Origin of the sequence: Variovorax sp. OK605, from assembly GCF_900115445.1 — a bacterium.
Lineage (GTDB): Bacteria > Pseudomonadota > Gammaproteobacteria > Burkholderiales > Burkholderiaceae_C > Variovorax.
The window spans coordinates 110,522-221,595 of sequence record NZ_FOWL01000001.1 but is presented as its reverse complement, the minus strand read 5'-3'; the positions used below and the strand labels follow the sequence as shown (position 1 = coordinate 221,595).

Here is a 111,074-nt window from a genome sequence, read left to right as displayed (position 1 = left end):
GTCGAAGTCGAGGTCGACAAGCTGCTCACGTTGCTGTTCGTCGTGCTCAGCCCCGTAGACAGGCTGCCGATGCTGCTGCTCGCGGTGCTCAACCCGGTCGAGGTCGACGTCGACAGGCTCGACACGTCGCTCGACACCGTGCTGATCGCTGTCGACAGGCTGGCGCCGCTGGTGCTCAGTTGCGCAACCGTCACCGCATCCTGCGGTGCCGAGCCGTCGGCCACGTTGGTGACGCGGCGCAACGCGCCGGGCGCCCCCACCGACACTTCCGAGGCCGGGGCGGCCGTGCCGGTCAGGAAGCCCGTGCCCGTGGGGGCCGAGACGCCCGTGATCGAGCCCGACCCGATGGCCACGCTGTTCGCGTACTGCGCATTGGCGTTGGCACCGATGGCGATGGCATTGGCCGCGAGCGCCGCGGCGGTGTTGCCCAGCGCCACCGCGCTGCTGCCCACGGCCTGTGACTGGTTGCCCAGCGCCACCGCGCCGTCGCCGTTCGCGACGTTGTCCGCGCCCACGGCCACCGCGCCGGTGCCGGTGGCGCTGTTGGGGTCGCCGATGGCCACCGCGCCATTGCCCACCGCCGTCTGCTTGCGCCCGATGGCGACCGCGCCGCCCGTCGCCGTGCCGCCGTTGGCCGTGGTGCCGTCGGAGCCGATGGCCACGTTGCGCCCGGTCGCGCCGCTGACCACGCCGTCGCCCTGCGCAATGCCGAACGCGCCGCTCACAGTGGCGCCGCGGCCCACGGCAATGCCCGACGTGGCGCCGGCCGCCACGCTCGACTGGCCGCCGATGGCAACGGCGTCGGGTGCCGCAGCCGCAGCGCCGCCGCTCGCGTTGCTGCCCAGCGCCGTGGCGCCGAGCGCGCTGGCGTTCGCGGTCCGGCCGATGGCGGTGGAAAAGCCGCCGGTGGCGGCCGCGCCCGAACCGATCGCGACGTTGCGGGTGGGCGTCGTGGAGCCGGCCGAGCCGGCCGTGGCGTTGGAGCCCAGCGCGATGTCGTTGGTGTTGTACGCAAAGGAGCCGCCGAGCGCGATGGCGTTGTCGCCGTACGCCTGCGCGAACGCGCCCAGCGCGGTGCTGCTGGCACCGCGCGATTCCGAAGAGGTGCCGATCGCCACGCCGTTCTGCTTGGTGGCCAGGGCGGCGTAGCCGAAGGCGGCCGAGGTCTGGCCCGAGGCGTTGGTCAAGGTGCCGAAGGCCGTCGAGGCGCCGCCGGTGGCTCTTGCGCTGGTGCCGAAGGCCGTCGACGGCGCCGTGCCGCTCGCATCGCCGATGGCGAGCGCGTTGGTGCCGAAGGCGATGTCGTTGCCGAAGGCGGCATTGGCGGCGCTGCCCAGCGCGATCGAGCGCGCGCCGTTGGCCGTGGAGCCGTCGCCGAAGGCCAGCGCGGCCTGCCCGTTGGCGTTGTTCGCGTTGCCGATGGCGACGGCGCCCTGTCCGATGGCGTTGTTGTTGTTGCCCAGGGCCACGGCACCGGTGCCGGTGGCGGTGTCGGGGTCGCCGATGGCGACCGCACCGTCGCCGGTGGCCTTCTGCCCGCGCCCGATGGCCACGGCGCCGCCGGCCGCCGAGCCGCCGTTGGCCGTGGTTCCGCCGGAACCGATGGCCACGTTCTGCCCCGTGGCGCCGCTCGCCACACCGTCGCCCTGCGCAATGCCGAAGGCGCCTCCGACCGTCGCGCCACGGCCGACCGCAATGCCCGAGGTGGCCCCTGCCGCCACGGAAGACTGGCCTCCCAGCGCGATGCTGTCCGCGGCCGCGGCCTGCGCGCCCTTGGTCGCATTGCTGCCGATGGCGATCGCCCCCGCGCCTGAGGCCGTGGTCGAGTTGGCGACGCTCAGCGGCGTGACGCCGTCGCCGCCCGCACCGCCGATGGCGACGGCGTTCAGCGCCGAGGCGTTGGCGCCGAAGCCCATGGCAATGCTCGAGATGCCGCCCGCCGACGCTTCCAGGCCGAAAGCCGCGCTCCAGTGCTGCGCGGTCGCGAGGAAGCCGAAGGCCGCGCCGCCGATGCCCGTGGCCTTGGCGAAGGTGCCGTACACCACGCCGGAGCTGAAACCGCCGCCGCTCGCGCCGCAACCGGCAATGACCGAATAGGCGCCCGAGCCGTCCTGTGCGGGTGAGCCGACGCCGCCCGGCCCGTCGGTTGTCGCGCCCGGATTCACCCGGCCCGGTGTGCCGGACGCCGCCGTCGTGCAGGTGGAGCTCGTCAGGATGAGGTCCGCCAGCGCCGATCTCGGCCAGGCCTGCATCACGATGAACGCGGCGGCCGCCAGGGCGAATACCACCGGTGGCCGTTTGCCCGTGCGGCTCGGCTTGCCGCGCGCCATGCTGGTTTCGGGAACGGCCACCCAGGCCCCCAACGACGCATTCCACGCGCTGCGAAATGTCTTGTTCATGTGCCACGCCCTTTCTCTCGGGACCGACCACAGCGCTGTCGTCAGCGCTTGCTGGACTCCCCTGAAGATCGGGCGGGCCGTGGGCCGCCGGATTTGGCTGGGTCGCGGCGAGCCTTGTTCGCCGGCCTGGATTGCATGACCGCGCAATGTAAGCCGTTCCGGCTAAAAAAGAAGCGCGCGGAGTGCATATGTCCTACGGCCTAAGCCCGCAGGGAGGCGGCGGCACGGGCGGCCGGGCCCGGGGCCCGCGCGTCAGAACAGCGAAGCCGTCCCGTTGGGCCGCGCGTCCTCGATGTCGAGCATGCGCAGCTTGGTCAGCGCGCCGCCGCCGGCCGAGAAGCCGCCGGGCTTGTTGCCCGCCGCCAGCACGCGGTGGCACGGCACCACCGGCGCGAAGGGGTTGTGTCCCATCGCCTGCCCCACAGTGCGCGCGAGGCCCTTGTCGCCCAGCTCTTCGGCAATGTCGCCGTAGGTGCGCGTCTGCCCCGGCGGAATGCGCCGGGCGATGGCGTAGATGCGCTGGTGAAGCTCCGACACGCCGCGCATGTCGAGCACGATGTGGCCCAGGTCGTCGTGCACGCCCTGCAGCAGGCCTTGAATGGCGATGATGGCGCGCTGCGCCGTCTCGTCGGGCGGGCCTTCGTGCAGCGCCGGAAAGCGCCGTTTCATGCGCGCCCGCGTGGCCTGCTCGCCGTCGTCGGCGGGCAGTTGCACGCCGACCAGGCCCTGCGGGCCCCACGCCAGCGCACACATGCCGATGGCCGTCTCGAACAGGGCGAAGCCGGTCATGGCGCCTCCTGCAACGCATGCTGGCGCGACGCCAGCACCGCGCCCATCCACAGCGCGATCGCCGAGGCCACCAGGCCGCGCGCAAGGCCGCCGGCACCGTCGGAAATCCAGCCGGTGACGGTCGGCCCGACGATCTGCCCGGCCGCGAAGACGATGGTGAACATGCTGATGCCCTGCACCCAGCGCGCCGGCGGCAGGTTGTGGCGCACCAGCGCGGTGGTCGAGGCCACCACCGACAGGAACACCCCGCCGAACAGCACGCCCGACACCAGCGCCACCGGCGCTGAAGGGCTCAGCACCGGCAGCAGCGTGGCCACGCCGAGCAGGCCGTTCAACAGCGCCTGCGGTTGCCCGCCGCGGTAGCGGTCGAGCAGCCCGGCCCACAAGCGCGACGAGGCCACGCAGGCGACGCCCAGCAAGGCATAGAACAGCGTGACGAAGCCGGCGCTTGCGCCCTGCTCTCGCAGCAACGCGATCACGAAGGTCATGTAGCCGATGTAGCCCATGCCGAACAGCGCATAGCCCGCGAGCGCCCAGCCGAAGCGGCGCAGCGCGACCGGCGGCGCGTGGGTGCTGGCCGCTGCCGGCGATGCATGCGCCGGCCGGTCGGGCATCGCGCGCCCGGCCCAGGCCAGCAGGAACGTGGCCGCCGCGCTCGCGACCGCCAGCGCCCACCAGGCCCAGGTCCAGCCGTGCGGCACATCGGCCGCCGCGCGCAGCACCTGCGGCACCAGCAGCGCGGACAACGCAATGCCGAAGCCCGTGCCGCCGTAGTAGATGCCCAGCAGCAAGCCGCTGCGCGAAGACCCCGCCTCGCCGAGCCGCGCGGCCAGCAGCCCGCCCGCCACGAACACCCAGGCGCTGGCCACGCCGGCCAGCAGCCGCTGCAGCAGCAAGGCCGGCGCGGCGGTCACGAAGCCGCTGCCGGCCATGAAGACACTGGCCAGCACCGCGCCCCACACCAGCAGCCGCGTGACACCGAAGCGCCGCATCAGCGCGGGCGTGATGAGCGCGCCGATCAGGTAGCCCACCGCGTTCGCGGTGTTCATGCCGCCGGCCAGCGCATAGCTCCAGCCCAGGTCGGCGCGCATGGGCGGCAGCAGCAGACCGTAGGCGAAACGCGTGATGCCCAGCGACACGGCCGCGCCCATCGAGAGCGCGAAGGCCAGCCGCAGCACGGGCTGCGAGGGAACGGGGGAAGTGAGCGTGGTCGACATCGGAACGGGGTGGCGCGCCTATTCTGCGGCAGCCCGCCCGTTCGTGCCCGCTCCTGCCCGCCCCCTGCCCGGTGCCGCCATGACGCCCGTCAAGCCTCGCCCGCCGGATCGACGTGCAGCAGGTGCCGCTCCAGCAGCACCGCCACGTGCACCGCCTCGCGCTGCGCGCCGTCGCCGATCTGGTGGCGGCAGCTGGTGCCGTCGGCCACCACGATGGCGTTCGGCTGCTTGCGGATGGCGGGCAGCAGGCTGGCCTCGGCCATCTGCATCGACACCTCGTAGTGGCTGGCCTCGTAGCCGAAGCTGCCGGCCATGCCGCAGCACGAGCTCTCGATGAGTTCGGGCTGCGCGCCCGGAATCAGCTTGAGCACTTCCATCACCGGGCTCACCGCGCCGAAGGCCTTCTGATGGCAATGGCCGTGCAGCAGGATGGGCGCCTCGGCCGGCTTCAACGCGATCTCGAAGCGGCCCTGCTTGACTTCGCGCGCAATGAACTCCTCGAACAGCAGCGCGTGCCTGGCCACCATCTCGGCCTTTTCGCCGAAGCCCATCACCAGTGTTTCGTCGCGCAGCGTGAGCAGGCAGGACGGCTCCAGCCCGACGATGGGCACGCCGGCGCGCGCCAGCGGCACCAGCGCGTCGATCAGCGCCTCGGCCTTCTTCTTCGCCTCGTCGACCATGCCGCTGGCCAGGAAGGTGCGGCCGCAGCAGTGGTGCCCGCCGCGCTTTTCCACCGTGTGCAGCACATAGCCCGCCGCCTGCAGCACGCGCGCGGCCGCAAAGGCGTTCTCGCTCTCGAAGGTGCCGTTGAAGGTGTCGACGAACAGCACCGCCGCCTTGCCGCCGCGCCGCGCGATCGACAGCGCCACGTCGCGCTCGACGAACAGGCCCGGCTCGTCGGCCTTGGCGCGCCAGAAGGTGTCGCTGCGCCACTCGGGCAGCGAGCGCTTCGCGGAAAAGCCCAGCAGCTTCTCGCCGAGCCACGCGGCGCCGGGCACGCTGTTGCGCAGGTTCAGCAGCCACGGCATGCGGCTGGCCTTGTGCGCGTAGTCGGGCAGGTTGGCCACCAGCCTGTCCTTGAGCGTATGGCCGTGGCGCTTCTTGTAGTGGTCGAGAAACTCGACCTTCATCTTCGCCATGTCCACGCCCGTGGGGCAGTCGCGCTTGCAGCCCTTGCAGCCGACGCACAGGTCCATGGTGTCGTGCATGGCCTCGCTGGTGAAGGCGTCGGGGCCGAGTTGGCCCGACAGCGCCAGGCGCAGCGTGTTGGCGCGCCCGCGCGTCAGGTGCTGCTCGTCGCGCGTCACGCGGTAGCTGGGGCACATGGTGCCGGCGTCGAACTTTCTGCAGTGGCCGTTGTTGTTGCACATCTCCACGGCCTTGCCCAGGCCGCCGGTGCTGTCGCCGCCGGTGCCGGGGGCGGTGGTCACCTCGGTCACGGGGTCGGCGTTGACGTTCCAGCCCGACCAGTCGAGCACGGGCTTGAGTTCGATGCGGCGGTACGGCTTGGGCGCGGTGGGCGGCGCGAAGCGGAACAGCGCGCCGTCGTCCATGCGCGGCGGGTCGATGATCTTGCCGGGGTTGAACAGGCCGATCGGGTCGAGCTTGCGCTTGATCGAGCGAAAGGCCTCGTTGATGGCCGGGCCGAACTGCCATTCGATCCACTCGCCGCGGCACAGCCCGTCGCCGTGCTCGCCGCTGAACGCACCCTTGTACTTGCGCACCAGCGCGCTGGCCTCTTCCGCGATGGCGCGCATCTTGGCCGAGCCGTCCACGCGCATGTCCAGGATCGGCCGCACGTGCAGCGTGCCCACCGAGGCATGCGCGTACCAGGTGCCGCGGCTGCCGTGCCGGGCGAACACTTCGGTGAGCGCGTCGGTGTACTCGGCCAGGTGTTCGAGCGGCACCGCGCAGTCTTCGATGAAGCTCACCGGCTTGCCGTCGCCCTTGAGGCTCATCATGATGTTGAGGCCCGCCTTGCGCACCTCCCACAGGTTCTTCTGGCGCGCGTCGTCGGGCATCTCGACCACGCTGCCTGGCAGGCCCAGGTCGCCCATCAGCTCGACGAGCTGCTTGAGCTGCGGCAACAGCGAGGCCCTGTCCGCGCCCGAGAACTCCACCAGCAGGATGGCCGCCGGCTTGCCGATGAGCGCCGTTTCCACCGTGGGCCTGAAGGCCGGGTTGGCCAGGCTCAGCTCGATCATGGTGCGGTCGACCAGTTCCACCGCGGTCGGCCCCAGCTTCACGATGTGCTGCGCGGCGTCCATGGCCGCATGGAAGGTCGGAAAGTTGACGATGCCCAGCACCTTCGCGCGCGGCAGCGGCGCGAGCTTCAGCGTCAGGCTCCTGGTGTAGGCCAGCGTGCCTTCGGACCCGATGAGCAGGTGCGCCAGGTTCACCGAGCCGTCGGCCGTGTAGGGACGCTCGCTCTGGTTGTCGAAGATGTCCAGGTTGTAGCCCGCCACGCGGCGCATCACCTTGGGCCAGTGCTCGGCCATCTGCTCGCGGTGCTGCCGCGCGAGGCCGCGCACGAATTGCGCAATGCCCGCGGCGCGCACGCCCAGCGTGCCGACCGGGCCGAAGTCGACCAGTTCGCCGTTGGACAGCCACGCGCTCGCGCCCAGCACGTTGTGCACCATGTTGCCGTAGGCAATGGAGCGCGAGCCGCACGAGTTGTTGCCCGCCATGCCACCCAGCGTGGCCTGCGCGCTGGTCGACACGTCCACCGGGTACCACAGGCCGTGCGGCTTGAGCTGCGCGTTGAGGTGGTCGAGCACCAGGCCGGGCTCGACGGTGGCGGTGCCCTCTTCCACGTTCACGTCGAGCACGCGGCGGAAATGCTTGCTGTTGTCGATCACCAGCGCCGCGCCCGTGGTCTGCCCGCACTGGCTGGTGCCCCCGCCGCGCGCGAGCACCGGCACCTTCAGGTCGCGGGCGATGTCGATGGCGGTGGCAATGTCGCGCTCGCTGGTCGGCACGAAGGCGCCGACCGGCGTGATCTGGTAGATCGACGCGTCGGTGGCGTAGCGCCCGCGCGAACCGTCGTCGAACAGCACCTCGCCCTGCGTGTCGGCGCGCAGGCGGCGCGCGAGCAGCTCGCAGGTGTCGTTGGGCGGAAGAACGGTTCCGGCTGGCTGCATGTGGCTGGCGGGATCGATGCGCATGGTGGGGCTTTGGTTTTTTGGGGGAGGAAGCTCGGCGCGGGTCAGCTTGTCTTCGTGGCGGGATAGATCTCGCCGGCGCGCAACAGCTCCAGCACGGTGTCGCGCTTGCGCAGCACGTGCGCCACCAGCACCTTGCGCATGGCGGCGGCGTCGCGCCTGGCGAGCGCGTCGATCATCTGTTCGTGCTCGTCCACCGCGTGCTTCCACTTCGCCTCGTTCTGGTTGGTGCGAAAGCGCAGCGACTGCACGCGGGCGTTGATGGAGCGGTAGGTGTTCGACAGCACCGGGTTGGCCGCCGCGTCGTTGATGGCGGTGTGGATGCGCGCGTTCAGGCGGTAGTAGCCCGACAGGTCGCGCCGCGAGAAGCAGGCCAGCATTTCGTAGTGCAGCGCGCGCACCTCGGCCAGTTCCTCTTCGGTGATGCGCTTGGCCGCCAGCTCGCCCGACATGCCCTCGAGCATGGCCAGCACCTCGAAGGTGTTGAGCACGTCGGCCTCGGTGAGCTTCACGGCCACCGCGCCGCGGTTGGGCAGCAGGTCGACCAGCCCTTCGGCCGCGAGCAGCTTGATGGCCTCGCGCAGCGGCGTGCGCGACACGTTGAGCTGCAGGCACAGCTCGCGCTCGTTGAGCTTGGCGCCGGGCGCGATGCGCCCTTCGACCAGCATGGTGCGCAAGCGCGACGCCACCTGGTCGTGCAGCGCGAGCCTGGAGATTTCGATGATTTCTGCGGTCATGGTGCGTTCCCTTGTTTGCATTTTGAATGCAAAAATTCGGGCTCACAACCCAAGTAGATCAGGGTAAACCATCAAACAAAAATGCATTTTGAATGCAAAACTAAAAAGCGAAAGGACAGTCCATGCTGCAACTCGACATCCACCCCACCGGTCGCCACTTCCTCCAGATTCCCGGCCCGAGCCCGGTGCCCGACCGCATCTTGCGGGCCATGAGCCTGCCCACCATCGACCACCGCGGGCCCGAATTCGGCACGCTGGGCCTGAAGGTGCTGGGCGGCATCCAGCAGATCTTCAAGACGAAGCACCCGGTCGCGATCTACCCCGCGTCCGGCACCGGCGCCTGGGAGGCCGCACTCGCCAACACGCTGAGCCCGGGCGATCACGTGCTGATGTACGAGACCGGCCACTTCGCCTCGCTGTGGCAGAAGATGGCCACGCGCCTGGGCGTCTCGACCGAGTTCCTGGCGTGGTCGGGCGCCGACGCGCAACTGCCCAACGCGCCCAGCTGGCGCCGCGGCGTGCAGGCCGAGCTCATCGAGGCTCGCCTGCGCAAGGACACCGAAAAGAAGATCAAGGCCGTGTGCGTGGTGCACAACGAGACCTCCACCGGCGTCACCTCCGACATCGCCTCGGTGCGCAAGGCCATCGACGCGGCGGGCCACCCCGCGCTGCTGATGGTCGACAGCATCTCGGGCCTGGCGAGCGCGGATTTCCGGCACGACGAATGGGGCGTGGACGTGACCGTCAGCGGTTCGCAGAAGGGCCTGATGCTGCCGCCGGGCATCAGCTTCAACGCACTCTCGCCGCGCGCGCTCGAAGCCGCAAAGCACGCCAGGCTGCCGCGCGCCTTCTGGGCCTGGGACGAGATCGTCGAGATGAACAAGGACGGCTACTGGCCCTACACGCCCAACACCAACCTGCTGTACGGCCTTTCCGAGGCGCTGGACATGCTGCTCGGCGAAGGGCTGGACAACGTGTTCGCGCGCCACCAGCGCTGGGGCGCGGGCGTGCGCGCGGCGGTCAATGCCTGGGGCCTGCCCATTCAGTGCGCCGACCCGGCCGTGTACTCGCCGGTGCTCACCGGCGTCATCACGCCCGAAGGCGTCGATGCCGACGCGCTGCGCCGGCTCATCCACCAGCGCTTCGACCTTTCGCTGGGCACCGGCCTGGGCAAGCTCAAGGGCCGCATGTTCCGCATGGGCCACCTGGGCGACAGCAACGACCTGACGCTGGTGGCCATGGTCGCGGGCGTCGAGATGGGCATGAAGCTTTCCGGCATCAAGCTGGCCGGCAGCGGCGTGCACGCGGCCATGGACCACTTCGCCAGCCACTCGGCACCGGCCGCGCTGCAGAAGGCCGCATGACCGCGTCCAGGCACGCATAGCCACGCAGCGCCCCGGCGCGCATCGGATTCCAACCCACAACGGAGACAAAGAAGATGCAAAGACGTTCCCTGATCCAGGCCGCTGGCGCCGCGGCCGCCACGCTGGGCGTGCCCCGGCTGTTCGCGCAGGAGTGGCCTTCGGGGCCGGTGCGCATCGTGGTCGGGTTTCCGCCGGGCGGCGGCACCGATGCGCTGGCGCGCGTGGTCGCGCAGAAGCTCACGATCATGTGGGGCCAGCAGGTCATCGTGGAGAACAAGGGCGGCGTGGCCGGCGTGCTCGCGGCCGACTACGTGGCGCAGCAGCCCGCCGACGGCAGCACGCTGCTCATGGCCCACATCAACAGCCACGCGCTCGCGCCCAGCCTGCAGCCCAAGCTGCGCTACAACGTGGAGCGCGACTTCGTGCCGATCGTGCTGGTGGGCGTCACGCCCAACCTGCTGATCGCCAACCCGGGGCAGAAGGCACTCACGGTGAAGGACATCGTGGCCACGTGCAAGGCCACGCCGGGCACGGTGAGCTTCGGCTCGGCCGGCGCGGGCTCGGCGCAGCACCTGGCACTGGAAATGTTCAAGCTGCAGGGCGGTGTCGATGCATTGCACGTGCCGTACAAGGGCAGCGGCCCGCTGCTGGCGGACCTGATGGGCGGGCAGATCCAGTACAGCTTCGAGACCATGACGGCGGCCACGCCGCACGTGAAGAACGGCCGCGTGATCGCGGTTGCGCAAACGCGCACCAAGCGCGCCAAGGGCCACCCGAACGTGCCCACCATGCAGGAGCAAGGCTTCCAGGGTTTCGAGGCGACCACGTGGTACGGCCTTGCGGGCCCGGGCAAGCTGCCGGCGTCGATCGCGCAGAAGGTGAACCGCGACGTGAACACCGTGCTGGCCATGCCCGACGTGCAGGAGCGGCTGGACACCTACGGCGCGGAAGACGGCGGCGGCTCGCAGGACAAGTTCAAACAGTTCATCAGCACCGAGATCGCGAAGTGGGCGAAGGTGGTGAAGGACGGCAACGTGCACGTGGAAACCTAGGCCGCAACTGACAGAATCGCCGGATGAACCCCTCTCAGCCCTCCCAGACTGCCCTCACCGATGCCCTGGTCGCCGCGCGCCGCGGCAACCGCACCCTCGACGCCTCGCCCTGGACCGACACGCTCGCCACCGGCGCCCAGGCCTATGAAGTGCAGGACGCCGTCGCGGCCGCGCTCGGCTGGTTCGACGGCCAGCCCGTGCCCGGCACGTGGAAGTCGGGCGGCGGCTCGCGCACCGCGACACTCACGCACGCACCGCTGCCGCCGGCCGGGGTGCGGCAGAGCCCGGCGGACTTCGGCGACCTCTCGTTCAACGCCCCTGGCATCGAAGCCGAGGTCGCGCTGCGGCTGGGCCAGGACGTCACGCCCGCGCAGGCAGCCAAGCTCGATCACGACAACGCCGCATCGCTCGTCGACGCCATGACCGTCTCGGTCGAGATCGTCGACTCGCGCTGGCAAGACCTCGCCGCCACGCCCGCCCTGCTGCGGCTGGCCGATTCGCAGGTGCACGGCGCGCTGCTGCTCGGCGAGTGGAAGCCCTACGCCGCCGTCGACTGGGCCTCGCAGCGCTGCGAGGCCAAGGTCGGCGATGCAGACACCGTGGTGCGCGAAGGCACGCATCCGCTGGCCGACCCGGCCTGGCTGCTGCCGATCTGGCTGCGCCACCTCACGCGCCACGGGCAGACCGTGCCCGCGGGCACGGTGGTCACCACCGGCTCGTGGGTCGGCATCCTGCCGTGCCGGCGCGGCGATCAGGTGACGGTGGAATTCCCCGGCATCGGCGGCGTGCGACTGAGCGTGTAACGCCCGCCGCCCACGCCCGAACAGGCCACCAGGAAGTCGAGCACCGCCCGCACCCGCGCGGGCAGCGTGCCGGCCTTGCCGATGTACACCGCGTGGATCGGCTCCACCTCGCACGGGTTGAACTCCTCGAGCAGCGGCACCAGCCGGCCCGCGTCGATGTCGTGCTGCACGTGATACAGCGACAGCCGCGCCACGCCCGCGCCCGCCATGGCCAGGTGGCGCAGCGTCTCGCCGTCGCTCGCGCGCACCGGGCCGGCCACCGGCAGCCACACCGTGCGGGCGTCCACGCGCAGCGGCCAGTCGGGTGAATTGCGCCGGAAGCTCCAGCCCAGCCGGTTGTGCGCTTCCAGTTCCTGCGGCGTGCGCGGCGTGCCGTACCTCGCAAGGTAAGAAGGCGCCGCCACGATGGCCTGGCTGGTCTCGCCGAGCCGCCGCGCCACCAGGTCGGAAGAAGGCAACTGGCCCCAGCGGATCGCGATGTCGGCGCGCTCGTCCATCAGGTCCACGATGCGGTCGGTCAACGCAATGTCGAGCGTGATCTGCGGGTGCTGCTCCAGCAGGCGCGGCACCAGCGGCACCAGCCGGTGCTGGCCGAAGGACACGCTGGCGTTGATGCTCACCCGCCCGCGCGGCGCCGCACCGGCGGCGGCACAGCGCTCGGCCTCGTCCATGTCGGCCAGCACGCGCGTGCTGCGCTCGTAGAACGCGCTGCCTTCGGGCGTGAGCTGCAGCTTGCGCGTGGAGCGGTGCACCAGCTGGATGCCCAGGCGCAGCTCGAGCCGCGCCACCAGCTTGCTCACCGCCGACGGCGTCATGCCCAGCAGGCGCGCCGCCGACGAGAACCCGCCGGACTCCACCACCTGCACGAAGGCTTCCATCTCGCCGGAGCGGTTGACGTCGATGCGCGGCATGGCTCTTTTCTACGGCTGTTCTGTGAGTTCAAGTCACAAGTCTGTGTACTGGCGGCATTCTAGTCATCGAAGCCGAATGTCTTCACAGTACAGGGCATCATGCCAATCGCTCTCCTCGCCCTCACCGCCGGTGCCTTCGGAATAGGCACCACCGAGTTCGTCATCATGGGCCTGCTGATGCAGGTCTCGGCGGACCTCCACGTCTCCATCACGGCCGCCGGCCTGCTGATCTCGGGCTATGCGCTCGGGGTCGCGGTGGGCGCGCCCGTGCTCACCATCGCCACCCGCAAGCTGCCGCGCAAGACCGTGCTGCTCGCGCTGATGGCGATCTTCACGCTCGGCAACCTCGCCTGCGCGCTGGCGCCCACCTACGAGATGCTGATGGCCGCGCGCGTCGTCACCTCGCTGGCGCACGGCACCTTCTTCGGTGTCGGCTCGGTGGTGGCCACCGGGCTGGTGGCGCCCGAGCGGCGCGCCTCGGCCATCGCGATCATGTTCACCGGCCTGACCGCCGCCACGCTGCTGGGCGTGCCGGCCGGCGCATGGCTGGGCCTGCAGTTCGGCTGGCGCTCGGCCTTCTGGGCGGTGACGCTGATCGGCGTGCTGGCGTTCGCGGTGCTCGCCGTGTTCGTGCCGCGCGTGAAGGCAGACACAAGGCCCGCGCCGCTGCGTGAAGAACTGGCCGTGCTGGCGCGCCCGCAGGTGCTGCTGGGCCTGGCGATGACGGTGCTCGGCTTCGCCGGCGTGTTCGTGGTGTACACGTACATCCAGCCGCTGCTCACGCAGCTCACCGGCTTGTCTGAATCGGCGGTGTCGCCCATCCTGCTGGTGTTCGGCGGCGGGATGGCCGTCGGCAACATCTTCGGCGGCAAGCTGGCCGACCGCGCGCCGATGGCCGCCGTGCTCGGCACGCTGGTGGTGCTGGCCGCGGTGCTGGGCGCGATGCAGTTCACCATCGGCACGCCGTTCACCGCAGTGGTGTTCGTCGGGCTGCTGGGCGTGGCCTCGTTCGCGACCGTGGCGCCGATGCAGTTGCGGGTGCTCGAGAAGGCGTCGGGCGCGGGCCAGAACCTGGCGTCCAGCCTCAACATCGCGGCCTTCAACCTCGGCAATGCGCTCGGCGCCTGGGCCGGCGGCGTGGTGATCGACCACGGCCCGGGGCTGCGCGCACTGGGCTGGGTGGCCGCGCTGCTCACGCTGGCCGGCCTGGCGATCGCGCTGTGGAGCCGCGCGCTCGACAAGCGCGAACCGCGCGGCGAGCTGGCCGATTGCGCTTCGGCGCAGGCCTGAGCAGGCCGGTGTCGCGCACCCGCCTCGGGTGCGGGCGCCAGTGCAGGGGCAGAATTCGCGCACTGCCCTTGCCTTCGACGCCATGCCGACCCCACCCCGCATCCCCGATGAACACCAACGACTCGAGGCCTGGCACGACGGCTCGGCCATCTGCCTGATCGCCTCGGGCGCGCACGGCGACCCGCTCGATCTGGGCGAGCACGAGGTCGAAGCACTGATCGCGCGCCTGCAGGCCTGCCTTCGCGAAGAACGTGGCGGGCGTGCCGCCAGCATGGCCACCTCCACCTCCACTGCCGTGCGCCCCGCTGCTGCCGCGGACGCGCACGCCCTCGCAGCGCTCTCCCTCCAGGTCTGGCTTTCCACCTACGCGACCGAAGGCGTGAGCGACCTGCTCGCGCGTTACGTGTTCGACACCTTCACGCCCGCCAGTTTCACCGCGCTGGCCGAGGACCCGCGGGCCGCGCTGCGCGTTGCGGCGGTCGACGGCCAGCTTGTCGGCTACGCGCTCGTGCGCTTCGGCGCGAAGCAAGCGCTGGAGCCCGCGTGCGACACCGAGCTCTGCAGGCTCTACGTGCAGGAGCCGTTCACCGGCGCCGGCATCGGCGCGGCCCTGCTCGAAGCAGCGCGCACCGCCGCCCGCGAGCGCACCAGCCGCGATGCGCTGTGGCTCGCGGTCAACGCCGGGAACCGGCGCGCCAGCCGCTTCTACGAGAAGCAGGGTTTCGTCGTGAAGGGCCGCACGTGGTTCGCGCTGGGCGCAGCGCGTCACGAGAACCACGTTCTCGGCCCGCGCTGAAAAGCGCTATTGCGCCTCGGGCGCCTGGTCGGCCCGCGCACCGCCGCCCAGCATCAGCGGGTCGCGCGGGCTGCCCGGCGGCAGGAAGAACTCGTAGCGGTTGCGCCCCGCCGCCTTCGAGTTGTAGAGCGCGGCATCGGCGCGCGCCAGCAGCTCTTCGGCGGAGGCCGAGGTATCGGCCGCGCGGTGGAACGCGATGCCGATGCTGGTGGTCACGGCGATGGTCTGGCCCTCGACCACGAACGGCAGGGTGCCGATGCGCTCGACGATCTTTTCCGCCACGGTGGCCGCCGCGTGCGGGCCGCTGAGGTTCTCCAGCACCAGCACGAACTCGTCGCCGGCCAGCCGCGCCACCTTGTCGGTGCCGCGCACGCTGGCCATCAGGCGCCGCGCGTACTCGACCAGCACCGCGTCGCCCAGCGCATGGCCGAAGGTGTCGTTGATGGTCTTGAAGCGGTCGATGTCCAGGAACATCAGCGCCATCGCGTTGCCGGTGAGCCGTCCGCGCAGCACGGCGTCGGGCAGGTACTCGTTGAAGGCCAGGCGGTTCGGCAGGCCGGTGAGCGTGTCCATGCGCGCCAGCTCGATGAGCTGGTGCTCCACCAGCTTCAGCGCGGTGATGTCGAGCGCCAGTGAGAAGATGCCGTGCGTGAGCCCGTCGGCGCGCACGTCGGGCACGTAGATGACCTGCGTGATGCGCTCGAAGCCCTTGCGCTGCGTGCGCGCCTCGAACTCGACGCGCTCGCCCGCCAGCGCGCGCGCCAGCATGGGGCGGCGCGCCAGGTACACGTCGCGGCCCGCCACGTCCTGCAGGTGGCGCCCCAGCAGCTGCATCGGGTCGAGCCCGAGCCATTCGCGGCTGGTCGCGTTGGCGAAGGTGATCTTCTCGTCGCGGTCGATGTAGGTGATCAGCGCCGGCATGTTGTCGGTGATGGTGCGCAGGCGCAGCTCGCTCTCGGCCTGGCGCAGCTCCGCTTCCTTCAACGCCGTGATGTTGAAGCTCATCAGGTAGAAGCCCACCACCTCGCCGCGCGGGTTGGTGTCGGGGATCAGGTTGACCTGGAAGTAGCCCTCCTTGCCGCGCATGGGCGCGCGTACCGGAAAGCGCACCTTCTTGCCCGAGAGCATCACCGGCAGGTAGGGCTTGTGCTGCTCGTACATCGCGTCGCCCAGCGCCGCGCGCAAGGTGACGCCTTCAATGGGCCTGTCGCCCAGGCCCGCCATCTGGCGCGCGCGGATGTTGCCGAACAGGCAGTTCTGGTTGCGGTCGAAGTAGCCGACCAGCGCGGGGATGTTGTCCGTCACGTCGCGCAGGCGCTTTTCCTGCTCGGCCACGGCCTTGCGGATGTTGACCTCCTCGGTGATGTCGAAGGTCATCGCGAACACGCCGCGCACCGCGCCGTCGGCGTCGAGGTCGGGAATGTAGTGGGCCTGGTAGGTGCGGTGGCCGATGCCCAGCGACGGGTCGCCGGTCTTCTCGAGGATCACCGTCTCGCCGGCCAGCGCGCGCGCGAAGTACGGCTCGACCACGGCGTAGTTGCCGCCGCGCGACTCCGGCATGGAGCGTCCGACCAGCTGCGCGCCGTTGTGCAGCGCCAGGATGCGCGCATTGACGAAGGTGTAGCGCAGCGAGGCATCCACATGCGAGACCATCGCCGGGATGTTGTCGGCAATGGTGCGCAACTGCGCCTCGCTGTGCGCAAGGCTGAGTTCGCTGGCGTGGCGCTGGGCCATCAGCGCGTCGAAGGTGCGCGCCAGGTCGCCGATCTCGTCGCGCGCGTAGCTGGCCGGCGGCCGTGAAATTTCGCCCGGCGACTGCTGCGCCGACTGCATGTGCCGGTGCAGCTCGGCCAGCGGCTTCAGCCGGCGGCGCATCACGGCCAGCGCCAGCGCGCCGGCCGCCAGCGACAGCACCAGCGCGCCCAGCAAGGCGCCGCGCTCGATGGCTTCGATGCTGGCGAAGGCCTCGGCGCTCGGGTACATGGCGCCCACGATCCAGTTGGTGCGCTCGGTGCGGTCGAAGGCGTAGAGGCTGGGCACGCCGGCCTCGTCGGCGCCCTCGCCCGTGCCTTCGAAGCCGGCCATTGCGCGCAGGATCTCGGGGTTGCCGCCCTTGCCGCCCCTGTCCTTCACGTTGTTCAGGATGCGCGCCAGGTCCGGGTGGTCGACCACCACGCCGTCCGTGGTGAAGATGAACAGGTAGCCGCTCTTGCCGAACCTCACGTCGCCCAGCGCGCCCAGGATGTTGCGGTCCTTCAGGTTGATGGCGCCCGAGATCACGTAGCGCACCGCCCCGGCACCGTCGATCACGGGCTGCGTGATGGCCACCTGGGCCAGCCCGTTCAGGCGGTTGCGGTAGGGCTCGGACACCATGCCGGTCTTGTTGGCCACGGTCTGCTGGAAGTAGGCCCGGTCCTTGACGTTGACGCTGCCGTTTTTCAGCGCGCCGTTCAGGTTGGCCACCAGGTTGCCGTCCATGTCGAGCAAGGCCACGTTGTCGAAGGCCTGGCGCAGCGATGCGTGCTTTTCAAGGAAGCCCTGCAGCGGCTGCGCGTCGGCGAAATCCTGCGTCTCGATGCTCTCGGCCAAGGTCTGCAGCAGGATGTGGCGGCTGCCGAGCTTCTGGTCGATGGCGTCCGAGATGGCGCTCACGCGGCCCAGCTGCTCGGCCGCGATCGAGGCGCGCATGCTGCTCTTGACCAGGTGCAGCGCGTAGGTGGCGATGGCGAAGGTTGCGGCCAGGACCACCGCGGCCACGCCCAGGCTCAGGCGCGTGTGCAAGCCGAAGCGGATTTTCGAAAGGCCGGGTTCGTTCATTGATCTGTGTGAGGGCCGGTGCGTGGCCGGCGGGAGTTACCGGTAGAGAGTATCGGTGTCTTCTACGTACCGCGGAAGACTTTGGATGTTTGCGGGCGCTCGCGCGCAACGGTACGTGCAAGTTCCTGCCGGTCGCATTCGACACGCCGCGGCCGCTCGTCCGGCACCGGTACATCCTGTTTCCGAATGAAGCAGAAACTATTAGTTTTTGGCATGTGTATTGCTGCACTGCAGCACAAGCAGATGGCACGCCCCAAAGATGTGCCGCGACAGCGGAGACGCCGGTCCATCCGACCTTCACGTCAACGATTGCGAGGCGCTCATGAACGCAAGCACTGTCCGGGAATCCGACGAACTCGCGCACGCCGAGGCCACCGGCTGGTTTCGCCGCCTGCGGCGAAAAAACGGCAAGGGGCCGGCACCGAAGGAGTCCGGCGAGTCGCTGGTGCCGCGCCTCGCGGGCTACGCGCTGCTGGCCTTCGTGCTGTGGCTGGTCATCACCACGCTGATCCAGCCGCTGGTGTCGCGCCAGGCCACGCGCACCGTGCTGCAGGCGCCGGTGCTGCTGGTCACCTCGCCCATCAGCGGCGTGGTCACGCGCATGACGGTGCGCGCCTCGGACAAGGTCGAGGCCGGCGCGGTGGTGGCCACGGTGCAGAACCCGACCATCAACCGCGACATCCTCACCACGCTGACCACGCAGCGGCTGGCGCTGCAAAGCCAGGTGGCGCAACTGGCCAACCAGCTCAACGCGTCGAACGAGGAGCTGCAGTTCGTCGAGCAGCAGGTGAAGCTGTACCGCACGGCCTCGATGGCGCAGACGCGCGACGCGTGGCAGGTGGCGCAGCGCCAGCGCGAGGTGGCGCTGAGCAGCGTGGCCGAGCAGGAACTGAAGGTGCGCCACACCTCCGCGATGCTCGACGAAGGTGCGGTGAGCCCGCAGGCCATGGACGCCGCGCAGGCGCAGCTGAGCATCTCGCGCGCCAGTGCCGCCGTTGCCGAGCAGGCCTATGTGGGCCTGGGCCAGAGCGTGGCCAGCGCGAGCCGCGGCGTGTTCGTGGGCGGCAGCGGCGCGACGGTGTACCAGACGCTGGCGAACCGCCGCGAGACGCTGGCCGGCGACATCGAGCGCGCGCAGCACGACAGCCAGGCGCTGCAGCAGCAACTGCGCGAGGTCGCCGCGCTCGAGACCGACGAGCGCCGCCGCATCGAGCGCATGGCCGCTTTCGAGGTGCGCGCCATGCAGCCCGGCCAGGTGCACACGGTGCTCATGCCGCAGGGCAGCTATGTGCCGCAGGGCGCCACGCTGGTGCGCATGATCGACTGCAGCCGCATCGAGGTGGTGGCGGTGTTCCCGCCGCGGGTGGCCAGGAGGCTCGACATCGGCTCGACGATCGCGGTGAAGACCGATGACGGCCGCCCCGAGGTGTCGGCCCGCGTCACGCAGATCCTGCCGGTGGCGCCGGAAGACTTCCAGAGCCGCTATGCGGTGCCCTTTCCGTTTGCGGAACAGGGCTCGGTGTATGCCGTGGCGCACATCGAGGCGGCCATGCCGGAGTGGCTGGAGCAGCGCGGCCTGTGCGCGCCGGGCAAGGTGGTGTCGGCGAGGCTGGCCTCGTAGCGCGCATCGCGACGCCGCATGAGCCGACCATGGAACACGCCCTGTTCATCCTCAGGCGCTGCGCGCTGCTGCTGGCCGCCGCGCTCGGCCTGGGCGCCGCGCCCAAGATGATGGCCGGCGAAGTGCAGCATGCACTCGCCCAGCAGAGCTGCGACGGCCTGCGCCGCGCGGTTGCCACCGACGCGCGCGGCGCGCCCTCTTCGCCGCTTCTTCTGACGAGCTACCGCACCGTGCAGCTGATCGAAGGCGTGCCCGAGCTCGTGCCGAGCCTGGCGAACGTGGCCTTCGTCTACGACAACGCGCTCGCCGGCATCGCGCTGCTGGCCTGCGGCGACTCGGCCTCCGCCACGCGCATTGCCGACGCCGTGGTGCTCGCCGTGGAGCGCGACCCGCTGTACACCGACGGCCGCGTGCGCAACGCCTACCGCGCCGGCCCGCTGGCCGAGGGCAAGCCGGTGCTGCCGGGCTACTGGGACAGCGCCAGGAACCAATGGATCGCCGACGCCTACCAGCTCAGCACGGCCACCGGCAACGTGGCGTGGGCCGCGCTGCTGCTGCTGAACGTCGACCGCGTGGCGCCCTCCCCGCGCTACAGCGAGGCCACCGCGCGGCTGCTCGCGTGGGCCGAGCAGCGCACGCGCGCCACCGCCGACCCCGACGGCTACCAGGGCGGCTGGTACGGCTGGGACAACGCCCAGTCGGCGCAGACCTGGAAATCGACCGAGCACAACATCGACATCGCCATGACGGCCGCCTGGGCTGCACGCAACAGCGCGCGGCCCGAACAGACGCGCCAGGCCGCCGTGGCACTGGCCTTCGTCGCGCGCATGTGGAGCGCGCAGGAGCAGCGCTTCTTCATCGGCACCAAGGCCGACGGCACCACGCTGGCCACCACCGGCTCGGGCCTCGACGCGCAGCTGTGGCCCCTGCTCGCCGCACCGCCGGGCTCCTGCCCCTGGCGCGCGGGCCTGGCCTGGGTCGAGCGCAACCACCGCTTCGGCGACGGCTACGGCTTCTCGCAGCAGCCCGACGGCATCTGGACCGAGGGCAGCGCGCAGGCGGCCGCCACGCTGGTGGCCGTGAAAGGCGCGGCCCCCGAGGCGCTGTGGCTGCTGCTCGCCTCGCAACGCGCCGACAACGGCCTGTACTACGCCACGCCCAGCCCGCGCATCTCGACCGGACTGGCCATCGGCCCCGACTCGGTCGGCGCCGACTTCTTCTACTACCGCTGGCCCCACCTGGGCGCCACCGCCTGGATCGCGCTCGCCGCCACGGGCTGGAACCCGTTCACCGGAACCGTCGTTACCGCAGCCTCAGGAGAAACGCCATGTCCGAACTGATCGACACGCCCGAGTTCAGGGTCAACCTGCTGGTTGCGGCGCTTGCGCTGATCATGATCTTCCACGCCCGCGCGGACCGCGCGTCGCACCGCGTGCTGTTCGGCTTTCTCACCGCGCTGGTGCTGGTGCGCTACACGGCGTGGCGGCTGTCCGAAACGCTGCCGCCGGCCGACCTGGGCTTCGGCACGCTGGTGGCGTGGGTGTTCCTGGTGTTCGAGATGGTCGCCATCGTCTACACGCTGCTGTCGATCCAGATGCTCACGCGCCGGCGCGACAACCACGCGCAGGCCGACCGGGGCGAGGCCGCGTTGCGTGCGCGGGGGCGCGAAGTGCCGGCGGTCGACGTGTTCATCTGCACCTACAACGAAGAACTGGCCGTGCTCGAGAAAACGATTCTGGCCGCGCAGGCCATCGACTACCCGCATGTGAACGTGTGGGTGCTCGACGACACGCGGCGCGACTGGCTGCGCGACTACTGCGAACGCAAGGGCGTGCACTACGCGCGCCGCCCCGACAACACGCACGCCAAGGCCGGCAACCTCAACAACGGCCTGCGCCAATCCGCGGCGGCCACCAACGCGCCGTACATCCTGGTGCTCGACGCCGACTTCACACCCCATCGCAACATCGTCTACCGCACGCTCGGCCTGTTCGACGAGCCGAAGGTAGGGCTGGTGCAGACGCCGCAGTTCTATTACAACGCCGACCCCATCCAGCACAACCTGCGCGCCACCGACAGCTGGGTCGACGAGCAGCGCGTGTTCTTCGACGTGCTGCAGCCTGCCAAGGACGCGGCCGACGTGGCGTTCTGCGTGGGCACCTCGTTCGTGATCCGGCGCGACGCCATCACCGACGCGGGCGGCTTCCCCACGGGCAGCGTGTGCGAGGACATCTACACCACCTACACGCTGATGCGCTTCGGCTGGGTCACGCGCTGGCTCAACGAGCGGCTGTCGAACGGGCTCTCGGCGGACAGCATCGTCGACTACATCAACCAGCGCAGCCGCTGGTGCCTGGGCACCATCCAGGTCGCGCTGCTGCGCGACGGCCCGCTGCGCGGCCGCGGCTACAGCTTCGCGGCGCGCGTGCATTACGTGCACGGCCTGCTGCACTGGCTGACCAAGCCCTTCATCCTGCTGATGCTGGCGGCGCCGGTGCTCTACTGGTATGCGGGCGTGTCGGCCTTCCATGCCACGCCGCGCGCCTTCGCGCTGTACGGCCTGCCGCCGCTCGTGATGTTCTGGGGCTACACCTACTGGATCAGCCAGCGGCGTTGCCTGCCGGTGTTCACCGAGGTCACGCAGATCGTGGCCGCCATGGCCGTCACGCGCACCATCGTGTCCTCGCTCATGCGCCCGTTCGGGCGCCCGTTCAAGGTCACGGCCAAGGGGCAGGACCGCTCGCGCACCGTCGTGCACTGGAACATGGTGCTGGCCTTCGGCGGCCTCATCGCGGCCATGGAAGCGGCGGCGCTGGGCGCCATCGGCAGCGCCATGACCACCGGCGACATGCTCAACGTGGTGTGGACCATCGTGACCACCGTGTACTGCCTGGCCGCGCTCATCGCCTGCATCGACCGCCCGCGCCCCGCGCACGACGAGCGCTTTCCGTACGACGCCGACACCACCCTGCGCAGCACCGCGGGCGTGGGCGCGACGCGCTTCGTGGAGATCGCGGTCGACGGCGCGCTGCTGCGCGAAAGCGCCCTGCTGCGGCGCATGCCCGTCGGCGAGCGGCTGGACCTGCATGTCGACCGCGTGGGCTGGGTGTCGGCGCTGCTCAAGGGCCGTTCGCCCAAAGGCGTGGAGCTGGCCTTCGACCACGACGAGGTGCTGCACGACCACCTGATCCGCCACGTCTTCAGCCTGCCGCCGAGCCACGTCGCCACGCAGGTGAAGCCGGGCCGCGCCGCGCTTGCCTTCCTGGGCAGCGCGGGCTGGCAATGGCCGCGCATGCGCGTTGCGTGGACGCGCGCCTTTGCCGCGCCGCTGCCCATGGTCGCGGTGCTGCTGATCGGCGTGCTGGTGCTGTCGGGCTGCAACCTCACGCCGCCGCTGAAGAACGCCGACGTGGTCGTGCCCGCGCAATGGGCCGAGGGTACCGGCAGCGCCGCCGCGCAACCCGTGGCCTGGCACGCCTTCGTGCGCGACGAGGAACTGCGCGGCCTCATTGCCAGCGCGCTGCTGCAGAACCGCGACCTGCGCGTGTACGCCGCCAAGGCCCGCGAGGCGCGCGCCGTGTACGGCGGCACGCGTTCGAGCCTGTTCCCCGAGATCGGGCTGGCCGGCTCGGTCGGCCGCGGCAACGTGACCACTTCGCTGAGCCCCGACGGCATCGTCACCAACAACCAGGCCGTGGGCAGCGTGGGCACCACCTACGCGGTGCAGGCCGGCATCACCGCGTACGAGCTCGACTTCTTCGGCCACGTCGATGCGAGCGTGAAGCAGGCCGGTGCGCAGGCGCTGGCCAGCGAACGCGACCTGTGGGCCGCGCGCATGAACCTGGTCGGCGAGGTGTCGAACGCCTACCTCACGCTGCGGGCCGACCGTGCCTTGCTCGCGCTGGCCGAGAGCGACCTGGCCAGCCAGAGCGACAGCACCCGCGTGATGCAGCGCGCCCGCACCGTGGGTGGCACGTCGGACCTGAACGTGCTGCGTTCGCAGTCGCTGGTGGAACGCGCCAATGTGCAGCGCGAGGAGTTCCGCATGCGCGTGGGGCAGGACCTGCAATGGCTGGCCGTGCTGGTCGGCCAGCCCGTGCCGGCGAACATCGGCATGCAGCGCCCCTGGCCCGAGCGTTCGGTGGCCGACGTGCCCGTGGGCCTGCCGGCCAGCCTGCTGCAGCGCCGCCCCGACCTGCTGGCGGCCTATGCGCGCGTGGAGGCCGCCAACTCGGGCGTGGGCGCGGCCAAGGCGGCGTTCTATCCGACCTTCTCGCTCACGGCCGTGGCGGGCGGGCTGAGCAGCGAGTTCTCCAGCCTGCTGAGCTCGGGCAACCGCAGCTGGGCCACGGTGCTGGGCGTGTCGCTGCCCATCTTCGACTGGGGCCGCCGCTCGGCCAACCTGAGCGCGAACGAAGAACGCCTGGCCGCCGCCATGGCCAGCTACGAGTACGCGGTGCAGCAGGCGCTGCGCGAAACCGCCAACGCGCTCATCGCCGACAGCCACCTGCGCCCGCAGATCGAGGCGCAGCAGGCGCGCGTGCAGGCGCTCGACAGGGTCGCGTCGATCTCGCGCACGCGCTTTCGCAACGGGCTGGAAGACTACTTTGCCGGCGCCGACGCGCAGCGCGAGCTGTACCTGGAGCGGCGCCAGGGCATCGAGCTGCAGCTCAAGCAGGCGGTGAACACCGTCAACCTGTACAAGGCGCTCGGCGGCGGCTGGGACGACGCGCGCACCACCGCGTCCGCTCAGCCGCCCGCTGCTGCTGCTGCTCAGCCAAGCTGCTGCAGCACGTCCCTCACGCGGTCGAGCGCCGGGTCGATGTCGGTCTCGTCGATCGCGCCGTAGCCCAGCATCAGCCCCTGCCGCGGCGCCGAGAAGTGAAAGAACGGCGCGAGCGGATACAACCCCACGTCGACGCGGCGCGCCAGCGCGATGAGCTGCGCCACGTCGAACTCGCGCCTGCACAGCGCCGCCAGGTGGATGCCGGCCGTGGCGGGCACCAGCTCGAACCACGGCGACAGGTCGTCCGCGAAGCGCCGCACGATGCGCTCGCGTCGCGCCGCATAGGCGGCATGGCAGCGGCGAATGTGCTTGTGCAGGTCGCCGTCGGCCATGAACTTGGCCAGCGCCCACTGGGCCGGCGTGGAGGTGTGCCAGTCGCTCAGGTGCTTGGCCGTGCCCACGGCCTCCAGCACGGCCGGCGGCGCGATCAGGTAGCCCAACCGCAGGTCGGGCGACAGCGTCTTCGAGAAGGTGCCGACGAAGGCCACGCAGCCGTGCGTGTCCATGCTCTGCAGCGAATCGGTGGGGCGGCCCTCGTAGCGGAATTCGCTGTCGTAGTCGTCCTCGATCACCACCGCGCCCAGCGCCGCCGCGCGCGCCAGCAGCGCCTTGCGGCGGCGCTCGCTCATCGGCATGCCCAGCGGAAACTGGTGCGCGGGCGTCACGTAGATCAGCCGCGTGCCGTCGGGAATGCGCTCGACCACCAGGCCTTCGCCATCGACCGGTACGCCGACCACGTTCGCGCCCTGCGCGCTCAGCAGCAGCCGCGCGGGCGGGTAGCCGGGCTCCTCCATGGCCACCGTGCTGCCCGGCTCCACCAGCACGCGTGCGATGAGGTCGAGCGCCTGCTGCGCGCCGTTGGTCACCAGGATGTCGGCCGCCGCGCAGCGCACCCCGCGTGAAAAGCTCGCATGCCGCGCGATGCCGTCGCGCAGTTCGCGCAGGCCTTCGGCGTCGCCATACAGCCCGCGCGAGCGCGCGCCCTGGCGCAGCGCATGCAGCACGCAGCGGCGCCAGTCCGCATGCGGGAACAGGTCGCGCGCCGGTGCGCCGCCGATGAACTCGTAGCGCGAGCTGCCGGCCGGCGCCGGATGCCGCAGCGGCGTGCGCATGCCGCGCCAGTGCTCGGCCATGGCCGCACCCGCGAGCGGCCGGGCCGGCGCCATCGGTGCCTGCCGGCGCGCCGCGCCGTCCGCCACGAAGGTGCCGCTGCCGACACGGCCGGTCAGCAGCTTGTCGAGGGTCAGCCGGGCGTAGGCCTGCGACACCGTCTTGCGCGACAGCCCCAGCTGTTCGGCGAACAGGCGCGACGGCGGCAGCTTCTCGCCCGCGGCCAGCCGGCCGCTGCGAATGGCGTCCTTGAGCTGCCGGTACAACTGGCCGGCCAGGTCCTTGTCGCCTTCGATGACGACGTGCAATTCCATCGGATTGGTCTCCTGCGAATGCGCCGGATTGGCCGCCCGCGGCGGCGCGCCTCGCTCCTAGCATCGAGGCCACATTCAACCACCACCGAACGAAGGAACCCGCACGATGCAAGCCCGCCTCGATTTCTACAAAGCCTCCCCCGAAGCCATCAAGGCGCTGATTGCGCTCGAAGTGGCCGTCGGCAAGCTCGGCCTCGACCCCCAACTGGTCGACCTGGTGAAACTGCGTGCCTCGCAGATCAACGGCTGCGCCTACTGCATCGACCTGCACACGGCCGACCTGCGCAAGGCCGGCGAGACCGACCGCCGCCTGGCCACGCTCGGCGTGTGGCGCGAGACGCCCTTCTTCACCGAACGCGAATGCGCCGCGCTGGCCTGGACCGAAGCCCTGACCGACGTGGCGCGCACGCACGTGCCCGATGCCGCCTACGAGGCGCTGGCCGCGCAGTTCAGCGAGGCCGAGCAGGTGAACCTGACGATGGCCGTCAACACCATCAACAGCTGGAACCGGCTGTCGATCGGGTTTCGCAAGACGCTGACGGCCTGAAGCCGGTGCCGGTGCTGGCGCAGTGCAGCAGCGTGTCGACCAGCCCGTCGACCCGCTCCTCCGCTCGCCGCAGCGACAGTGCGAGCTGCTCGCCACCGAACTCGTCGGACTCCACCGCCGCTTCGAACACCTCGGTGATGCCGATGTAGCCCAGCGCCGAACGCACGCTGTCTTCCGTGTGGTTCAGGTGCGCGATGCGCCCGCCCTTGTCGTAGCCATGGTCGCCGCGCGCGCCGAGCAGCACGACGCGCTTGCCCGCATCGGCGAGCAGCGGCCAGTAAGGCACCGCGCCGCGCGCGCGGTCGAAGCCGAAGGTGCGGCCCACGCGCACGATGTTGTCGATCCAGGCCTTGAACTGCGCCGGCACGCTGAAGTTGTACATGGGCAGGCCGATCACGACCAGGTCGGCCGCAACAAGCTGGTCGACCAGGCGATCGCTTTCGGCCAGCGCATCCGCCATCCACGGCTCGCGCGCGGCGGGTGGCGTGAAGGCCGCGTGGATCCAGCGGCCGTCCACGTGCGACGGCGGGCGCTGCCCTACGTCGAGGTAGTCGATGCGGTCGTCGGGCCGCGCCGCGCGCCAGCGCTCCACGAAGCGCGCGGAGAGACGGCGCGTGTGCGAGCCGTGCGGGTCGGTGCCGGAACGGCCAGGGCGGGCGCTGGCGTCGATGTGGAGGAGGTTCAGGGTCATGGTGGTGATGGATGAGTGAATCTGTTGCGTCCTGCGCTGCCACAATGGCTGCCAAGGCCTTTAATCTATGGATGAAAGTCATGCCTCACAAACGATCGTTTCTCTCTCCATGAACGAGCCTGGCTCATCTGTCCGCCCTGCCCGCCGGCTGCCGCCGCTGCTGGCGCTGCGCGCCTTCGAGGCTGCGGCCGCGCACCTGAGCTTCCAGCGCGCGGCGCTCGAGTTGTCGGTCACGCCGTCGGCCATCAGCCACCAGGTGCGCGCGCTGGAAGACACGCTCGGCCAGCCGTTGTTTCGCCGGCTCACGCGGCAGCTCGCGCTGACGCCCGCCGGGCAGCGGCTCTTCGACGACCTGCGCACGGGCTTCGACGTGCTCGAGGCCGGCGTCGACAAGCTGCGCAGGCCTTCGGCATCGCAGGCCGTGACGCTGACCACCAACACCGCCTTTGCGGCGCGCTGGGTGCTGCCGCGCATCGAGGCCTTTCGCACCGCCTGCCCTGGCGTCGAGCTGCGGTTGCATGCGAGCGACACGCTGGTCGACCTTGCGCGTGGCGACGCCGACATCGCCATCCGCTCGGGCCGCGGCAACTGGCCGGGGCTGGTGTCGCGCGAGCTGATGCCCGAGCGGTACGCACCGCTGTGCAGTCCGATGCTCGGCCTCAAGCGCGTCGCGGACCTGCCGAAGCACCAGCTGATTCACTGCGACTGGCAGCCACATGCAATCGCACCCGCCGTGTGGCCGCGCTGGTTCCGCGAAGCAGGCATCGCGCCGCCGAGGGGCCGCGCGATGAAGTCAGCGGCGCTGTCGTTCTCCGACGAATCGCACGCGATGCTTGCCGCGCTCGGCGGGCACGGCGTTGCGCTGCTGAGCCTCACGCTGTCGGCGCCGGAGATCCGCAGCGGCGCGCTCGTGCAGCCCTTCGGACCTGCGCTCGATACGGGCAGCTACTTTCTGGCGGTGGCCAATGGGCGGGAGAACGAAGCGCCGGTTCGTGCGGTGTGGGACTGGATCGTTTCGCAGGCTGCAGGAGACTGAGCACAAGCTGAACGCAAGGCTTGCACTTCGTCACACCTTTGGAGAGACTCACGTGCCAACAAAAAAACGAGGAGAGTTCATGACGAGGATTGCCCGCGTCCCTCTTGCCATTGCAACAGGTGCGCTTCTTGTAATAGCTTTGACCTCATGCGGAGGCGGTGGTGGGGGCGGTGGCGGAGGAGGCATCGGCGTCGGCTTCGGCACAGGCGTCGCACCACCCGCAACCGGAGCGCCAGCGCCCGAGTTGCCGGCACGCGAAGCGCTCATCGCACGCGCGAGAACCTACGAACTCGACACCCCTTACGTTCCGCCGCCCGGAGATCCGCTGGAGCTCAACACGTCGGGCTACGCCAAGGCCATGTGCTCCGCCGCATTCATCACCGGCCTCGACCCCGATGTTGCCGCGGAGAGCGTCGGCTACTTCACCGGCCCGTACGCGCAGCGCAGCAAGGTCGGCAAGCCGGTGGTCGATCGCGCGAAGAAGGAAGTTCGCATCACCATGCCGAACGGGACGACGCTGGTGGCGCGCTACTTCGGCTCGCAAGGCTGCATCACGCTGCCGCCCGGCAAGGACGGCGTGTTCTTCACGCCCGTGACCGTCACCAGCACCCTCCCCGATCCCGCGACGCAGGACTGGCCGATGGGCAACGTGATGCCCGCGGGAGCCGCGCCCGGCATCGACGCCACGAAGCTGGGCCAGGCGGTCGACGCCGCCTTCGAAGTGCCGCAGGCCTATACGGCCGCCTTCGTCGTCACGCACAAGGGACGCGTCGTCGGCGAGCGCTACATGAGCGGCATCAATGCGACGACGCCGCTGGAGTCGTGGTCGATGGGCAAGAGCGTGACCGCCACCTTGCTGGGCACGCTCATCAAGCAGGGCGAATACCAGCTCGACCAGCGCGCGCCCATTCCGGAGTGGCAAGCGGACGGCGACAAGCGCAAGGAGATCCGCATCTCCGACATCCTGCACATGTCGAGCGGGCTGCGCATCAAGGCGCCGGACGATCCCGACTTCGACCCCAACGGCACCTACCCCGATCACATCTACTTCTACACCGGGCGCATCAATGCGTTCAACTACGCGGCCACCCGTCCGCAGCAATGGCCGCCGAACACTGTCGGGCGCTACCGCAACACCGACCCGGTGCTGGCGAACTACCTGGTCCGGCTCGCGGTCGAGAAACGCGGCGAAGAATACCTGTCGTTCCCGCAGCGCGCGCTGTTCGACAAGATCGGCATCCGCACCATGACGCTGGAGACCGACCCCTACGGCAACTTCCTGGCGCAGGGCTACGACTTCATGTCGGCGCGCGACTGGGCGCGGCTGGCCAACCTCTACCTGCAGGACGGCGTGTGGAACGGCGAGCGCCTGCTGCCCGAAGGTTTCGTCAAGTTCGTGAGCACGCTCGCACCGGCCTGGGCCGCGGACAAGCGCCCGATCTACGGCGGTTTCTTCTGGCTCAACGGCACCAGCACGTGGCCCGTGCCGACCACGGCCTACTACATGCTCGGTGCCGGCGGACAGGTGGTGCTGATCGTGCCGTCGCACGACCTCGTGGTGGTTCGCATGGGCTACGACAAGGGCGAGCAGGCTTCGGTCGCGAGCCTGCGCAAGGCGCTGACACTGCTGATGCAGGCCGTGCCGAGTTCGCAGTAAGAGCAAGGCAAGCGCGGCGCGCAGCCCCGGCGCTCGGTCGTCGTTCAGTCGTCCGTCTGCTGGCTCTGCGCCTGCCGGCTCCACGCCGACGCCGGGCTCTCGCGCCATGCCATCCAGCCCGCGGGCATGTCGGCCAGTGCCCGAAGGCTCGCGTCGCGCTCGACCATGCTCTGCAGCGAGACGAGCTTCGCGTCGGCCATCTCGAACGCGTCGCCGGTCAGGAACTGCCAGGCGCCGTCTTCCTCGTCCCGGGACACCATGAGGATCGGCTTCGCGTCTTCGAGGATGCCGCGCACCGTGAAGCACATGACGTTCGGCGGGCTGTCGAAGGGCCAGGCATCGCCGGCGTCGGCGCCGGCGGGCTGGTCTTCCTTGTCGCACAGCAGCGGCTGCGCGGATGCGAAGCTGGTGTCCCAGCCCTGCTCCCAAGGAAAGAGACCTTGCCTGTCGGGCCACACCATCTGCAGCACCGGCAGGTCGGCCTTGATCGACGCATAGAACCAACCCGCGTAGCCGAGGTATTCGGGGTAGTGCCGCCGTGCGACCGGCACGAAGGCGATGCGTACGCCCTCGGCGATGTCTTCGTAGGCCTTGAACGGAACAAGCGCTTCGCCGGCGCCCGCGACCTTGACGGCCACGATGTTCAGGAACTGCTGGGCCGTCTTCGGCGGAAGGCCGAAGACGATGACTTCGGGCTGGCGGTAGTTGGCGTAGAAGCCCAGCGAGAAAGCGAAGGCCGGCCCGTCGCCATCGCCCTCGACATGCACGTGGTGCCAGCCGATGCGGGTGACATCCGCCAGCAGGCGGCGGTCGTAGTCGTCCTCGGCTTCGGGCAACTTGAAATCGGGGAGCGTGCTTTCGATCATGAGGCGCGGTGCGGGTGGATGGACGACCCGGCAAGGATACTGGCCAGGGCCGTGCCGACGTCGCTCAAGCCATGCCGTTCAGGTGCTCATAGAGGATCAGGAACCCGATCCCGATCAGCACCACACCGCCCAGAATCTCCGCGCGCTTGCCGACCACCGCGCCCAGCACGCGCCCCACCATCACGCCGAGCGTGACCATGGTGAACGTCGCCAGGCCGATGGCCAGCGCGGTCCAGGCGATGTTGACGTTGATGAAGGCCAGGCCGACGCCCACCGCCATCGCGTCGATGCTGGTGGCGAAGCCGGTGATGGCCAGGGTCCAGAAGGTGTTGCGGCTGGGCTTCTCGTCGATCGCGTCGGGCGCGCCGAAGCCGGCCCAGATCATCCGCAGGCCCAGCACGCTGAGCAGCGTCACGGCAATCCAGTGGTCCCACCGCGCGACGTAGCTGGCGGCAGCCAGCCCGGCGGCCCAGCCGATGACGGGGGTCAGCGCCTCGATGACGCCGAAGATGAGCCCGGTGCGCAGGGCTTCGCGCCAGGAGGGTTTGCGCAGGGCCGCGCCTTTGCCGACAGCAGCGGCGAAAGCATCCGTCGACATGGCGAATGCAAGAAGAATCGTGGAGGCGATGTTCATGTTGGAAGTAGCAAGCAAGGCCGGTTCAAGACGCCGCGGCACACGAACCCGCCGGCCAAAGCCGCGTTCATGCACCGCTGGTCTCGCCAACCTTTCGGCTGCTCGCGCCACGGTCGCAAGGTGCGATCCGAGTATGTTGACGCGAGCGCTTCCGAAGTCCGGAAGCCGGCTACTCCCCAAGGGAGGTGCAATTCTAGATGAGCTCGCGCCACCGTCCCGTGACAGCGCCTGCCCTGGCGGTAGGGCTTTGTGGGGCGCCCACGAAAAAGCCTCCCGCAGGAGGCTTGTCGAATCGACCGGAACGCGGGGTGCGGCGCTCAGGTCTTCTTGGTCAGCAAGGTCTTCACGACGTAGCCATCGCGGTACACCCCCTCGATGGCGCCGCCCTCCACGCGGTCGGTGGCATGCGCAGCCACGTACTTTTCTTCTCCCATGCGATAGACCACCATGGTGCATGACGAACGTTTGCTGAGGGTGCGGGCAACGCCTGTGGCTTGGCGCAGGGTCGGGTATGTCTCCATAGGAATCCTTGTCTTCTCTAATGCCTTGGATAGTAGTCTTTAGGTACTCAACACGCCTGAGATTTGTTTCAAGGCGCCAACGGCCAAAAGAGCAATCAGATTATTTTGTGACTTTGTTATCGACAACAGAAAAATCCTTCGGGGGTGTTGCCACCTCACCACTTGACGGGCTGGGTGACTGCTACTTACTTGCGCCGTCCTCCACCTGCCACCCCCGGGCCTTCAACACCGCCCGAAGACGGTCCGCCTGCGCCCAGTCCCTGGCGTCGCGCGCCGCCTGGCGTTGCGCGAACAGGGCGGCGATGTCCTCGGGGATCGCCAGCGCGGGCGCGGCCCACCCGCTCAATCGCAACCCGAGCACGGTGTCGGCATGGTCCACGGTGGCGCGTCGTACCTCGGGCGGCAGATCGCTGCGCACCAGCGCCCACACCACGGCCAACGCACGCGGCAGGTTCAGGTCCTGGTTGACCTCCGCATTGAAGCGCGCCACGAAGCCCTCATCCGCGGTGCCGCCGAGCGGCCAGCCTGCGTAGGCCTTGCGCAGCCGGTCCAGGGCGGATTGCGCCGCGTGGATGGCTTCGTCGGTGTAGCGCAAGGTGCTGCGGTAGTGCGCGCTGAGGCACAGGTAGCGGTAGGCCATCGGGTCGGTGCCCTGGTCGATCAACGTCTGCAGGCGCAGGAAGTCGCCGTCCGTCTTGGCCATCTTCCGGTCGTCGAGCGTGAGGAAGTGGCCGTGCATCCAGAAGTTGGCGAGCCGGGTGCCGTGGCAGGCCTGCGTCTGCGCGATCTCGTTGCTGTGATGCACCGCGACATGGTCTTCACCGCCGCAATGAATGTCGAACCACGGGCCCAGGTACTTCGCCGACATGGCCGAGCACTCGATGTGCCAGCCGGGAAAGCCGCGGCCCCAGGGGCTGTCCCATTCCATCTGGCGCCTTGAGGCCGGCGGACTGAACTTCCAGAGCGCGAAGTCCGAGACGTTGCGCTTCTCCCCCATCGCCACCCGCATCCCGGCCCACAGGCCCGCGCGGTCGAGGCGGGCCAGATGACCGTAGCCGTCTTGGCGGGTCGTGTCGAAGTAGATGCCGTCGGAGGTCCCGTAGGTGAAGCCCTTGCGCTCCAGTGCCTCGATGAACACCAACTGCTCGGGAATGTGGTCGGTGGCACGCGGCCACTCGGCGGGCTCCAGCAGGTTCAACGCGCGCCAGTCGGCCTGGAACGCGGCGGTATAGCGCTGGGCGATGGCCCACGCGGACTCGCCGGCGCGCCGGCTGCCCTTCTCCATCTTGTCCTCGCCCTCGTCAGCGTCGGACACCAGATGCCCGACGTCGGTGATGTTGACGACATGCCGCACGCTGTAGCCGTTCAGCTCGAGCACGCGGCGCAGCACGTCCTCGAACACGTAGGTCCGCAGGTTGCCGATGTGCGCGTGGTCGTACACCGTCGGCCCGCAGCAGTACAGGCCCACATGCCCGGGTTGCAGCGGCGTGAAGGGCCGCACGGTGCGCGACCAGGTGTCGTACAAGGCAAGGGACATGGGGACTTTCCTGAAGTTGAAGAAACGTGGAAAACAAAAAGGCCACCGGTCTTGCAACGGGTGGCCATCGGGGATGCGGACTTGAACTGGATCGCTAAGCGCAAGCACCCCTAGGCACGCGGGCACAGCAGGCGTGCGCGGGGCGGATCGACGGGGATGCAGGAGCGAACATGAAAACCATCCTAGCGCGCCCCCTGCATCGGGTCAAACCTCGCCGCCCAACGGCTGCAGGCCCAGCACCCACTCGAACACCGCCGCCACCGCGGGCTCCTCGCGCCGCGCCTGCGGGCACACCAAGTGGAACGGCAGGCCCGGCAACTGCGGGCCGAAGGGCTGCACGAGGTTGCCGGCGCGCAACTCGTCGGCAATCAAGGCCAGGCTCATCAACGCCACGCCCTGCCCTTGCAGCGCGGCCGACACCGTGTGGGTCTCGTCGGAGAACACCGGCCCCGCCGACACATCGAGCCCGGGCACCTGCGCTTGCTGCTGCCACGCGGCCCAGGTACCGGGTTGGCTCCTGCTGCCGGGCAGCAAAAAATGCAGCAGCGTGTGCCGCCTCAGGTCGCCGCGTCGACGCAGCTTGAGCGCGGGGCTGCAGGCGGGTGCGAAGACGTTGTCGAACAGCTTCTCGGCCACCATGCCGGGCCACTGGCCCTTGCCGTAGCGGATGGCGATGTCGGCCGTGACGCCGTCGAGCGCAACCGCCTCGTGCGACGCGTGAATGCGCAGGTCGAGCCGCGGATGCAGCGCGCGCAGGCCGCTCACGCGCGGCAGCAGCCAGCGCGCCGCCACCGCCGGCGTGGCCGACAGCGTGATGGCCTGGCGCTGCGGCGGCGCGCGCAGCCGGGCCACCGCATGGGCCATGGCGTTGAACGACTCGCTCAGCACCGCCTGCAGTTCCCTGCCCTGCGGCGTGAGCACCAGTTGCCGCGGCTGGCGGATGAAGAGCGCCACGCCCAGCGCGTCTTCCAGCTGCCGCACCTGGTGGCTGATGGCCGTGGGCGTGACCGAGAGTTCGCTCGCCGCGAGCTTGGCGCTGCAATGCCGCGCGGCGGCCTCGAAGGCACGCAACGCGGCCAGCGGCGGGAGTTGACGCAGGTTGGCCATGGATGAATTTATTTTTCAGCGGCGCAAAGAATTCGTCGTTTGTCGCGCTCCGGATGCTTGGATAGATTGGGAACCGTGTCAAGCAGACAGCTGAATTCACCTCATCCATCTCATCCACCTACTCCGCAACTCCGCACCAAGGACCCCGCCATGACCACCCTGCTCCACATCGACGCCAGCGCCCGCCCCGGCCTGTCAGGCACCCACGCGCACGGCTCGCATTCGCGCCGCCTCGGCCACCGCTTCGTGACGACATGGCGCGCCGCGCGCCCGCAGGACGAAGTGATCTACCGCGACATCGGCGCCACGCCGCCGGGCCACGTCACGGGCGAATGGATTGCGTCGGGCTACACGCCGCCGGCCGAGCGCGAGCCGTGGATGCACGCCGTGCTCGCGGAGAGCGACGCGCTGATCGCGGAGCTCCGCCGCGCGGATGTGCTGGTGATCGGCGTGCCGATGTACAACTTCGGCATGCCGGCGCCGCTGAAGTCATGGATCGACAACATCGTGCGCATCGGCGCCACCTTCGATTTCGACCGCAACCGCGAGAACCCGTACGTGCCGCTGCTGGCGGAGCGCCGTCGCCGCACGGTGCTGCTGAGTTCGTGCGGCAGCAGCGGCTATGGGCCGGGCGGGTTCCAGGCGCAGATGGACCTGCTGACGCCCGGCATCGCGAGCCCGCTGGCGTTGCTGGGGCTCACCGAAGTCCACAGCGTGGCCATCGAGCACGCCGAAGACCCGGGTGACCTGCTCGACCGGTCGATTGCCGAAGCGCTCGATCGCGTCGATGCGCTGGTGGGCGAGCTGCAGGCCTCCTGAGGAAGCCTTGGCTCCCAAGCCTCAAGCCTGTGTCAGGCCGAGCGCAGCTGCTCGCGCAGCTTCTGCCCGATCTCCGGCCGCTCCAGGAACGGGTCGGCCGGGTTGACGCCCGACACGATGTTCTCCATGCGGCTCTTCACGTTGCCCAGCGCCTTCGGGTGGCTGAACACGTAGAACTGGTTGTCGGAGATGGCTTCGAACACCTTGGCGGCCACTTCGGCGGCGGTGATCTTGCCGCTGCTCACCGCCTTGTTGCTCATGGCCTGGCCGATGAGCTGGCTCTTGGTGAGCTCGCTGTCCTTGGGTGCGTTGGGGCGGTTGCGCTCGCTGCTGGTGATGCCGGTGGGCACGAAGTACGGGCACAGCAGGCTCGCGCCGATCTGGTCGGTGACCAGGTTCAGGTCCTGGTACATGGTCTCGGTGAGGCTCACCACGGCCGCCTTGGCGGCGTTGTAGATGCCCATGTTCGGCGGCGTGAGCAGGCCGGCCATGCTGGCGGTGTTGGTGATGTGGCCGCAGTAGGCCGGGTCCTTGGCGGCGGCCTCGAGCATCATGGGCGTGAACAGGCGCACGCCGTGGATCACGCCCCACAGGTCGACGCCCAGCACCCATTCCCAGTCGGCCACGGTGTTTTCCCACACCAGGCCGCCGGCGCCCACGCCCGCGTTGTTGAACACGAAGTGCGGCGCGCCGAAGCGTTCCTTCACCGCGGCGGCCAGGGCTTCCATCTGTCCGGCGTCGGACACGTCGACCTTGCGCGCCAGCACCTGCGCGCCGGCGGCTTCCATTTCGGCCGCGGCCTTGTCGAGTGCGTCCTGCTGCACGTCGACCAGCACGAGGTTCATGCCGCGGGCGGCGCCGATGCGCGCGCACTCCAGGCCGAAGCCCGAGGCCGCGCCGGTGAGAACGGCGGTCTTGCCCTTGAAGTCCTGAATCATTTGCCGGTGTCCTTCTGTTGAATGTCTCTGACGTTGGAGCTGCAATTGAAATACGGAACGCGCGCGAGCGCAGTCACGAAGGTGCCCCGGCCGGGGCTTCGGCCCCGGTTCAGGCTTCGGCCGCCTTCAGCACATAGCCGATGCGCGGAAAGTGCACGTGCACCGTGCCCGTTCGCTCGCTGCTGCGCGCCAGCGTGTAGTGGGTGCGCGTGGCCGCGACCAGCGTGCCGGGCGTTTCCTCCAGGCCGAAGCTCTCGGCGCGGATGGTGACGGCGCTGCCCAGCGCAATGCCGTGGTCGTCCTGGAAGGTGCTGTCGGTCAGCAGCGTGTGCGGCGTGGCGGCCTTGGCCACGGCAATGGCCTCGTCGGCGGTGAACTTCTCGGGCGCGCCATGGCCGATGGCGGCCATGCGGTCCATCCAGTCGACCACCGCGGGCGTCAGCTCGAGGATGGTCCGCACCGCCTCGATGCGCCGCGTGTACCAGAGCGAGTGGTACGCCGAGAAGTCGGCGATGCTGGGCACCTCGCCGAGCAAGAAGGGCTTGTCGTCGAGCATGTCCGACAGGCGGCGCAGGTACGACTTGTAGGCGCTGGTGGCGTCGGCCGGGCGCAGGCGGGTCATGTTGCCCGCGCTCATCTTGCCGCGGTCTTCGCCGAAGGCCTTCAGCGCCTCGGGCGGCGCCTTGGCGAACACCTCGGCCGCGCCCTTGGGCTGCAGGTTCCAGGCCATGGAGGCCCAGAACAGCGTGGTGTCGGCCCACTGCGCGAGGATCCGCGACAGGCCCTTCTCGGGCTCGGGGTAGAGCGTGGGTTCGGGCTGCAGGTGCTCGAGCACGTCGGCGATGAGCGCGCTGTCGCAGTACATGTCCGCGCCGATCTGCAGGAACGGCGTCTTGCGGTAGCCGCCGGTGAGCACCTCCACCTCGGGCTTGGGCATGATCGGCGGAATGAACACCGACTTCCACGGCAGCTTCTTGGCGCCGAGGATCAGGCGCACCTTCTCGGAGAACGGCGAGGTCAGGTAGTGGTGGAGGATCAGGTCGGCCATGTCGTGTTTCCCGTGAGTCTTTGGTTTGAAAATTCGGCGCGCGCTCAACGAGGTTGCGCGCGCTGGAGGATCGCATCGAAATCGGTGCCGGCGCCGGCGCCGAGCGTGCCGAAGGCATGGCCCCAGTCGCCGCCCAGGCGGGACGCACAGAATGCGCCGACCACCGCGGGCGGCGCCGTCTGCGCGAGCAGTGCAGCTTGCACGGCGAGCGCCACGTCCTGTGCCAGACGGCGCGCCTGCGCCTCGGAGGCCATGGCCTCGACGCGGGCCGGCAAGGCATCGGCCAGGCGGTCGAGTGCGGCGTGCTGGCCGCGCGCGGGCGCGAGCTCCTTGGCCAGCGCCGCGACCGCGTCGCCCTTGCGCAGGCCGCGCAGCAGGTCGAGCGCCATGATGTTGCCCGCGCCCTCCCAGATGGAGTTGAGCGGCATCTCGCGGTAGATGCGCGCCATGACGCCTTCGCCGCCCTCTTCCACATAGCCGTTGCCGCCGAGGCACTCCATGGCCTCTTGCGCGAAGTGGCTGCCGCGCTTGCAGATCCAGAACTTGGCGACCGGCGTGAGCAGGCGGGCCATCAGGCGCTCGTGCTCGTCATCCGGATGGTCGAAGGCCTTTGCCAGGCGAATGGCAAGGGCCGTGGCCGCTTCGCTTTCCAGCGCGAGGTCGGCCAGCACGTTCTTCATGAGCGGCTGTTCGATCAGCGGCTTGCCGAAGGCGTGGCGCTGCGCGGCGTGGTCGAGCGCGATGGCCAGCGACTGGCGCATGAGCCCGCTGGTGCCCAGCGCGCAGTCGAGCCGGGTCATGGTGCCCATCTCGAGGATCTGCGGAATGCCGCGGCCCTCCTCGCCCACGAGCCAGGCGGTGGCGCCGTGGAACTCGACCTCCGAACTCGCATTGGCCTTGTTGCCGAGCTTGTCCTTCAGGCGCTGCACGTTGATGGCGTTGCGCGTGCCGTCGGGCAGCACGCGCGGCAGGAAGAAGCAGCTGAGCCCGGCCGGCGCCTGCGCCAGCACCAGGAAGGCGTCGCACATCGGCGCCGAGAAGAACCACTTGTGGCCCGTGAGGGCATAGCGCGCGCCCCAGGCGTCGCTTCCGTCGCGCACGGCCTTCGTGGTGTTGGCCCGCACGTCGGAGCCGCCCTGCTTCTCGGTCATGCCCATGCCCATGGTCAGGCCGGGCTTGTCGCTGAAGACTTTCAGGGCCGGGTCGTACCGGAGGCTCGCGAGCTTCGGTCCCCACTCGGCGTACACGGCCGCGTTGCCGCGCAGCGCGGGCGTGGCCGCATAGGTCATGGAGACCGGGCAAAGGATGGACGGCTCCAGCTCGGTGAAGAGCATGAAGCCCGCCGCGCGCAGCACGTGCGGCGAGGCCGAGGTGCCGGTCCACGGCGTGCCGTGCAGCCCCGCGCCCACCGCGGCGGTCATCAGCGCGTGGTAGCTCGGATGGAACTCCACCTCGTCGATGCGGCGGCCGAAGCGGTCGTGCGTGTGCAGCTCGGGCGTGTGGACGTTGGCCAGCCGCGCATGCGCCTGCATGCCGGCCGAGCCGAGGGTGGCGCCCAGCTCGTGCAGCTGCGTGGTCTGCAGGGTGGGCGCGTTGAACTTCAGCGCATCGCGCAGGGAGCGGTGGGTGTCGAACAGGTTGTAGTCGACCAGCGGTGCGGGCTGGTTGAAGACCTCGTGCGTCGTTGCCATGACCGGCCTCCTTTGCCGTGCGCTTCAGTTCATCGGGGCATTCAGATCAGCTTGACGAGTTGCTTGCCGAAGTTCCGGCCCTTCAGCAGGCCCAGGAAGGCCTCGGGCGCCGCCTCGATGCCTTGCGCAACCGACTCGCGCGGCTTGAGCTTGCCGGTGCCCACCAGCGTGCCCAGTTCGGCGAGCGCCTCGGGCCACACTTCCATGTGCTCGCTGACGATGAAGCCTTCGATCTTCATGCGGTTGATGAGGATCAGCGCGGGGTTCGCCAGCGGCAGCGGCGCGCCGTCGTAGCCCGCGATCATTCCGCACAGCGCCACGCGGGCGAAGGCGTTGGCGCGCAGCAGCACGGCGTCGAAGATGTAGCCGCCGACGTTCTCGAAGTAGCCGTCGATGCCCTTGGGGCAGGCTTCCTTCAGCGCCGCGCTCATCGACTTCACGTCGGGGTGCTGGCGGTAGTCGATGCAGGCGTCGAAGCCGAGCTCGTCGGTCACGTACTTGCACTTGTCGGGGCCGCCGGCAATGCCGACCACGCGGCAGCCGCGCGCCTTGGCCAACGCACCGAAGGCGCTGCCCACCGCGCCGCTGGCGGCGGTGATGACCACCGTTTCACCGGCCTTGGGCGCAATGATCTTCACCAGGCCGTACCAGGCGGTGACGCCGGGCATGCCGACGGCGCCCAGGTAGTGCGACAGCGGCACGTGCGTGGTGTCGACCTTCTTCAGCGCGCCGGGCTGCGAGGCGTCGACCACGCTGTATTCCTGCCAGCCGCCGAAGCCGACCACCTTGTCGCCCACGGCGTACTTGGGGTGCTTGCTCTCGACCACTTCGCCCACCGTGCCGCCCTGCATGGTCTGGCCCAGCGGCTGCGGCTGCGCGTAGCTCTTGGAGTCGTTCATGCGCCCGCGCATGTACGGGTCCAGGCTCATGTAGTGGTGGCGCACCAGCACCTGGTTGTCGGCGAGCGCGGGCGTCTCGGCGCTCACGAGCTTGAAGTTGCCGGCAACGGCTTCGCCGTCGGGGCGGTTGTCGAGGTGAATCTGCTTGTTGGTGGGCATGTCGGGCTCCTGGGGAATCTGGTTCGGTCGATCAGTCGATCGGTCGATTGATCGGTCGGTCAATCGGTGGACGGCGGGCGCATTTCGTTGGCGCTCGCGGGACCGGTCGGCAGCCGGCGCTTCACGTACTTGAAGGTGCCGGTGGCATGGGCGCACACGCGCTCCTGCTCGTCGTAGATCTTGGCTTCGGTGAAGGCCAGCGTCGCGGTGCGGTGGATGAGCGTGCCGCGCGCATGCAGCGGGCCGACCGAAGGCTGCATGAAGCTGGTCTTCATCTCGATGGTGACCACGCCGGTCTCGGGCGACACGCTGCGCGCGGCCGCCGCCATGGTGATGTCGAGCAGCGTCATGCAGGCGCCGCCGTGCGTCACGTCGAAGGTGTTCAGGTGCTCGGGCTTGGCGGTGTACAGGATCTCGGACTCGCCGCCCTCGAACTTCGTCAGCTCGAAGCCGAGGTGGCGCGCGAACGGGATCTGGCTCGTGTACGAGCGGATGTTGATGTCGCTGGTATCGGAAGAAGAAGACATGTCAGGCCGCACCCAGCACCACGCTCACACCGCCGTCCACCGCCAGCCACTGGCCGGTGATGTGCTTGCCGGCATCGCTCGCGTACAGCAGCGCGAGGCCCTTCAGGTCTTCGTCGTCGCCCAGGCGGCCCAGCGGCGCCTGCGCGGCCATCTTTTCCTCGCCCAGCGACTTGATCAGGCCGGCGGCCATCTTCGTCATGAAGAAGCCCGGGCAGATCGCGTTCACGTTGATGTTGTAGCGGCCCCATTCGGCGGCCAGCGTGCGCGTGAAGCCGATGACGGCGGTCTTGGAGGTGTTGTAGGCCAGCGTCTGCATCTCGGGCGGGTTGCCGTTCAGGCCGGCGATCGACGCGATGTTGATGATGCGCCCGGCCTTCTTCGGGATCATGTAGGCGTTGGCGATGTGCTGCGACAGGATGAAGTAGCCGCGCACGTTGAGGTTCATCACCTTGTCCCAGGCCTCGACCGGGTGGCTCTCGGCCGGCGAACCCCAGCTGGCGCCCGCGTTGTTCACGAGGATGTCGACCGCGCCCATGCGCTCCAGCGTCTCGTCGGCCAGGCGGCGGGTGTCTTCCTCGCGGGCGCAGTCGGCGGCGATCCAGCGCGCGTCGATGCCGGCGGCCTGCAGCTCGGCGGCCGCCTGCTCCAGGTCGTCGGCCTTGCGCGAACTCAGCATGATCTTCGCGCCGGCTTCGCCGAGCGCATGGGCCATCTGCAGCCCCAGGCCGCGCGAGCCGCCGGTGATGAGGGCGGTCTTGCCGGTGAGGTCGAACAGTTTTTGAACGGTGCGGGCGGTCATGGGTTGTCTCCGGGGTTCGGGTGGGTCAGATCTCGTAGTCCATGCACTGGCGCGCTTCGCGCACGGCGCCGATGAACGGCTTCAGTGCCACGTGCTGCGGATGCTCCGAATAGGCCGCGAGCGCGGCGGCGTCGGTGAATTCCGCGTACAGGACCAGGTCATAGGTGGCTTCCAGGCCGGGCTGGGCAATGGCCACCTCGAAGCGGTGCGTGCCGGGCGACAGCCTGGCGCAGGCGTCGAGCAGCGCCTTGGCCTTCAGCAGGTTGGTCGCCTTGTCGGTGCCTTCGGCGTGTTCCTTGAACTTCCACATCACGATGTGCTTGAGCATGGCGGGCCTCGTCTTTCTCGTCTTATTTGGTGGGGGTGTTGGGCAGGCGCGAGCGCACGTAGATCAGCACGAAGCCGGCCACGGCCACGATGCCGCCGGGCACGGCGATGGACCAGCCCAGCGCGGTGTCGGTGCGGCCGGTGGCAATGCCCAGGATGAAGGCGAACAAACCGCCGTAGATCAGGATCCAGATCCACTTCTCGAGCCGGGCGTACGGCTTCGGCGGCTTGGCGGCGGGCGTGGCGGAGGGGGTGGGGTTCGGCGGATTGTTGATGGCCATCAAAAGGCGTCCTCGGGCAAAGCGGTACAGGTCGGGTCGCGGGTTTCGACCACGTTGAGCCAGGCACCGATTTTCGGCAGCTCGTAATGGAAGAAATAGTCCGTGGCGCCGATCTTGCCAGCTGTTACTGCCCGGGTCTTTTGCGCGTCGCCTTGCAGGGCGCGCTGTGCCACGTCCAGCCAGATCCAGGCCACCACGGTGTGGCCGAAGGCCTGCATGTACGGCACGGCGTTGGCCAGTGCGTCCGCCGGGTCGCCGGTGGACCAGGCGGCCTCGGTGGCGCTGCCGATGCGCTGCAGCGCGGCGCCCAGCGCCTTGGCGTGCGCCGCCAGCGCCGTAACCTCGGCCGCGCGGGCGATGGTGTCGGTCATGCGCCCGGCCAGCAGCTGCAGGCCGCGGCCCTTCTCCATCAGCACCTTGCGCCCCAGCAGGTCGGCCGCCTGGATGCCGTGCGTGCCCTCGTGGATCATGTTCAGGCGGTTGTCGCGCCAGTACTGCTCCACCGGAAAGTCGCGCGTGTAGCCGTAGCCGCCGTGCACCTGGATGGCCAGCGAATTGGCTTCCAGGCACCACTCGCTGGGCCAGCTCTTGGCGATGGGCGTGAGCACCTCCAGCAGCAGGCGCGCGTCGTCGGCGGCCTGTGCGTCGCCGGTCTTCTGCTCGTCGACCAGGCGGGCGCAGTACAGCTCCAGCGCCAGCGCGCCTTCGCAGTACGCCTTCTGCGCGAGCAGCATGCGGCGCACATCGGCGTGCTCGATGATGCGCACCTGCGGCGCGGCCGAGTCCTTGACCACCGCGGCGCCGGCCGCTTCGGCCTTCTTCACCAGCCGGCCCTGCGGGCGGCTCTTGGCGTATTCCAGCGAGGCGTGGTAGCCCGCCATGCCGAGCATGGTGGCCGCCGTGCCGACGCCGATGCGCGCCTCGTTCATCATGTGGAACATGCAGTGCAGGCCCTTGCCGGGCGCGCCGACCAGGTAGCCCACCGCGCCGGCCTTGCCGCCGACCGGGTACTTGCCCTCGCCGAAGTTCAGCAGCGTATTGGTGGTGCCGCGCCAGCCCAGCTTGTGGTTCAGGCCCGCCAGCGCCACGTCGTTGCGCTGGCCGGTGAGTTCGCCCTGCGTGTCGACCATGCGCTTGGGCACGATGAACAGCGAGATGCCGCGCGTGCCCGGCACCAGCTTGCCGTTCTCGTCGGGGATCTTGGCCAGCACGATGTGCACGATGTTCTCGGTCAGCTCGTGGTCGCCCGAGGAGATCCACATCTTGTTGCCCGTGAGACGGTAGCGCGGGCCCAGCGGGTCGTCCTGAAAGTCGTCGCCGTCAGGGACTGCGCGCGTGGCCACGTCGCTCAGCGACGAGCCGGCCTGCGGCTCCGACAGGCACATGGTGCCGGCCCAGCGGCCCGAGAACTCGTTCTTGGCGAACACCTCTTTCTGCATCCCGGTGCCGTGCACCATCAGCAGGTTGGCGTTGCCGCTGGTGAGCATGTTGGAGCCGATGCTCACCGAAGCCATCGCGAAGAAGCTGTTGGCCGCGGCGGACAGCGTGTACGGCAGCTGCATGCCGCCGATGTCGTAGTCCTGCGCGGCGCTCATCATTCCCGATTCGACGAAGGCCTTGTGCGCGTCGTGCGTGGCCTGCGGCAGGATGACCTTCTCGCCGTCGAAATGCGGCTCCTGCGTGTCCACCGTGCGGTTGAACGGCGCGTACTTCTCGCGCGCGATGCGCTCGCAGGTGTCGAGCACCGCGTCGAAGGTCTCGCGCGAGTGGTCGGCAAAGCGTTCGCGCTGGTTGAGCGACTCGGCGTCGAGCCAGTCGTAGAGCAGGAAGTCGAGGGTGGAACGCAGGCTCATGATGGTGTCTCTTCTTGCTACTTGCTGCTTTTCAGGGCGCTACTTGCTGCTTCTTCGGGGGATCGGGCAGCCTGGCGATCGTGCCCTGCGCCAGCGCGCAGAGCTTTTCGATGCCGTCGTTCACCACGAACACCTCGCAGGTGCAGACGGCCTGCGAGCTGCCGGCATGCGCCGTGCGGGCGCGTGCGATCAAGCGGTCGCCCAGGGCGGGCCGCACGTAGTTGATCTTGAATTCGGAGGTCACCACCGGCACGCGCAATGCGCTGCCACCGGCAAAGGTGAGCGCGTTGTCGGCCATGTAGCTCACGATGCCGCCGTGGGCAAAGCCGTTTTGCTGCTTCAGCTGCGCGGTGAGCGGCAGCTGAAGCTCGGCCTCGCCCGGCCCGAACGCGTGCAACTCCGCACCGATCAGCGCGCTGAACGGCTGCGATGCCAGCACGCGGCGCCCGTAGGCCAGAACGGCTTCGGGCGAGACCTCCTGGTCGTGGCCCAAGCCGGACATGCTTACAAGACCTCGAACACGCCCGCGGCACCCATGCCGCCGCCGATGCACATCGTGACCACGACCTTCTTGGCGCCGCGGCGCTTGCCTTCGATGAGCGCGTGGCCCGTGAGGCGCTGGCCGCTCACGCCGTAGGGGTGGCCCACGGCGATGGCGCCGCCGTTCACGTTCAGGCGGTCGCCCGGAATGCCCAGCTTGTCGCGGCAGTAGATGACCTGCACGGCGAAGGCTTCGTTCAGCTCCCACAGGTCGATGTCGTTGACCGTGAGGCCCAGGCGCTTGAGCACCTTGGGAATGGCGAAGACGGGGCCGATGCCCATCTCGTCGGGTTCGCAGCCGGCCACGGCGAAGCCGAGGAAACGGCCCAGGGGCTTCAGGCCCTTCTGCTCGGCGTACTTCTCGTCGACCACCACGCAGGCACCGCCGCCGTCGGAGAACTGGCTGGCATTGCCGGCCGAGATCACGCCGCCGGGAATGGCCGGGCGGATGCCGCTGATGCCTTCCTTGGTGGTGCCGGGACGAATGCCTTCGTCGTTCTCGATGGTGACTTCCTTGGTGCGCAGGCCCAGCACCGGGTCGGCCACGCCGGCCAGCACGGTGATGGGGGCGATCTCGGCCTTGAACAGGCCCGCTTCCAGCGCGGCGGTCGCGCGCTGCTGGCTCTGCGCGCCGTACTCGTCCATGGCGTCACGGGCGATGTTGTAGCGCTTGGCGACCTGCTCGGCCGTCTGCAGCATGTTCCAGTAGATCTCTGGCTTGTGCTTCACGAGCCACGGGTCGGCCAGCATGTGCTTGTTGGCTTCGTTCTGCACGCACGAGATGCTCTCCACGCCGCCGGCCACATAGACCTCGCCCTCGCCCGCGATGATGCGCTGGGCGGCGGTGGCGATGGTCTGCAGGCCCGACGAGCAGAAACGGTTGATGGTCATGCCCGACGTGGTGACCGGCAGGCCGGCGCGCAGTGCGATCTGGCGTGCGATGTTGGAGCCGGTCGCGCCTTCGGGCGTGGCGCAACCCATGATGACGTCGTCCACCGAGGCGGGGTCGATGCCGGCGCGCTGCACCGCGTGTTGCACCGCGTGGCCGCCGAGCGTGGCGCCGTGCGTCATGTTGAAGGCACCCTTCCAGCTCTTCGCGAGCGGCGTGCGGGCGGTGGAAACGATGACGGCGCTGGTCATGGTGAGGTCCTTTGAAGATGGAAGGGAAAAGAGGTGGTCGTCATTGCGCCGGAGCAGCGTTGGTGTTGCTCAGGAGCTGGTGATAGAAGCCGATCATCTCGCCGTAGTTCGAGATGGCCAGGCGTTCGTTGTTGCCGTGGATGCGCGCCAGGTCCTCGCCCTTCAGCCGGAACGGCGAGAAGCGGAAGACGGCGTCGCTCACGAGGCTGAAGTGGCGCGAGTCGGTGGCGGCGGTCATGAGGCCGGGGGCCACCACCGCGTCGGGAAAAGTCTGGCGCACGGCCTGCTGGATCGCGCGGTAGCCGGTGCTGTCGGTCGGCGACACCGGCGACGGCTCGGCGTTGCCGGGGTACGGCTTGATCTTGATGTCGTCGTTGGCCAGCTGCTTGCGCAGGTGCGCCTCGGTGCTGGCGAGCGTGTCGCCCGGCAGGATGCGGAAGTTGACGGCGGCCTCGGCGCGGCCGGGCAGCACGTTGTCCTTGTTGCCCGCGCGGATGATGGTCAGCGCGGTGGTCGTGCGCAGCATGGCGTTGCTGCTGGGGCTCTTCTCGAGAATGCCGCGCACCACGGGCTCGGTGAGCCACAGGTTGGACAGCATCACGCGGTTCACGCCGCTCATCTCGGGCGCGAGCGTGCCGAACATCTGGCCGGCAATGCCCTTGATGCCGCCGGGCATCGGGTTGGCCTCGAGCCGCGCGAGCGCCGCGCTCATGCTGCCGATGGCGCTGTGCTGCGGCGGCATCGACGAATGGCCGGGCGCGGTGTCCAGCGACAGGAAGAACGTGCCGTAGCCCTTCTCCGCCAGGCCGATGAGCGCCGCCGGCTTGCTCAGGCCCGGCAGCACGCCGTCGAGCACCAGCAGGCCTTCGTCGAGCACCCAGTCCAGGCGCACGTTGCGCGACTTGAGCAGCTCGGCGATGGGCAGCGCGCCACGCAGGCCGCTCACTTCCTCGTCGTCGCCCATCACGAGGTAGACGGTCTGCTTCGGCTTGAAGCCGGCGCCGATGAGCAGCTCGATGGCTTCCATCTGCGCGAAAAGATTGCTCTTGTTGTCGAGCGTGCCGCGGCCCCAGACGAAGCCGTCCTTGATCTCGCCGGCGAAGGGGTCGACCGTCCAGGCCTTCTCGGTGCCCGGGGCGATGGGCACCATGTCCTGGTGCGCCATCAGTGCGACGGGCTTGGCCGAAGGGTCGGTGCCGCTCCAGGTGTAGAGCAGCGCCTTGTTGCCCACCACTTCCTTCTTGAGGGTGGCGTGCACCTTGGGGAACTGCTGCGCCAGGTAGGCGTGCAGCTTGTCGAACTCGGCCGCGTTGGCGGCCGGGTCGTCCATGCCCGACACCGTGCGGAACGTGATCGCCGTGGACAGCCGCTTGGCGGCCGCCTGCAGGTCGATGTCCAGCTTGGGTGCGGGCGCCACCGCCAGTTGCTGCGATGGCGTGGTCCAGGTCTTGACCGCCACGACCGCCACCAGCAGCACGATGGCCAGCAGCAGCCCGAGGAAGATGCGTTTCAACATGGGCGGTCTAAATCCTGGTCCTGGTCTTGGTCCTGGTCCTGATTCCGGCTCGGTCTCAGCTGAAGGACTTGCCTTCGGCCACCAGCTTCTGGATCAGCGGCGCGGGCTGCCAGAACTCGGCGTCGTCGCGCGGGTTCTTGGCGAAGCGCTTCATCGTCTCGGCCACGTTGTACAGGCCGACTTGCGATGCGTAGTGCATCGGGCCGCCGCGCCAGATCGGGAATCCGTAGCCGGTCAGGTACACCATGTCGATGTCGCCCGACTTCGACGCGATGCCGTCTTCCAGGATGTGCGCGCCTTCGTTGACCAGGGCGTACACCAGGCGTTGCACGATTTCCTCGTCGGAAATCTTGCGCGGCGTGATGCCCAGTTCCTTGCGGTGGTCTTCGATCATCTTGTTGACGAGCTCCGACGGAATCGCGTCGCGCTTGCCGGCCTGGTAGTCGTACCACCCTGCCCCGGTCTTCTGGCCGAAGCGGCCCAGCTCGCACAGCTTGTCGGCCGTGCGGCTGTACTTCATGTCGGCGCGTTCGGTGGCGCGGCGCTTGCGAATGGCCCAGCCGATGTCGTTGCCGGCCAGATCGCCCATGCGGAACGGGCCCATGGCAAAGCCGAACTTCTCGACGGCCTTGTCGACCTGCTGCGGCGTGGCGCCTTCGTCCAGCAGGAAGCCGGCCTGGCGCGAGTACTGCTCGATCATGCGGTTGCCGATGAAGCCGTCGCACACGCCCGAGACCACTGCCGTCTTCTTGATCTTCTTGCCGATGGCCATGACCGTGGCCAGCACGTCCTTGCCCGTGGCCTTGCCGCGCACCACTTCGAGCAGCTTCATCACGTTGGCGGGGCTGAAGAAGTGCATGCCGACCACGTCCTGCGGACGGTCGGTGAAGGCGGCGATCTTGTCGACGTCCAGCGTCGAAGTGTTCGAGGCCAGGATCGCGCCCTTCTTGGCGACGCGGTCGAGTTCCTTGAACACTTTTTCTTTGACGCCGAGTTCTTCGAACACGGCTTCGATGATCAGGTCGGCGTCCTTCAGGTCGTCGTAGCTGAGCGTGGTGCTCAGGAGCGCCATGCGTTGCTCGTACTTGTCCTGCTTGAGCTTGCCCTTCTTGACCTGGGCTTCGTAGTTCTTCTTGATGGTGGCCACGCCGCGGTCGAGCGCTTCCTGCTTCATCTCGAGGATCTTCACGGGGATGCCCGCGTTCAGGAAGTTCATCGAGATGCCGCCGCCCATGGTGCCGGCACCGATGACGCCCACGGCCTTGATCTCGCGCTTGGGCGTGTCGTCGGCCACGTCGGGGATCTTGCTCGCGGCGCGCTCGGCCATGAACAGGTGGCGCAGGGCCAGCGATTCGGGCGTGAACATCAGCGAGGTGAAGATGCGGCGCTCTTCGGCCATGCCGGCGTCGAACTTCATCTGGGTGGCGGCCTGCACGGCGTCCACGCATTGCAGCGGTGCCGGGTAGTTCTTCGACATGCCGGCGACCATGTTCTTGGCGAACTGGAAGTAGGCGTCGCCCTGCGGGTGCTTGCACGGCAGGTTGCGCACCAGCGGCAGCGCTTCACCGGTCTTGCCGGCCACGCTCTTGGCGAAGGCCACGGCCTCTTCGAACACCGACTCGGCCGATGCGGCCAGGCGGTCGAACAGCTTCTGGCCGGGCAGGCTCGCGAGCAGTTCGCTCTTCACGGGCTCGCCGCTCACGATCATGTTCAGTGCGGTCTCCACGCCGAGCACGCGCGGCAGGCGCTGCGTGCCGCCGGCGCCGGGAATGAGGCCCAGCTTCACTTCGGGCAGCGCAACGCTGGTGCCCGGTGCGGCAATGCGGTAGTGGCAACCCAGCGCCAGCTCGAGTCCGCCGCCCATGCACACCGAGTGGATGGCCGCGACGATGGGCTTGGCCGAGGCTTCGAGCGCGAGGATCACGCTCAGCAGGTTGGGCTCCTGCAGCGCCTTGGGCGTGCCGAACTCCTTGATGTCCGCGCCGCCCGAGAACGCCTTGCCGGCGCCGGTGATGACGATGGCCTTGACGGCGTCGTCGGCATTGGCCTTGGCCAGGCCATCGGTGATGCCGATGCGCGTCGAGAAACCGAGACCGTTGACCGGAGGGTTGGTCATGGTGATCACGGCGACATCGCCGAGCACTTTGTATTCAGCCGTCATGCTGCGTTCCTTGGTGTGTGAAGAAAAAGAAGAAAAAGCACGAGTGTTCTTTTTCGGGGGATTCTAGGCTTTTGTCGCGTCGCAACAATGGCATGCAGTCGCTGCCGGGACAAGGGGTCCGGGGCACGGCCCGGATCCCCTTGGGGGTATCAGACTTCCAACCATTCCTTGCGAGTGGTCGCGTCGGCGCGCAGGCTGTCGGGCGTGCCGTCGAACACGATGCTGCCGTGGCCCATGACGAGCGCGCGGTCCGAGATCTGCATCGCGATGGTGAGCTTCTGCTCGATCAGCAGCACCGAGATGCCCTTGTCCTTCAGCGTGCGCAGGTACTGCCCCACCAGCTCCACGATCTTGGGCGCAAGGCCTTCGGTCGGCTCGTCGATGATGATCAGGTCGGGGTCGCCCATGAGCGTGCGGCACAGCGTGAGCATCTGCTGCTCGCCGCCCGAGAGCACGCCGGCCTCGGTGTGCTGGCGCTCCTTCAGGCGCGGGAACATGGCGTACATGTCATCGAACTGCCAGCGGCTGCCCTTGCCCGAGCCCTTCTGCCCCAGCAGCAGGTTCTGGTGCACCGTGAGCTTGGGGAAGATGTCGCGGTTCTCGGGCACGTAGCCGATGCCGAAGTGCGCAATTTCGTAGGCCTTGCGCCGCAGGATGTCCTGCCCCTTCCAGTGCAGGCCGCCCTCGGCATGCACCAGGCCCATGATGGCCTTGGCGGTGGTCGAGCGGCCCGAGCCGTTGCGGCCCAGCAGCGCGACGATTTCGCCGGGGTTCACGTCGAACGAAACGCCATGCAGCACATGGCTCTTGCCGTAGTAGGCGTGGATGTCTTTGAGCTTCAGCATGTCAGTGTCCAGCTCCTTGTGCATCGGCCACGGAGGAACCGAGATAAGCCTCTTGCACGCGCGCATTGGCACGCACTGCCGCCGGCGTGTCGAAGGCAATCACCTCGCCGTACACCACCACCGCGATCTTGTCGGCCAGGCCGAACACCACGCCCATGTCGTGCTCCACCGTCAGCAGCGTCTTGCCGACCGTGACGTGCTTGATGAGCGAGATGAAGTGCGAGGTCTCGGTCTTGCTCATGCCGGCCGTGGGCTCGTCCAGCAGGATCACGCTGGCGCCGCCCGCAATGGTCACGCCGATCTCGAGCGCGCGCTGCTCGGCATAGGTGAGGTTCACCGCATGCACGTCGCGCTTCTTCTCCAGGCCGATCTGCTTGATGAGCTCTTCGGTGCGCTCGTTGGCGTCGTCCAGGTTCGAGAGGAAGCGCAGGAAGCTGTACTTGTAGCCGAGGCTCCACAGCACGCCGCAGCGCAGGTTCTCGAACACGCTCAGCTTGGGAAAGATGTTGGTGATCTGGAAGCTGCGCGACAGCCCGAGCCGATTGATCTCGTACGGCTGCTTGCCGTCGATGCGCTGGCCGTTGAGCAGCACCTCGCCGCTGGTGGGCGCCAGGCGCCCGCTGATCAGGTTGAACAGCGTGGACTTGCCCGCGCCGTTCGGCCCGATGATGGCGATGCGCTCGCCCGCGTTCACCGCCAGGTCGACCCCGCGGATGATGTCGGTCTTGCCGAAGCTCTTGCGCAGGCCCTTGAGTTCGAGTGAATAGGTCATGCCGTCTCCCGCCGCTTGATCTCGGCTTCGATTTCTTCCTGCGCCTGGCCCCAGACCTTCGCGAAGCGCCTGCGCATCACCTCGAAGATGCCCAGGCCCACCGCCAGCAATGCCACCGCGACGATCCAGCTCGTGGCCGAGGAGGTGTCCAGCTGCAGGCCCGCGAACGCCACCATGGGGCCGAGCGCTGCGTTGAGCTGCATGTGATAGATCATTTCCACGACGGCCGCCGCGCCGGCCAGCATGATGGCCGCGCCGACGAACAGGCCCACGTACAGCAAGTAGAAGCGCTTGATCTTGCCGAACAGCGCCACGCGCACGTTCATCATGATCAGGCTGGCCACGCCGCCGGGGGCGAACATCACCATCAGCAGGAACACCAGGCCCACGTACAGCAGCCAGGCCTTGCTGAGCTCCGACAGCAGCACCAGCGCGAACACCAGCAGCGCCGCGCCGATGATCGGCCCGAAGAAGAAGGTGGCGCCGCCCAGGAAGGTGAACAGCAGGTAGCTGCCCGAGCGCAGCCCGTTCAGGCTGTCGGCCGCGTTCACGATCTCGAAGTTGATGGCCGCCAGCCCGCCGCCGATGCCCGCGAAGAAGCCCGCGATGATGAAGGCGTAGTAGCGCACGCGCTGCGTGTTGTAGCCGATGAACTCCACGCGCTCGGGGTTGTCGCGCACCGCGTTCAGCATGCGGCCCAGCGGCGTGCCGGTGAAGGCGAACATCAGCGCGGTGCAGATGAAGCAGTACACGGCGATCAGGTAGTACACCTGGTTCTGCGGCCCGAAGGTGATGCCGAAGAACGAGGTACCGTACACGCGGTTGGTGGTGATGCCGCCCTCGCCGCCGAAGAAGCTCGGGAACATCAGCGCCATGGCCGCGACCAGCTCGCCCAGGCCGAGCGTGATCATCGCGAAGGTGGTGCCCGACTTCTTGGTCGACACGTAGCCGAAGATCACGGCGAAGAACAGGCCGCCCAGCCCGCCCACGAGCGGAATGAGCACCAGCGGGATCGGCAGCTGGCCGGCGCTGGCCATGTTCATCGCGTGGATGGCGATGAACGAGCCCAGCCCGACGTACACCGCATGCCCGAAGCTGAGCATGCCCCCCTGCCCCAGCAGGATGTTGTAGCTCAGGCAGATGATGATCAGGTAGCCGATCTGCGACAGCATGGTGAGCGCCAGGCTGCTCTTGAAGAGCATCGGCGCCACGATCAGCAGCAGCGCGAAAAGCGACCAGATCAGGATGCGGCCGATGTTCAGCGGCTTGAACCGGTAGTACCGGGTCGGCGCCTTGGCCGACGCGGCCGGCGTGGTGGTGGTTGCAGTGGTCATGGCGTCAGTCCTCCCGCGTGCCGAGAAGACCCTTGGGCCTGAAGATGAGGATCAGCACCAGGAACAGATAAGGCAGGATGGGCGCGACCTGCGAGATGGTGAGCTTGAGCAGTTCGTAGCCGAAGGTCTGGTCGGTCACCGCCATGCCGAGTGCCTGCAGGCCGGTCGCGAGCGACTGGTCCATGGCCACGGCGAAGGTCTGCACGACGCCGATGATCAGCGAGGCCAGGAAGGCGCCCGCCAGCGAACCCATGCCGCCGACCACCACCACCACGAAGATGATGGAGCCGACCGAGCCCGCCATGGCCGGCTCGGTGACGTAGGTGTTGCCGCCGACCACGCCGGCCAGCCCGGCCAGCGCGGCGCCGCCGCCGAACACCAGCATGAACACGCGCGGCACGTTGTGGCCCAGCGCCTCGACCATGTCGGGGTGCTTCAGCGCCGCCTGGATCACCAGGCCGATGCGCGTGCGCGTGAGCAGCAGCCACACCGACACCAGCATCAGCACCGCCACCAGCATGATGAACGAGCGCGACTTGGGGAACTGCGTGCCGTAGAGCGTGAAGAGCGGGCCCTGCAGCGCCTGCGGCAGGCCGTAAGGCACCGTGGAGCGGCCCCACACCAGCTGCACCAGCTCCAGGATGAGGTAAGAAAGACCGAAGGTCACCAGCAACTCCGGCACATGGCCGAACTTGTGCACGCGCCGCAGGCAGTAGCGCTCGAAGGCCGCGCCCAGCGCGAACACGAGCAAGGGTGCGATGAAGAGCGCCGGCCAGAAGCCGACGACGTTCGACAGCGTGTAGGCAAAGTAGGCGCCCAGCATGTAGAAGCTGGCATGCGCGAAGTTGAGCACGCCCATCATGCTGAAGATCAGCGTGAGGCCGGAGCTCAACATGAACAACAGCAAGCCGTAGCTCACGCCGTTGAGCAGCGAGATGACGAAGAATTCGACGTTCATCGGTCTTTCGTGTCAGGTGAAAAAAGAAAAAGGCCCGAGTGTTGAAGTCGGGCCTCGACCGCGTGGGTGTGTTCCCGGACTCAGGACGGACGCTTCATCTGGCAGGAGGTGGGCGTGCTCGCCACGTAGGCGTCGTAGAACTTCACGGGCGCCAGCGTGTAGCCGGTGTTCTCCGGGCTGTACGGGTACTTGGCGCTGGCCTTTTCCCACTTGGTGATGTACAGGCCCTGCTGCAGCTGGTGGTCGGTCTTGCGCAGCTCGACGTCGCCGTTGAAGCTCTTGAACTTCAGGCCTTCCATGGCGGCCGCCACCTTCACGGGGTCGGTCGACTTGGTCTTCACGAAGGCCTCGGTGAGCGCCTGGAACACGGTATAGACGTCGGTGGTGTAGAGGTCGTCGTTGAACTTCTTCTTGAAGTCCTCGGCGTACTTCTGCATGTCGCCGCCCATGTTGTAGTGGGCGTAGCCGACCTGGTACACCTTGCCGTCGGACGCCGAGCCCATGGCGGTCGGCGTGCCGGTGGTCACGGCGTAGTAGGTATAGAACTTGACGTTCAGGCCCGAGTCGTTGGCCGCCTTGATCAGCAGCGCCAGGTCGGAGCCCCAGTTGCCGGTGATGACGGTGTCGGCGCCCGAGGCCTTGATCTTGGCGATGTAGGGCGCGAAGTCGCGCACCTGGGCCAGCGGATGCAGGTCGTCGCCGACGATCTGGATGTCGGGGCGCTTGTGCTTCAGGTCTTCCTTGGCGAACTTGGAGACCTGCTGGCCGTGCGCATAGTTCTGGCCGATGATGTAGACCTTCTTGATTTCCGGCTGGTCCTTCATGTAGGTGGTCAGCGCTTCCATCTTCATCGACGTGTCGGCGTCGAAGCGGTACTGCCAGTAGCTGCACTTGCTGTTGGTCAGGTCGGGGTCGACCGCCGCGTAGTTCAGGTACAGCGCTTCCTTGCCGGGGTTGCGCGCGTTGTTCTTCTCCAGCGCATCGATGATGGCCAGCGCCGGGCCGGAGCCGTTGCCCTGCACGATGTAGCGCGCGCCCTGGTCGAGGGCCGAGCGCAGCGCGCTGGTGGTTTCCTGCGGGCTGAGCTTGTTGTCGATGCCGATGATCTCGAACTTCACGCCGGCCGCGTTCTTCTTGTTGAACTCTTCGGCGAAGAACTGGAAGGTCTTGAGCTGGTTCGTGCCGACCGCGGCCATGAGGCCGGAGAGCGGGTCGAGCCATGCGATCTTGACGGTTTCACCCTTCTGGGCGAGAGCACCGGTGGCGGTGGCCGCGATGACGGCCGCGGCAGCGATTTTCAGAGCGAAATTCAATCTATATCTCCTGGTCAAACCGAATCAGAACCGAATCAAAATCCTGCACGAGCGTACAAGCCTTTGGTGCCCCTCTCCTCAGGGAATGCCCGTAAGAAGGGGCCCCGAAGGCCCGTTTCTATCGCCCATGCGACACCGCTTTTTCACTGGGTTGCTACCCGCGGGTAGATCGCTGCTACCGGCGGGTAGGAACCATGCGAAAAAGCGTGAGCAAATACCGCCCGCAAGGCCTGGAAGCCCCCGGGCCTCAGGTGGTCAGGGACGCTTCATCTGGCACGACGTGGGCGTGCTCGCCACGTACGACTCGTAGTACTTCACGGGCACGTTCGTGTAGCCGGTGTTCTCGGCGTCGTAGGGGTACTTGGCGCTGGCCTTTTCCCAGCGGGAGATATAGAGGCCCTGCTGCAGCTGGTGGTCGGTCTTGCGCATCTCGACCTCGCCGTTGAAGCTCTTGATCTTCATGCCTTCCAGCGCCGCGGCCACCTTCACGGGGTCGGTCGACTTGGTCTTGGCGAAGGCCGCGTCCAGCAGCGCGAACACGTGGTAGATCGAGGCCTGCGTCAGGTCGTCGTTCATGCGCTTCTTGTAGCCGTTGAGCAGCTGCTGGATCTCGCCGCCCATGTTGTAGTGGGCGTAGGCCACGGTGTAGACCTTGCCGTCGGACGTGGCGCCCATGGCCGTGGGGGTGCCGGCGCCCGGCGCGTAGTAGGTCAGGAACTTGACGTTCAGGCCCGAGTCGTTGGCCGCCTTGATGAGCAGCGACAGGTCGGAGCCCCAGTTGCCGGTAATGACCGTGTCGGCGCCCGAGGCCTTGATCTTGGCGATGTACGGCGAGAAGTCGCGCACCTGCGCGAGCGGGTGCAGGTCTTCGCCCACGACCTGGATGTCGGGGCGCTTGGCCTTCAGGTCTTCCTTGGCGTACTTGGCCACCTGCACGCCGTGGGCGTAGTTCTGGCCGAGCAGGTAGACCTTCTTGATGTCGGGCTGGTCCTTCATCCAGGTGGTGAGCGCCTCCATCTTCATGGAGGTGTCGGCGTCCACCCGGAAGTGCCAGTAGCTGCACTTGCTGTTGGTCAGGTCGGGGTCGACCGCAGCGTAGTTCATGAACAGCAACTCCTTGCCGGGGTTGCGCGAGTTGTTCTTCTCGATGGCGTCGATGATCGCCAGCGCCGGGCCCGAGCCGTTGCCCTGCATGATGTAGCGCGCGCCCTGGTCCTGCGCGGAACGCAGCGCGGCGGTGGTCTCCTGCGGGCTGAGCTTGTTGTCGATGCCGATGATCTCGAACTTCACGCCCGACTGGTTCTTCTTGTTGAACTCTTCAGCAAGGAATTGCGTGGTCTTGAGCTGGTTGGTGCCGACCGCGGCCATGAGGCCCGAAAGCGGGTCGAGCCAGGCGACTTTGACGGTCTCGCCTTTTTGAGCGAATGCGGCGGCGGCGCTCACCAACATTACGCAGGCAGCTACTGACTTGATAGCAAATTGCATGAAGAGTCTCCAGTTTTTGAATGGCGGGATCGCAGCGTACAAGCGCCCTTTTTTTCACCGCACAGGGATTGCCCGGAAGGAAGGCCGCCGAGGCGGCTTTCCTATCGCGTGCGCGACAGTGCGGCAGGGCTTTGCCTGTGGGTTCAGGGGGTGGTGGTGGGCAGCTTGTAGTCCTTGAGCAGCTCGCGCAGCTTGGTCTTCAGGATCTTTCCGGTGGCGCCGATCGGAATGGCGTCGACGAACACCACGTCATCGGGGATCTGCCACTTGGCGGTCTTGCCTTCGTAGAACTTCAGCAGTTCTTCTCGGGTGACCTCGCCGCCGGGCTTCTTGGCCACGGCGATGATCGGGCGCTCGTCCCACTTGGGGTGGAACACGCCGATGCACGCGGCCATGGCCACGCCCGGGTGCGCGACGGCGATGTTCTCGATCTCGATGGAGCTGATCCACTCGCCGCCGGACTTGATCACGTCCTTGCTGCGGTCGGTGATCTGCAGGTAGCCTTCGGCGTCGATGGTGGCCACGTCGCCGGTGGGGAACCAGCCGCGGTTCTGCGCATCGGCAACGAGCGGGTTGCCGCCCTCGCCCTTGAAGTATTCCTTCACGATCCACGGGCCCTTGACCAGCAGGTCGCCGTAGGCCTTGCCGTCCCACGGCAGCTCGTTGCCCTCGCCGTCGACGATCTTCATGTCGACGCCGAAGATGGCGCGGCCCTGCTTCATGCGGATCTGCAGCTGCGCATCGGCCGGCAGCGACAGGTGCTTGTTCTTCAGCGTGCACAGCGTGCCCAGCGGGCTCATCTCGGTCATGCCCCAGGCATGCAGCACCTCGACGTTGTAGAGCGCCTGGAACGCCGTGATCATGGCCGGCGGGCAGGCCGAGCCGCCGATCACCGTGCGGTTGAGTTTGCTGAACTTCAGGCCGTTGGCCTGCATGTGGCCCAGCAGCATCTGCCACACGGTGGGCACGCCGGCCGCAAACGTCACGCCTTCGGCCTCGATCAGCTCGTACACCGACTTGCCGTCCAGCGCCGGGCCCGGGAACACCACCTTGCAGCCCACCAGCGCCGCCGAGTACGGAATGCCCCACGCGTTGACGTGGAACATCGGCACCACCGGCAGCACCGAATCCTGTGCCGACAGGCGCATGACGTCGGGCAGTGCGGCGGCGTACGCGTGCAGCAGCGTGGAACGGTGGCTGTACAGCGCGGCCTTGGGGTTGCCCGTGGTGCCGCTCGTGTAGCACATGCTCGAGGCCGAGTTCTCGTCGAAGCTGGGCCAGTCGTAGTCGGTGGACTGCGAACCCATCCAGCTCTCGTAGCTCACCAGGTTGGGCACGCCGCTGTCGGCGGGCAGCTTGTCGGCGTCGCACAGCGCCACCCACTTGCGGATCGTGGGGCACTTGGCATGCACCGCCTGCACCAGCGGCAGGAAGCTCAGGTCGAAGCACAGGATCTGGTCTTCGGCGTGGTTGGCGATCCACGCGATCTGGTCGGGGTGCAGGCGCGGGTTGATGGTGTGCAGCACGCGGCCGCTGCCGCTCACGCCGTAGTACAGCTCCAGGTGGCGGTAGCCGTTCCAGGCCAGGGTGGCGATGCGGTCGCTGAACAGCAGTTGCTCGCCGTCCAGCGCATTGGCCACCTGCCTGGCGCGCGATGCGATGTCGCGCCACGTGCAGCGGTGGATATCGCCTTCGACACGGCGCGAGACGATCTCGCCGTCGCCGTTGTGGCGCTCGACGAACTCGATCAGCGACGAGATCAAAAGCGGTTGGTCTTGCATCAAACCCAGCATCTACGGACTCCTAAAAGAAATGACTTCATGAAAACTTGGCGATCAAAGGATTCACGCAAGCTTCGGCCACTTCCACAATGACACAAACCCGCACTGCACGATTGAACGAAGCGGCTCACTCCACGCCGTTTTTCAGCGTCGTGAGGGTGGCGTCGAACAACAGCTTCGACGGCCACGGCGCCCAGGTTGCACCAAGTTCGGGCGTATTCGGGTCGCCATTGCGCATGAACGCGCCCACGCTCGCCATGACCGCGGCCGACAGCGCCAGGCGCCCCTTCTCATTGGCCTTGCCGCCGATGGTGTTCGACAGCACCGACGGACCGAAATTGCCGAACACGAACGGCAGGTCGAACGCATGCGCGGCGCCGTACACCTCGTTCCACGGGTACGCCTCCTGCGCCCAGTCGAGCCGGTAGCTCCACAGGTTGGACTGGCGCGTCTTCATGGTGTCAAGCAGGTTGTCGCGGTTGGCCTCGAACAGCAGCTTGGTGATGAGTCGGGTCTTGGCGTTGTAGCCCGTGACGGCCGTATCTACCGGCAGGTAGGACGTGTCGATGATGTCGGCCGAGGTCAGCGGCTGCGCGGCGGCGTCGGGGTCGAAGTTCATCATCAGCGTGAGGCGCTTGGCGTCGTCGATCTTCCAGCCGGGCGCGCCTCCGAACAGCGGCAGCAGCGAGGCGAAGAGCTTGCCCTCGTCGCGCGTGTTGCCGGCGATGGTGGGCACCTTGACGTACTTGTCGGCCGCAATGGCGTCGATCGGGTTGGCGGGGATCACCGTGCCGTCGGGAATGGGCGCGACCGAACTCAGGTTGGCGGCCAGCACCGTCTTCAGCAGCGCCCCACCCTCCTTCGAGCGCATGTAGTCGGAAATCTGCGCCGGCGTGCGCGTGCCGATGTAGGCGGCGGCCGCCGGCGCGTCGGGCACGGTGCCGTCGGCCACCAGCAGGCTCTTCAGGATGGCGTCGCCCTGCGCCAGCGACACCGAGGCCGGGCTGAGCGCGGGCTGGGCGCCGGGCTTGCCGACGAGGTCGCTCGCCAGCGAGATGCCGCCGCTCATTTCGATGGCCTTGTGGAACAGGCCCTTGGCCATCGGCGAAGTCATGATCGCCAGCAGGTTGGTGGCGCCGGCCGACTCGCCCGACAGCGTGACGTTGCCGGGGTCGCCGCCGAAGGTGGCCACGTTGTTCTGGATGTAGCGCAGCGCCGCCATGTTGTCGAGCAGCGCGAAGTTGCCCGAGTCGTCGCCGGCGGTGCCGCCGGGTCGCAGCTGCGGCACGTTCAGGAAGCCCAGCACGCCGAGCCGGTAGCTGGCGGTGATGACCACCGCGTTGGCGGCCTTGGCCAGCTTGGCGCCGTCGTACAGCGGGTCGGCCGTGTAACCCGAAATGTTGCTGCCGCCGTGGATGAACAGCAGCACCGGCAGGTTCTTGTCGGTGGTGGCCGGTCGCCAGACGTTCACGAACAGGCAGTCTTCGCTGCCCAGCGGCTGGCCCAGCGTGGAGACGATGGTGGCGTCGTAGGTGTTGTTGGAACCCGGCCCGAAGACGCGGCCGATCTGCAGGCAGGCGGCGCCGAAGGTCTTGGCCGGGCGGATGTCGCTCCAGGCGTCGGGCTCCACCGGCGCGCGCCAGCGCAGGCTGCCGGCCGGCGCCTTGGCGAAAGGAACGCCCTTCCAGAAATAGGTGCCCGAGCCCGCGCTGTCGTCCACGCCTTCGATCTTGCCGGCCGTGGTCTGGCGCACCATGGGGCCGTCGGCCACGGGTTGCGGGGGAGGCACGGGCGCCGGTGCGGGCGCACCCGGCACGAACGCAAAGCCGGACCCTCCGGACGATCCGCCGCCGCAGGCCGCGAGCGCGGCAAGGGCCGCCGCGGCTGTCGCGATTGCAATGGCCCTGGCCACCGCGGTCTTTCTCGCCGTGCCCTGGTCTTGTGTTGTCTCGATCTTCTTCATGTTTTGTCTCCACACCGGGTTAATCGGAATTCCTGGCTCGGTGCGCGGCGCCCATACTGGGGAGAGCCGCGCACCGAAAAATTCTAGAAACCGGCGCCGTTTTCACCGCTATCGCAAGCGAGCCAATTCAATGACTTCAGAAGCCTCCATGCCACGTCATCCGCGCCGGCTGCAGCGCCGTTCGGGTTGCGTGTCGCAGCCGGAGCTGCACACCAGCTCGGCCGCGTGGCTGGAGGGTGTGCTGTCGATGTTCGAGGCCGAGGGGCTGGACGTGCCTTCGCTGCTGCGCGACGCGGGCTTCGACCCCGACTCGCTGCACCGGCAGAACGCGCGCATCCCGGTCGACGAGATCACGGTGATGTGGCAACTGGCCGTGGCGCGCGCCGGGCGGCCCACGCTGGGCCTGCACCGCGACTTCGCCTCCACCTACAGCAAGCTGGGCACGGTGGGCCACGCCATGGCGTGCAGCCCCGACCTGGGCGCGGCGCTCGCGCGGCTGGCGCGCTACATGGCGGTGATCTCGGACGCGACCGCGTTCTCGCTCGCGCACGACGCGCGCGGCTGCTGGCTCGTGATGGAACACACCGGCGGCGCCCTGCCCATTCCGCGCCAGCGCGTGGAATACGCGCTGCTCACCACGCTCGTGCAATGCCAATGGCTCACGCGGCGCGAGCTGCATCCGCTGGCCATGGAGTTCGTCTACGCCGCGCCGGCCGACGACCACCTGCACCGCGAGGCCTTCGGCTGCGACGTGCGCTTCAACGCAACGGCCAACCGCATGCTGATCTCGGCCGCCGACCTGGCGATGCCGCTGCCCACCCACCACCCCGTGCTGGGCGAGATGCAGGAGCACCTGCTCGACGACCAGCTGGACCTGCTGGGCCAGACCACCACCAGCACGCTGGTGTGCGCCGAGATTGCGCGGCGCCTGCAGCACGGCGAGCCGCGCCGGCAGGACGTGGCCTCGGGCCTCGGGCTGGCCGAACGCACCTTGCAGCGGCGGCTGCAGGAAGAGTCGGTGTCGTTCCAGGCGCTGCTCGACCGCACCCGGCGCGAACTGGCGCAGCAGTACCTGGCGCAAGACCGCCACACGCTGACCGATGTGGCGGACATGCTGGGCTTCGTGGACAGCAGCAACTTCTTTCGCGCCTGCAAGCGCTGGTTCGGCGTGCCGCCGGCGCAGTACCGGGCGCGCATCTGGGACGGGCCGGCGCGCCTGGCCGCCTGACCGCCCTCTCGCCCTTCCAGCCCGCTCCCCGGGCCCGATGGCCCGCCAGGCAAGGGGTTACGCGCTCTGCCGGACAATCCGCCCATGAGCCTGCTTGCTGAAGACACCGAGGTCGCGGACCTGGGATTGCGCTGGAAAACCGGATTCGCGAACCTGGGACCGGCGTTTTTCACCGAATTGCGCCCGACGCCCCTGCCCGACCCGTACTGGGTGGGCCGCAGCGACGCCGTTGCGCGCGAACTGGGCCTGCCGCCCGGCTGGCATGAATCAACAAACACGCTGGCCGCCCTGACCGGCAGCATGCCCATCGCGGGCACGCAACCCTTTGCCACCGTCTACAGCGGCCACCAGTTCGGCGTGTGGGCCGGCCAGCTCGGCGACGGGCGCGCCATCATGATCGGCGAGGCCGACATCGCAAGCGACACCGGGAGCGAGGGCGGCCTCGAAGTGCAGTTCAAAGGCGCGGGCCGCACGCCCTACTCGCGTGGCGGCGACGGCCGCGCGGTGCTGCGCTCGAGCATCCGCGAATTCCTCTGCAGCGAAGCCATGCACGGCCTCGGCATTCCGACCACGCGCGCGCTGTGCGTGACCGGCTCCGACGCCCGCGTGCGGCGCGAAGAACTGGAAAGCGCGGCGGTCGTCACCCGCGTGGCGCCGAGCTTCATCCGCTTCGGGCACTTCGAGCATTTCGCGGCCAACCAGCGCGAAGACGAGTTGCGCGCGCTGGCCGACTACGTCATCGACCGCTACTACCCCGCCTGCCGCACCACCGAGCGCTTCGACGGCAACGCCTACGCCGCGTTCCTGGAAGCCGTGAGCGAGCGCACCGCCGCCCTGCTCGCGCAATGGCAGGCCGTGGGCTTCTGCCACGGGGTGATGAACACCGACAACATGAGCATCCTCGGGCTCACCATCGACTACGGGCCGTTCCAGTTCCTCGACGGCTTCGATCCGCGCCACATCTGCAACCACAGCGACACCAGCGGTCGCTACGCCTTCAACCAGCAGCCCAACGTGGCGTACTGGAACCTGTTCTGCCTGGCGCAGGCGCTGCTGCCGCTGATCGGCGACCAGGAAGTGGCCGTGGCCGCGCTGGAGTCGTACAAGACCGTGTTCCCCCACGCGTTCGAAGGCCGCATGCGCGCCAAGCTCGGCCTGGCGGATGCAGCCGAGGGCGACCGCGCGCTGATCGAAGGCGTGCTCAAGCTGCTGGCCGCGGGCAAGGTCGACTACACGATCTTCTGGCGCCGGCTCTCGCACCACATGGCCGACGGCAACGCCGAGCCGGTGCGCGACCTGTTTCCGGACCGCGAGGGCTTCGACGCCTGGTTGCTATTGTTTTCAGAGCGGCATGCGGCCGCTGGACGTGCGCAAGCGGCCGATTTGATGCTCAAATCGAACCCCAAGTTCGTGCTGCGGAACCACCTGGGCCAGCAAGCCATCGAAGCAAGTCAGCTAAAAGACCACGCGGGTGTGGCAACCTTGCTGGCCCTGCTCGAAGCCCCCTTCGACGAACACCCCGGTTGCGACGCCTACGCCGGCTTTCCGCCCGACTGGGCCTCCACGATCGAAATCAGCTGCTCATCATGACCGTACAGAAAACCGACGCCGAATGGAAAGCGCTGCTCGCTGAAAAAGGCGCCGAGCCGGCCGCCTTCGAAGTCACGCGCCACGCCGCCACCGAGCGCGCCTTCACGGGCAAATACGAAGCGCACTGGGACGACGGCACTTACCACTGCGTGTGCTGCGGCGCCAAGCTGTTCGACGCCTCGACCAAGTTCGACGCCGGCTGCGGCTGGCCCAGCTTCTCGCAGGAGGCCGTGCCGGGCGCCATCAGGAACATCGTCGACCGTTCGCACGGCATGGTGCGCACCGAGAACGTGTGCGCCGGTTGCGGCGCCCACCTGGGCCACGTGTTCCCCGACGGCCCGACCGAAACCGGCCTGCGCTATTGCATGAATTCCGCGTCGCTCGACTTCCAGAAAAAATGAAACTGATCCTCGACTTCTTCCCGATCCTGCTGTTCTTCGGCGCCTACAAGCTCGGCGACATCTACACCGCCACCGGCGTGCTGATGGCCGCCACCGTGGTGCAGATGGCGATCATCTACGCCATGGAGCGCAAGCTGCAGGCCATGCAGAAGGCCACGCTGGTGCTCATCCTGCTGTTCGGCACGCTCACGCTGGTGCTGCATGACGACCGCTTCATCAAGTGGAAGCCGACGGTGCTGTACGGCGCCATGGCTGTCGCGCTGGCGGTGGCGCTCTGGGCGCTGAAGAAGAACTTCCTGAAGATGCTGCTGGGCTCCCAGCTGGAGCTGCCCGACCGCATCTGGGCCCGCCTGAACGTGGCGTGGATCGGCTACTGCGTGTTCATGGCGGTCATCAACGGCTACGTGGCGGCGTACTTCACGACCGAGGCCTGGGTCAACTTCAAGCTCTGGGGCTATGCGTTCCCCATCGTCTTCCTGGTGGCGCAAGGCCTGTACATCGCGCCGCACCTGAAGAACGACGACGCGCCCACGGCATGACGGACAGCAGCATGAGCACCGCCACGGTCACCGCCACCGTACTGCCCACCGTCGCCGCGCTGGAGGCCGCGCTGCGCGAAGCGCTGGCCCCGACGCAGCTCGAGGTGATCGACGAAAGCGCCGCGCACGCCGGCCATTCCGGCGCCAACGCGCAGGGCTACGGCACCCATTTCCGCGTGCGCATCGCGTCCCCTCTGTTCGACGGGAAGCCCCGCGTGGCGCGGCATCGGCTTGTGTATGATGCCCTCCAGGTTTTTATCGCACAGGGTCTGCACGCCATCGCCATCGAGGTGCTCTGAGTCGTCCAACGCACACTTGCACCGCTTTCGACGCGGTCGCATCGCTCCCCTTTTCCTCCCCATCCCTGCTTTCTTTCCCGCGCCTTTTCCTACAAGCGCATTTCCTTCCCAGCTCGATATTCATTCCATGAAAAAACAAATCTTGCAGGCCGTCGCGGCCGCAGTGCTGCTCGGCGCCACTTCCACGGCGGCGCTGGCGCAGAACGCAGCCATCGTGAACGGCAAGCCGGTGCCCAAGGCGCGCATGGAGGTCCTGGCCCAGCAACTGGCAGCCGCGGGCCGTCCGGTGACGCCTGAAATGCAAAGCCAGCTGCGCGAGGAAATCGTGGCGCGCGAAGTGTTCATGCAGGAAGCGCAGAAGCAGGGCCTGGACACCAGCGAGGACTACAAGAACCAGCTCGAGCTCGCCCGCCAGGCCATCCTGATCCGCGCGCTGTTCGAGAACTACCGCAAGACCAACCCGGTGTCGGACGCCGACGTGAAGGCCGAGTACGACAAGTTCGTGGCGGCCAACGGCGGCAAGGAATACAAGGCCCGCCACATCCTGGTGGAGACCGAAGACCAAGCCAAGAAGATCATGGCCGACCTGAAGAAGGGTGCCAAGTTCGAAGACATCGCCAAGAAGCAGAGCAAGGACCCGGGTTCGGGTGCCAACGGCGGCGACCTCGACTGGGCCAACCCCGCGAGCTTCGTGCCCGAGTTCTCGGAAGCGATGATCAAGCTCAAGAAGGGCGAGACCACCCCTGCCCCGATCAAGACCCAGTTCGGCTATCACATCATCCGCGTGGACGACATCCGCCAGGCCCAACTGCCGAAGATGGAAGAAGTGAAGCCGCAGATCACGCAGCAGCTGCAGCAGCAGCGCCTGCAGAAGTTCCAGGAAGAACTGCGCGCGAAGGCCAAGGTCGAGTAAGTCGATCCAGGCAAAGGAAAAGCGACCTTCGGGTCGCTTTTTTCATGGCCGTCCTGTTGCTTGCTTCAGATGGCCCAGGTTGCGAAGTTGTCACCCGGCCCGTCGAGCGCACCGAACGCCCGCCATGCCTTGCCGGCATCGGCGCCCTGCACTGCCTGGCCCAGCGCATCTAGCGTGCGGTAGATCTGCGTCGACGCGCCGAAGTGCGCGGCGTTGAGCGCTTCGAGCTGCGGCAGCAGCACCTGCAGGATCTCGCTGCGTGCGGACGAAGCCGTTGCCTCGTCCGTTGCCTGGTCTTAGCGCCACGCCAGCAGCAACTTGCGGATCAGGTCCTCGATGCGCGCCGCTTCCAGCACGTGCCGGCTTCGCGGGTGATCGAGGTCGAGCATCGCCCGATCAGCCGACCCACTTGCGTGCGTTGCGCCAGACCTGCATCCAGGGGCTGAGCTCCGAGCGGTCGCCCGAGGTCCAGCTCATCTGGATGTTGCGGAACACGCGCTCCGGGTGCGGCATGACCGCAGTGAAGCGGCCGTCCGGCGTGGTCACCGAGGTCAGGCCGCCCGCGCTGCCGTTCGGGTTGAACGGGTACTGCTCGGTCGGCTGGCCGTGGTTGTCCACGAAGCGCATGGCGCCAATGGCCTTGGCCGCGTCGCCGCGGTGCTTGAAGTTCGCGTAGCCCTCGCCGTGCGCCACCGCGATCGGCAGGCGGCTGCCGGCCATGCCCGCGAAGAAGAGGCTCGGCGACTCGAGCACCTCGACCATCGACAGGCGTGCCTCGAAGCGCTCGCTCTGGTTGGTGGTGAAGCGCGGCCAGGCTTCGGCACCCGGAATGATGTCGGCCAGCTCGGCGAACATCTGGCAGCCGTTGCACACGCCCAGGCCGAAGGTGTCGGCGCGGCCGAAGAAGGTCTTGAACTGCTCGGCCAGCTTCGGGTTGAAGGTGATGCTGCGCGCCCAGCCGATGCCGGCACCCAGCGTGTCGCCGTAGCTGAAGCCGCCGCAGGCGACCACGCCCTTGAAGTCGGCAAGGTCCGCGCGGCCGGTCTGCAGGTCGGTCATGTGGACGTCGAAGGCCTCGAAGCCGGCTTCGGTGAAGGCGTAGGCCATCTCGACGTGCGAGTTGACGCCCTGCTCGCGCAGGATCGCGACCTTGGGACGCGACTGCAGGAAGGCCGGCGCCAGGGCCACGGACTGCTGTGCGTTCGGCAGGAACACGTGCATGCCGGGGTCGGTCGGCACGCCGGCGGCGGCGTGCTCGGCATCGGCGCAGGCGGGGTTGTCGCGCTCGCGGGCGATCTTCCAGCTCACCGAGTCCCACACGTGGTGCAGGTCGTGCAGGCTGGCGCTGAACACCGACTTGGCGTCGCGCCAGACTTCGAGCTTGCCCTTGCCCGCGTCCATGGTCGAGCTGGCGGGGCGCGTCTTGCCGACGAAGTGGCTGTGCGCGCTCAGGCCGTGCGCGCGCAGCACCTGCATGACGTCGTTGCGCTCGGCCGTGCGCACCTGCAGCACCATGCCCAGCTCTTCATTGAACAGCGCCTTGAGCGTGAGCTCTTCGCGCCGCGCGCTGACCTGCTGCGCCCAGTTCTTGGCGTCGCCGGTTTCCATGCGGCTGTCGGAGATGCCGTCGCCTTCGGTGACCAGCATGTCGACGTTCAATGCCACGCCGACGTGGCCGGCAAAGGCCATCTCGCACGCGGTGGCGAACAGGCCGCCGTCGCTGCGGTCGTGCATGGCCAGGATCTTGCCGTCGGCGCGCAGCGCGTTCACGGCATTGACCAGCGCCACCAGCTGCGCCGGATCGTCGAGGTCGGGCACGGTGTCGCCGCTCTGCTCGAGCGTCTGCGACAGGATGCTGCCGGCCATGCGGTGCTTGCCCCGGCCCAGGTCGACGAGCACCAGCGTGGTGTCGGCCTCTTCGGCGTCCAGTTGCGGCGTGAGCGTGCCGCGCACGTCGGCCAGCGACGCGAAGGCGGTGACGATCAGGCTCACGGGCGAGGTGACCTTCTTGGCCTCGCCGTTGTCCTTCCACTGCGTGCGCATCGACAGCGAATCCTTGCCGACCGGAATCGACACGCCCAGCGCCGGGCACAGCTCCAGGCCCACGGCCTTCACGGTTTCGTACAGCGCGGCGTCTTCGCCGGGCTCGCCGCAGGCGGCCATCCAGTTGGCCGACAGCTTCACGCGCGACAGCTCGATGGGTGCGGCCAGCAGGTTGGTGATGGCCTCGGCCACGGCCATGCGGCCGGAGGCCGGCGCGTCGAGCGCGGCCAGCGGCGTGCGCTCGCCCATGCTCATGGCTTCGCCGGCAAAGCCCTTGTAGTCGGCCAGCGTCACGGCGCAGTCGGCCACGGGCACCTGCCACGGGCCGACCATCTGGTCGCGGTGGCTCATGCCGCCCACGGTGCGGTCGCCGATGGTGATGAGGAAACGCTTGGACGCCACGGTCGGGTGCGCGAGCACCTCGATGGCGGCCTTCTGCAGGTCGACGCCGGTCAGGTCGAGCGGCTTGAAGGTGCGCGTGACGGCTTTCACGTCGCGGTGCATCTTGGGCGGCTTGCCGAGCAGCACGTCCATGGGCATGTCGACGGGCTGAACATTGGCGCCTTCGTCGGCCACCAGCAGCTGGCGCTCCTCGGTCGCCACGCCGACCACCGAGAACGGGCAGCGCTCGCGCTCGCAGAAGGCCTTGAACTGCTCGAGCGACGCCGGCGCGATGGCCAGCACGTAGCGCTCCTGGCTTTCGTTGCACCAGATTTCCTTGGGCGCCATGCCCGACTCTTCCAGCGGCACGGCGCGCAGGTCGAAGCGCGCGCCGCGGCCGGCGTCGTTGGTCAGCTCGGGGAAGGCGTTGCTCAGGCCACCGGCGCCCACGTCGTGGATCGCCAGGATCGGGTTGGCCGCGCCCTGCTGCCAGCAGTGGTTGATGACCTCCTGCGCACGGCGCTCGATTTCGGGGTTGCCGCGCTGCACCGAGTCGAAGTCGAGCTCGGCCGCGTTGGCGCCGGTGGCCATCGAACTGGCGGCGCTGCCGCCCATGCCGATGCGCATGCCGGGGCCGCCGAGCTGGATCAGCAGCGAACCGGCCGGGAACAGGATCTTCTTGGTCTGGGTGGCGTCGATGCTGCCGAGGCCGCCCGCGATCATGATGGGCTTGTGGTAGCCGCGCTGCACGGTGTCGAGGTCGCTCGCCACCGTCTGCTCGTATTCGCGGAAGTAGCCCAGCAGGTTGGGACGGCCGAACTCGTTGTTGAACGCGGCGCCGCCCAGCGGGCCCTCGGTCATGATCTGCAGCGGGCTGGCGATGTGCTCGGGCTTGCCGTAGTGGCCGCCGTCCTTGGCGGTATCGGGCCACAGCTTCGACACGGTGAAACCGGTCAGGCCAGCCTTGGGCTTGGAGCCGCGGCCGGTGGCGCCCTCGTCGCGGATCTCGCCGCCCGCGCCGGTCGAGGCGCCCGGGAACGGGGAAATGGCGGTCGGGTGGTTGTGCGTCTCGACCTTCATCAGCACGTGGGTCAGTGCGCTATCTTTTTGATAGCTCTGCGAGCCGTTGGCGGGAATGAAGCGCTCGATGGTCGCGCCTTCCATCACCGAGGCGTTGTCGGCATAGGCGATGACCGTGTGCTGCGGGTTCTGCTTCTCGGTGTGGCGGATCATCGAGAACAGGCTTTGCGGCTGCGCCTTGCCGTCGATGGTGAAGGCCGCGTTGAAGATCTTGTGGCGGCAGTGCTCGCTGTTGGCCTGCGCGAACATCATGAGTTCGACGTCGCTGGGGTTGCGGCCCAGGCGGGTGAAGGCGTCCACCAGGTAGTCGATCTCGTCCTCGGCCAGCGCCAGGCCGAAGCCGGTGTTGGCCGCCACCAGCGCCGTGCGGCCGCCGGCGAGCACGTCGACCTGCGCCATCGGCTGGGCCGGCAGTTCGCTGAACAGACTGGCCGCCTGCTCGACGGTGGCCAGCACCGATTCGGTCATGCGGTCGTGCAGCGGGCCGGACGCGGCGGCCAGCGCGTCGCCTTCGAGCACGGGGGCCTTGCCGATCAGCGGGGCCTTGAGCTTCAGGTGGTATTGGGTGACGCGCTCGACCCGGCGCAGCGCCAGGCCGCAGTTGTGGGCGATGTCGGTGGCCTTGGAGGCCCACGGCGACACGGTGCCCAGGCGGGGCGTGACCACCACCGAGGTGGTGGCCTTGGCGGGCGCCTCGAAGGGCTCGCCGTAGGTCAGCAGCGCGGCGAAGCGCTCACGGTCGGCCGTGCCGAGGGTTGCGTCGGTCACCACCAGGTGCACGAAACGGGCCGAAATGCCCTCGATGCGCGGCTCGACGGCCTGCAGCTTCGGCAGCAGCTGGCGTGCGCGGAAGTCGCTGAGCGCGCTGCCGCCCTCGAACATGGTTACGACAGGAAGGGCTTGAGGTGCGGGCTGCGTCACGGTCGATGGGGCCTCGGGGGCCGCGTTGGAAATCAAGGAATCGAGGCGGATGGCCGCTGACTGGGGTCATCCGCGTTAACCCGGAATTTTAGGCTAACGCCGGGCCTTCCCAAGTCGGCCGTCCCGCTTGGGGGACCGCGGGAACAGGAAGTGCCCCGCGTCGGGGGCAGGTTCATCTGCCGGATGGGATAATTCCGGGATGAGCATTAACTACAAAGACGCTGCGGGCATCGAAGCCATGCGGGTCGCCTGCCGCCTTGCTTCCGAGGTGCTGGATTACCTCACGCCCCTGATCAAGCCCGGCATCACGACCAACGACGTGGACCGGCTCGCCGCCGAATACATGGTCAAGCAGGGCACCACCTCGGCCACGGTGGGCTACATGGGCGCCAGCAGCGTGCCCTTCCCCAAATCGCTCTGCACCTCGGTGAACCACGTGGTCTGCCACGGGATTCCCAATGACAAGCCCCTGAAGAAGGGCGACATCATGAACGTCGACGTGACCGTCATCAAGGACGGCTGGTTCGGCGACAACAGCCGCATGTACGTGATCGGCGACGCCTCCATCGCCGCCAAGCGCCTGTGCAGCATCACCTTCGAAGCCATGTGGCACGGCATCCTGCAGGTGCGCCCCGGCGCGCACCTGGGCGACGTGGGCCACGCGATCCAGAAGTTCGCCGAAGGCCAGGGCTTCACGATCGTGCGCGAGTTCTGCGGCCACGGCGTGGGCCAGCGCTTCCATGAAGAACCCCAGGTGCTGCACTACGGCCGCCCGGGCACGCTGGAAGAACTCAAGCCCGGCATGATCTTCACCATCGAGCCGATGATCAACGCCGGCAAGCGCGACGTGAAGGAAGATTTCAAGGGCGGCCAGTACGACGGCTGGACCATCGTCACGCGCGACCATTCGCTGTCGGCCCAGTGGGAGCACACGGTGCTGGTCACCGAGACCGGCTACGAGGTGCTGACGCTGTCCGAAGGCAGCCCGCCGCTGCCCTCCTTCGTCACTTCGACCAAGACCTGACGCACGCGCGGCCCCGGACGTGATCGAAGCAGCCAAGATCGACGTGGCGACGCTGCGCGAAGCCTATCGGGCGAAAAAGCTCGCCCTGTTCGACACCCTGCGCTTCGCGCGCGCCCCCACCCGCAGCGTGCACACCGTGCTGCGGCAGCTGGCGGCGCTGGCCGACGAAACGCTCATCGCCCTGTGGCGCGAGGCCGGCTTCGGCGACTCGCTCACGCTGGCCGCGGTGGGCGGCTTCGGGCGCGGGGAGCTGTTTCCGTATTCCGATGTCGACGTGCTCGTGCTGCTGCCGCCGGAGGGCGACGAAGGCTACGAGGGCCAGGGCGGCGCCGTCGACCCCGCCCGCATCGAGGCCTTCATCGGCCAGTGCTGGGACGCCGGGCTGGAAATCGGCTCCAGCGTGCGCACGCTCGAAGAGTGCCTGGCCGAGGCCGAAAAAGACATCACCGTCCAGACCTCGCTGCTCGAGGCGCGCCTGATCACCGGCAACAAGAAGCTCTTCACGGCGTTTCGCCGCCGCTTCACGCGCGCCATCGACCCGCAGGCCTTCTTCGTGGCCAAGTCGCAGGAAATGCGGCACCGCCACCAGAAGTTCGACAACACGCCCTACGCGCTGGAGCCCAACTGCAAGGAATCGCCGGGCGGCCTGCGCGACCTGCAGACCATCCTCTGGATGACCAAGGCCGCCGGCTACGGCAGCCGCTGGGACGACCTGGCCAAGAACGGCCTGGCCACCTCCTTCGAGGCGCAGCAGATCAAGCGCAACGAGGCCCTGCTCTCGCTCATTCGCGCCCGGCTGCACGTGATTGCCAACCGCCGCGAAGACCGCCTGGTGTTCGACCTGCAGACCGCGGTGGCGGCCAGCTTCGGCTATGAAAGCGAGTCGCAGCGCAAGTCCAGCGAGGCGCTGATGCGCCGCTACTACTGGGCCGCCAAGGCGGTGTCGCAGCTCAACCAGATCCTGCTGCTCAACATTTCCGAGCGCCTGCAGCCCAGCATGGAGCAGCACACGCCGATCAATGAGCGCTTCTACGAGCGCGCCGGCCTGATCGAGATCGCCAGCGACGACCTGTACGAGCGCGAGCCGCACGCGGTGCTCGAGACCTTCCTGCTGTACCAGAAGACCATCGGCGTGCAGGGCCTGTCGGCGCGCACGCTGCGCGCGCTGTACAACGCGCGCCACGTCATGGACAGCAAGTTCCGCAACGACCCGGTCAACCACGAGACCTTCATGCGGATCATGCTGCAGCCCTACGGCATCACGCATGCGTTCCGGCTGATGAACCAGACCTCGGTGCTGGGGCGCTACCTGCGGGTGTTCCGCAGCATCGTCGGGCAGATGCAGCACGACCTGTTCCACGTCTACACGGTCGACCAGCACATCCTGATGGTGCTGCGCAACGTGCGGCGCTTCTTCATTGCCGAGCACGCCCACGAGTACCCGTTCTGCTCGCAGCTGGCCGCCGGCTGGGACAAGCCCTGGATCCTGTACGTGGCCGCCCTCTTCCACGACATTGCCAAGGGCCGCGGCGGCGACCATTCCACGCTGGGCGCGCGCGACGTGCAGCGCTTCTGCAAGCAGCACGGCATTGCCCGCGAAGACGCCAAGCTGATCGAATTCCTGGTGGCCGAGCACCTGGTGATGAGCCAGGTCGCGCAAAAGCAGGACCTGAGCGACCCCGAGGTGATCGGCGCCTTCGCCAGGCGCGTGGGCAACGAGCGCTACCTGACCGCGCTGTACCTGCTGACCATCGCCGACATCCGGGGCACCTCGCCGCGCGTATGGAACGCATGGAAAGGCAAGCTGCTCGAGGACCTGTACCGCTACACGCTGCGCGCGCTGGGCGGCCGCATGCCCGACCCGGACGCCGAAGTCGAGGCGCGCAAGCGCGAGGCGCTGGTGCAGCTCGCCCTGCACGCCCAGCGCTTCGAGGCGCACAAGGCGCTGTGGGACACGCTGGACGTGGGCTACTTCATGCGCCACGACGCCACCGAGATCGCCTGGCACGCCAAGCAGCTCTCGCGCTTCGTGCCGCCCAGGAACGTGCCGTTCGACCCGAAGGCGCCGCCGGTGGTGCGCGCGCACCTGTCGCCGGTGGGCGAAGGCCTGCAAGTGGTGGTGTACACGCCCGACCAGCCCGACCTGTTCGCGCGCATCTGCGGCTATTTCGACCAGTCGTCCTTCAGCATCCTGGACGCCAAGGTGCACACCACGAGCAACGGCTACGCGCTGGACACTTTCCAGGTGGTGACCACCTTCCTGCCCGACCACTACCGCGACCTGATCAGCATGGTCGAGTCGGGGCTGACGCACACCCTCACCGAAGCCGGCGCCTTGCCCGCGCCCAGCATGGGCCGGGTGTCGCGCCGGGTGCGCAGCTTTCCGATCAAGCCGCGCATCAGCCTGCTGCCCGACGACAAGGCGCAGCGCTGGCTGCTCAACATCTCGGCCAGCGACCGGGCCGGCCTGCTGTACTCGGTGGCCCGGGTGCTGGCGCGCCACCACCTGAACCTGCAGCTTGCCAAGGTCACGACCCTGGGCGAGCGGGTGGAAGACACCTTCCTCATCAGCGGCCCCGAGCTCCAGGGCCAGAAGACGCAGCTCGCGATCGAGACCGAACTGATGGAAGCCCTCGCGTCCTGACCGCCCGGTCAACCCACGGATTCCCGAGCGGCGCCACAGGTCATGCGACACGTGGCGAAAGGAAAGCCGGTGCGCGCGGCCCTTCGCCGTCAAAATGGCGGTCATGGAATCTTTGATCGAACAACTTTCAGACTCGGTGTCTTCGGCCAAGACACTGGAAGACCTGGCGCGCCCGATGCTTGAAATGCTCGAGGCCGTGACCGGGCTGGAGTCGACCTATCTCACCACCATCGACCTCGACAAGGGCCAGCAGCACATTCTTTTCTCCCGCAACGTGCGCAAGCTGGTCATTCCCGAAGGCCTCTCGGTGCCCTGGGCCGACACCCTGTGCAAGCGCGCCATGGAAGAAGGCCGCACCTACACCGACGACGTGGCCAGCTGCTGGGGCGACTCGGACGCGGCCCGCCAGCTCGGCATCCAGACCTATGTGAGCACGCCGGTGAAGACGGAGCGCGGCGGCCTGTTCGGCACCCTGTGCGCCGCCAGCGCCGCCCGGCTGCCGCTGCCGCCCCACGCGGAACCGGTGCTGCAGCTGTTCGCGCGGCTGATCGGCCAGCAGGTCGAACGCGAGCTGCTGTTCGCGAAGCTGGAAAAAGCCAACACCGAACTGGCGCTTGTGGCCTCCACCGACGCCCTCACCGGCCTGCCGAACCGCCGCACGCTGATCGAAGCGCTGCGCCGGATGCTCGCCCAGGGCGAGCGCGACAACCGCAGCGTGCTGGTCGGCTTCATCGACATGGACGGCTTCAAGAAGATCAACGACACCCACGGCCACGACATCGGCGACGAGTTCCTCTCGGCCATGGCCGGGCGGCTGTCGGCCTCACTGCGCTCCAGCGACCTGCTGGCGCGCTTCGGCGGCGACGAGTTCGTGGTGATCGGCACGGGCCCGGCGTTCGACGAATCGCCGCGCACCGCCGCGCGCGCCCTGGCCGACCGCCTGGGCGAAAGCACCATCGGCGAGCTGCGGCTGAACCAGACCATGCTCGACTACGGCGGCGCCAGCGTGGGCGTGGTCGCGGTCGATGCGCGCACCACTTCCGCGGAAGAAGCACTGCGGCTGGCGGACGACGCCATGTACGTCGTCAAGCGCAGCCGCCGGGCGGTCGCCAACGACAGGGAAGCCTCGTCCGCCTGAATGAACAACCGGCTGGCACGCCTCGAAAACGCCCTGGGCTCGCTCAAGGCGCGCATCACGATGGGTGGGATCATGGCGCTGGTGCTCGGCATCGGCGTGATCACCACCATCCTGGTCGGGCGCACCGAGCATGACCTGTTGCAGGGCCAGCGCCAGCGCGAGATGAGCGAGGCGGTGCGCACCGCCGGCCTGCTGGGCCACAACGTGGTCCAGCTGCAGCGGGTGCTCCAGTCGGTGGCCGAGGTGCTCGACGAACAGACGCTGGGCGACCCGGTGCGGCTCAAGGAATTCATGCGCACCCGGCAGGTGGTGCGGAATTTCTTCGCCAATGTGTACGTGGCCACGCCCGACGGCGACGTGCAGGTGATGGCCGACGAGAACGGCATCCACCTCCCCTCGCTGAACATCGGCGAGCGCGGCTACTTCGGCCGCTCGATCGCCGACATCCGCCCCATGGTCAGCGAACCGCTGCGCGGCTCGCTGACCGGCGAGCCGATCATCGCCTTCGTGCAGCCGGTGCACGACGCCAAGGGTGTCCACGCGGTGGTCGGCGGCACGCTGCGGCTGTCCAGCCGCGACCTGCTCGACGGCCTGGCCGACGCGCAGGAGTTCGACGCGGGCGCGCTCATCGTCGTCACCGACGCGCAAGGCCGGGTGCTCGCGCACCCCGACCGCAAGCGGCTGATGCAGTCGATCGCCGACGAACCGCGGCTGGCGCAGGCCTTCAAGTCATGGCAGGCGGCCGGCAGCCCGATCGAGCCGCTGGGGCTGTCGCTGGCGCAGCCGCGCGAAATCACCAGCGTGGCCGGCGTGCCCGGGCCCGACTGGCTGGTGTGGCGCGCGCGCTCCGAGACCGAGATCCTGGCCCCCGTGAAAGCCGCCCGCGAACAGGCGATGGCCTGGGCCGCGAGCCTGGTCGCGCTAGTGTCGGCCGGCATGTTCCTCACGCTGTGGTGGCTGCTGCAGCCGCTGATGCTGCTGGAGCGCCGCGCGCAGCACATGTTCGACGGCGTGATGCGCCCGGAAGACGGCTGGCCCAAGGCCGACGGCGAGATCGGTCACCTCGGCAAGGTGCTGCGCGACGTGGGCGTGCAGCGCGCCGAGTTGGAGCGCCTGAACAGCGAAATGATCAGCAAGCTGCATTCGGTGATGCGCGCCGCGCCGATCGGTATCGCCTTCATCCGCAACCGCCGCTTCGAGCTGGTGAGCGACGAGCTGTGCCGCCTGCTCTCCTATGAAGACAAGGACCTGCTGGGCCAGCAGCTCGACCTGATCGTGGTGCCGCCCGACGACGACCAGCCGGCGCTGGCCGCGCTCGAGAAGGAAGCCTTCGCGCGCAGCAATTCCTACGTGGGCGAAGTCCGCATGCAGCGCGGCGACGGCACCCGCTTCTGGGCCCGGCTGCGCAGCCGGCCGGTGGACCCGGAGCACACCGAGCTGGGCTCGATCTGGACGGTGCTCAACATCGAGGAGCAGCGCAACGCGCGCAAGGCGCTCGAATGGTCGGCCGCCCACGACGGCCTGACCGGGCTGGCCAACCGCCTGCGCTTCGACCAGCAGGCGCAGCGGCTGATCGACGCCCGGCCGCTGTCGCTGCCCACGGCCATGGTGTTCATCGACCTCGACCACTTCAAGGAAGTGAACGACACCGGCGGCCACCTCTCGGGCGACGCCATGCTGCGCGCCGCGGCGGCGGCCATCATGTCGCGGGTGCGCTCGGGCGACCTGGCCGCGCGCATCGGCGGCGACGAGTTCGCGCTGCTGCTCGAGCAATGCACCCACGAGGCCGCGGTGCGCGTGGCCGAGGACATCGTGGCGTCGATTTCGGCCATTGCGCTGCCCTGGCTGTCGGGCAGCCTGCACGTCGGCGCCAGCATCGGCGTGGCCAGCCTGTCACCGGAAATCGGCTCGGTGGACGACTGGATCTCGGCCGCCGACGCCGCCTGCTATGCCGCCAAGGCGGCGGGCCGAGGCACGGTGCGCGCCGGCCTGGCGCCCCGCGCCCCCCGTGCACCGTCGGCCCTGCGCGCGGGCGACGCGAGGCCCGCCTCCGGCGTCGCCGCGTCGCCGGACATCGCCGAAGACTGACCCGCCTGTTTGGAAAAAAGCCGAATCCAGTTGCGATTCGGCGACGTAAGTATGGGTAACCAGGGTTAATCCGATTGAGAATCCAAGTGTGGAATTCGTCACAGAAGCGCGCGTATTAAAGACAACTAGTCCCTGATTTCAGACAGTTTGTCATCCGAAAGTGCGCCTTTTAGTTCACATTTGTTGTCAATGGTTAATCGATCCAAGAGAATGCTTCGACATGGACACAGGCGCGACGTTTATTCAGTATTACGAGAGGAATTCCTGCAGTGCGCAATGGCTGGAATTCAATCGCGGCATGGCCGCCGAGTTGAGCGCCGGACTGCCGCCTGAGGACCTGAGACAGCTCTTCTTTCGCATCGGCCAGCGTCTCGCGCAGGCCATGCCGATTCCGCCCTGCAACACGCTCGGCGACCTGCAGGACGCGTTCAACGCCCACTGGAACGGCATCGATTGGGGCTTCGCCGTCCTGAACGAAGACGCCGACGGCCTCGCCATCACCCACGCCTGCAGCCCGATCGCCGTGGCCTTCGGCCCCGAGACCACGAACTGGAGCGTCGGCTTCTTCGAAGGCGTGTACCAGGGCTGGTTCGACGCGCAGCACATGCCCTCCTCGCTGCGCGTGCAGGCGCTGCAGCCCGACGTGCAGGCCGGTCCGCGCATCGACCTGCGGCTGTCGAGGGTGGACGCATGAGCGCCGACGACCACACACCTGAAGACATTGCCGGCCTGTTCGGCAAGTTCGGCGGCGACGCCCACGGCTACAAGGAATTCGCACCGCCCGAGGCCGAAGCCGAAGCGCCGCGCGTCTGGCCCTTGCTGACGGGCGAGAAGATCGCGCACCCGCCGGTGGTTGCCACGCCCGTGCTGGCACCTGCTCCCGCACCCGCGCCGGCTCCCTTCTTCGCGCCAGCGCCTGTTCCCGCTCCTGCACCTGCACCTGCACCTGCACCTGCACCGGCCCCTTTCTTTGCGCCGCCGCCCGCGCCTGCACTCGCCCCCGCACCTTTCCTGGCGCCCGCCGCGCCTCAGCCCCGCGCCGAGCCCGTGCTGCGCACGCCGCCGCCGGTGCTGGCCCCCGTGGTCTCGCCCATGTTCGCACCGGCCGCCCCCGCCATGCCGCGGGCCGCAGCGCCCGCCGCCGAGCCCACCGGCGCCGCGCCGACGCCGCTCGAACAGCTGTTCGAACGCCTGGCCTCCCCGCAGGCACCGGCCGCCGCGCCAGGCCCCATGTCGCGCTGGCGAAGGCCGACGTGACGATGGTCGTCATCCCCGTCATTTCTTCCAAGGGTGGTGTAGGCAAGACCACCATCGCCGCCAACCTCTGCACCGCGCTCGCCCAGCGCGGCCGGCAGGTGCTGGCGATCGACCTCGATCCGCAGAATGCGCTGCGCTTTCACATCGCCAACGAGCCGCAGGCCTGCGACAGCGGCCTGGTCGAAGCCGCCACCGGCCTGATGCCGTGGGCGCGCGCCATTCGCCAGGCACACGGCGGCGTCATGCTGCTGCCCTTCGGTGACGTCGACGACGAACGCCAGATCGTGTTCGAGCAGCAACTGGCCCGCAGCCCCAACTGGCTGGCCGAGACGCTGGCGCGCTTCGGGCTGCCCCAGGGCACGCTGGTGGTGCTCGACACCCCGCCCGGCCCCACGGTCTACCTGCAGCAGGCGCTGCGCGCGGCGCATTTCAGCGTGGTCACTGTGCTGGCCGATGCCGGCTCCTTCGCCACGCTGCCGATCGTCGAACGCATGCTCGACAAGTACGCGCGCTCGCGGCCCGACTACCTGGGCACCGGCTACGTGGTGAACCAGGTCGATCCGGGCAAGCGGCTGAACCACGACGTCTTCGAAATGCTGCGCCAGAAGCTGCGCCCCGAAATGCTGGGCGTGCTGCACCTGGACCAGGCGGTGCCGGAGGCGCTGGCCTCGGCCGTGCCGGTGCACCGCTACGCGCCCATGAGCCAGGCCACGCAGGACGTCGCGTCCTGCGCCGAGCGCCTGCTCGAACGCATCGACGCTGCCCGCCAGGCGGCCACCTTCCCCTCCCTGCGGACCATGGAACCGAACCGATGAAAAGCGACCAGTCCGCCCCGTTGCAGCAGCCTGCGCCCAAGCCCGCCCCCGCCATCCTGCAGTTGCTGCCGGTGCGCATCCTCGGCTGGATCGTGGCGCTCACGATGCTGCCCGCGCTGATCATCGCGCCCATGACCTTCGAGCAGCAGATCGTGCTGTCGGTGGGCATCTTCGTGGCGGCGCTGGTCACCAACCGTTTTCGCGGCCGCTTCGCCAGCCTGGTGCTGATCTTCCTGTCGGTCGTCGTGTCCTCGCGCTACACCTACTGGCGCGTGACCGAGACCATGTTCATGGACAACCCGGTCGACCTGGTGCTGGGCATCGGCCTGCTGATGGCCGAGGTGTACGCGTTCATCGTGCTGCTGCTGGGCTACATCCAGACCGCCTGGCCGCTGGAGCGCAAGCCGGTGCCGCTGCCGGAAGACCCGGCCGAGTGGCCGACCATCGACCTGTTCATTCCCACCTACAACGAAGCCCTGTCGGTGGTGCGCTCCACCGTGCTGGCCGCGCAGTCGATCGACTGGCCGCGCGACAAGATCAAGATCTTCGTGCTCGACGACGGCCGGCGCGAGGAGTTCCGCGTGTTCTGCGAGGACGTGGGCGTGACCCACGTGACGCGCGACAACAACCGCCATGCCAAGGCCGGCAACATCAACGCCGCGCTGAAGAACACCACGGGCGAGTTCGTCGCGATCTTCGACTGCGACCACATCCCCACGCGCTCGTTCATGCAGATCGCCATGGGCTGGTTCGGGCGCGACCCGAAGCTGGGCATGGTCCAGCTGCCTCACTATTTCTTCTCGGCCGACCCGTTCGAGCGCAACCTCGACACCTTCGGCACGGTGCCCAACGAAGGCGAGCTGTTCTACGGCCTGATCCAGGACGGCAACGACCTGTGGAACGCCACCTTCTTCTGCGGTTCCTGCGCCGTGCTGCGCCGGACCATCGTGGAAGAAGTCGGCGGCATCGCGGTGGAAACCGTGACCGAAGACGCCCACACCGCGCTGAAGATGCACCGCCGCGGCTACAGCACCGCCTACCTGGCGCTGCCGCAGGCCGCCGGCCTGGCGACCGAAAGCCTCTCGGGCCACGTGGGCCAGCGAATTCGCTGGGCGCGCGGCATGGCGCAGATCTTCCGCATCGACAACCCGCTGTTCGGGCGCGGCCTGCACTGGGCCCAGCGCCTGTGCTACGTGAATGCGATGCTGCACTTCTTGTACGGCCTGCCGCGGCTCATCTACCTGACGGCGCCGCTGGCGTACCTGTACTTCGGCGCGAGCGTGATCCACGCGTCGGCATCGATGATCTTCGCGTTCGCGCTGCCGCACATCCTGCACGCCAACCTGACCAACAGCCGCATCCAGGGGCGCTTTCGCTACCTGTTGTGGAACGAGGTCTACGAGGCGGTGCTGGCCTGGTACATCTTCCGCCCGACGCTGGTGGCGCTGATCAACCCCAAGCTCGGCAGCTTCAACGTGACGGCCAAGGGCGGCCTGATCCAGCAGGAGTACTTCGACAGCACCATCGCCAAGGCCAGCCTGGTGCTGCTGGCGCTGAACTTCCTGGGCGTGTGCCTGGGCGTGTGGCGCCTGACCTGGGTCGACCCGCAGAACATCGCCACCGTGTGGCTGAACCTGGCCTGGACCCTCTACAACCTGATGATCCTGGGCGCCTGCGTGGCGGCGGCCAACGAGTCGCGCCAGCTGCGCGGCTCGCACCGCGTCGAACTCAGCCTGCCGGCCACGCTGTACTTTGCCGACGGCCGCTCGCTGCGCTGCAACACCTTCGACTTCTCCAGCGGCGGCCTGGGCGTGGAACTGCCGCAGGACATGAAGCTCGACCTGGAAATGCCGGTCGACGTGGCGCTGTACCGCAACGACCAGGAATCGCGCTTCGCCTCCACCGTGCGCTTCAGCAGCGGCAAGCGGCTGGGCCTGCGCTTCGCGCCCATGAGCTTCGCGCAGGAGCGCGCGCTGGTGCAGTGCACGACCGCGCGCGCCGACATCTGGGCGGCACGCTGGGGCAACCATCCGCGCGTGCCGATCCACCGCGTGCTCGGCCACATCGTGCGCATCAGCGGCACGGGTTTTCGCGACATGTTCAGCCATTACTACCGTGCGGCCGCCTCGCGGCTGCGTCCCGTCAAAACGAAGGAATCCACGTGACGAACAACCTGCGCGCGCATCGCCGCATCGCGCCCCTTGTCCGCGTGGCCTCGCCCTCGCTGCTGCCTTGCCTGTCCGCCAGCGCCGTGATGTTCGCGGTGGCCCTGGCCGCCGGGGGCGCCTCGGCCCAGCCGCGCCCGCTGGCGCCGCCGCCCTCGACCAGCGCCCAGCCGGCCGTCGGCCCCACCGTGGCGCCCGCCGTGATCGCCGCGCCCGCCGTTCCCACCACCCCCATGTTCGCGACCACGCCGGCCGCAGCCGCTGCCGCCGCGGCATCGGCCGCCGCTGGCGGCGGCGGCGGCAGTGCCACCGCCGTCGTGCGTGAACTGAACCTCACGCAGCTGGGCATCGACTACGCGGTGCAGCTGCGCGGCATCAGCGGCACGGTCGGCATTCCGTTCAACGTGCGCGCCGACGAGCTGGTCACGGCCGCGTCGTTCAAGCTGAACTACGCCTACTCGCCCTCGCTGATTCCCGAGCTGTCGCACCTGAAGGTCACGGTGAACGACGTGCTGGTGGCCACGCTGCCGGTGAACCGCGCCGAGGCGGGCCGCCCGCAGACGGCCGACATCCCGATCGACCGGCGCCTGATCACCGAATTCAACCGCATCAACGTCGAGCTCATCGGCCACTACACGCGCGAGTGCGAAGACCCCGCGCACACCAGCCTGTGGGCACGCATCGACGCCACCAGCTCGCTGAAGCTGACGGTGGCGCCGCTCAAGCTCACCAACGACCTGGCGGCCCTGCCGCAGCCCTTCTTCGACCGCCGCGACGTGCGGCGCGCGCGCATTCCCTTCGTCTTCGGCGCGGCCGCGGCCGGCCCGGTGCTCGAGGCCGCGGGCGTGGTGTCGTCGTGGTTCGGCGCAATGGCCGACTACCGCGGCGCGACCTTCCCGGTGTCCAACGGCGACCTGCCCACGGGCCACGCGGTGGTGTTCGTCACGCCGGAGTCGAGCATTCCCGGTCTCACGCTGCCGGCCATCCAGGGCCCGGGCCTCGCGATCGTCGACAACCCGCGCGACCCCACGGGCAAGCTGCTGCTGGTGATGGGCCGCACCCCGGCCGACCTGCGCACCGCCGCCGGCGCGCTGGCACTCAACAGCAAGGCCTTCGCGGGCGCCACGGCCGCCGTCACCGCATTCCAGGAACCGCCGGTGCGCAAGCCCTACGACGCGCCGCGCTGGGTGCCGAGCGACCGCGCGCTGCAACTCGGCGAGCTGACCTCGGCCGCCGACCTGTCGGTGACGGGCTACAACCCCGACGTGGTCCGCGTGAACCTGCAGCTGCCGCCCGACCTGTTCACCTGGCGCAGCCGCGGCATTCCGCTGGACCTGCAATACCGCTACACGCCGCGCGTGCGGCCCGACCAGTCGACGCTGAACATCAACGTCAACGACAACTTCGTGGGCGGCCTGCCGCTGCGCTCGGCCAACCCGGCCGGCGACCGCTGGTGGAACCCGCTGGCCGTGAAGCTGATGCCCGACGGCACGCTGGCCGAGCACAAGGAAGTGATCCTGCCGCCGCTGGCGATGGGCCCGCGCAGCCAGCTGCGCCTGCACTACTACTTCGAGCCCGTGGGCGGGCGCTGCGTGCCGCAGCTGGACAACGTGCGCGGCTCGATCGACCCGACCTCCAGGATCGACGTGTCGGGCTTCCCGCACTTCATCGCGATGCCCGAGCTCGCGGCCTACGCCAACGGCGGCTTCCCGTTCTCGCGCATGGCCGACCTGTCGGACACCGCCGTGATCCTGCCGGACCAGCCCAACAACGCCGACACCGAGACCTACCTCGGGCTGCTCGGTCAGATCGGCCGCTCCACCGGCTACCCCGCGCTGCGCGTGAAGGTGGGCCGCTCGGCCGAGGCCACGCAGTTCGCCGACAAGGACCTGCTGGTCATCGGCAACCTGCAGAGCCAGCCGCTGTTCACGCAGTGGGCCGACAAGATGCCGCTCAAGCGCAACGGCACCGCGCCCGAGCTCAAGCTGAACAGCTGGATCGACAACGCCATCGACTTCGTGATCGGCGCGCGCACCCGTGAAGACCTTCCGGGCTCGATGCAGATCGCGGTGAGCGCCGACGGCCGCGATGCCGTGCTGGCCGGCTTCGAGTCGCCCCTGCAGAGCGGGCGCAGCGTGATCGCGGCCATCACCAACCCCGACACCAAGGACGCGCTGCTCAACGCGCTGATGACGCCCGACCTGCTCAAGAGCGTGCAGGGCAGCATGACCATCGTGCGCGACACGCAGGTCAACAGCGTGCTCGGCGGCGACACCTACTACGTCGGGCGCCTGCCCCCGATCGCCTGGGTGCAGTGGAACCTCTCGCGCAGCCCGCTGATGCTGGCCGCGCTGGTGATCGTGCTGGCGCTGCTGGGCGCGGCCGTGTCGTATGCGGGCCTGCAGCTTCGTGCGCGCCGCCGCCTCGCGGTCAAGGCAAAAGCCAAGTAACGGATCCGGATGCGACGTTTGCCGACATTGATTTCCCCTGAACGGCTCGCGGGCCGCCGCGCCCTGCTGGGCGCGGCCGGGCTCGCGCTGGCGCTGCCCAGGCTGGTGAGCGCGGCGCCTGCCGCCGCGCCGGCGGCCGGTGCGTCCAGCGCAGCGGCGGGCGCCAAGGCGCCAACGCCTGCGGCTGCCGCATCCACGCCCGCCGCGGCCGCTGCATCTGCTGCGCCTGCAGCACCCGCGGCGGCTTCACCGGCCCCGGCCTGCCACCCCGCCACCGACTGGGCGGCCTTCGCCGCGCGCCACATCCAGCCCGACGGCCGGGTGATCGACTTCAACACCGCGCAGCAGCAATCGACCTCCGAAGGCCAGTCCTACGGCCTGTTCTTCGCGCTGGTGCACAACGACCGCGCCACCTTCGCGCGCGTGCTGGCCTGGACCGAGTCCAACCTCGCGGGCGGCAGCCTGGCCAAGCAGCTGCCGGCCTGGCAATGGGGCCGCAAGCCCGAAGGCGGCTGGGGCGTGCTCGACCCCAATGCCGCGTCGGACGCCGACCTGTGGATCGCCTACGCGCTGATGGAAGGCGGCCGGCTCTGGAACGACGCCAACTACCGCGCGCTCGGCCGCAGCGTGCTGGCGCTGGCCGCGCGCGAGGAAGTGGTCTCGCTGCCCGGCCTGGGCCGCATGCTGCTGCCCTGGCCCAAGTCGGTGGCCAGCGGGTCGCTGTGGCGCCTCAACCCGAGCTACGTGCCGCTGCAGCTGCTGCGCTACTTCCAGCAGGCCGACCCGTCGGGACCGTGGCACGAGGTGGCCGACAACACGCTGCGCATGTTCGGCGCCGTCACGCCCAAGGGCTTCGCGCCCGACTGGTGCGCCTGGTCGCCGGATGCGCGCGCGTTCGTGGCCGACCCGCAGAAGGGTGTCACCGGCAGCTATGACGCCATTCGCACGTACCTCTGGGCGGGCATGCTGTCCGACAAAGAGCCGGCGCGCAAGATGCTGCTGCTGAACCTGCGCGGACCGCGCGTGCTGCTGGCCGACAACCACCCGGTGCCCGAGTACGTCGACACCACCACCGGTGCCGTGCGCGGCATGGCGCCGCTGGGCTTCTCGGGCGCGATGCTGCCCTACCTCAAGGCGGTGGACGCCACCGACGCGCTGGCCGCCCAGGTCGCCCGCGTGCCCGGCGGCCGTGCTACACCTCCGGCTCCCAACGCAACGACGCCCCCGGTGGCGCCCTTGCCCTATTACGAACAATGCTTGTTGCTTTTCGGCCAGGCATGGCTCGACGGCCGGTACGAATTCGGCCGCAATGGCCAGCTGCAAACCTCATGGAGAACGCTATGCCGTCCCAATCGACCGGCTTGAAGCCGCAGCGTCCCTCTTCCTCGGCCGGCCCGGCCTCTCGTGGTTCGCGCGTTTCACGCGCTTTCTCGCTGTCGCCGCAATCGCAGCAATGGATGGCCTGCCTCGGCATGCTCGCGGCGCTGTGCACCGCCAACCCGGCGCATGCACAGGCCGACGCCAGCGCCGCGCTGATCGAGCAAGGCAACTACTGGCAGGCCCAGGGCCGCGCCGACCTGGCGGAAGAAAGCTGGAAGAAGCTGCTGAGCGTGCAGCCGCAGTCGGCCGACGCGATGTACGGCATGGCGCAGGTCGAGCTCTCGCGCAGCAACGCCGAGGCCGCCCGCAGCTGGATCGCGCGGCTGCGCACCGCGAGCCCGAACGACCCCCGCCTGGCGCGCCTGCAGCAGCAGTCGCAGCAGCCCGCCGGCCAGCAGAGCACGCTGCAGCGCGCCCGCGCCGCCGCGCGCGCCGGCCGTGCCGCCGAGGCCGTGGAGCTGTACCGCAGCCAGTTCGACAATCGTCCGCCGCCGGAAGCGCTGGCGCTGGAGTATTACCAGGTGCTGGCCAGCACGCCGCAAGGCGCCGACGAAGGCCGCAAGGGCCTCGAGCAGCTGGTGAAGGACAACCCGCAGAACGCCAACTACCGGCTCGCCCTGGCGCAGCAGAAGACCTACAGCGAACCCACGCGCCGCGCGGGCATCCGCGAGCTGGTCGAGCTGACCAAGCAGCCCGCCGTGGCCGGCGCCGCGCGCGCCGCCTGGCGCCAGGCGCTGATCTGGCTCGACGCGCGCCAGCCCGACGTGCCGCTCTACCAGGACTACCTGAGCACCAACCAGAACGACGCGGCCGTGGCCGCGCGGCTGGAATCGCTCACCACCGCCAAGGCGGCCGCGGCGAAAACGCCCGACGTGCCCGTGGGCGAAGGCTTCAAGGCACTGGACCGCGGTGACGCGGGCACCGCCGAGCAGCGCTTCCAGCAGGCGCTGCGCGCCAAGTCCGACGACACCGAGGCGCTCGGCGGCCTGGGCCTGGTGCGCATGCGCCAGGAGCGCTTTGCCGAGGCGCAGGAGCTGCTGGAACGCGCGGTGCGCGGCGGTGGCAGCAAGTGGAATTCGGCGCTGCAAAGCGCCAACTACTGGGTGCTGGTGGGCCAGGCGCGTGCCGCGCAAGCCAAGAACGACACGCGCGGTGCGCAGTCGCTCTACGAGCGCGCCGTGCGCATCGACCCGCGCGAGGCCGTGGGCCAGAACGCGCTGGCCGACCTGCGCGCCGCCGCCGGCGACTTCGCGCAGGCCGAGCAAGGCTACAAGCGCGTGCTCGAAAGCAAGCCGCAGAACACACAGGCGCTGCGCGGCCTGATCTCGGTGTACGGCCAGACCGGCCGCCCCGACGAGGCATTGGCCCTGTCGCGCCGCCTCACGCCCGAGCAGGCCACGCAACTGGGCGGCCTGCGCGACATCCAGGTCGAGCAGGCGCGCAACCGCGCCCGCCAGCAGGCCGACGCCGGCGACGCCCCCGGCGCGCAGCGCACGCTCGAAGACGCGATGCTCGCGGCGCCCGACAGCCCGTGGGTGCGGCTGGACCTGGCCAACATCTACCGCAAACAAGGCATGGTGGCCGAGGCGCGCGGCGTGATGGAAGGGCTGCTGATGTCGCAGCCCGACATGCCCGACGCGCTGTACGCCAGCGCCCTGCTCGCCTCCGAGACCGGCGACGCGGCCACGGGCATCCAGTACCTCGAACGCATTCCGGCCGGCTCGCGCACGCGCGACATGGCCGCGCTGCAACGCCGCCTGTGGGCGCAGTCGCAGGCCGCACGCGCGCTGGCGCTGGCCCGCCAGGGCCAGGTCGACGCGGCCCGCGGCGTGCTGGCGCAGGCCGAATCGGCGCTGAGCGCGGACATGCCGGCCGAACTGTGGGGCCAGCTCGCGGGCGCCTACGCCGAGATCGGCGACGCGCCGCGCGCGCTTGCCATGAGCCGCCAGCTGCTGGCGCGCACGCCCACCCCGACCATCGGCAGCCGGCTGCTGTACGCGTCGGTGCTGCTGAAGACCAAGCAGGACATCGAGCTGTCGGCCGTGCTGCGCCAACTGGCCACGGTCAACCTGACGGCCAGCCAGCGCAACGATTTCGACAACCTGCGCGTGGCCTTCGCGCTGCGCCAGACCGACGCCCTGCGCGAAGCCGGCAACCTCGAAGCCGCCTACAACGCGATGGCACCGGTGCTCGCCGAGCGCCCGAACGACCCGCAGACCATGGCCGCGCTGGCGCGCCTGTACTCCGCGGCGCGCGACGAAGGCCAGGCGCTCGCGCTGTACCAGCGCATCCTGCAGCGCAACCCGACCGACCTCGACACCCTGCTCGCCGCCGCCGCCAGCGCCAGCGCGCAGCGCGAACACAGCGAGGCCGAGAACTACGTGATGGCCGCGCTCAAGCAGGCGCCCGACCAGTCGCGCGTGCTGGCCGCGGCCGGCCGTGTCTATCGCAACGCAGGCGAGAGCCGCAAGGCCGAGCAGTACCTGCGCGCGGCGGTGGAAGCCGACCGCCAGGTGGCCTCGGGTGGCGGTTTCGCGCCCGGCGGCATGCCCTCGCAGATGCCCGCGGCGAACCCCTTCGCCGGCATGACGGGTGGCGCACCGGGCGCGGCCGTGCCGGCGGGCTACCCCGCAGCCAACGGCAACCCGTTCGCGCAGGCGCGCATGCAGCCGGTGTCCTACCCGGCGCCTGCCGGTGCCGCCAACCCGGTCTATGCGCAGCAGGCCTACCCTGGCGCGGGCTACCCGAACCAGGCACAGGGCTATCCGGCCAATCAGGCTTATCCGGTGGCAGGCGCGCCGACCGCGTACCCGCCAGGCGCCATGCCCTGGGGCGCCAGCGCCCCGGCATCGACCGCCAAGGGCCGCGCGGCGACGGCCAAGTCGTCGAGCCGCACCGCGCGCAACAACGCGAACAGCAACAACGTGCCGCAGGCCTCGGCCTATGTCGCGCCGTCGATGCAGGGCATGCCGCAGTACCCGGCGCCGGGCTCGCAGCAGGTCGCGCCGGTCTACATCCCGCAGGCACAGGCCGGCGGCTACCCGCCCGCGGCCTATCCGCAAGCCAACGCCGCCTATGCGCAGGCCAACACACAGCGCCAGGAGCCGAGCTGGAACGCACCGCTGCGCGCCGCGCCGGCGAACTCGGTGCTGTCGGAGCTGCAGGACCTGGAATCGCAACGCGCGATCAGCCTCACCGCGGGCACCGTCTACCGCAACCGCGCCGGCGAGGCCGGCCTGAGCCGGCTGTCGGACTTCCAGCTGCCGGTGCAGGCGCGCTTCCCGGTCGGCGAAGGCAAGATCGTCGTGGGCGTGACGCCCACGGTGCTCGACGCCGGCACGCCCGCCAGCGACTACCCGACCGGCAGCCGCTTCGGCGGCGGACCTGCAGCGGCAATGAACGCGCTGCGCAACGGCACGGAGACCAACCAGCAGAACGCCTCAGGCGTCGGCCTGAACGTGGGCTACGAAGGCAAGAACTTCGACGCCGGCATCGGCACCACGCCGCTGGGTTTTCCGACCACCAACGTGGTCGGCAACGTGACCTTCAAGGGCAGCTTCGGCGACTCCTGGAGCTACAAGGCCGACCTCTCGCGCCGTGCAGTGACCGACAGCGTGCTGTCGTTCGCCGGCGCGAAGGACGAGCGCACCAACGAGCGCTGGGGCGGCGTGGTCGCCACCGGCGTGCGTGGCGACCTCGGCTACGACGACGGCACCTACGGCGTGTACGGCTACCTTGCCGCGCATGGCATCACGGGCAGGAACGTGGCCAGCAACTCGCGCGTGGAAACCGGCGGTGGCGCCTACCTGCACCTGCTGAACAGCGCGAACTCCAAGCTCACGCTGGGCATGAACATCGGGCTGATGGGCTACGAGAAGAACCTGAGCTACTACACCTACGGGCAAGGCGGCTACTTCAGCCCGCAGAGCTTCGTGAGCGTGGCGTTCCCGGTGGACTGGACCGGCCGCGCGGACCGGCTCTCGTGGCGTGTGAACGCGTCGCTGGGCGTGCAGTCGTTCACCCAGAAGAGCTCGCCCTACTTCCCGACCGACCCGACGCGCAACGGCGCGGCGTCGAGCGCGGCCGCCGAGGCACTGGCGCTGGGCCTGAGCAGCGCGGTCTACAACAACATGTACGCCAGCAACTCCAAGACCGGCCTGGCCTACAACCTGGCCGGGGTGCTCGAATACCAGCTCGCGCCCAAGATGTTCCTGGGTGGCGCGCTCGGCTTCAACAATGCGCAGAACTACCGCCAGTTCACTGGCAGCGTGTACCTGCGGTATGTGTTCGGCGGTTCGAGCACCATCGGCGCGCCGGGCTTTGGCAGCGGGAGCGGCACCACGCTGAACCCGATGACTTCGCCCTATACGCCGTTGCTCTGACGCCGCCGGGCCGGGAAACCCCGGCCCGCGGCGCGAATCTCGGCCAGGGGATCCGCGCTCAGGGCGCTCAGGGCGCTCAGGGCGCTCAGGGCGCTCAGGCGGCGTCGGAACGCGCCACCGGCACGTTGGGCCACTCGTCGCGGCCCCACAGCGGCGCGCTTTCGTACTGCGCCACCCATTGCACGATGTCCTTGGCGGCCATCGGCATCGCGATGCCGTAGCCCTGGGCCAGCGTGCACCCCATGTTCAGCAGCGCCTCGCCCTGCTTGACCGTCTCCACGCCCTCGGCCACCGCGGTGAGGCCCAGCGCATGCAGCAGCGCCAGGATGCCCTGCACGATGGCGCGGTCCTGCCCGTTGTCGAGCATGCCGCGCACGAACGACTGGTCGATCTTCACGGCCGACACCGGCAGCTGGCGCAGGTACGTCAGCGACGAATAGCCGGTGCCGAAGTCGTCGATGGTCACGCCCACGCCCAGCGTCTTGCAGGCCTCGACGAACAGCGCGACGTTCGCGAACTGGCTGATGGCCGTGGTCTCGAGGATCTCGAGCTCGAGCATGCCGGCGCCCAGCTTCGGAAACTGCGACAGGTGGCGCGCCAGCCGGTCGACGAAGTCCCAGCGCATCATGTGGCGCGGCGCCACGTTCACGCTCACCGAGATCTGCAGGCCCGCCAGGCGCCACTGGTGCGCCTGCCAGAGGGCCGTGGCAATGGCCCAGTCGCCCACCTGCTCGACCAGCGCGTCGTCCTCGATGAGCGGCACGAACTGGATCGGCGGCAGCAGCCCGCGCTCGGGGTGCTGCCAGCGGATGAGCGCCTCGACACCCACCACCACGCCGCGCTGCATGTCGACCTTGGGCTGGTAGACCAGGAAGAACTCGCCCTGCAGCAGGCCTTCCTGGATGCGCTGGCGCTCGCGGATCACCTGCTCGTCGGCGCGCGCCTGCGGCGCGTCGAAGTAATGGACCTTGCCGTCGGCCGCGCGCTTGGCGAAGAAGGCCGCGTGCTGCGCCTGGCGCAGCGCGGTCTCGGGCGGCGGGCCGTTGCTGTCGAGCATCATGGCGCCGATGCTGGCGTCCAGGCTGCCGGGCTCGTCGCGCCAGGTCCAGGGCTCGGCCAATGCGCTCTGGATGCGTTCGAGCACCTGCGCGCATTGCGAGGTGCCGAGGCCGGCGAACACGGCCGCGAACTCGTCGCCGCCCACGCGGGCCATGACGCTCTCGCGCGGCAGCTGAGACTTGACGCGCCGGGCCACCTCTTCGAGCGCGGCATTGCCCGCGACCATGCCCAGGCGATCGTTCAGCTCGGCGAAGCGGTCGATGTCGATGTAGCAGACGGCGGCCAGGCGCTTGCCCGCGCGGGCCCAATCCGCCATGAGCGGGCGCAGCACCTCGTCCGGCGGAAGCCGTGCCGAGCCGTCGTAGTAGGACGGCAATGAGACTGGGGTTTGCTTGTTCGACAAGGGACTTTGTTTCCGGAAACTCGCGGACTATTGTTCTCCCAATTCGGCGCGTTCTGCGGTTTGGGGCCTTGAATTGTTACAGGCGCGGTGTGCGAACAACACTAGTGCATGCACGCAGGCGCTTACCAGCTCCCGCGATGGCCTTTCGGCCGGCCGAACGCCCTCCGGCTAGCCACAGTACGCACCGACGACGCGCCCCGAGGGCTCGACCTGCACGTTCAACCGCATCATGTCCTGCGCCGGGTCGGCCACGTCGGTGGCCAGCACGGTGCGCGCGGCGCGGGCACCGGCGCGCTGGCGCATTTCTTCCAGCAGCTGCTGGTTGGCCCGCAAACCCAGCCCGAAGCGCGCGGCGGCGGCCTGGCAGGTCTCGGGCGGCGCGGCGAAGCTCGGCGGCTCGGGCACCTCGGAGGTGAGCGGACGGTCCTTCGGCGGCGACTGGCAGCCCGCCAGCAGGGAAAGCAGGGCCAGGGTGGCGAGGGGCAAGCGCCATCGTTGCCGGCCGTTCGTCATGTGCATGGGTTCTTGCTCCTTGAAACTGGGCGCAAGCTTAGTCAACTTCGCGCGTGCCGCGGGCCGCAGGTTAAGGCAGCGGCCGTCGGCGCATCAACTAATTCACGTTGCGTGCGGCGTCGGCCCATGTTCGAGGCGTATGCTGAAAGCGACGCGCGCAGCCCCGGCCCACCGGCCGCACATTCCATGACCCCGCAGCAGCCTGCCTCCACCGTTTTCCTGATCGACGTCGACAACACCCTGCTCGACAACGACCGGGTCATCGCCGACCTTCGCACCCACCTCGAGGACGCCTTCGGCGCCGACAGCGCCAACCGCTACTGGAGCGCCTTCGAGCAGTTGCGCAGCGAGCTCGGCTACGTCGACTACCTCGGCGCCCTGCAGCGCTACCGCGCCGAGCAAAGCCGCAGCGGCATGAGCGACTCGCGCCTGCTGCTGATGTCGAGCTTTCTCATCGACTACCCCTTTGCCGACCGGCTCTACCCCGGTGCGCTGGAGGCGCTGAAGCACCTGCGCCGCCACGGCCCGACGGTGATCCTGTCCGACGGCGACGTGGTGTTCCAGCCGCGCAAGGTGCAGCGCTCGGGCCTGTGGGACGCCACCGAGGGCCGCGTGCTGATCTACGTGCACAAGGAGCAGATGCTCGACGCCGTCGAGGCGTGCCACCCGGCCAGGCACTACGTGATGATCGACGACAAGCTGCGCATACTTTCGGCCATGAAGGCCATCTGGGGGCCGCGTCTGACGACGGTCTTCGTGCGGCAAGGGCACTATGCGCTGGACACGCAGGCCATTGCCGCCTACGCCCCCGCCGACATCACCATCGAACGCATCGGCGACCTGATCAACTTCGACTTTCCATCGACATGAGCCAAGCCACCTCCTCCCTCGCGGCCAAGCCCGGCCAACCCGCGCCGATCGACCTGCTGGTCAACGTGCCGCGCCTGATCTCGGCCTACTACACCGGCCGGCCCGATCCGTCGGTGCCGAGCCAGCGCGTGGCCTTCGGCACCTCGGGGCACCGCGGCTCGTCGTTCGACAACGCGTTCAACGAATGGCACGTGCTGGCCATCAGCCAGGCCATCTGCGATTACCGCAAGCAGAACGGCATCGACGGCCCGCTGTTCCTGGGCATCGACACGCATGCGCTGTCGACGCCGGCCTTCAACAGCGCGGTGGAGGTGCTCGCGGCCAACGGCGTGGAGCTGATGCTCTCGAAGGACGACGAGTACACGCCCACGCCGGCCGTGTCGCACGCGATCCTGGTCTACAACCGCGGCCGGACGAGCGCCACCGGAGGGTTGGCCGACGGCATCGTCATCACGCCCTCGCACAACCCGCCCGAAAGCGGCGGCTTCAAGTACAACCCGCCCAACGGCGGCCCCGCCGGCACCGACATCACCTCGGCGGTGGAGGCCGCGGCCAACAGGATGCTGGCCAACAACCTCGAGGGCGTGAAGCGCATGCCGCTCGCGCAGGCTTTGCGCGCCTCGACCACGCACCGGCACGACTACCTGAACACCTACGTCGAAGACCTGGCCCAGGTGCTCGACATGGACGCCATTCGCGGCGTGAACATCGACCTGGGCGTCGACCCGCTGGGCGGCGCGGGCGTGAACTACTGGCCGGCGATTGCCGAGCGCTACAAGCTCTCGCGCCTGACCGTGCTGAGCCGCGAGGTCGACCCGACCTTCCGCTTCATGTCGCTCGACTGGGACGGCCGCATCCGCATGGACCCCTCGTCGCCCGACGCGATGCACAAGCTGATCGAGTTGAAGGACCGCTTCGGCATTGCCTTTGCCTGCGACACCGACCACGACCGCCACGGCATCGTGGCGGGCAGCACGGGGCTGATGCAGCCCAACAGCTACCTCGCGGTGATGATCGACTACCTCTACACGCACCGCCCGCAGTGGCCCGCGCAGGCGGCCGTCGGCAAGACGGTGGTGAGCAGCCAGATGATCGACCGCGTCGCCGCGCGGCTCGGGCGCAAGCTGTACGAGGTGCCGGTGGGCTTCAAGTGGTTCGTCGACGGGCTGGTCGACGCCTCGCTGGCCTTCGGCGGCGAAGAGAGCGCCGGTGCGACCTTCCTGCGCAAGGACGGCTCGGTGTGGACCACCGACAAGGACGGCATGGTGCCCGCTCTGCTCTCGGCCGAGATCGCCGCGCGCACCGGGCGCGACCCGGGCGAGCGCTACGCCGAGCTCACGCAGACGCTGGGCCAGCCGGTGTCCGACCGGGTGGACGCGGCGGCCACGGTCGAGCAGAAGAAGCGGCTGTCGAGCCTGTCGCCGGCGCAGATCCGCTCGACCGAGCTGGCGGGCGACAAGATCGTCAACGTGCTGAGCCACGCGCCGGGCAACGGCGCGGCCATCGGCGGCGTGAAGGTCGCCACCGAGAACGGCTGGTTCGCGGCGCGGCCTTCAGGCACGGAGAACATCTACAAGATCTACGGCGAGAGCTTCAAGGGCAAAGACCACCTGGCGCGCATCCTCGAGGAGGCGCAGCAGGTGGTGGATGGGGCGCTCTCCGGCAGCTGAACGCGCCATGCAAACGCTGGTGCTGCGGCTGAACCCCGGCGACGACCTGCGCGCGGCGCTCGACCTCGCGTTGACGCAAGGCGGCGCCGAGGCGGCGTTCGTGGTGTCGGGCATCGGCAGCCTGCGTGGGGCGAGCGTGCGGTTCGCGGGCGCCGAGTTGCCGGCGCGCATCGAGGGCGATCTGGAGATCCTCACGCTGGCGGGCAGCCTGTCGCCGGACGGCTCGCACATTCACATCAGCGTGTCGGACGCGCAAGGCAAGGTCTTCGGCGGGCATGCGGCGCCCGGCTGCGTGGTTCGCACCACGGCCGAGATCCTGGTTGCGGTGCTGCCCGGCTGGCGGTTCGCGCGCACGCACGACCCGCTCACCGGCTACGCCGAACTCGCGCCGCGCCAGGTTCGCTGAGTGCCCCAGAAGTCCTGACGCCATGACTCCCTGACGCTCAGGCTTCCAGCGACTCCACGCGCAGCGTGACCACCGCACCCGCCACCTCGGCGCGCGCCTGCAGCGCATGCACGGCCAGGTCGAGCGTGCCCTGCTCCACCGGACCGGTCAGCACCAGCACCTGCGCGCCCGCACCGGCTTTCTCGTCCGCCAGCGCGACCTGCCGCACGGGCACGCGCTGCTCCACAAGGCAGGCCGTCACCGCCTGGATGTGGCTGACGGCGGTGACCGGCACGCGCAGGTAGTGCGAGGTGTGCACGGCGGCGCGCGGCAGCACCGCCAGCGCATTGGTCGCATGCGCATGCACGCCGAGGTGCGGCACGTGGCGTGCGGCATCGACGCCGTCGAGGCGTGCCACGTCCACCAGGTCGGCGATCACGGCGGAGGCCGTCTGCTCGGAGCCGGCGCCCGCGCCGTAGTACATCGTGAGGCCGGCCGCGTCGCTCTTGACCATGACGGCGTTCATCGAGCCCTTCACATGGGCCATGAGGTGGTCGGCCGGCACCAGCACGGGCTGCACGCGCAGCTCGACGCCGGCCGCCTGCCGGCGCGCCACGCCCAGCAGCTTGATGCGAAAGCCCAGCTGCTCGGCGCAAGCCACGTCCACACCCTGCAAGGCGGTGATGCCTTCGATCTGCGCATCGGCAAAACGCAGCGGCATGCCGAAGGCATTGGCGGCGAGCAGGGTCAGCTTGTGGGCGGCGTCGATGCCTTCGATGTCGAAGGTGGGGTCGGCCTCGGCATAGCCGAGCGCCTGTGCCTGGGCCAGCGCGGCGGCGAAGTCGAGGCCTTCGTCGCGCATCTTGCTGAGAATGAAATTGGTGGTGCCGTTGATGATGCCGGCCACCCATTCGATGCGGTTGGCCGCCAGGCCTTCGCGCAGCGCCTTGATGATCGGGATGCTCACGGCCACCGCGCCTTCGTAGGCCACGGCCACGCCCTGCTCGCGCGCGGCGGCGAAGATCTCGGTGCCGTGCACGGCCAGCAGCGCCTTGTTGGCCGTGACCACGTGCTTGCCGTGCGCGATGGCGGCCAGCACCCAGTCGCGCGCCGCCCCGGTGCCGCCGGCCACTTCCACCACCACGTCGACGTCGGGATGCGTGGCCACCTGCATGGCGTCGGCCGTGAGCGCGACGCTGTCCCCCACGACGCCGGCCGCGCGCGCCAGGTTGCGCGCCGCCACTATCACCAGTTCTATCGGGCGGCCGGCGCGGGCCGCGATGTCGGCCTGGTTCCGCGCCAGCACCGTGAAGGTGCCCGAGCCGACGGTGCCGATGCCGATCATCCCCACGCGCAAGGTGCGGTTCACCGCGGGGCGGCTGTGCAAGGGCTCGAGGGATTCAACGGGATCGCGGTACATGGACATCTCCTGACGAAAAAAGAAAACCCAGCTGCCAGAGCTGGGTTCATTCGTTCGGGGAGAGAGCGATACACCAGGTGGCTGCCGAAACGGCCACCTGCGCGTGCTAGGTGGCCGCGGTGGTAATGGTGGTAATCATTCGAGCAACAACCATCGCCTGCACGGAAGCAGGCGGCATCATGCGGCCCATCAGGGCTGCGTTGGATGCGGGGTGGAAGTGGCTGGACATGAAGGGGCGGAGTGTACAGGAGCTCGGCCGCATGGGGCTCAGGGCGCGGCGGACAGCCGTTTTTCGAGCCACACGCTGTAGCGCGACAACCCGAAGCACAGCACCCAGTACACCGCCGCGATGAACAGGTAGCCCTCGAGGTAGAACGGCCGCCACGTCGGGTCGCCGCCCAGCGCCAGGCCCAGCGCGCCCGTCAGCTCGAACAGGCCGACCACGGTGACCAGCGAGGTGTCCTTCAGCGTGCCGACCACACTGTTGGTCAGCGCGGGCACGACCAGGCGCAGCGCCTGCGGCAGCACGATGTCGCGCTGCACCGGCCAGCGGCCGAAGCCCAGCGCCATCGCCACCTCGGTCTGCCCGCGTGGCACGGCCTGCAGGCCGCCGCGGATGATCTCGGCCAGGTACGCGGCCACGAACAGCGTGAGCCCGGCCAGCACGCGCACCAGCACGTCGGGCTGCCAGCCCGCGGGCCACAACAGCGGCAGCAGGAACGAGGCCATGAACAGCACCGAGATCAGCGGCACGCCGCGCACCAGTTCGATGTAGCTCGCGCTCAGCGTGCGCACCATCGGCCAACCCGAGCGCCGCCCCAGCGCCAGCAGCAGCGCGAGCGGAAAGGCCAATGCCAGCCCGACCACCGCCAGCCCGATGGTCAGCGGCAGGCCGCCCCATCGGCTGGTAGGCACATGCGCCAGGCCGAGCACGCCGCCGCGCATCAGCAGCACGAACAGCAGCAGCGCCGCAGCCCACAACGGCACCAGCCACCAGCGCCAACTGCGCGGCCAGGCGCTGAGCACCGTCACGACGGACAACACGACCACGGCGATGGCCGGGCGCCATTGCTCCTCGTACGGAAAACGCCCGAACAGCATCGGCCGCCACTTCTCGGCCACCACGCCCCAGCAGGCGCCGTGCTGCACCGCGCGGCAGGCTTCGGCGTCGGGCCGGAACACCGCATGCACGATGCCCCACTCGACGGCGTGGAAGCCGCCCCATGCAAGGACAGCCAGCAGCAGCACCGTGGCCAGCGAGCGCAGCGGTGAACCCCAGAGCTCGCTGCGCCACGCGATCGGGCCCTGTGCGATGCGCCTCATTGCCAGCCTCGCAGCGCGACACGCGCGTTGTAGCGGTTCATGCCGAAGGAGATCAGCAGCGACAGCAGCAGGTAGACCGCCATGATGATCGCGATGCACTCGAAGGCGCGGCCGTTCGAGCCGATGGTGGTGTTGGCCACCGACACCAGTTCCGGATAGCCCACGGCCACCGCCAGCGACGAGTTCTTGGTGAGGCTCAGCAACTGGTTGGTGAGCGAAGGCACGATCACCCGCAGCGCCTGCGGCAGGATCACGATGCGCAACTGCTGCACCGACGACAGCCCCAGCGCCTGCCCCGCCAGCACCTGCCCCTGCGACACCGACAGGATGCCCGCGCGCACGATTTCCGCCACGAACGCGGCCGAATAGAAGCTCAGCCCCGCGACGATGGTCACGTACTCGGGGCTCAGCGCGGCGCCGCCGGTCACGCCGAAATCACCGCGCTCGGGCCATTCGAAATGCGTGGGCCACCAGCCGCCCTCGCCCGCCACGGGCCACGGCACGCTCAGTCCACCCTTGCTCAGCCATACGCCCGGCAACAGTCGCACGGGCTCGGTCGGGTCGGGCAGCAAGTTGGCCATGGCGAAGGCCAGCATCAGCAACTGCACCAGCAGCGGCACGTTGCGCAGCAGTTCCACGTACGCGGTGCAGATGCCACGCAGCAGCACGTGGGGCGCGAGCCGGCCGATGCCGATCAGCGTGCCGAGCACCACCGAGAAGATGGCGGCCGGCACCGCCGCGCGCACCGTGTTGATCAGCCCTGCAAGAAACGCACGCCAGGAAGGCTGGCTCGCGTCGAAGTCGAGCCAGCCTTCGCTGATCGAAAAGCCCGCGGGTTCGGTGAGAAAGTCGAAGCCCGAGCGAACCCCGCGCGCGCGCAGCACCTCGAGCGCATGGTGGACCACCCAGATTGCGCCGGCCACCACGGCCAGCACCAGCGCCGCCTGGACGGCCCACGCCAGCCAGACCCCGCGGCGCGAGGCCCCGCCGTTCATCGAACCGGGGGTGCGTAGATCAGGCCGCCCTTGCTCCAGAGGTTGTTCGAGCCGCGCGGCAGCTTCAGCACCGACTTCGGCCCGACGTTGCGCTCGAACATCTCGCCGTAGTTGCCCACGGCCTTGATCGCGCGGAACGACCAGTCCTTGTCCAGGCCCAGCAGCTTGCCGAGGTCTTCACCAGTGCCGACCAGGCGCTGTTGCGCCGGGTCCTTGCTGTTGGCCTTGAGCTCGTCGGCATTGGCCTGCGTGACGCCGAATTCCTCGGCCTCGATGAGCGCGTTGGGCACCCACTTGGCAATGGCGAACCACTCGTCGTCGCCGCGGCGCACCAGCGGCGCGAGCGGCTCCTTGGAGATCAGCTCGGGCAGGATCAGGTAGTCGTCGGGGTTCGGCGCTTCCTTGTTGCGCAGGCCGGCCAGCGCCGAGGCGTCGGTCGTGAAGGCCTGGCAGCGGCCCGAGAAGAAGGCCTTGAACGAGGCCTCGAAGCTCTCGAACACCACGGTCTTCACCGGGATACCCTGCGCGCGGAAGTAGTCCGACACGTTCTTCTCGTTGGTGGTGCCTGACTGCGTGCAGATGGTCGCGTTCTTCAGCTGCTTGGCACTCGTCACCTTGAGCTTCTTCGGCACCAGGAAGCCCTGGCCGTCGTAGTAGGTGATGGTGGTGAAGTTGAAGCCCAGCGAAGCATCGCGGGTGAGCGTCCAGGTGGTGTTGCGCGCCAGGATGTCGATCTCGCCGGCCTGCAGGGCCGAGAAGCGCTGCTGCGAGTTGAGCGGCACGAAGTCGACCTTCTTGCCGTCGCCCAGCACCGCCGCGGCAATGGCGCGGCAGGTGTCGACGTCCAGGCCCGACCAGTTGCCCTGCGTGTCCGGTGCGGAGAAGCCCGCCACGCCGTTGGTCACGCCGCATTTCACGGTGCCGCGCTGCTTGACCGCGTCGAGCGTCTTGCCGGCGAAGGCCGGGGCGGCGGCGGCAAGCGCGACGACGGAAGCGGCTGCGAGCAAGGCCGGGCGGAATCGTTTGTTCATGGGTGTTCTCCTCAACAGTAAGCAAAAGGCAGTGTACGGGCCGACGCCGGACTCCGCCAAAGAACTCCGGGTTGGATGCATATGCATCGCAGGAAGTGACTGGAAGCACCGCAGTTTCACTACCATACGGCCCTCTCAACACTTCCACTGGAATCTACACAAATGGTCAAATCCGACGACACCGGCAAGTTCATCCTGCGCGTTTCGCTTGGCGTCCTGATCCTGCTGCACGGCATTGCCAAGCTGCAAGGCGGCGTCGGCTTCATCTCCGGCATGCTGGCCCAGCACGGGCTGCCGGGCGCGCTGGCCTACCTGGTCTACATCGGTGAAGTGGTGGCGCCCGTGCTGCTGATCATCGGGCTGTACACCCGGCCGGCCGCGTGGATCGTGGCCATCAACATGCTGGTGGCTTTTGCGCTGGTCCATGCGAAGGACCTGACCTCGCTCGGCAAGCAAGGCGGCTGGGCGCTGGAACTGCAAGGCATGTTCCTGTTCGCGGCGCTCGCCCTCGCCTTCATGGGCGGCGGCCGCTTCGCGCTCAGCAGCAAGTACAACTGATCCGGCTCAATCGTCGTCGGCGGCGTCGAGGCCCGGAAACAGGACCTCGGTGTAGCCGAAGCGCGAGAAATCGCGCACCCGCATCGGGTACAGCTTGCCCAGCAGGTGATCAACTTCATGCTGCACCACGCGCGCATGAAAGCCGGTGGCGACCCGGTCGATCGGGTCGCCGTACGGGTCGAACCCGGTATAGCGGATGTTGGCGAAGCGCGGCACCACGCCGCGCAGGCCCGGCACCGAGAGACACCCTTCCCAGCCCTCTTCCTCCTCGTCGCCCAGGGGCGTGATGACTGGGTTCAGCAGCACGGTGCGGGGCACCGGCGGCGCGTCGGGGTAGCGGGGGTTGACGATGTCGGTGCCGAAGATCACCAGCTGCTGGTCCACGCCGATCTGCGGCGCCGCGAGGCCGGCGCCGTTGACCGCATGCATGGTCTCGAACATGTCGCGCACCAGCAGGTGCAGTTCGTCGGTGTCGAAGGCGGCCACCGGCTGCGCGATGCGCAGCAGCCGGGGGTCGCCCATCTTGAGAATGTCGCGGATGGCCATGGCGGGATTATCGCGACAGCCTCACGCGCCCGCTTGCCAAGCGATCAGATCAATCAGGGAGGCGTCTGTCCCTTGGAGTCGGGCGAGGTCCACAGGCGCGCATTGCCGCGCGGCTGGGCGGGTTGCGCACCCGGCAGCACGGCCACCGGTGGACGGCCCCCTGGTGCCACGACCGGCGGCCGGCCACCGCCGTTCCAGTTCGGCGGGCGGCCCGCCGGATAGCCCGGACGCACCGCCGGATAACCCGGGCGGCCGTAGTAAGGACGATCGCCGTAGTACGGGCGGCGCTCGCGTTCGTAGTAGCCGCCGCCGTTGATGTACACCGGCGCAGGCGCCACGACCACCGGTGCCGGTTCGCTGTAGTAAGGCCCCGACGAATAGCCCCCGTTGTAGCCGCCCGCGTAGTACGGATCGCCGGGAACACCCACGCAGCCCGTCAGCAGCGCAACGCCGCCGAGTGCAACGCAGGCACCAAGAACTCGAATTTTTTGCATGAGGGACTCTCCTTGTGGCCTTCAGTTATCGTTCAACGCCAGGTTGTAGACCCTGTTGACTGCGCTCCGGTGAAGTCGCGTAACGGCGGGTAAAGAGAAGACCCCGGCGCTGCCTCAGGGTTCCCCGGCGGGCGGGATACCGTGGGCGAGGATCTCCAGCATACGCGCCTCGTCGATCACCTCGACGCCGTTCTCGCGGGCCTTGTCGAGCTTGCTCCCGGCCTCTTCCCCGGCCACGAGGTAATGGGTCTTCTTGCTGACGGAGCCGGACACCTTCGCGCCGGCTGCCTCCAATTTATCCTTCGCCTCGTCGCGGCCCAGCGTAGGAAGGGTACCGGTGATCACGAAGGTCAGGCCCGCCAGCGGCTTCGGCGCGCGCACGGCGGGCTCGCCCTCTTCCCACGTCAGTCCGCAGGCGCGCAACTGCTCGACCACCTCGCGGTTGTGCGGTTGGTCGAAGAAGGTGCGCAGGCTTTGCGCAACCACCGGACCGACATCGTTCACCTCGAGCAACTGCTCTTCGCTCGCGTCCATGATCGCGTCGAGCTTGCCGAAATGCCTGGCCAGTTCCTTCGCGGTGCTCTCGCCCACATGGCGAATGCCCAGGCCGAACAGAAAGCGCGGCAGCGTGGTCTTCTTCGAGGCTTCGAGCGCGTCGACCAGGTTCTTGGCCGACTTCTCCGCCATGCGCTCCAGCCCTGCCAGCGTGGTGAAGCCCAGCTTGTAGAGGTCGGGCAAGGTGCGGATCAGGTTGGCGTCGACCAACTGCTCGACCAGCTTGTCGCCCAGCCCTTCGACCTCGACCGCGCGGCGGGCCGCGAAATGCAGGATGGCTTCCTTGCGCTGCGCCGCGCAGAACAGGCCGCCGGTGCAGCGGTAGTCGACCTCGCCCTCTTCGCGCACGGCCTCCGAGTCGCACACGGGGCACTTGTGCGGCATGGTGAACTGCGCGCCGCGCTCGCCCTCGGGCTTGGCGAGGCTTTCGGGCACCACGCCCACCACTTCGGGAATCACGTCGCCGGCACGGCGCACGATCACCGTGTCGCCCACGCGCACATCCTTGCGGCGCGCCTCGTCTTCGTTGTGCAGCGTGGCGTTGGTCACCGTCACGCCGCCGACGAACACCGGCGCCAGCTTGGCCACCGGCGTGAGCTTGCCGGTGCGCCCGACCTGGATCTCGATGCCCAGCACCTCGGTCAGTTGCTCCTGCGCCGGGTACTTGTGGGCCACGGCCCAGCGCGGTTCGCGCGAAACAAAGCCCAGTTGGCGCTGCAGCTCGATGCTGTCGACCTTGTAGACCACGCCGTCGATGTCGTACGGCAAGGCATCGCGCTGGCGGCCGATGTTTTCATGGAACGCTATCAGTTCGATAGCGCCAGTCGCACGTGCGGTCTGCGTGGCGACCGGAAAGCCCCATGCATGGAACTGCTGCAGCCAGTCGAACTGCGTCGGGCAGTCGGGGCCGCCTTCGGCCGCGGGCGTGACCTCGCCCAAGCCATAGGCAAAGAAGCTCAGCGGCCGCGCCGCGGCAATCGCCGGGTCCAGCTGGCGCACCGCGCCGGCCGCGGCATTGCGCGGATTGACGAACACCTTCTCGTTCTTCTGCCCGTCCGCGATCTTCTGGCGCTGGCGCTCGTTCAGCGCATCGAAGTCGGCGCGTTTCATGTAGACCTCGCCGCGCACCTCGACCACGGGCGGCGCCTGGCCGTTCAGGCGCAACGGAATCTCGCGCACCGTGCGGATGTTCTGCGTGACCTCTTCGCCCACCTCGCCGTCGCCGCGCGTGGCGGCCTGCACCAGCACGCCGTGCTCGTAGCGCAGGTTCATGGCCAGGCCGTCGAACTTCAGCTCGCAGACGTACGAGACCTGCGGGCCGTCTTCAGCCAGCCCCAGCTCCTTGCGCACGCGCGCGTCGAAGGCGCTCGCGCCGCCGGGCGTGATGTCGGTCTCGGTGCGAATCGACAGCATCGGCACCTTGTGGCGCACCTTGGTGAAGCCGTCGAGCACCTTGCCGCCCACGCGCTGCGTCGGCGAATCGGGCGTGCGCAGGTCGGGAAACTCGGTCTCGATGGCCTGCAGGCGCTGGAACAGCTTGTCGTATTCGGCGTCCGGCAGTTCGGGCGTGTCGAGCACGTAGTAGAGATGGGCGTGCCGGTGGAGCTGTTCGCTCAGTGCGGCGGCTTCGCGTGCCGCTTCGTCGCGCGTCGTCATGGGGTATCTCCCGAAAATCGGAGTTAGCTGAAGAGGCGCCGTGCCAGCGGCGAGCCCGCCGCCAGGTCGCGCGCGTCGAGCGTGTCGTAGAGCTGCTCGAGGTCGGTGCCGATGACGTCCATGGTCTCCTCGCGCAGCAGCTGGCCGTCGCTGTCGGTGACCACGCCGTCCATTTCGCGCGCCAGCGTGGCGGCGATCTCGCGCATGCGGTCGAAGGGCTGCTCGCCGCGGTCGACCTGCGGCACGTCCAGGCTCAGGCTGAGCTCGCGGATGGCCGACTGGGCCGGGTCGTCGGCCAGCGCGGCCTGCGTGTCGAAGGCCAGCCCAAGGATCGGCGGCAGGCCGGCCTCGCTGGTCGGCAGCACCATGCGCCCCGGAATGATGCCGGCCACGAAGCCCAGCCGCGCGGCGTTCTGCTGCACGTAGCCGGGGCTCCAGGCCGCATGCAGCGCGCGCAGCACGAAGCCCAGTTGCGCGTCATGCGCACTGGCGAACTGGTCGAGCTCGCGGGCACGCGCCACTTCGTCGAGCATCTCGGGGAATTCGGGTGCGCCGTTCACGGCGTCGGCAAAGGCCTGCGCCTTGACCACGAACTCGGAGTATTCGATCTCGTTGAGCGCGCCGGTGCGGTTGGCCAGCTGCACGCCGACCTGGAACGCGCTGTAGCGCTGGCCGGCCACGGGCGGCTCCCACTGGCCGTTGTGTTCGTTCAGGCCTTCGATGGCCACCGGCTTGCTGCCCGCGCGCCGGGTCGGCGGCATGGCGGCGATGGCGGCGTCGCCCGAGGCCAGGCCGTCGAGCGAGATGGGCGCGATCACGTCGATCAGCGGGTCGAGCCCGCCGCGACGGTCGCCCGTGGGCACGGGCACGCCACTGGGTGCCGGCAGGTCGGGGTCGAACAGGGGTTCGTGGCGGTCGGCGCTCGAGACCTGGTTCGGGTCGACGTGCAGCCGCGGCTCCCCGTCGCCGCCCGACGCCGACATGGCGCGCTCGGCTTCGTCCAGCGCGATGTCGACCGCGTCGGGCTGGCGCGGCGCGTTGCGGCGCGACATCAGCGTGTTGAAGGCGACGACGGCCGCGAGAACGAGGCCACCGAGGATGGCCAGGGCAAGGGTGAGATTGCTCATGGTGCCGCGCGGCTCAAGCGGCTTCGACCATCGAGACCGCCGACTCCATGTCGACCGCCACGATGCGCGACACGCCCTGCTCCTGCATCGTCACGCCGATCAGTTGCTCGGCCATTTCCATGGCGATCTTGTTGTGGCTGATGAAGAGGAACTGGGTTTCGCGGCTCATGGCGGTCACGAGTTTGGCATAGCGCTCGGTGTTCGCGTCGTCCAGCGGCGCGTCCACTTCGTCGAGCAGGCAGAAAGGCGCCGGGTTGAGCTGGAAGATCGCGAACACGAGCGCAATGGCCGTGAGCGCCTTCTCGCCGCCCGACAGCAGGTGGATGGTCTGGTTCTTCTTGCCGGGTGGCTGCGCCATCACCTGCACGCCGGAGTCGAGGATCTCGTCGCCCGTCATCATCAGCTTGGCATTGCCGCCGCCGAAGAGCTCCGGGAACATGCGGCTGAAGTGGTCGTTGACGATCTTGAAGGTGCCGCCCAGCAGTTCGCGCGTTTCGCCGTCGATCTTGCGGATGGCGTCTTCGAGCGTGCCGATGGCTTCGTTCAGGTCGGCCGACTGTGCGTCGAGGAAGGTCTTGCGCTCGCTGGCAATGGCCAGTTCGTCGAGCGCGGCCAGGTTCACCGCGCCGAGCGCGACCACTTCGCGGTTGAGGCGGTCGATTTCGCTTTGCAGGCCCGTGAGCTTGACCTTGTCGGTCTCGATCGACTGCTCGATGGCCTCGAGGTCGGCACCGGCGTCGTCCAGCAGTTGCTGGTATTGCTCCACGCCCAGGCGCGCGGCCTGTTCCTTGAGCTGGAATTCGGTGATGCGCTGGCGCAGCGGATCGAGTTCGCGCTCGAGCTGCAGGCGGCGCTCGTCGCTGGCGCGCAGCTTGAGCGTGAGGTCGTCGTACTGGCTGCGCGCCGAGCCCAGCGCGGCTTCGCGTTCGAGCTTGAGCGCCAGCGCGTCCTGCAGGCCGGCTTGCGCGGCGGCGTCGGAGAGCCGGCCCAGTTCGGCGCGGGCACGCTCGTCTTCGTCGGTGAGCGACACCACCTGCTGCGCCGCGGTTTCGATGGAGCGGTTCAGCTCGCCCCGGCGGGCTTCGAGCGTGCGCTGCGAGAAGGTGGCTTCCTGCGCCTGACGCTCGAGGCTGCGGTGCTGTTCGCGGCTCGCGTTCAGCGCGCGTCCGGCGTCGATGACGCGCTCGTCGAGCTGTGCATGGCGCTCCTGGCTGTCGGCCAGTTGCATGTCGAGCTCTTCGAAACGGCCTTCGGCGGCCATGCGGCGCTCCTGCAGTTCCTCGAGCTGGGCGTCGACCTCGCCGAGGTCGTTGGCCAGTTGCTCGCTGCGGGCGCGGGTCTGTTCGGCCAGCTGCGTCATGCGCAGCGTCTCGACCTGCAGCTCGTGCGCGCGCGATTGGGTTTCGGCGGCCTCGCGGCGTGCGGTCACCAGGCGTTGCGCGGCGTCGCCGTAGGCGGCCTCGGCGCGGATCAGCGCGGTGCGCGCTTCTTCGTTGATGAGCGTCTGGGCGCGCAGCTGGCGCTCCAGGTTTTCCATTTCCTGCTGGCGGGCCAGCAGGCCGGCCTGTTCGGAATCGGGTGCGTAGAAGTTGACGCTGTGCGCGGAGACGGCATGGCCGCTCTGCACGTAGATCATTTCACCGGGCTGCAGCGTGGCACGCGCGGCCAGTGCCTCCTCGAAGCTCGCGGCGGTGTAGCAGCCGTGCAGCCAGTCGGTCAGCAGGGCCTGCTGGCCGGCGTCGTTCAGCCGCAGCAGGGCCGACAGGCGCGGCAGCGCGGCCGTGCCTTCGGGCACGCCGGCAGCGGGCGGGCTGTAGAAAGCGAGCTTGGCGGGCGGCGCGTCGTTGCCGAAGGCACGCACCATCTCCAGGCGGCTGACCTCGAGCGCGCCCAGGCGTTCGCGCAGCGCGGATTCGAGCGCGCTCTCCCAGCCCTGCTCGATGTGGATGCGGCTCCACAGGCCCTGCAGGCCGTCCAGGCCGTGCTTGGCGAGCCAGGGCGCGAGCTTGCCGTCGGTCTTGACCTTTTCCTGCAGCGCGCGCAGCGCTTCGAGGCGGGCCGAGAACTCGGCATGGCGCGCGCCTTCGGTGTTGACGGCCTGCTGCTTCGTGCGGCGGTCGTCGTCGAGCTGCGGCACGGTTTCCTGCAGTTCCTGCAGGCGCGCATCGGCTTCGCTGGCGGCCTCCTGCGCGGCGGCGTGCTGCTCCTGCATGTCGAGCAGGCGGGCTTCGTCGGGCGCGGCCAGCGCGTTCTGGTCGGCGCGCAGGCGTTCGCTGCGCTGCGTGAGCTGGCGGCTTTGTTCCTCGATGTTGCGCTGGTCGGCGGCCAGCACCTGGATCTGCTGCTGCACCTGCGACACGGTCGTGCGCTGGGCGTTGGCCTCGTCCTGGGCGCGCTGCACGGCCTCTTCCAGATCGGGCATGCGCGCGTCGTGTTCCTCGAGCTGCGCGGCCAGCAGAATGGCCTGCTCCTCGGCGTCCACGCCGGCACCGGCCAGCGTCTCGATCTCGGCTTCGGCTTCCTCGCGGCGGCGGCCCCACTGGCCCATCTGCTCGCGCAACTGCACCAGGCGCTGTTCGACGCGCTGGCGGCCCTCGACCACGAAGCGGATCTCGCCCTCGAGGCGGCCGACTTCGGCGCTGGCCTCGTAGAGCTTGCCCTGCGCCTGGTTGACGGTGTCGCCGGCGCCGTAGTGGGCCTGGCGCACGGTTTCGAGCTCGGCTTCGATGTGGCGCAGGTCGGCCGTGCGCGACTCCAGGTCGTTGATGGCCTTCTCGGAGTCGTTCTTGATCTTGGCCTGGTCGGCGTTGCTTTCGCTGCGCTTCAGAAACCACAGCTGGTGCTGCTTCTTCGTGGCGTCGCCCTGCAGCGTGTTGTAGCGCGCGGCCACCTCGGCCTGCTTCTCGAGCTTCTCGAGGTTGGCGTTGAGCTCGCGAAGAATGTCCTCGACCCGCGTGAGGTTCTCGCGCGTGTCGCCCAGGCGGTTCTCGGTTTCGCGGCGGCGCTCCTTGTACTTGGAGACGCCCGCGGCTTCTTCCAGGAACAGGCGCAGCTCTTCGGGCTTCGATTCGATGATCCGGCTGATCGTGCCCTGGCCGATGATGGCGTAGGCCCGCGGGCCGAGGCCCGTGCCCAGGAACACGTCCTGCACGTCGCGCCGGCGCACCGGCTGGTTGTTGATGTAGTAGCTGCTCGTGCCGTCGCGCGTGAGCACGCGGCGCACCGCGATTTCGTTGAACTGGTTCCACTGGCCACCGGCGCGGTGGTCGGCGTTGTCGAACACCAGTTCCACGCTCGAGCGGCTGGCCTGCTTGCGCGTGGTCGTGCCGTTGAAGATCACGTCCTGCATCGACTCGCCGCGCAGCTCCGACGCGCGCGATTCGCCGAGCACCCAGCGAACCGCATCCATGATGTTCGACTTGCCGCAACCGTTGGGCCCGACCACCCCGACCAGTTGCCCCGGCAGCAGGAAGTTGGTGGGTTCGGCGAACGACTTGAAGCCCGAGAGCTTGATGGAATTAAGACGCACGACTTGTCGGCCTGGCTTGGCTGTAGCGCCAAGGTATTGATTTGTAAGGAAAATTGCACGGGCCTGCAGCTTGCAGCAGGCCGCCGCCCCAGCCGTGGATGATAACGTCAGGGCATGAGCGATTCCCCGGTTTCTCCCCTCGCCATTCGACGTGGCTGCCTGCTGGCGGGCATGGCTGCGCTGCTCGGTCTTGCAGGCTGCTCGTCGATGCACGACACCCAGCGTGCCGAGCCCTACAACAACCAGGAGTGGCTGCAATCCGGCGCCAACCGCATCGCCAACCTGTCGTTGCGCGACAACCTGCAGTCGGTGCGGCGCGTGCAGAGCACGCTGTACAAGCGCAACCCGCGCGAATGGCGCAAGTCGGCCGCCAGCATGGACGAAGCCACCCAGCGCGCCTGGGACGCCGTGCTCAAGGGCCCGCCGCTGCCCGAACTCAAGGGCGCCACCGGCATCGACGCGATCCGCCTGGCCTTCGACACCGGCCCGCAGGGCTACCAGGGCGACCGCGTGGCCGCGCTGGTATACGGCTGGACCAGCATGCTCAAGCAGGCCAACGGCGACACCTGGGACCAGACCATGGTCGACGGCGTGAACGCCGAGAACAGCTTCCGGGCCGCGCGCAACTTCGAGATTTCGCTCTGGCTCATCTCCTCCAAGACCGGCCCCGACGGCCAGCCGCTGCTGCTGGCCACCGAGATCAGCGACCGCGGCCGCAACCTCGTGGCCGACCGCGAACTGTCGAAGGTGGTGGCGCGGCTCGACCTGCTGGCCGCGCAGGCCGACGAGAAATACCGCCGCGCGGCGCTCGACTTCGGGCAGAACTGGGTGATGGGCGTGGTCATGCCCTTCTTCACGCTGGTGCCCAAGTAAGCCCGGGCCCGTGAGTCCGTGAAGCCCGCGCGAAGCGAAATGGCACACTGTCAGTTGCGGAAAGCTATTTCCGAAATTGCCATTTGCGGTAATATATTTCCGTGGACAAGCAAGCCCTCATCACCGCCCTGACCGCGCGCCGCGAGGCCGCCGGCATCTCGAATGCCGAGATCGCGCTGCGCTCGGGGCTCACCGAGCGTTCGGTGCGCAACGCCTTGAGCCTGCGCGGCAACCCGCAGCTGTCGTCGCTGCTGGCGCTGGTCGACGCGCTCGGGCTCGAGCTGCAGCTCGCGCCCAAGGGCTTCGGCGAAACCACGGCCACCGACCCCGGCTACCGCCCGGTGACCACGCGCATCGGCCATGCGGTGGCGCAGGCGCCCTCCCCGCCGTACGCCAAGCGGCGTCCCCCGCCGTCCTCGTCATGAACGTCAAGATCCTCGAGATCGCGCTTGGCGCCAGGCGCTTCGGCAAGCTGTTCCAGTACGCCGACCTGTGCCGCTTCGTCGCCGAACCCGAGCTGGTCGCCAACCCGCCGGCCGACGTGCTGTCGCTCTCCATGGTGGCGAGCGACCCGGCGGCCCAGTCGGCGTTGTGGAGCGACGTCAAGAACCCGCTGTTCAACGCCCAGGGCGGCCAGTTGCCCAGCTTCTTCCAGAACCTGCTGCCCGAGGGCGTGCTGCGCAGCCACATCGCGCAGTTGCGCGGCTGCCTGGAGAACGACCATTTCGAACTGCTCGCGGCCTGCGGCGGCGACCTGCCCGGCGCGGTGAGCGCCAGGCCGGTGACGGTCGACCGCGGCACGCTGCAACGGCTCATCACGCAGGACCAGGACGCGCTGGAGATGTCGGTGGTCGAGCTGCCGCTGCCGCAGGGCATCTCGGTGTCGGGCGTGCAGCCCAAGCTCGGCCTGCGCCGCCAGGGTGGGCGCTACGTGGCGCGCACGCGTGCCGGCGCCAGCACGCGCGTCATCGCCAAGCTGCCGGTGGCCGGGCGGCCGCACATGCCGCAGCTCGAGATGCTGTCGCTGCAGATGGCGGGCGCGGCGGGCGTCGAGGTGTGCCATGCCGAACTCGCCCCGCTGTCGGCCATTGCCGCGGAGCACAGCTATGCGCTGCCCGACGAGCCCGAATTCCTGGCGGTCACGCGCTTCGACCGCGACGGCGCGCGCCGCATCCACTTCGAAGACTTCGCGCAGGTGCTGGCGATCGACCCGATGCGCAAGTACGGCGCGAGCTACCTCGACATGGCACTGGCCATGCGCGCCTTCCCGTCGCTGGGCGACGAAGCGGTGCTCGAACTCGTGCGGCGGCTCGTGGTGAACGACCTGCTCGGCAACCCCGACGCCCACCTGAAGAATTTCGGGGTGCTGTATCCCGACGGCGTCGCGCCGCGCTTGGCGCCGGCCTATGACATCGTGGCCTATGCCGCTTTGCAAGGGGTCGAAGGCCACGCGCTGCCGCTGCTGCCCGCCGCTTCCAGCACGGCCAGGCGGGTGGCCCTGTTCACGCCGGCCAACATGCGCGCCTTCTGTTTCTCGACCGGGCTGCACGAGCCGCTGGTGCGCCGCATCGTCGCGGACACCGCGCGGCTCGCACGCGAAAAGTGGCCCGCGATGATCGACGCCTCGACCCTGCCCGCGCCCTGGAAGAAACGGCTGCAGCAGCGCTTGCAGGCACATCCCTTGCTGCAATCGATGCGCAAGCGGGGCAAATAACCCATTGAAGCCCGATCGAAGCCTGATCAAGGCGCATCCGAAAAATCACACCCCTAGAATGATCCGGCCCTCCACCCCTCAACCCATTCGAGGCAGCAGCAACTCATGAGCTCCATCAATTTCATCGGCGGCGAAAAAGGCGGTGTCGGCAAGTCGGTCACGGCACGCGTGCTGGCGCAATACTTCATCGACCACAGCCGGCCGTTCGTGGGCTTCGACACCGACCGCTCGCACAGCTCGTTCACGCGCTTCTACGAAGGCTTCGCCTCGCCCGTGGTGGTCGACAGCTTCGAAGGCCTCGACACCGTGGTCAACGGCTTCGAGACCAACCCGCAGCAAAGCGTGATCGTCGACCTCGCGGCGCAGACGCTGGCGCCGCTGTCGCGCTGGATCAAGGAATCGGACCTGTTCGACGTGTTCGCCGAGATCGGCGTCACGGTCAACTTCTGGCACGTTCTGGACGACGGCAAGGACTCGACCGACCTGCTCGGCACGCTGATCGACACCTTCGGCAACCGGCCCAACTACATCGTGGTGCAGAACTATGGCCGCGGCAGCGACTTCGGCATGCTGCTGGGCTCGCAGTCGCTCTCCAAGGCGACGGCGAACGGGGCGCGCGTGATCGCCCTGCCGCGCCTGCACGACGCGAGCATGCGCAAGATCGATGCGCAGAACACGAGCTTCTGGAAGGCCGTGAACGACCGCGAAGGCGCGCATGCCCTGGGACTGCTGGAGCGCCAGCGCGTGAAGTCGTGGCTGGCCACGGCCTACGCGGCGTTCGATACCTTGCCGTTGTGACGCTGTGAATCTTCGAGGCCCGGCGCGGCGTTGACGCCGGCGGCCCTCACCCTCACCTTCTACCTCTCCCGGCGGGAGAGGGAGCAACTCAAATCATCCCGCCGTTGATCGAGATGACCTGCCCCGTGATGTAGGCGGCCTCGTCGCTCGCCAGGAATGCGGCCAGCGCGGCCACTTCCTGCGGCGTACCGGCGCGCTTCACCGGCACCATCTGGTTGATGACCGCCGGGTCGAACACGGCGTCCGCCATCGGCGACGCGATGATCCCGGGTGCGATCGCATTCACCGTGACGCCGCGCGACGCCACCTCGAGCGACAGCGCCTTGGTCGCGCTGTTCAGCGCGCCCTTGGCCGCGGCATAGTTCACCTGCCCCTTGTTGCCCGCGATCGCGGCCACGGACGAGATGTTCAGGATGCGGCCCCAGCGCGTGCGCATCATCGGCAGCAGCAACGGCTGCGTGACGCGGAAGAAGCCGTTGAGCGACACGTCGATCACCTTGTGCCATTGCGCAGCGCGCATGCCGGGCAGCACGGCGTCGTCGTGCACACCCGCGTTGTTGACCAGGATCTGCACCGGCCCGGCTTCCAGGATGCGCGCGGTGGCGGCCGCGCAGGCCTCGTCGCTGCACAGGTCGAACACATGGCATTCCGCCTTGCCGCCCGCCGCCGCGATCGACGCGGCCAATTGCTCGACGGCCTCGGGCCGCGAATTCGCGTGCAGCAGCACCGTGGCGCCATCGCGCGCCAGGCGTTGCGCCATGGCCGCGCCGAGCGCGCCGCTCGCGCCGGTGATCAGTGCGCGTTTTCCTTCGAGACTCATGGCGATGGGGTGCTTTCTGTGGCCAGCGGCGTGTTGAGGACGACCACGGCACGGCCTTCGGCCAGCACGCGGCTGTCGTCGGCCGTCACCGTGAACGCATAAAGAATCTGGCGGTCGTCGCCCGACAGGCGCTGGGCGCGCACCTGCAGCGCGCCGGGCACGTCGTCCAGCCGCGCTACCGCCAGCTTGACGTTGCGCGCGCTCGCCAAAAAGCCGGCCGAAGGCGTGCTGCCCTCCGCGGCCAGCAGCCCGCCGTGCAGCGCCATCGCCTGCGCCGCGTACTCCACGGCGTTGGGCGCGAGCAGGCCGCTTTCGGTGCGCAGCGGGTTGTCGGCCTGCGCGTGCGTGGTGGTGCTGCAATGGATGGCGTCGGCGTCCCAGCTTTCGAGCCGCTCCAGCAGGCACATGCTGCCGCTGTGCGGAATGCGCCGGGCGATGCCGTCGCGGTCGAGCGTCTGCGGCGCGGTCATGCGGCGGGGTCCAGGTCGGCCACCAGCAGCACGTTGGCAAAGGGCGTGCCTTCGCTCATCGGCATGCTCTGCACGCGGAATCCCAGGCGCTGCAGCAGCGCGGTCCATTCGGCCAGCGGGCGGCCCCAGGTCGGCGAAACCTTGTGGCCGCGAATGCGCGTGACGGTGCGGTCGACCCACTGGCTGATCGCAAAGCCGCGGCGGCTCGACGCATCGCCCACGCGCAGCAGCAGCCGCGCCTGCGGGTTGCCGCCGCGGCGCAGCGCGTCGCGCACCCGCACGAGCACGCCTTCCTGCGCCTCGAGGTCCACGTAGTGCAGCACGTCGAGGATCACGACGAGGTCGCAGTCGGGCAGGTTCGCCGAGCACATGTCGGCGCAGAGCAGCCGGGGCGCGGGCAGCAGATGGCCGATGGAGGCTTCGGCGCGCGCCACGTCCTTGGGCATCAGCTCGATGCCGGTGTAGTCGGCGCGCTCCGGCGTGGCGGCCCACGACGCCGGCCAGCGGCCCTGCTTCTGCATGACGCTCATCGACGCCAACAGGCTCGCGAACAGGCCCTGCCCGCAGCCGATGTCGACCACGCGCCGGTGCTGCGCACCGATCAGCCCGCGTTCG

Annotated in this window: 87 protein-coding genes and 1 riboswitch (1 of these 88 cut by a window edge); of the genes, 37 read left to right on the top strand and 50 right to left on the bottom strand. The window is 68.7% G+C overall.

The annotated features are described in order from the left end of the window. The 5 genes from BM013_RS01015 to BM013_RS00995 all read right to left on the bottom strand — a co-directional run. A partial coding sequence (locus BM013_RS01015) for an ESPR-type extended signal peptide-containing protein (RefSeq protein ID WP_256221342.1) occupies nucleotides 1-2,399 on the bottom strand: 2,399 nt, incomplete at its 3' end. 252 nt (nucleotides 2,400-2,651) lie between these two features. Then, a complete protein-coding gene (locus tag BM013_RS01010; RefSeq protein ID WP_093121710.1) occupies nucleotides 2,652-3,188 on the bottom strand; it encodes a methylated-DNA--[protein]-cysteine S-methyltransferase in 537 nt (178 codons plus the stop codon). Next, nucleotides 3,185-4,405 (bottom strand): YbfB/YjiJ family MFS transporter, encoded by a 1,221-nt coding sequence (locus BM013_RS01005; RefSeq protein ID WP_093121707.1) that lies wholly within the window; start codon nucleotides 4,403-4,405, stop codon nucleotides 3,185-3,187. Before BM013_RS01005 ends, BM013_RS01010 begins: the two co-directional genes overlap by 4 nt. An 89-nt stretch (nucleotides 4,406-4,494) precedes the next feature. Beyond that, nucleotides 4,495-7,569 (bottom strand): FAD-binding and (Fe-S)-binding domain-containing protein, encoded by a 3,075-nt coding sequence (locus tag BM013_RS01000; RefSeq protein ID WP_093121705.1) that lies wholly within the window; start codon nucleotides 7,567-7,569, stop codon nucleotides 4,495-4,497. Nucleotides 7,570-7,610: 41 nt separating this feature from the next. After that, nucleotides 7,611-8,303, bottom strand: coding sequence for a GntR family transcriptional regulator (locus BM013_RS00995; protein WP_093121703.1), 693 nt, complete (start codon nucleotides 8,301-8,303; stop codon nucleotides 7,611-7,613). A gap of 122 nt (nucleotides 8,304-8,425) precedes the next feature. On the opposite strand from BM013_RS00995, the gene BM013_RS00990 reads away from it, so the two are divergent. The 3 genes from BM013_RS00990 (at nucleotide 8,426) to BM013_RS00980 (ending at nucleotide 11,522) form a co-directional block, all read left to right on the top strand. Beyond that, nucleotides 8,426-9,667, top strand: coding sequence for a pyridoxal-phosphate-dependent aminotransferase family protein (locus BM013_RS00990; protein WP_093121700.1), 1,242 nt, complete (start codon nucleotides 8,426-8,428; stop codon nucleotides 9,665-9,667). Between the two features lie 74 nt (nucleotides 9,668-9,741). Beyond that, the gene (locus BM013_RS00985) at nucleotides 9,742-10,719 is read left to right on the top strand and encodes a tripartite tricarboxylate transporter substrate binding protein (protein ID WP_093121698.1); all 978 of its coding nucleotides are present in this window, start codon (nucleotides 9,742-9,744) and stop codon (nucleotides 10,717-10,719) included. A gap of 23 nt (nucleotides 10,720-10,742) precedes the next feature. Further along, nucleotides 10,743-11,522, top strand: a complete 780-nt coding sequence (locus BM013_RS00980) for a fumarylacetoacetate hydrolase family protein (RefSeq protein WP_093121695.1) — start codon at nucleotides 10,743-10,745, stop codon at nucleotides 11,520-11,522. Here the strand turns inward: BM013_RS00980 and BM013_RS00975 are convergent. Then, nucleotides 11,471-12,433: a LysR family transcriptional regulator gene (locus tag BM013_RS00975; RefSeq protein WP_093121693.1), complete on the bottom strand. Its 963-nt coding sequence runs from the start codon at nucleotides 12,431-12,433 to the stop codon at nucleotides 11,471-11,473. The genes BM013_RS00980 and BM013_RS00975 overlap by 52 nt on opposite strands. 99 nt (nucleotides 12,434-12,532) lie before the next feature. Here BM013_RS00975 and BM013_RS00970 point away from each other — a divergent pair, with 99 nt between their 5' ends. Further along, entirely contained in the window at nucleotides 12,533-13,723 is a 1,191-nt protein-coding gene (locus BM013_RS00970; protein WP_093121691.1) for an MFS transporter, read from the top strand. Between the two features lie 82 nt (nucleotides 13,724-13,805). Further along, nucleotides 13,806-14,519 (top strand): GNAT family N-acetyltransferase, encoded by a 714-nt coding sequence (locus BM013_RS00965; RefSeq protein ID WP_256221341.1) that lies wholly within the window; start codon nucleotides 13,806-13,808, stop codon nucleotides 14,517-14,519. Nucleotides 14,520-14,525: 6 nt separating this feature from the next. Here the strand turns inward: BM013_RS00965 and BM013_RS00960 are convergent, their stop codons facing one another. Then, nucleotides 14,526-17,336: a PAS domain-containing protein gene (locus BM013_RS00960; RefSeq protein ID WP_093121689.1), complete on the bottom strand. Its 2,811-nt coding sequence runs from the start codon at nucleotides 17,334-17,336 to the stop codon at nucleotides 14,526-14,528. Between the two features lie 322 nt (nucleotides 17,337-17,658). Between BM013_RS00960 and BM013_RS00955 the strand changes: the two genes are divergently transcribed. The 3 genes from BM013_RS00955 to BM013_RS00945 are packed head-to-tail and all read left to right on the top strand — an operon-like array spanning nucleotide 17,659 to nucleotide 23,806. Beyond that, entirely contained in the window at nucleotides 17,659-18,957 is a 1,299-nt protein-coding gene (locus BM013_RS00955; RefSeq protein WP_093121687.1) for an HlyD family secretion protein, read from the top strand. Nucleotides 18,958-18,986: 29 nt separating this feature from the next. After that, nucleotides 18,987-20,297, top strand: a complete 1,311-nt coding sequence (locus tag BM013_RS00950; RefSeq protein ID WP_256221339.1) for a hypothetical protein — start codon at nucleotides 18,987-18,989, stop codon at nucleotides 20,295-20,297. Beyond that, on the top strand, nucleotides 20,285-23,806 hold the full coding sequence (locus tag BM013_RS00945) for an efflux transporter outer membrane subunit (protein ID WP_093121684.1): 3,522 nt from the start codon (nucleotides 20,285-20,287) through the stop codon (nucleotides 23,804-23,806). The genes BM013_RS00950 and BM013_RS00945 overlap by 13 nt, the downstream gene beginning before the upstream one ends. Here BM013_RS00945 and BM013_RS00940 read toward each other — a convergent pair. Then, nucleotides 23,731-25,167: a MocR-like pyridoxine biosynthesis transcription factor PdxR gene (locus BM013_RS00940; RefSeq protein ID WP_093121682.1), complete on the bottom strand. Its 1,437-nt coding sequence runs from the start codon at nucleotides 25,165-25,167 to the stop codon at nucleotides 23,731-23,733. The two genes, BM013_RS00945 and BM013_RS00940, sit on opposite strands and share 76 nt — an antisense overlap. 106 nt (nucleotides 25,168-25,273) lie before the next feature. Between BM013_RS00940 and BM013_RS00935 the strand changes: the two genes are divergently transcribed. Then, entirely contained in the window at nucleotides 25,274-25,714 is a 441-nt protein-coding gene (locus BM013_RS00935) for a carboxymuconolactone decarboxylase family protein (RefSeq protein ID WP_093121679.1), read from the top strand. Here BM013_RS00935 and BM013_RS00930 read toward each other — a convergent pair. After that, nucleotides 25,662-26,405, bottom strand: a complete 744-nt coding sequence (locus BM013_RS00930) for an FMN-dependent NADH-azoreductase (RefSeq protein WP_256221337.1) — start codon at nucleotides 26,403-26,405, stop codon at nucleotides 25,662-25,664. The genes BM013_RS00935 and BM013_RS00930 overlap by 53 nt on opposite strands. A 109-nt stretch (nucleotides 26,406-26,514) precedes the next feature. Between BM013_RS00930 and BM013_RS00925 the strand changes: the two genes are divergently transcribed. Next, nucleotides 26,515-27,441, top strand: coding sequence for a LysR substrate-binding domain-containing protein (locus tag BM013_RS00925; protein WP_093121677.1), 927 nt, complete (start codon nucleotides 26,515-26,517; stop codon nucleotides 27,439-27,441). A 244-nt stretch (nucleotides 27,442-27,685) separates the two neighbouring features. After that, entirely contained in the window at nucleotides 27,686-29,098 is a 1,413-nt protein-coding gene (locus BM013_RS00920; protein WP_256219883.1) for a serine hydrolase domain-containing protein, read from the top strand. Between the two features lie 44 nt (nucleotides 29,099-29,142). Here the strand turns inward: BM013_RS00920 and BM013_RS41615 are convergent, their stop codons facing one another. The 4 genes from BM013_RS41615 to BM013_RS00900 all read right to left on the bottom strand — a co-directional run bounded on the left by BM013_RS41615 (nucleotide 29,143) and on the right by BM013_RS00900 (nucleotide 33,763). Continuing rightward, nucleotides 29,143-29,964 (bottom strand): DUF4262 domain-containing protein, encoded by an 822-nt coding sequence (locus BM013_RS41615; RefSeq protein ID WP_218153623.1) that lies wholly within the window; start codon nucleotides 29,962-29,964, stop codon nucleotides 29,143-29,145. Nucleotides 29,965-30,028: 64 nt separating this feature from the next. After that, entirely contained in the window at nucleotides 30,029-30,598 is a 570-nt protein-coding gene (gene mntP / locus BM013_RS00910; protein WP_093121672.1) for a manganese efflux pump MntP, read from the bottom strand. Between the two features lie 5 nt (nucleotides 30,599-30,603). After that, nucleotides 30,604-30,784, bottom strand: a riboswitch (yybP-ykoY riboswitch). 516 nt (nucleotides 30,785-31,300) lie between these two features. Continuing rightward, nucleotides 31,301-32,656 carry a cysteine--tRNA ligase gene (gene cysS, locus BM013_RS00905; protein WP_093121669.1) on the bottom strand — a complete coding sequence of 452 codons (1,356 nt, stop codon included), beginning with the start codon at nucleotides 32,654-32,656 and terminating at the stop codon, nucleotides 31,301-31,303. A 204-nt stretch (nucleotides 32,657-32,860) separates the two neighbouring features. Beyond that, complete coding sequence (locus BM013_RS00900; RefSeq protein WP_093121666.1) at nucleotides 32,861-33,763, bottom strand: LysR substrate-binding domain-containing protein; 903 nt, start codon at nucleotides 33,761-33,763, stop codon at nucleotides 32,861-32,863. 150 nt (nucleotides 33,764-33,913) lie between these two features. Between BM013_RS00900 and BM013_RS00895 the strand changes: the two genes are divergently transcribed. After that, nucleotides 33,914-34,582 (top strand): FMN-dependent NADH-azoreductase, encoded by a 669-nt coding sequence (locus tag BM013_RS00895; RefSeq protein ID WP_093121664.1) that lies wholly within the window; start codon nucleotides 33,914-33,916, stop codon nucleotides 34,580-34,582. 32 nt (nucleotides 34,583-34,614) lie between these two features. Here the strand turns inward: BM013_RS00895 and BM013_RS00890 are convergent, their stop codons facing one another. The 21 genes from BM013_RS00890 to BM013_RS00790 all read right to left on the bottom strand — a co-directional run bounded on the left by BM013_RS00890 (nucleotide 34,615) and on the right by BM013_RS00790 (nucleotide 58,912). Next, nucleotides 34,615-35,520 (bottom strand): SDR family oxidoreductase, encoded by a 906-nt coding sequence (locus BM013_RS00890; RefSeq protein WP_093121661.1) that lies wholly within the window; start codon nucleotides 35,518-35,520, stop codon nucleotides 34,615-34,617. Between the two features lie 109 nt (nucleotides 35,521-35,629). After that, entirely contained in the window at nucleotides 35,630-36,568 is a 939-nt protein-coding gene (locus BM013_RS00885; RefSeq protein WP_093121658.1) for a glutathione S-transferase family protein, read from the bottom strand. 44 nt (nucleotides 36,569-36,612) lie between these two features. Beyond that, entirely contained in the window at nucleotides 36,613-38,259 is a 1,647-nt protein-coding gene (locus BM013_RS00880) for an isovaleryl-CoA dehydrogenase (protein WP_093121655.1), read from the bottom strand. Nucleotides 38,260-38,300: 41 nt separating this feature from the next. Further along, nucleotides 38,301-39,317, bottom strand: a complete 1,017-nt coding sequence (locus tag BM013_RS00875) for an NADP-dependent oxidoreductase (protein WP_093121652.1) — start codon at nucleotides 39,315-39,317, stop codon at nucleotides 38,301-38,303. Nucleotides 39,318-39,376: 59 nt separating this feature from the next. Next, nucleotides 39,377-39,844 (bottom strand): PaaI family thioesterase, encoded by a 468-nt coding sequence (locus BM013_RS00870; protein ID WP_093121649.1) that lies wholly within the window; start codon nucleotides 39,842-39,844, stop codon nucleotides 39,377-39,379. 1 nt (nucleotide 39,845) lies between these two features. Beyond that, entirely contained in the window at nucleotides 39,846-40,643 is a 798-nt protein-coding gene (locus BM013_RS00865) for an SDR family oxidoreductase (RefSeq protein ID WP_093121646.1), read from the bottom strand. A gap of 25 nt (nucleotides 40,644-40,668) precedes the next feature. Continuing rightward, complete coding sequence (locus tag BM013_RS00860) at nucleotides 40,669-40,971, bottom strand: Dabb family protein (protein WP_093121644.1); 303 nt, start codon at nucleotides 40,969-40,971, stop codon at nucleotides 40,669-40,671. Nucleotides 40,972-40,993: 22 nt separating this feature from the next. Beyond that, nucleotides 40,994-41,251 carry a hypothetical protein gene (locus tag BM013_RS00855; protein ID WP_093121641.1) on the bottom strand — a complete coding sequence of 86 codons (258 nt, stop codon included), beginning with the start codon at nucleotides 41,249-41,251 and terminating at the stop codon, nucleotides 40,994-40,996. Next, entirely contained in the window at nucleotides 41,251-43,104 is a 1,854-nt protein-coding gene (locus tag BM013_RS00850) for an acyl-CoA dehydrogenase (RefSeq protein ID WP_093121639.1), read from the bottom strand. Before BM013_RS00850 ends, BM013_RS00855 begins: the two co-directional genes overlap by 1 nt. Before the next feature lie 31 nt (nucleotides 43,105-43,135). Beyond that, nucleotides 43,136-43,606 (bottom strand): PaaI family thioesterase, encoded by a 471-nt coding sequence (locus BM013_RS00845; protein ID WP_093121635.1) that lies wholly within the window; start codon nucleotides 43,604-43,606, stop codon nucleotides 43,136-43,138. 2 nt (nucleotides 43,607-43,608) lie between these two features. Continuing rightward, nucleotides 43,609-44,784 carry an acetyl-CoA C-acyltransferase gene (locus BM013_RS00840; protein ID WP_093121633.1) on the bottom strand — a complete coding sequence of 392 codons (1,176 nt, stop codon included), beginning with the start codon at nucleotides 44,782-44,784 and terminating at the stop codon, nucleotides 43,609-43,611. A gap of 40 nt (nucleotides 44,785-44,824) precedes the next feature. Continuing rightward, on the bottom strand, nucleotides 44,825-46,300 hold the full coding sequence (locus BM013_RS00835) for a M20 family peptidase (RefSeq protein WP_093121630.1): 1,476 nt from the start codon (nucleotides 46,298-46,300) through the stop codon (nucleotides 44,825-44,827). Nucleotides 46,301-46,355: 55 nt separating this feature from the next. Continuing rightward, a complete protein-coding gene (locus tag BM013_RS00830; RefSeq protein ID WP_093121627.1) occupies nucleotides 46,356-48,461 on the bottom strand; it encodes a 3-hydroxyacyl-CoA dehydrogenase NAD-binding domain-containing protein in 2,106 nt (701 codons plus the stop codon). A gap of 149 nt (nucleotides 48,462-48,610) precedes the next feature. Beyond that, nucleotides 48,611-49,306 carry an ABC transporter ATP-binding protein gene (locus BM013_RS00825; RefSeq protein ID WP_093121625.1) on the bottom strand — a complete coding sequence of 232 codons (696 nt, stop codon included), beginning with the start codon at nucleotides 49,304-49,306 and terminating at the stop codon, nucleotides 48,611-48,613. Between the two features lies 1 nt (nucleotide 49,307). Then, entirely contained in the window at nucleotides 49,308-50,078 is a 771-nt protein-coding gene (locus BM013_RS00820) for an ABC transporter ATP-binding protein (protein ID WP_093121622.1), read from the bottom strand. After that, nucleotides 50,075-51,412 carry a branched-chain amino acid ABC transporter permease gene (locus BM013_RS00815; RefSeq protein ID WP_093121620.1) on the bottom strand — a complete coding sequence of 446 codons (1,338 nt, stop codon included), beginning with the start codon at nucleotides 51,410-51,412 and terminating at the stop codon, nucleotides 50,075-50,077. The genes BM013_RS00820 and BM013_RS00815 overlap by 4 nt, the downstream gene beginning before the upstream one ends. 4 nt (nucleotides 51,413-51,416) lie before the next feature. Further along, the gene (locus BM013_RS00810) at nucleotides 51,417-52,370 is read right to left on the bottom strand and encodes a branched-chain amino acid ABC transporter permease (protein ID WP_093121617.1); all 954 of its coding nucleotides are present in this window, start codon (nucleotides 52,368-52,370) and stop codon (nucleotides 51,417-51,419) included. Between the two features lie 80 nt (nucleotides 52,371-52,450). Continuing rightward, the gene (locus BM013_RS00805) at nucleotides 52,451-53,683 is read right to left on the bottom strand and encodes a branched-chain amino acid ABC transporter substrate-binding protein (protein WP_093121614.1); all 1,233 of its coding nucleotides are present in this window, start codon (nucleotides 53,681-53,683) and stop codon (nucleotides 52,451-52,453) included. Between the two features lie 255 nt (nucleotides 53,684-53,938). Then, the gene (locus tag BM013_RS00800) at nucleotides 53,939-55,168 is read right to left on the bottom strand and encodes a branched-chain amino acid ABC transporter substrate-binding protein (protein WP_093121611.1); all 1,230 of its coding nucleotides are present in this window, start codon (nucleotides 55,166-55,168) and stop codon (nucleotides 53,939-53,941) included. Nucleotides 55,169-55,311: 143 nt separating this feature from the next. After that, on the bottom strand, nucleotides 55,312-56,961 hold the full coding sequence (locus BM013_RS00795; protein WP_093121608.1) for a 3-(methylthio)propionyl-CoA ligase: 1,650 nt from the start codon (nucleotides 56,959-56,961) through the stop codon (nucleotides 55,312-55,314). A 115-nt stretch (nucleotides 56,962-57,076) separates the two neighbouring features. Then, nucleotides 57,077-58,912 carry a carboxylesterase/lipase family protein gene (locus tag BM013_RS00790; RefSeq protein WP_093121605.1) on the bottom strand — a complete coding sequence of 612 codons (1,836 nt, stop codon included), beginning with the start codon at nucleotides 58,910-58,912 and terminating at the stop codon, nucleotides 57,077-57,079. Nucleotides 58,913-59,060: 148 nt separating this feature from the next. Here BM013_RS00790 and BM013_RS00785 point away from each other — a divergent pair, with 148 nt between their 5' ends. From BM013_RS00785 to BM013_RS00760, 6 genes are all read left to right on the top strand, one after another. After that, complete coding sequence (locus tag BM013_RS00785; protein WP_093121603.1) at nucleotides 59,061-60,140, top strand: AraC family transcriptional regulator; 1,080 nt, start codon at nucleotides 59,061-59,063, stop codon at nucleotides 60,138-60,140. An 84-nt stretch (nucleotides 60,141-60,224) separates the two neighbouring features. Continuing rightward, nucleotides 60,225-61,730, top strand: a complete 1,506-nt coding sequence (locus tag BM013_RS00780) for a protein adenylyltransferase SelO (RefSeq protein WP_093121601.1) — start codon at nucleotides 60,225-60,227, stop codon at nucleotides 61,728-61,730. Beyond that, nucleotides 61,727-62,131, top strand: coding sequence for a peptide-methionine (R)-S-oxide reductase MsrB (gene msrB / locus BM013_RS00775; protein WP_093121598.1), 405 nt, complete (start codon nucleotides 61,727-61,729; stop codon nucleotides 62,129-62,131). Before BM013_RS00780 ends, msrB begins: the two co-directional genes overlap by 4 nt. Further along, a complete protein-coding gene (locus tag BM013_RS00770; RefSeq protein WP_093121595.1) occupies nucleotides 62,128-62,670 on the top strand; it encodes a septation protein A in 543 nt (180 codons plus the stop codon). Before msrB ends, BM013_RS00770 begins: the two co-directional genes overlap by 4 nt. An 11-nt stretch (nucleotides 62,671-62,681) precedes the next feature. Then, nucleotides 62,682-62,969, top strand: a complete 288-nt coding sequence (locus BM013_RS00765) for a BolA family protein (RefSeq protein ID WP_093123264.1) — start codon at nucleotides 62,682-62,684, stop codon at nucleotides 62,967-62,969. A gap of 127 nt (nucleotides 62,970-63,096) precedes the next feature. Continuing rightward, nucleotides 63,097-63,882, top strand: a complete 786-nt coding sequence (locus BM013_RS00760) for a peptidylprolyl isomerase (RefSeq protein WP_093121593.1) — start codon at nucleotides 63,097-63,099, stop codon at nucleotides 63,880-63,882. A gap of 65 nt (nucleotides 63,883-63,947) precedes the next feature. Here BM013_RS00760 and BM013_RS41120 read toward each other — a convergent pair whose 3' ends face one another. Both BM013_RS41120 and purL read right to left on the bottom strand, forming a co-directional pair. Then, a complete protein-coding gene (locus BM013_RS41120; protein ID WP_177225397.1) occupies nucleotides 63,948-64,124 on the bottom strand; it encodes a hypothetical protein in 177 nt (58 codons plus the stop codon). 154 nt (nucleotides 64,125-64,278) lie between these two features. Beyond that, a complete protein-coding gene (purL, locus tag BM013_RS00755) occupies nucleotides 64,279-68,268 on the bottom strand; it encodes a phosphoribosylformylglycinamidine synthase (RefSeq protein WP_093121590.1) in 3,990 nt (1,329 codons plus the stop codon). 238 nt (nucleotides 68,269-68,506) lie between these two features. Here purL and map point away from each other — a divergent pair, with 238 nt between their 5' ends. The 11 genes from map (at nucleotide 68,507) to BM013_RS00700 (ending at nucleotide 87,650) form a co-directional block, all read left to right on the top strand. Continuing rightward, entirely contained in the window at nucleotides 68,507-69,331 is an 825-nt protein-coding gene (map, locus tag BM013_RS00750) for a type I methionyl aminopeptidase (RefSeq protein ID WP_093121588.1), read from the top strand. A 19-nt stretch (nucleotides 69,332-69,350) separates the two neighbouring features. Further along, nucleotides 69,351-71,975 (top strand): [protein-PII] uridylyltransferase, encoded by a 2,625-nt coding sequence (locus BM013_RS00745; RefSeq protein WP_093121585.1) that lies wholly within the window; start codon nucleotides 69,351-69,353, stop codon nucleotides 71,973-71,975. A gap of 103 nt (nucleotides 71,976-72,078) precedes the next feature. After that, nucleotides 72,079-73,113 (top strand): sensor domain-containing diguanylate cyclase, encoded by a 1,035-nt coding sequence (locus BM013_RS00740; protein WP_093123261.1) that lies wholly within the window; start codon nucleotides 72,079-72,081, stop codon nucleotides 73,111-73,113. Then, nucleotides 73,114-75,201 carry a sensor domain-containing diguanylate cyclase gene (locus tag BM013_RS00735; protein WP_093121582.1) on the top strand — a complete coding sequence of 696 codons (2,088 nt, stop codon included), beginning with the start codon at nucleotides 73,114-73,116 and terminating at the stop codon, nucleotides 75,199-75,201. It abuts the gene before it with no gap. Between the two features lie 298 nt (nucleotides 75,202-75,499). Beyond that, the gene (bcsD, locus tag BM013_RS00730; protein ID WP_256221334.1) at nucleotides 75,500-75,895 is read left to right on the top strand and encodes a cellulose biosynthesis protein BcsD; all 396 of its coding nucleotides are present in this window, start codon (nucleotides 75,500-75,502) and stop codon (nucleotides 75,893-75,895) included. Continuing rightward, nucleotides 75,892-76,458: a BcsR/BcsP family cellulose biosynthesis protein gene (gene bcsR, locus BM013_RS41115; protein WP_093121579.1), complete on the top strand. Its 567-nt coding sequence runs from the start codon at nucleotides 75,892-75,894 to the stop codon at nucleotides 76,456-76,458. The genes bcsD and bcsR overlap by 4 nt, the downstream gene beginning before the upstream one ends. A 2-nt stretch (nucleotides 76,459-76,460) precedes the next feature. Beyond that, on the top strand, nucleotides 76,461-77,273 hold the full coding sequence (bcsQ, locus tag BM013_RS00720; protein WP_177206497.1) for a cellulose biosynthesis protein BcsQ: 813 nt from the start codon (nucleotides 76,461-76,463) through the stop codon (nucleotides 77,271-77,273). Next, on the top strand, nucleotides 77,270-79,438 hold the full coding sequence (gene bcsA / locus BM013_RS00715) for a UDP-forming cellulose synthase catalytic subunit (protein WP_093121574.1): 2,169 nt from the start codon (nucleotides 77,270-77,272) through the stop codon (nucleotides 79,436-79,438). The genes bcsQ and bcsA overlap by 4 nt, the downstream gene beginning before the upstream one ends. After that, entirely contained in the window at nucleotides 79,435-81,888 is a 2,454-nt protein-coding gene (gene bcsB / locus BM013_RS00710) for a cellulose biosynthesis cyclic di-GMP-binding regulatory protein BcsB (protein WP_256221333.1), read from the top strand. Before bcsA ends, bcsB begins: the two co-directional genes overlap by 4 nt. Before the next feature lie 18 nt (nucleotides 81,889-81,906). Beyond that, complete coding sequence (gene bcsZ / locus BM013_RS00705; RefSeq protein ID WP_256221332.1) at nucleotides 81,907-83,253, top strand: cellulose synthase complex periplasmic endoglucanase BcsZ; 1,347 nt, start codon at nucleotides 81,907-81,909, stop codon at nucleotides 83,251-83,253. Beyond that, nucleotides 83,229-87,650: a cellulose biosynthesis protein BcsC gene (locus tag BM013_RS00700; RefSeq protein ID WP_093121569.1), complete on the top strand. Its 4,422-nt coding sequence runs from the start codon at nucleotides 83,229-83,231 to the stop codon at nucleotides 87,648-87,650. The genes bcsZ and BM013_RS00700 overlap by 25 nt, the downstream gene beginning before the upstream one ends. 94 nt (nucleotides 87,651-87,744) lie before the next feature. Here BM013_RS00700 and BM013_RS00695 read toward each other — a convergent pair whose 3' ends face one another. Continuing rightward, entirely contained in the window at nucleotides 87,745-89,085 is a 1,341-nt protein-coding gene (locus tag BM013_RS00695; protein WP_256221331.1) for a putative bifunctional diguanylate cyclase/phosphodiesterase, read from the bottom strand. 195 nt (nucleotides 89,086-89,280) lie between these two features. Continuing rightward, on the bottom strand, nucleotides 89,281-89,631 hold the full coding sequence (locus tag BM013_RS00690) for a hypothetical protein (protein WP_093121564.1): 351 nt from the start codon (nucleotides 89,629-89,631) through the stop codon (nucleotides 89,281-89,283). 180 nt (nucleotides 89,632-89,811) lie between these two features. Between BM013_RS00690 and BM013_RS00685 the strand changes: the two genes are divergently transcribed. The 3 genes from BM013_RS00685 to BM013_RS00675 are packed head-to-tail and all read left to right on the top strand — an operon-like array spanning nucleotide 89,812 to nucleotide 92,571. Continuing rightward, a complete protein-coding gene (locus BM013_RS00685; protein ID WP_093123256.1) occupies nucleotides 89,812-90,495 on the top strand; it encodes an HAD family hydrolase in 684 nt (227 codons plus the stop codon). Beyond that, on the top strand, nucleotides 90,492-92,165 hold the full coding sequence (gene pgm / locus BM013_RS00680; protein ID WP_093121561.1) for a phosphoglucomutase (alpha-D-glucose-1,6-bisphosphate-dependent): 1,674 nt from the start codon (nucleotides 90,492-90,494) through the stop codon (nucleotides 92,163-92,165). Before BM013_RS00685 ends, pgm begins: the two co-directional genes overlap by 4 nt. Nucleotides 92,166-92,172: 7 nt before the next feature. Continuing rightward, nucleotides 92,173-92,571 (top strand): PPC domain-containing DNA-binding protein, encoded by a 399-nt coding sequence (locus BM013_RS00675; RefSeq protein ID WP_093121558.1) that lies wholly within the window; start codon nucleotides 92,173-92,175, stop codon nucleotides 92,569-92,571. A gap of 37 nt (nucleotides 92,572-92,608) precedes the next feature. Here BM013_RS00675 and BM013_RS00670 read toward each other — a convergent pair whose 3' ends face one another. The 4 genes from BM013_RS00670 to BM013_RS00655 form a co-directional block, all read right to left on the bottom strand. After that, complete coding sequence (locus BM013_RS00670) at nucleotides 92,609-93,970, bottom strand: homoserine dehydrogenase (protein ID WP_093121555.1); 1,362 nt, start codon at nucleotides 93,968-93,970, stop codon at nucleotides 92,609-92,611. A gap of 267 nt (nucleotides 93,971-94,237) precedes the next feature. Continuing rightward, nucleotides 94,238-95,293 carry an amino acid ABC transporter permease gene (locus tag BM013_RS00665; protein ID WP_093121553.1) on the bottom strand — a complete coding sequence of 352 codons (1,056 nt, stop codon included), beginning with the start codon at nucleotides 95,291-95,293 and terminating at the stop codon, nucleotides 94,238-94,240. Next, nucleotides 95,290-96,288 carry an amino acid ABC transporter permease gene (locus tag BM013_RS00660; RefSeq protein ID WP_093121550.1) on the bottom strand — a complete coding sequence of 333 codons (999 nt, stop codon included), beginning with the start codon at nucleotides 96,286-96,288 and terminating at the stop codon, nucleotides 95,290-95,292. The genes BM013_RS00665 and BM013_RS00660 overlap by 4 nt, the downstream gene beginning before the upstream one ends. Further along, the gene (locus tag BM013_RS00655) at nucleotides 96,285-97,319 is read right to left on the bottom strand and encodes an amino acid ABC transporter substrate-binding protein (RefSeq protein WP_093121547.1); all 1,035 of its coding nucleotides are present in this window, start codon (nucleotides 97,317-97,319) and stop codon (nucleotides 96,285-96,287) included. The genes BM013_RS00660 and BM013_RS00655 overlap by 4 nt, the downstream gene beginning before the upstream one ends. A gap of 162 nt (nucleotides 97,320-97,481) precedes the next feature. Here BM013_RS00655 and BM013_RS00650 point away from each other — a divergent pair, with 162 nt between their 5' ends. Continuing rightward, the gene (locus tag BM013_RS00650) at nucleotides 97,482-97,877 is read left to right on the top strand and encodes a DoxX family protein (protein WP_093121544.1); all 396 of its coding nucleotides are present in this window, start codon (nucleotides 97,482-97,484) and stop codon (nucleotides 97,875-97,877) included. 6 nt (nucleotides 97,878-97,883) lie between these two features. On the opposite strand, the gene def is transcribed toward BM013_RS00650, so the two are convergent. From def to smc, 5 genes are all read right to left on the bottom strand, one after another. Continuing rightward, nucleotides 97,884-98,423 (bottom strand): peptide deformylase, encoded by a 540-nt coding sequence (gene def / locus BM013_RS00645; protein ID WP_093121542.1) that lies wholly within the window; start codon nucleotides 98,421-98,423, stop codon nucleotides 97,884-97,886. A gap of 53 nt (nucleotides 98,424-98,476) precedes the next feature. Beyond that, nucleotides 98,477-98,917, bottom strand: a complete 441-nt coding sequence (locus BM013_RS00640) for a hypothetical protein (RefSeq protein ID WP_093121539.1) — start codon at nucleotides 98,915-98,917, stop codon at nucleotides 98,477-98,479. 114 nt (nucleotides 98,918-99,031) lie between these two features. Further along, the gene (ligA, locus tag BM013_RS00635) at nucleotides 99,032-101,128 is read right to left on the bottom strand and encodes an NAD-dependent DNA ligase LigA (protein WP_093121536.1); all 2,097 of its coding nucleotides are present in this window, start codon (nucleotides 101,126-101,128) and stop codon (nucleotides 99,032-99,034) included. Nucleotides 101,129-101,151: 23 nt separating this feature from the next. Further along, the gene (locus tag BM013_RS00630; RefSeq protein WP_093121533.1) at nucleotides 101,152-102,255 is read right to left on the bottom strand and encodes a cell division protein ZipA C-terminal FtsZ-binding domain-containing protein; all 1,104 of its coding nucleotides are present in this window, start codon (nucleotides 102,253-102,255) and stop codon (nucleotides 101,152-101,154) included. A 13-nt stretch (nucleotides 102,256-102,268) separates the two neighbouring features. Continuing rightward, the gene (smc, locus tag BM013_RS00625; RefSeq protein WP_093121531.1) at nucleotides 102,269-105,784 is read right to left on the bottom strand and encodes a chromosome segregation protein SMC; all 3,516 of its coding nucleotides are present in this window, start codon (nucleotides 105,782-105,784) and stop codon (nucleotides 102,269-102,271) included. A 114-nt stretch (nucleotides 105,785-105,898) separates the two neighbouring features. On the opposite strand from smc, the gene BM013_RS00620 reads away from it, so the two are divergent. The 4 genes from BM013_RS00620 (at nucleotide 105,899) to BM013_RS00605 (ending at nucleotide 109,169) form a co-directional block, all read left to right on the top strand. Continuing rightward, nucleotides 105,899-106,657 (top strand): hypothetical protein, encoded by a 759-nt coding sequence (locus BM013_RS00620; RefSeq protein WP_093121528.1) that lies wholly within the window; start codon nucleotides 105,899-105,901, stop codon nucleotides 106,655-106,657. A gap of 101 nt (nucleotides 106,658-106,758) precedes the next feature. Then, complete coding sequence (locus BM013_RS00615; protein WP_093121526.1) at nucleotides 106,759-107,082, top strand: helix-turn-helix domain-containing protein; 324 nt, start codon at nucleotides 106,759-106,761, stop codon at nucleotides 107,080-107,082. Further along, complete coding sequence (locus tag BM013_RS00610) at nucleotides 107,079-108,371, top strand: type II toxin-antitoxin system HipA family toxin (RefSeq protein WP_093121523.1); 1,293 nt, start codon at nucleotides 107,079-107,081, stop codon at nucleotides 108,369-108,371. Before BM013_RS00615 ends, BM013_RS00610 begins: the two co-directional genes overlap by 4 nt. A 105-nt stretch (nucleotides 108,372-108,476) precedes the next feature. Beyond that, complete coding sequence (locus BM013_RS00605) at nucleotides 108,477-109,169, top strand: P-loop NTPase family protein (protein WP_093121520.1); 693 nt, start codon at nucleotides 108,477-108,479, stop codon at nucleotides 109,167-109,169. 88 nt (nucleotides 109,170-109,257) lie between these two features. On the opposite strand, the gene fabG is transcribed toward BM013_RS00605, so the two are convergent. The 3 genes in view from fabG to BM013_RS00590 are tightly spaced (each overlapping or abutting the next) and all read right to left on the bottom strand, a layout consistent with a single transcriptional unit that may run on beyond the window. Next, entirely contained in the window at nucleotides 109,258-109,989 is a 732-nt protein-coding gene (gene fabG, locus BM013_RS00600; protein WP_093121516.1) for a 3-oxoacyl-ACP reductase FabG, read from the bottom strand. Continuing rightward, nucleotides 109,986-110,459 (bottom strand): hotdog family protein, encoded by a 474-nt coding sequence (locus BM013_RS00595; protein ID WP_093121513.1) that lies wholly within the window; start codon nucleotides 110,457-110,459, stop codon nucleotides 109,986-109,988. The genes fabG and BM013_RS00595 overlap by 4 nt, the downstream gene beginning before the upstream one ends. After that, nucleotides 110,456-111,074: the 3' portion of a class I SAM-dependent methyltransferase gene (locus tag BM013_RS00590; protein WP_093121511.1), read on the bottom strand. It continues 152 nt past the right edge of the window; 619 of the gene's 771 nt are visible here — the last part of the coding sequence; its start codon lies off the right edge, out of view — the gene reads right to left on this strand; it ends in the stop codon at nucleotides 110,456-110,458. The genes BM013_RS00595 and BM013_RS00590 overlap by 4 nt, the downstream gene beginning before the upstream one ends.

Excerpts from the sequence above, each read along its gene's own strand:
- BM013_RS01010 (WP_093121710.1), bottom strand. The coding sequence starts at position 3,188 with ATGACCGGCTTCGCCCTGTTCGAGACGGCCATCGGCATGTGTGCGCTG.
- BM013_RS01005 (WP_093121707.1), bottom strand. The coding sequence starts at position 4,405 with ATGTCGACCACGCTCACTTCCCCCGTTCCCTCGCAGCCCGTGCTGCGG.
- BM013_RS01000 (WP_093121705.1), bottom strand. The coding sequence starts at position 7,569 with ATGCGCATCGATCCCGCCAGCCACATGCAGCCAGCCGGAACCGTTCTT.
- BM013_RS00995 (WP_093121703.1), bottom strand. The coding sequence starts at position 8,303 with ATGACCGCAGAAATCATCGAAATCTCCAGGCTCGCGCTGCACGACCAG.
- BM013_RS00990 (WP_093121700.1), top strand. The coding sequence starts at position 8,426 with ATGCTGCAACTCGACATCCACCCCACCGGTCGCCACTTCCTCCAGATT.
- BM013_RS00985 (WP_093121698.1), top strand. The coding sequence starts at position 9,742 with ATGCAAAGACGTTCCCTGATCCAGGCCGCTGGCGCCGCGGCCGCCACG.
- BM013_RS00980 (WP_093121695.1), top strand. The coding sequence starts at position 10,743 with ATGAACCCCTCTCAGCCCTCCCAGACTGCCCTCACCGATGCCCTGGTC.
- BM013_RS00975 (WP_093121693.1), bottom strand. The coding sequence starts at position 12,433 with ATGCCGCGCATCGACGTCAACCGCTCCGGCGAGATGGAAGCCTTCGTG.
- BM013_RS00970 (WP_093121691.1), top strand. The coding sequence starts at position 12,533 with ATGCCAATCGCTCTCCTCGCCCTCACCGCCGGTGCCTTCGGAATAGGC.
- BM013_RS00965 (WP_256221341.1), top strand. The coding sequence starts at position 13,806 with ATGCCGACCCCACCCCGCATCCCCGATGAACACCAACGACTCGAGGCC.
- BM013_RS00960 (WP_093121689.1), bottom strand. The coding sequence starts at position 17,336 with ATGAACGAACCCGGCCTTTCGAAAATCCGCTTCGGCTTGCACACGCGC.
- BM013_RS00955 (WP_093121687.1), top strand. The coding sequence starts at position 17,659 with ATGAACGCAAGCACTGTCCGGGAATCCGACGAACTCGCGCACGCCGAG.
- BM013_RS00950 (WP_256221339.1), top strand. The coding sequence starts at position 18,987 with ATGGAACACGCCCTGTTCATCCTCAGGCGCTGCGCGCTGCTGCTGGCC.
- BM013_RS00945 (WP_093121684.1), top strand. The coding sequence starts at position 20,285 with ATGTCCGAACTGATCGACACGCCCGAGTTCAGGGTCAACCTGCTGGTT.
- BM013_RS00940 (WP_093121682.1), bottom strand. The coding sequence starts at position 25,167 with ATGGAATTGCACGTCGTCATCGAAGGCGACAAGGACCTGGCCGGCCAG.
- BM013_RS00935 (WP_093121679.1), top strand. The coding sequence starts at position 25,274 with ATGCAAGCCCGCCTCGATTTCTACAAAGCCTCCCCCGAAGCCATCAAG.
- BM013_RS00930 (WP_256221337.1), bottom strand. The coding sequence starts at position 26,405 with ATGACCCTGAACCTCCTCCACATCGACGCCAGCGCCCGCCCTGGCCGT.
- BM013_RS00925 (WP_093121677.1), top strand. The coding sequence starts at position 26,515 with ATGAACGAGCCTGGCTCATCTGTCCGCCCTGCCCGCCGGCTGCCGCCG.
- BM013_RS41615 (WP_218153623.1), bottom strand. The coding sequence starts at position 29,964 with ATGATCGAAAGCACGCTCCCCGATTTCAAGTTGCCCGAAGCCGAGGAC.
- mntP (WP_093121672.1), bottom strand. The coding sequence starts at position 30,598 with ATGAACATCGCCTCCACGATTCTTCTTGCATTCGCCATGTCGACGGAT.
- cysS (WP_093121669.1), bottom strand. The coding sequence starts at position 32,656 with ATGTCCCTTGCCTTGTACGACACCTGGTCGCGCACCGTGCGGCCCTTC.
- BM013_RS00900 (WP_093121666.1), bottom strand. The coding sequence starts at position 33,763 with ATGGCCAACCTGCGTCAACTCCCGCCGCTGGCCGCGTTGCGTGCCTTC.
- BM013_RS00895 (WP_093121664.1), top strand. The coding sequence starts at position 33,914 with ATGACCACCCTGCTCCACATCGACGCCAGCGCCCGCCCCGGCCTGTCA.
- BM013_RS00890 (WP_093121661.1), bottom strand. The coding sequence starts at position 35,520 with ATGATTCAGGACTTCAAGGGCAAGACCGCCGTTCTCACCGGCGCGGCC.
- BM013_RS00885 (WP_093121658.1), bottom strand. The coding sequence starts at position 36,568 with ATGGCCGACCTGATCCTCCACCACTACCTGACCTCGCCGTTCTCCGAG.
- BM013_RS00880 (WP_093121655.1), bottom strand. The coding sequence starts at position 38,259 with ATGGCAACGACGCACGAGGTCTTCAACCAGCCCGCACCGCTGGTCGAC.
- BM013_RS00875 (WP_093121652.1), bottom strand. The coding sequence starts at position 39,317 with ATGCCCACCAACAAGCAGATTCACCTCGACAACCGCCCCGACGGCGAA.
- BM013_RS00870 (WP_093121649.1), bottom strand. The coding sequence starts at position 39,844 with ATGTCTTCTTCTTCCGATACCAGCGACATCAACATCCGCTCGTACACG.
- BM013_RS00865 (WP_093121646.1), bottom strand. The coding sequence starts at position 40,643 with ATGACCGCCCGCACCGTTCAAAAACTGTTCGACCTCACCGGCAAGACC.
- BM013_RS00860 (WP_093121644.1), bottom strand. The coding sequence starts at position 40,971 with ATGCTCAAGCACATCGTGATGTGGAAGTTCAAGGAACACGCCGAAGGC.
- BM013_RS00855 (WP_093121641.1), bottom strand. The coding sequence starts at position 41,251 with ATGGCCATCAACAATCCGCCGAACCCCACCCCCTCCGCCACGCCCGCC.
- BM013_RS00850 (WP_093121639.1), bottom strand. The coding sequence starts at position 43,104 with ATGAGCCTGCGTTCCACCCTCGACTTCCTGCTCTACGACTGGCTCGAC.
- BM013_RS00845 (WP_093121635.1), bottom strand. The coding sequence starts at position 43,606 with ATGTCCGGCTTGGGCCACGACCAGGAGGTCTCGCCCGAAGCCGTTCTG.
- BM013_RS00840 (WP_093121633.1), bottom strand. The coding sequence starts at position 44,784 with ATGACCAGCGCCGTCATCGTTTCCACCGCCCGCACGCCGCTCGCGAAG.
- BM013_RS00835 (WP_093121630.1), bottom strand. The coding sequence starts at position 46,300 with ATGTTGAAACGCATCTTCCTCGGGCTGCTGCTGGCCATCGTGCTGCTG.
- BM013_RS00830 (WP_093121627.1), bottom strand. The coding sequence starts at position 48,461 with ATGACGGCTGAATACAAAGTGCTCGGCGATGTCGCCGTGATCACCATG.
- BM013_RS00825 (WP_093121625.1), bottom strand. The coding sequence starts at position 49,306 with ATGCTGAAGCTCAAAGACATCCACGCCTACTACGGCAAGAGCCATGTG.
- BM013_RS00820 (WP_093121622.1), bottom strand. The coding sequence starts at position 50,078 with ATGACCTATTCACTCGAACTCAAGGGCCTGCGCAAGAGCTTCGGCAAG.
- BM013_RS00815 (WP_093121620.1), bottom strand. The coding sequence starts at position 51,412 with ATGACCACTGCAACCACCACCACGCCGGCCGCGTCGGCCAAGGCGCCG.
- BM013_RS00810 (WP_093121617.1), bottom strand. The coding sequence starts at position 52,370 with ATGAACGTCGAATTCTTCGTCATCTCGCTGCTCAACGGCGTGAGCTAC.
- BM013_RS00800 (WP_093121611.1), bottom strand. The coding sequence starts at position 55,168 with ATGCAATTTGCTATCAAGTCAGTAGCTGCCTGCGTAATGTTGGTGAGC.
- BM013_RS00795 (WP_093121608.1), bottom strand. The coding sequence starts at position 56,961 with ATGCTGGGTTTGATGCAAGACCAACCGCTTTTGATCTCGTCGCTGATC.
- BM013_RS00790 (WP_093121605.1), bottom strand. The coding sequence starts at position 58,912 with ATGAAGAAGATCGAGACAACACAAGACCAGGGCACGGCGAGAAAGACC.
- BM013_RS00785 (WP_093121603.1), top strand. The coding sequence starts at position 59,061 with ATGCCACGTCATCCGCGCCGGCTGCAGCGCCGTTCGGGTTGCGTGTCG.
- BM013_RS00780 (WP_093121601.1), top strand. The coding sequence starts at position 60,225 with ATGAGCCTGCTTGCTGAAGACACCGAGGTCGCGGACCTGGGATTGCGC.
- msrB (WP_093121598.1), top strand. The coding sequence starts at position 61,727 with ATGACCGTACAGAAAACCGACGCCGAATGGAAAGCGCTGCTCGCTGAA.
- BM013_RS00770 (WP_093121595.1), top strand. The coding sequence starts at position 62,128 with ATGAAACTGATCCTCGACTTCTTCCCGATCCTGCTGTTCTTCGGCGCC.
- BM013_RS00765 (WP_093123264.1), top strand. The coding sequence starts at position 62,682 with ATGAGCACCGCCACGGTCACCGCCACCGTACTGCCCACCGTCGCCGCG.
- BM013_RS00760 (WP_093121593.1), top strand. The coding sequence starts at position 63,097 with ATGAAAAAACAAATCTTGCAGGCCGTCGCGGCCGCAGTGCTGCTCGGC.
- purL (WP_093121590.1), bottom strand. The coding sequence starts at position 68,268 with ATGTTCGAGGGCGGCAGCGCGCTCAGCGACTTCCGCGCACGCCAGCTG.
- map (WP_093121588.1), top strand. The coding sequence starts at position 68,507 with ATGAGCATTAACTACAAAGACGCTGCGGGCATCGAAGCCATGCGGGTC.
- BM013_RS00740 (WP_093123261.1), top strand. The coding sequence starts at position 72,079 with ATGGAATCTTTGATCGAACAACTTTCAGACTCGGTGTCTTCGGCCAAG.
- BM013_RS00735 (WP_093121582.1), top strand. The coding sequence starts at position 73,114 with ATGAACAACCGGCTGGCACGCCTCGAAAACGCCCTGGGCTCGCTCAAG.
- bcsD (WP_256221334.1), top strand. The coding sequence starts at position 75,500 with ATGGCCGCCGAGTTGAGCGCCGGACTGCCGCCTGAGGACCTGAGACAG.
- bcsR (WP_093121579.1), top strand. The coding sequence starts at position 75,892 with ATGAGCGCCGACGACCACACACCTGAAGACATTGCCGGCCTGTTCGGC.
- bcsQ (WP_177206497.1), top strand. The coding sequence starts at position 76,461 with ATGGTCGTCATCCCCGTCATTTCTTCCAAGGGTGGTGTAGGCAAGACC.
- bcsA (WP_093121574.1), top strand. The coding sequence starts at position 77,270 with ATGAAAAGCGACCAGTCCGCCCCGTTGCAGCAGCCTGCGCCCAAGCCC.
- BM013_RS00700 (WP_093121569.1), top strand. The coding sequence starts at position 83,229 with ATGCCGTCCCAATCGACCGGCTTGAAGCCGCAGCGTCCCTCTTCCTCG.
- BM013_RS00690 (WP_093121564.1), bottom strand. The coding sequence starts at position 89,631 with ATGCACATGACGAACGGCCGGCAACGATGGCGCTTGCCCCTCGCCACC.
- BM013_RS00685 (WP_093123256.1), top strand. The coding sequence starts at position 89,812 with ATGACCCCGCAGCAGCCTGCCTCCACCGTTTTCCTGATCGACGTCGAC.
- pgm (WP_093121561.1), top strand. The coding sequence starts at position 90,492 with ATGAGCCAAGCCACCTCCTCCCTCGCGGCCAAGCCCGGCCAACCCGCG.
- BM013_RS00675 (WP_093121558.1), top strand. The coding sequence starts at position 92,173 with ATGCAAACGCTGGTGCTGCGGCTGAACCCCGGCGACGACCTGCGCGCG.
- BM013_RS00670 (WP_093121555.1), bottom strand. The coding sequence starts at position 93,970 with ATGTACCGCGATCCCGTTGAATCCCTCGAGCCCTTGCACAGCCGCCCC.
- BM013_RS00665 (WP_093121553.1), bottom strand. The coding sequence starts at position 95,293 with ATGAGGCGCATCGCACAGGGCCCGATCGCGTGGCGCAGCGAGCTCTGG.
- BM013_RS00660 (WP_093121550.1), bottom strand. The coding sequence starts at position 96,288 with ATGAACGGCGGGGCCTCGCGCCGCGGGGTCTGGCTGGCGTGGGCCGTC.
- BM013_RS00655 (WP_093121547.1), bottom strand. The coding sequence starts at position 97,319 with ATGAACAAACGATTCCGCCCGGCCTTGCTCGCAGCCGCTTCCGTCGTC.
- BM013_RS00650 (WP_093121544.1), top strand. The coding sequence starts at position 97,482 with ATGGTCAAATCCGACGACACCGGCAAGTTCATCCTGCGCGTTTCGCTT.
- def (WP_093121542.1), bottom strand. The coding sequence starts at position 98,423 with ATGGCCATCCGCGACATTCTCAAGATGGGCGACCCCCGGCTGCTGCGC.
- BM013_RS00640 (WP_093121539.1), bottom strand. The coding sequence starts at position 98,917 with ATGCAAAAAATTCGAGTTCTTGGTGCCTGCGTTGCACTCGGCGGCGTT.
- ligA (WP_093121536.1), bottom strand. The coding sequence starts at position 101,128 with ATGACGACGCGCGACGAAGCGGCACGCGAAGCCGCCGCACTGAGCGAA.
- BM013_RS00630 (WP_093121533.1), bottom strand. The coding sequence starts at position 102,255 with ATGAGCAATCTCACCCTTGCCCTGGCCATCCTCGGTGGCCTCGTTCTC.
- BM013_RS00620 (WP_093121528.1), top strand. The coding sequence starts at position 105,899 with ATGAGCGATTCCCCGGTTTCTCCCCTCGCCATTCGACGTGGCTGCCTG.
- BM013_RS00610 (WP_093121523.1), top strand. The coding sequence starts at position 107,079 with ATGAACGTCAAGATCCTCGAGATCGCGCTTGGCGCCAGGCGCTTCGGC.
- BM013_RS00605 (WP_093121520.1), top strand. The coding sequence starts at position 108,477 with ATGAGCTCCATCAATTTCATCGGCGGCGAAAAAGGCGGTGTCGGCAAG.
- fabG (WP_093121516.1), bottom strand. The coding sequence starts at position 109,989 with ATGAGTCTCGAAGGAAAACGCGCACTGATCACCGGCGCGAGCGGCGCG.
- BM013_RS00595 (WP_093121513.1), bottom strand. The coding sequence starts at position 110,459 with ATGACCGCGCCGCAGACGCTCGACCGCGACGGCATCGCCCGGCGCATT.